The sequence below is a fragment of the Euzebyella saccharophila genome, from assembly GCF_014855495.1.
GTDB lineage: Bacteria > Bacteroidota > Bacteroidia > Flavobacteriales > Flavobacteriaceae > Euzebyella > Euzebyella saccharophila.
Genome location: NZ_JACYFJ010000002.1, coordinates 922,747 through 1,005,308, shown reverse-complemented (window position 1 = coordinate 1,005,308; position 82,562 = coordinate 922,747). Strand labels below are relative to the sequence as shown.

The 82,562-nt window shown below is 43.9% G+C and carries 71 protein-coding genes and 1 tRNA gene (1 of these 72 running past the window's edge); 48 read left to right on the top strand and 24 right to left on the bottom strand.

The annotated features are described in order from the left end of the window. Positions 1 to 231: 231 nt before the first annotated feature. The 5 genes from IL355_RS10765 to IL355_RS10745 all read left to right on the top strand — a co-directional run bounded on the left by IL355_RS10765 (position 232) and on the right by IL355_RS10745 (position 5,140). Positions 232 to 1,011 (top strand): hypothetical protein, encoded by a 780-nt coding sequence (locus IL355_RS10765; protein WP_225621186.1) that lies wholly within the window; start codon positions 232 to 234, stop codon positions 1,009 to 1,011. Positions 1,012 to 1,043: 32 nt separating this feature from the next. Beyond that, on the top strand, positions 1,044 to 1,607 hold the full coding sequence (locus IL355_RS10760) for a DapH/DapD/GlmU-related protein (protein WP_192462097.1): 564 nt from the start codon (positions 1,044 to 1,046) through the stop codon (positions 1,605 to 1,607). Positions 1,608 to 1,711: 104 nt separating this feature from the next. Continuing rightward, positions 1,712 to 2,107 carry a cupin domain-containing protein gene (locus tag IL355_RS10755; protein ID WP_225621185.1) on the top strand — a complete coding sequence of 132 codons (396 nt, stop codon included), beginning with the start codon at positions 1,712 to 1,714 and terminating at the stop codon, positions 2,105 to 2,107. 6 nt (positions 2,108 to 2,113) lie between these two features. Then, positions 2,114 to 3,010, top strand: a complete 897-nt coding sequence (locus IL355_RS10750) for an alpha/beta hydrolase (RefSeq protein ID WP_192462096.1) — start codon at positions 2,114 to 2,116, stop codon at positions 3,008 to 3,010. A gap of 75 nt (positions 3,011 to 3,085) precedes the next feature. Further along, positions 3,086 to 5,140 (top strand): glycoside hydrolase family 3 protein, encoded by a 2,055-nt coding sequence (locus tag IL355_RS10745; RefSeq protein ID WP_192462095.1) that lies wholly within the window; start codon positions 3,086 to 3,088, stop codon positions 5,138 to 5,140. 1,097 nt (positions 5,141 to 6,237) lie between these two features. On the opposite strand, the gene IL355_RS10735 is transcribed toward IL355_RS10745, so the two are convergent. Next, positions 6,238 to 6,310 (bottom strand) — tRNA-Met (locus IL355_RS10735). Positions 6,311 to 6,591: 281 nt separating this feature from the next. Between IL355_RS10735 and IL355_RS10730 the strand changes: the two genes are divergently transcribed. From IL355_RS10730 to IL355_RS10640, 19 genes are all read left to right on the top strand, one after another. Beyond that, positions 6,592 to 7,470, top strand: coding sequence for a HEPN domain-containing protein (locus tag IL355_RS10730; RefSeq protein ID WP_099542517.1), 879 nt, complete (start codon positions 6,592 to 6,594; stop codon positions 7,468 to 7,470). Between the two features lie 5 nt (positions 7,471 to 7,475). After that, complete coding sequence (locus IL355_RS10725) at positions 7,476 to 9,137, top strand: DUF6035 family protein (protein WP_192462093.1); 1,662 nt, start codon at positions 7,476 to 7,478, stop codon at positions 9,135 to 9,137. 429 nt (positions 9,138 to 9,566) lie between these two features. Then, positions 9,567 to 9,962 (top strand): hypothetical protein, encoded by a 396-nt coding sequence (locus tag IL355_RS10720; RefSeq protein WP_225621184.1) that lies wholly within the window; start codon positions 9,567 to 9,569, stop codon positions 9,960 to 9,962. A 118-nt stretch (positions 9,963 to 10,080) separates the two neighbouring features. Next, the gene (locus tag IL355_RS10715) at positions 10,081 to 14,484 is read left to right on the top strand and encodes a CusA/CzcA family heavy metal efflux RND transporter (RefSeq protein WP_192462092.1); all 4,404 of its coding nucleotides are present in this window, start codon (positions 10,081 to 10,083) and stop codon (positions 14,482 to 14,484) included. 21 nt (positions 14,485 to 14,505) lie between these two features. Then, entirely contained in the window at positions 14,506 to 15,759 is a 1,254-nt protein-coding gene (locus IL355_RS10710; RefSeq protein ID WP_192462091.1) for an efflux RND transporter periplasmic adaptor subunit, read from the top strand. A gap of 106 nt (positions 15,760 to 15,865) precedes the next feature. Then, positions 15,866 to 16,204: a P-II family nitrogen regulator gene (locus tag IL355_RS10705; protein ID WP_192462090.1), complete on the top strand. Its 339-nt coding sequence runs from the start codon at positions 15,866 to 15,868 to the stop codon at positions 16,202 to 16,204. 15 nt (positions 16,205 to 16,219) lie between these two features. Further along, a complete protein-coding gene (locus tag IL355_RS10700) occupies positions 16,220 to 16,642 on the top strand; it encodes a Fur family transcriptional regulator (RefSeq protein WP_034260660.1) in 423 nt (140 codons plus the stop codon). A 37-nt stretch (positions 16,643 to 16,679) separates the two neighbouring features. Further along, complete coding sequence (locus IL355_RS10695) at positions 16,680 to 17,030, top strand: SpoIIAA family protein (RefSeq protein ID WP_034260657.1); 351 nt, start codon at positions 16,680 to 16,682, stop codon at positions 17,028 to 17,030. 109 nt (positions 17,031 to 17,139) lie between these two features. Then, positions 17,140 to 17,913, top strand: a complete 774-nt coding sequence (locus tag IL355_RS10690; RefSeq protein ID WP_192462089.1) for an AlbA family DNA-binding domain-containing protein — start codon at positions 17,140 to 17,142, stop codon at positions 17,911 to 17,913. A gap of 81 nt (positions 17,914 to 17,994) precedes the next feature. Continuing rightward, positions 17,995 to 18,357 (top strand): SpoIIAA family protein, encoded by a 363-nt coding sequence (locus tag IL355_RS10685; RefSeq protein ID WP_192462088.1) that lies wholly within the window; start codon positions 17,995 to 17,997, stop codon positions 18,355 to 18,357. Further along, positions 18,354 to 20,288: a heavy metal translocating P-type ATPase gene (locus IL355_RS10680; protein ID WP_192462087.1), complete on the top strand. Its 1,935-nt coding sequence runs from the start codon at positions 18,354 to 18,356 to the stop codon at positions 20,286 to 20,288. The genes IL355_RS10685 and IL355_RS10680 overlap by 4 nt, the downstream gene beginning before the upstream one ends. 80 nt (positions 20,289 to 20,368) lie before the next feature. Beyond that, on the top strand, positions 20,369 to 22,357 hold the full coding sequence (locus IL355_RS10675) for a heavy metal translocating P-type ATPase (protein WP_192462086.1): 1,989 nt from the start codon (positions 20,369 to 20,371) through the stop codon (positions 22,355 to 22,357). A 40-nt stretch (positions 22,358 to 22,397) separates the two neighbouring features. Then, the gene (locus IL355_RS10670) at positions 22,398 to 22,832 is read left to right on the top strand and encodes a Fur family transcriptional regulator (RefSeq protein ID WP_192462085.1); all 435 of its coding nucleotides are present in this window, start codon (positions 22,398 to 22,400) and stop codon (positions 22,830 to 22,832) included. A gap of 88 nt (positions 22,833 to 22,920) precedes the next feature. Next, entirely contained in the window at positions 22,921 to 24,324 is a 1,404-nt protein-coding gene (gene lpdA, locus IL355_RS10665) for a dihydrolipoyl dehydrogenase (RefSeq protein ID WP_192462084.1), read from the top strand. Positions 24,325 to 24,342: 18 nt separating this feature from the next. Then, positions 24,343 to 24,552 carry a hypothetical protein gene (locus tag IL355_RS10660; protein WP_192462083.1) on the top strand — a complete coding sequence of 70 codons (210 nt, stop codon included), beginning with the start codon at positions 24,343 to 24,345 and terminating at the stop codon, positions 24,550 to 24,552. Between the two features lie 43 nt (positions 24,553 to 24,595). Continuing rightward, positions 24,596 to 25,396: a cation transporter gene (locus IL355_RS10655; RefSeq protein WP_192462082.1), complete on the top strand. Its 801-nt coding sequence runs from the start codon at positions 24,596 to 24,598 to the stop codon at positions 25,394 to 25,396. A gap of 228 nt (positions 25,397 to 25,624) precedes the next feature. Then, entirely contained in the window at positions 25,625 to 26,257 is a 633-nt protein-coding gene (locus tag IL355_RS10650; RefSeq protein WP_192462081.1) for a cation diffusion facilitator family transporter, read from the top strand. Between the two features lie 81 nt (positions 26,258 to 26,338). Further along, positions 26,339 to 26,512, top strand: coding sequence for a hypothetical protein (locus IL355_RS10645; RefSeq protein WP_192462080.1), 174 nt, complete (start codon positions 26,339 to 26,341; stop codon positions 26,510 to 26,512). Positions 26,513 to 26,524: 12 nt separating this feature from the next. Beyond that, complete coding sequence (locus tag IL355_RS10640; protein ID WP_192462079.1) at positions 26,525 to 26,701, top strand: hypothetical protein; 177 nt, start codon at positions 26,525 to 26,527, stop codon at positions 26,699 to 26,701. Positions 26,702 to 26,730: 29 nt separating this feature from the next. On the opposite strand, the gene IL355_RS10635 is transcribed toward IL355_RS10640, so the two are convergent. Continuing rightward, on the bottom strand, positions 26,731 to 32,082 hold the full coding sequence (locus IL355_RS10635; RefSeq protein WP_192462078.1) for a PQQ-dependent sugar dehydrogenase: 5,352 nt from the start codon (positions 32,080 to 32,082) through the stop codon (positions 26,731 to 26,733). 551 nt (positions 32,083 to 32,633) lie between these two features. Between IL355_RS10635 and IL355_RS19370 the strand changes: the two genes are divergently transcribed. From IL355_RS19370 to IL355_RS10580, 11 genes are all read left to right on the top strand, one after another. After that, positions 32,634 to 32,807 (top strand): cation transporter, encoded by a 174-nt coding sequence (locus tag IL355_RS19370; protein WP_317175487.1) that lies wholly within the window; start codon positions 32,634 to 32,636, stop codon positions 32,805 to 32,807. 226 nt (positions 32,808 to 33,033) lie between these two features. After that, positions 33,034 to 33,474 (top strand): hypothetical protein, encoded by a 441-nt coding sequence (locus tag IL355_RS10625; protein WP_192462077.1) that lies wholly within the window; start codon positions 33,034 to 33,036, stop codon positions 33,472 to 33,474. An 80-nt stretch (positions 33,475 to 33,554) separates the two neighbouring features. After that, positions 33,555 to 34,739, top strand: coding sequence for a TolC family protein (locus tag IL355_RS10620; protein ID WP_192462076.1), 1,185 nt, complete (start codon positions 33,555 to 33,557; stop codon positions 34,737 to 34,739). Between the two features lie 70 nt (positions 34,740 to 34,809). Continuing rightward, on the top strand, positions 34,810 to 35,049 hold the full coding sequence (locus IL355_RS10615; RefSeq protein ID WP_225621183.1) for a hypothetical protein: 240 nt from the start codon (positions 34,810 to 34,812) through the stop codon (positions 35,047 to 35,049). Positions 35,050 to 35,069: 20 nt separating this feature from the next. After that, a complete protein-coding gene (locus tag IL355_RS10610; protein ID WP_192462074.1) occupies positions 35,070 to 36,572 on the top strand; it encodes an efflux RND transporter periplasmic adaptor subunit in 1,503 nt (500 codons plus the stop codon). Between the two features lie 12 nt (positions 36,573 to 36,584). Continuing rightward, the gene (locus IL355_RS10605) at positions 36,585 to 39,668 is read left to right on the top strand and encodes an efflux RND transporter permease subunit (RefSeq protein ID WP_192462073.1); all 3,084 of its coding nucleotides are present in this window, start codon (positions 36,585 to 36,587) and stop codon (positions 39,666 to 39,668) included. Positions 39,669 to 39,769: 101 nt separating this feature from the next. Then, positions 39,770 to 40,141: an ArsR/SmtB family transcription factor gene (locus IL355_RS10600; RefSeq protein WP_192462072.1), complete on the top strand. Its 372-nt coding sequence runs from the start codon at positions 39,770 to 39,772 to the stop codon at positions 40,139 to 40,141. Between the two features lies 1 nt (position 40,142). Further along, positions 40,143 to 40,754, top strand: coding sequence for a mercuric transport protein MerTP (gene merTP / locus IL355_RS10595; protein WP_099545058.1), 612 nt, complete (start codon positions 40,143 to 40,145; stop codon positions 40,752 to 40,754). 4 nt (positions 40,755 to 40,758) lie between these two features. After that, positions 40,759 to 42,108 (top strand): dihydrolipoyl dehydrogenase family protein, encoded by a 1,350-nt coding sequence (locus IL355_RS10590; protein ID WP_380081230.1) that lies wholly within the window; start codon positions 40,759 to 40,761, stop codon positions 42,106 to 42,108. 9 nt (positions 42,109 to 42,117) lie between these two features. Then, a complete protein-coding gene (locus IL355_RS10585) occupies positions 42,118 to 42,324 on the top strand; it encodes a GDCCVxC domain-containing (seleno)protein (protein WP_099545062.1) in 207 nt (68 codons plus the stop codon). Between the two features lie 66 nt (positions 42,325 to 42,390). Then, positions 42,391 to 42,759, top strand: a complete 369-nt coding sequence (locus IL355_RS10580) for a metal-sensitive transcriptional regulator (RefSeq protein ID WP_099545064.1) — start codon at positions 42,391 to 42,393, stop codon at positions 42,757 to 42,759. Positions 42,760 to 42,837: 78 nt separating this feature from the next. On the opposite strand, the gene IL355_RS10575 is transcribed toward IL355_RS10580, so the two are convergent. The 4 genes from IL355_RS10575 to IL355_RS10560 form a co-directional block, all read right to left on the bottom strand. Further along, the gene (locus IL355_RS10575) at positions 42,838 to 45,285 is read right to left on the bottom strand and encodes a TonB-dependent receptor (protein WP_165776566.1); all 2,448 of its coding nucleotides are present in this window, start codon (positions 45,283 to 45,285) and stop codon (positions 42,838 to 42,840) included. Positions 45,286 to 45,298: 13 nt separating this feature from the next. Further along, positions 45,299 to 46,663 (bottom strand): HTTM domain-containing protein, encoded by a 1,365-nt coding sequence (locus IL355_RS10570; protein WP_099545066.1) that lies wholly within the window; start codon positions 46,661 to 46,663, stop codon positions 45,299 to 45,301. Between the two features lie 3 nt (positions 46,664 to 46,666). After that, complete coding sequence (locus IL355_RS10565; RefSeq protein WP_099545068.1) at positions 46,667 to 47,782, bottom strand: imelysin family protein; 1,116 nt, start codon at positions 47,780 to 47,782, stop codon at positions 46,667 to 46,669. Positions 47,783 to 47,860: 78 nt separating this feature from the next. Next, positions 47,861 to 49,081: a DUF4856 domain-containing protein gene (locus IL355_RS10560; protein ID WP_099545070.1), complete on the bottom strand. Its 1,221-nt coding sequence runs from the start codon at positions 49,079 to 49,081 to the stop codon at positions 47,861 to 47,863. A gap of 139 nt (positions 49,082 to 49,220) precedes the next feature. Between IL355_RS10560 and IL355_RS10555 the strand changes: the two genes are divergently transcribed. Both IL355_RS10555 and IL355_RS10550 read left to right on the top strand, forming a co-directional pair. Continuing rightward, complete coding sequence (locus IL355_RS10555; protein ID WP_099545071.1) at positions 49,221 to 49,664, top strand: DUF3347 domain-containing protein; 444 nt, start codon at positions 49,221 to 49,223, stop codon at positions 49,662 to 49,664. 322 nt (positions 49,665 to 49,986) lie between these two features. Further along, the gene (locus IL355_RS10550; RefSeq protein ID WP_099545073.1) at positions 49,987 to 50,472 is read left to right on the top strand and encodes a hypothetical protein; all 486 of its coding nucleotides are present in this window, start codon (positions 49,987 to 49,989) and stop codon (positions 50,470 to 50,472) included. A gap of 44 nt (positions 50,473 to 50,516) precedes the next feature. Here the strand turns inward: IL355_RS10550 and IL355_RS10545 are convergent, their stop codons facing one another. From IL355_RS10545 to IL355_RS10460, 18 genes are all read right to left on the bottom strand, one after another. Continuing rightward, positions 50,517 to 53,873, bottom strand: coding sequence for a TraQ conjugal transfer family protein (locus IL355_RS10545; protein WP_192462071.1), 3,357 nt, complete (start codon positions 53,871 to 53,873; stop codon positions 50,517 to 50,519). Between the two features lie 11 nt (positions 53,874 to 53,884). Then, positions 53,885 to 54,436 (bottom strand): conjugal transfer protein TraO, encoded by a 552-nt coding sequence (locus IL355_RS10540; RefSeq protein WP_099545077.1) that lies wholly within the window; start codon positions 54,434 to 54,436, stop codon positions 53,885 to 53,887. 90 nt (positions 54,437 to 54,526) lie between these two features. Next, positions 54,527 to 55,516 (bottom strand): DUF4138 domain-containing protein, encoded by a 990-nt coding sequence (locus tag IL355_RS10535; protein WP_099545079.1) that lies wholly within the window; start codon positions 55,514 to 55,516, stop codon positions 54,527 to 54,529. Then, entirely contained in the window at positions 55,513 to 56,517 is a 1,005-nt protein-coding gene (gene traM / locus IL355_RS10530; protein WP_192462070.1) for a conjugative transposon protein TraM, read from the bottom strand. Before traM ends, IL355_RS10535 begins: the two co-directional genes overlap by 4 nt. Positions 56,518 to 56,545: 28 nt before the next feature. Next, on the bottom strand, positions 56,546 to 57,172 hold the full coding sequence (locus tag IL355_RS10525; protein WP_094997547.1) for a hypothetical protein: 627 nt from the start codon (positions 57,170 to 57,172) through the stop codon (positions 56,546 to 56,548). 8 nt (positions 57,173 to 57,180) lie between these two features. After that, complete coding sequence (locus tag IL355_RS10520; RefSeq protein ID WP_165776567.1) at positions 57,181 to 58,086, bottom strand: type IV secretion system protein; 906 nt, start codon at positions 58,084 to 58,086, stop codon at positions 57,181 to 57,183. 8 nt (positions 58,087 to 58,094) lie between these two features. Next, on the bottom strand, positions 58,095 to 58,727 hold the full coding sequence (locus IL355_RS10515; protein WP_099545085.1) for a hypothetical protein: 633 nt from the start codon (positions 58,725 to 58,727) through the stop codon (positions 58,095 to 58,097). Continuing rightward, positions 58,724 to 61,327, bottom strand: a complete 2,604-nt coding sequence (locus IL355_RS10510) for a TraG family conjugative transposon ATPase (protein ID WP_099545087.1) — start codon at positions 61,325 to 61,327, stop codon at positions 58,724 to 58,726. The genes IL355_RS10515 and IL355_RS10510 overlap by 4 nt, the downstream gene beginning before the upstream one ends. Continuing rightward, complete coding sequence (locus tag IL355_RS10505) at positions 61,312 to 61,635, bottom strand: DUF4133 domain-containing protein (protein ID WP_099545089.1); 324 nt, start codon at positions 61,633 to 61,635, stop codon at positions 61,312 to 61,314. Before IL355_RS10505 ends, IL355_RS10510 begins: the two co-directional genes overlap by 16 nt. 2 nt (positions 61,636 to 61,637) lie before the next feature. Continuing rightward, complete coding sequence (locus IL355_RS10500) at positions 61,638 to 61,994, bottom strand: hypothetical protein (protein WP_099545091.1); 357 nt, start codon at positions 61,992 to 61,994, stop codon at positions 61,638 to 61,640. Beyond that, entirely contained in the window at positions 61,927 to 62,154 is a 228-nt protein-coding gene (locus IL355_RS10495; RefSeq protein WP_162987837.1) for a hypothetical protein, read from the bottom strand. The genes IL355_RS10500 and IL355_RS10495 overlap by 68 nt, the downstream gene beginning before the upstream one ends. Before the next feature lie 125 nt (positions 62,155 to 62,279). After that, positions 62,280 to 62,744, bottom strand: a complete 465-nt coding sequence (locus IL355_RS10490; protein ID WP_099545093.1) for a hypothetical protein — start codon at positions 62,742 to 62,744, stop codon at positions 62,280 to 62,282. Between the two features lie 2 nt (positions 62,745 to 62,746). Continuing rightward, positions 62,747 to 63,421, bottom strand: a complete 675-nt coding sequence (locus tag IL355_RS10485; RefSeq protein ID WP_165776568.1) for a ParA family protein — start codon at positions 63,419 to 63,421, stop codon at positions 62,747 to 62,749. A 242-nt stretch (positions 63,422 to 63,663) separates the two neighbouring features. Beyond that, positions 63,664 to 64,062, bottom strand: a complete 399-nt coding sequence (locus tag IL355_RS10480; RefSeq protein WP_099545097.1) for a hypothetical protein — start codon at positions 64,060 to 64,062, stop codon at positions 63,664 to 63,666. Continuing rightward, positions 64,062 to 66,527 carry a type IV secretory system conjugative DNA transfer family protein gene (locus IL355_RS10475; RefSeq protein WP_099545099.1) on the bottom strand — a complete coding sequence of 822 codons (2,466 nt, stop codon included), beginning with the start codon at positions 66,525 to 66,527 and terminating at the stop codon, positions 64,062 to 64,064. Before IL355_RS10475 ends, IL355_RS10480 begins: the two co-directional genes overlap by 1 nt. Before the next feature lie 45 nt (positions 66,528 to 66,572). Then, complete coding sequence (locus IL355_RS10470) at positions 66,573 to 67,865, bottom strand: hypothetical protein (RefSeq protein ID WP_123803375.1); 1,293 nt, start codon at positions 67,863 to 67,865, stop codon at positions 66,573 to 66,575. Between the two features lie 178 nt (positions 67,866 to 68,043). Next, positions 68,044 to 68,856: a hypothetical protein gene (locus IL355_RS10465; protein ID WP_192462069.1), complete on the bottom strand. Its 813-nt coding sequence runs from the start codon at positions 68,854 to 68,856 to the stop codon at positions 68,044 to 68,046. 119 nt (positions 68,857 to 68,975) lie between these two features. Next, positions 68,976 to 70,187 carry a hypothetical protein gene (locus tag IL355_RS10460; RefSeq protein WP_099545103.1) on the bottom strand — a complete coding sequence of 404 codons (1,212 nt, stop codon included), beginning with the start codon at positions 70,185 to 70,187 and terminating at the stop codon, positions 68,976 to 68,978. A gap of 98 nt (positions 70,188 to 70,285) precedes the next feature. Here IL355_RS10460 and IL355_RS10455 point away from each other — a divergent pair, with 98 nt between their 5' ends. The 11 genes from IL355_RS10455 to IL355_RS10405 all read left to right on the top strand — a co-directional run. Further along, entirely contained in the window at positions 70,286 to 71,080 is a 795-nt protein-coding gene (locus tag IL355_RS10455) for a M23 family metallopeptidase (RefSeq protein ID WP_099545105.1), read from the top strand. Positions 71,081 to 71,090: 10 nt separating this feature from the next. Then, the gene (locus tag IL355_RS10450) at positions 71,091 to 72,350 is read left to right on the top strand and encodes a hypothetical protein (protein ID WP_099545106.1); all 1,260 of its coding nucleotides are present in this window, start codon (positions 71,091 to 71,093) and stop codon (positions 72,348 to 72,350) included. 25 nt (positions 72,351 to 72,375) lie between these two features. Continuing rightward, a complete protein-coding gene (locus IL355_RS10445; RefSeq protein WP_192462068.1) occupies positions 72,376 to 72,669 on the top strand; it encodes a hypothetical protein in 294 nt (97 codons plus the stop codon). A 12-nt stretch (positions 72,670 to 72,681) separates the two neighbouring features. Further along, a complete protein-coding gene (locus IL355_RS10440; protein WP_099545109.1) occupies positions 72,682 to 73,047 on the top strand; it encodes a hypothetical protein in 366 nt (121 codons plus the stop codon). Positions 73,048 to 73,053: 6 nt separating this feature from the next. Beyond that, positions 73,054 to 78,069 (top strand): helicase-related protein, encoded by a 5,016-nt coding sequence (locus IL355_RS10435; RefSeq protein WP_099545110.1) that lies wholly within the window; start codon positions 73,054 to 73,056, stop codon positions 78,067 to 78,069. 376 nt (positions 78,070 to 78,445) lie between these two features. Next, complete coding sequence (locus IL355_RS10430; RefSeq protein ID WP_099545112.1) at positions 78,446 to 79,147, top strand: AsnC family protein; 702 nt, start codon at positions 78,446 to 78,448, stop codon at positions 79,145 to 79,147. Between the two features lie 5 nt (positions 79,148 to 79,152). Next, positions 79,153 to 79,983, top strand: a complete 831-nt coding sequence (locus IL355_RS10425) for a serine/threonine protein kinase (protein ID WP_094997566.1) — start codon at positions 79,153 to 79,155, stop codon at positions 79,981 to 79,983. After that, on the top strand, positions 79,984 to 81,183 hold the full coding sequence (locus IL355_RS10420) for a hypothetical protein (protein ID WP_099545113.1): 1,200 nt from the start codon (positions 79,984 to 79,986) through the stop codon (positions 81,181 to 81,183). A 319-nt stretch (positions 81,184 to 81,502) separates the two neighbouring features. After that, positions 81,503 to 81,988, top strand: coding sequence for a hypothetical protein (locus IL355_RS10415; RefSeq protein ID WP_094997568.1), 486 nt, complete (start codon positions 81,503 to 81,505; stop codon positions 81,986 to 81,988). 12 nt (positions 81,989 to 82,000) lie between these two features. Next, the gene (locus IL355_RS10410; RefSeq protein WP_094997569.1) at positions 82,001 to 82,216 is read left to right on the top strand and encodes a PRTRC system protein C; all 216 of its coding nucleotides are present in this window, start codon (positions 82,001 to 82,003) and stop codon (positions 82,214 to 82,216) included. 2 nt (positions 82,217 to 82,218) lie between these two features. Continuing rightward, positions 82,219 to 82,562, top strand: the beginning of a protein-coding gene (locus IL355_RS10405) for a hypothetical protein (protein WP_094997570.1). Its footprint extends 700 nt past the window's final position; only the first 344 of its 1,044 coding nucleotides appear in the window; the start codon lies at positions 82,219 to 82,221; its stop codon lies beyond the right edge, outside the window.

Genomic DNA, 82,562 nt, shown 5'->3' with positions numbered 1-82,562 from the left:
CATCCCCATAAATCCCTCGGTAGGAAAAGCCCGAACAGAATTTTTAAAGAATTTTCATTGGGGCTAGCCCCAATGAAAAAAGAAGATTGTTTAACTTAGAACTGTCCGAAAACGGGTAAGTCTTCAATATTTGACACTATAGATGTAATTAGTGTAACAAATGTAAGTAATGTATTCTTAGTTTTATATGATAAAAGCTTTGACCCAATAATGAAAATAAACAGTCGTATTTTGAAAAACTACTTAGTTCTACTGGTTATTTTTCTATATGAAGTTAATGTAAATGCGCAAGACCGAACAGAAGGGTTTCTAGATGACTTTAGAGGAACTGCAAGCGTTACTCACAACGGTATCTCGTTGGTGCCTTCCTTCTCGTTGGGCAATCCGGCCGTAATCTTCGACCTGAAATTCACCAGTGGCCTTCTGAGCTTCGAACCCGATATGCGTTTTGCACTCGAGGGCAAACCTTGGTCGTTTATTTTTTGGTTTCGGTACAAAGCCGTTCAACAGGAACGTTTTTCGCTCCGGGTAGGGGCGCACCCTGCCCTAAACTTCAGAACCGTGAGCATCTCGAGGGACGGTCAAGCGGAGGAACTTCTGGAATCCAGAAGATACCTCGCCGCCGAAGTCGCCCCAAACTATGTGATTTCGAAGAACATTGGGGTGGGCATTTACTATCTCTACGGCCGAGGTTTCGATGCCGGGGTCAAAAACACCCATTTTTTGACTCTCAATGCCAGTTTTATCAATTTATTCCTTTCGGACAAGGTGTTTATAAATGTTATCCCACAGATATACTACCTAAGGACGGATGGCAAGAAAGGTTCCTATATAGCCGGATCTTTGACCTTGGCAAAAAAGGATTTTCCTATTTCTATTTCCGCAATCTTGAACAAAGCTTTGGAAACCGAAATTGTACCGGATGACGATTTTGTATGGAACATCTCATTGAACTATAGTTTTCCGGGTAGAACCTACGGTACGATTCAACGGAAACGCACCCAAATTTGATATTTTCAAGGTGCGTACAAAACGATAAACATATGGAAAAGATGAATATTTTTAATCGTATGATGGCAGGGGAAGCGGTACCTATGAGCGACCCGGACTATGGGGAAATCAGGGAAGCCGTCAACAAAACCATGGTGCTTCTGGAAAAAATGAACCGGGCGACCCATGTCGACAAGGCAAGGGGCTATCTAGGAGAAATCATTGGCAAACCCGTGCACGGGAGTACAACGATTTTTACCCCCTTTCATACCAATATTGGCCGAAATATTACCTTGGGCAAAAATGTGTTCGTAAACCATGCCTGCAGTTTTCTTGACCTCGGGGGTATCGAAATCGAAGACGATGTCATGATTGGGCCAAGGGTGAACATTACCTCTGAAAACCATCCGGTAACCATACAAGACAGAAAGACCTTGGTACCCAAGAAGGTGGTCATTAAAAAAAATGCTTGGATCGGTGCCGGGGCTACGCTACTTCCTGGAGTCACGATCGGTAAGAATTCGGTTGTCGCGGCGGCGGCACTGGTCAACAAAGACGTTCCGGCCAATACCGTTGTGGCAGGGGTACCGGCCAAAGTCATAAAACAGATTGATTAACAAATAAAGACAAATAAAAATGAAAAAGTTACTGGTAAGTTTAGGTCTCTTAATGGTCTTGTCCATTTCCTACATGGGGCAAGCCTAAAACGAAACTTCTAAAAATGAAACGAAGGAAGCCGCCATATTTCCTAAAGGTGAAAAAGGACCTTCCAAATTCTTCACCGGGAATGTGTATCCGTATAGTTTGGTGGAAAACGATTCGGTCTACACTACTGTGGCAGGCAACGTGTATTTCGAACCGGGGGCGCAGTAATTGGCACTCCCATCCGGCAGGCCAAATTCTGGTCGTAATCGACGGTGTCGGTTACCATCAATTTGAGGGCGAACCTAGGGAAACCATCAAAAAAGGCGACGTCATCAAGTGCCCGCCCAATACCAAGCACTGGCGTGGGGCATCAACGGATACAGGCATGTCGCACATCTATATCTTACCGAATACGGAAAAAGGTATTGTAGAATGGTTGGAGCCCGTAACCGATGAACAATATAGCAACTAATAAATCATGCGAATCAAAAATTTTCTAGTACATCTCATATTATTGAACTTTATCTTTGAGGGAATTGCACAAGAGAACCCTATTATCGATACCTTCCCTGAAGGTACTGCACTGCACGGAAACTTAAACTACAATAATGACACCCTCCAAAAGCAACTTTTGGATATCTATCTGCCCCCAAATCCTCCTGACAAAGTTCCTTTGGTCGTATTCGTTCATGGTGGCGGCTGGTTGAGCAACGACAAATATGCCGATATGGGCTACATGAAAAATACGGTTTCGCAAATCGTTCAAAATGGATATGCTTTGGCCTCAATAGATTATCGTTTCAGTACCCAGGCCGTATTTCCTGCACAAATGCAGGACTGCAATCGTGCTATGTCTTTTTTAGTGGATAATGCCGATAAATATGGTTTTGATACCGAACGAATTGCCGTTATGGGCTTTTCTGCGGGTGGGCATTTGGCCGCCTTGATGGGGTTGTCAAAAAATGACGACGTGGACGAATTTTTTATGCCCGATTCCAATAAGTTTTTTGAATTTAAAGCGGTAGTGGATTTTTACGGTCCCGCTGAATTGATTTTATTTCCCGGAGCGGACAATCCTAAATCTCCAGAAGGTCTATTAATTGGAGCCGCTCCATTGGAACGACCTGACTTGGCGAAAAAAGCAAGTCCAGTTTCCTATGTGGATGCAAATGACCCTCCCTTTTTGATTGTTCATGGCGAAAAGGATGATTTGGTTTCACCAAGACATTCAAAGCTGTTAGGTGCATGGTTGGCCGTGGCTGGTGTGGAAAACGAAGTCATCATGGTCGAAGACGCCCCGCATTTTGGCGCAATGTTCGATGCGGATGAAATTCGGGAGAAGGTAATTGATTTCTTAACAAGGCATTTGCAATAAATTCAAATTCACAAAGTCTATAATTCAAATATTTCGTTTAAAAACTTTTTATTACATTAAACTCCTCATAATAAGATGAATAAGCCGGAAAACACAATACAGTATACCATTTTACTCAGTTTCATTTTTGGACTGATGATTTTTATTTCGTGTGGAGACGACCAAAAGAACTCTCATAAAGCAAACCAAAGCCAGCCTCATTTAGGTTCCCGTACGTCAAAGATTTTGGAAATCGATGGGTTGCGGTTCAAAGATCTTAATCGAGATGGTCAATTAGACCCTTATGAGGATTGGCGGTTGAAAGCACAGGAAAGAAGCTCCAATCTGGTTGGCCTACTGAGTTTGGAACAAAAAGCTGGATTGATGCTCATCAGTACAACTAGAATGAAAAATGAGGCTTCCTTCGGCCGCGGGGGCAACAATGATTCTGTCACCAGTGGTTTCAATGAAACCGATATGTCCAGTGATATCAACTTTTTTACCCGAAAGCCCTTGGGTGCCACCATGGTATCTTCGGCGGGTACCACGAAGGATGTCAATCAGTATTTCAAAAGACATTTTATTTTGAGGGCCAATGTTTCCGTCGATTCAATGGCCAAATGGGCCAATCGACTTCAAGCTTTATGTGAAGAAGGTGAGTTTGGAATCCCAGCTACAATAGCTTCCAACCCTCGAAACCATATTTCTTCAGATGCTTCCGTTGGCTTGAGTCTTGGAAAAACTCCTTTTACCGCATTTCCGGGAGAATTGGGGCTTGCCTCCATGAGAGATCCTAAACTTGTGCGTGCGTTCGCCGATATATCCCGACAAGAGTGGCGGGCAACTGGTATCAACAAAGGTTATATGTATATGGCGGATTTAGCGACCGAACCTCGTTGGCAAAGGGTAGAGGGTACTTTTGGGGAAGATGCGAATTTGGCAGCGGCAGTGATTCGCGAGGTGGTTCTAGGCTTCCAGGGCGACTCATTACATTCTGGTTCAGTTGCTTTGACAACCAAGCACTTTCCAGGGGGAGGTTCGGCCGAAGGGGGGCAAGATCCACATTTCGATTGGGGAAAAAAAGAGGTCTATCCGGGTGGCATGTTCGAAAACAACCTGATACCTTTTAAAGCGGCCATCGATGCCGGTACATCGTCCATTATGCCTTATTATTCCTATCCGGCAGGGACGGACTACGAGGAAGTCGGATTCGCTTTCAACAAAAGAATCTTACAGGGAATCTTAAGGAAAAGATTGGGTTTCCGAGGAATCATCAATTCTGATACCGGGCCTATAGAGATGATGCCATGGGGAGTAGAAGAGCTTAGTATTGTTGACAGATATAAGAAGGCACTTGAAGCAGGTGTCAATCTCTTCTCCGGCACGGCTGATCCCGAATTATTGATCGAGACCTTGAAAACATACCCAGATTTGATGCCATTGGTAGATGATTCGGTGCATAAAATATTGGTGGAAAAATTTCAATTGGGCCTTTTTGAAAATTCATATGTAGATGAAGATGCAAGCCGCCACATTAAAAAACCCGAATTTCAGAAAACCGCAGATTTGGCTTTACGAAAATCGATTGTTCTATTAAGAAACAAAAAGAATATTTTGCCTTTGAAAGCTAAAACCAAAGTTTATTTTGAAACCTATTTAGAACGAGGGAAAAGTTCTCCTTTTACAATTTTCAGTACGGAGGATAGTCAATGGGATATCGAATTCGTTGACAACTCGGATGATGCGGATGTCAATATTTTATGGCTTATACCCAAGGGAAAATCATTGTTTCAGTCCGATGGTAGTCCACTACATGTTAATCTTTCCGATAATGGTATTGATGTTGCACGTGTAAATAAGATGACTGCTCAAAAACCAACGGTTCTTGTGTTGAATTACACCAATCCGTGGGCCATTGATGAAATTTATACGGATGACTCCAAAAATATACAAGGTGTTCTGGCAACATTTGGAACGACTCCCGAAGCTATTTTGGACATTGTAACAGGTAAATTTAATCCATCAGGCAAGATGCCTTTCACAACACCTATATCGGACGAAGAGGCCCAAAATCAAAAATCAGATGTTCCGGGGTATATGGAAGGGCCTTCTTATGGGCTGTTCCATTTCGATGAGGGACTAAGTTTCTAGTTAACTTCTTAATGCGACATGCTTTGTACTGAAATCGGATTGGATGCCATCCATGTTGTTCGAACATAAATAGGAATCGAGCCAGTATTTTTGGCGGAAAGAAATAGACCCGACCAGATTGGGCGAACCGCCGTTTCCGCCTGTATTTGAGACCTTGGGCAATTCACTGTATAAAGCCACGGGTAGAAGACTTAACAAGCAACCCTTTTGTTGACCAAAAGAACTTTTTAGGATAGTAAATTTTCGGGCAAAGATGGTCTCGCAAAAAAAAACAATTTATGCTACTTTGAATAGTATATTATTTGGGGCATATTTAATTTTAGTCTTTCTGCTAATGAGTATAGTTTAATTTTATAAAAGAATGTTTTTCGAGGAAGAATTAAATTACTGTCTTGATACCCCTTTCTTAAACTTATTCTTCGAAAGTGTCAAAATGCTGAGTGACATCGTCTTTCACGTGTCCTGTTTTAAATTTTTTTTTAATAGATTGATTTATAATTAAATATGATGAAGCGTTTCAACTTTGATACTCCAACAAAAAAGAGCCACTGATTTCTCAGTCGCTCTTTTTTGTTTTAAACCTTAACCTATCTAACATTACTTACCGCTCTCAAGGGTAACTGATCAAAAACCAGTAACATAATATGTGCATACTTTTCTCCCAATTTGTTTTTGAGGATGACGAAAACTTTTGTAATCTGGGCCTCCACCGTTTTTATGGAAATATTCAAATAATCGGCAATTTCATTATTGGTCAACCAAAGGCTGGGAGACTAAATTCCTTCCTTCAAGACATTTCGTAAAGGGCTAATCGGTTTGCTTTAAAAAGAAACCCATCTTATGCCTTGCATCTGCCACTTTTTTTCCTCCAGAACTCAAATACTTTTGGCTCTTTTACAAACAAAAAAACCAGCTATTTCTAGTTGGTTCTCTTTGTAGCGGGGACTGGATTCTCGGCATAGCCGTGGGCCTATGGGTGGCTTTACAAAAAAGCTCCAATTGCTTCGCAGTCCATCCTTTCTTTTGTTCTCAATGATGATGTAAACTTCAATTGATTCCAAAAGAAAAGCTCCTTGAATTTTCAAGGAGCTTCTTTGTAGCGGGGACTGGACTCGAACCAGCGACCTTCGGGTTATGAGCCCGACGAGCTACCTACTGCTCTATCCCGCGGTTTCATAACTCTTTGATTAACAGCGAGTTAACAATCGCTTGATTTTATAAAATGCATACGCTGTATGCGGTTTTATATACGGTAAAAGTATTATAAAAAAGTCTTGTTTCAAAGGATTTATGTAGATTTTTCATGAATAAATATATTAAGCTTCCTTAGACAAATTTATCTATGAGAAGTAAATTTAAGAAAGTACATTGACATACTGGCTTATAGATTATTAACTGAAAGAAATATCAATATATTTATAGATATCATTCAGATTACACGTACACCTCTTATGCAAACAATAATCAATACATGGCTAAATATCGCTCTTAATGATTTGGAATCTGCCATCTTGCTACACCGAAACGGAAAGTATAGAAACTCATATTTTCTGTTCCAACAGGCAAGCGAGAAAGCCAATAAAGCTGCGGCTCTTTTCTCTGGCGATTTTACCGAAAAGGAAATCGAGGAGACATTCCACGATCAATTTAAAATCCCAAGAAAGATTATGGTGCAAAAAGAAGAAAAAATGAAGGCCGTAATAGAGCTTCTTGAAAGCTATCCAATGCCGAAAGATCTGGAGCCGCTTTCCAATAAGAGCTTTGCCAAACACCATAAATCAATTTCAGCGGCCATTTGCAGTATAGACAGATTGAAAAATTGCGACTTGGTTAATTTTACATTGGAAGATCTCGATGGCTTTTTAGAAATCCTAACGGGCTTAGAAACCATTGAATATGCATTTCCGGAAAATAGCAATTCAATACTTAGGTCACAAATGCAAGCCATGGCAAGATACTTTGGGGAATTAGGTACGAAGGAAGCTTTGGAAACAAAAAGGGAAATTTTGAATATACTTGCGGATAAAAAAAAGTCGCAAATGTATTTTCAAAATTTAATGCATCACCTGATACCAATTCAATTTGATTCTATATTTATAGACCATACATTTTACTTTTGCGCCTTACTGACCATTCAACATAGTTCGCGGACAAGATATCCCAAAAACGGAGTCAATCCTGAGGATATCTATACTAAAGAACTACCAATTGTACAGAAACAATTGGGTTTTATGGAATGTTTAAAGGAGGCGATACTTCGATTGGAGAAAATGAATGGGAATAAACATGAGTTACAAAACTTGTTTTCGAACCTTACAATTGCCCAATAATAGAGATGTCGTTTCAAAGAAGTATAAAAGTAGCTTTTGACAAAACCTCTGGGGAGATTCTTGAAGCTGATGACGTCTTTGACACCGCTAAAAATTCATTTGAGCTTCGCAGGCAGTATCATAGGGATGAAGTGGAACTCTACTGTTGCGAGTGTGACCAAAAATTGAACGTTTCCGGTAGTAAGTATGACAGATTACATTTCAAGCATCAACCAAATGCGGCGTTCTGTTACTTAAAGGAGACCGACCTGTCGCAGGAGGAAACGGAACAATTGGCACAGCTTTATCGTGGAAAAGAAAGTCCAAGGCATAAAGCACTTAAAAACAAAATAGCCAAGAAACTTTCCAATTTAGATGGTGTTCATTCTATCTGCGTAGATGATACCTTTATTTACGATGGAAATGAAAAACGTAGGCCCGATGTGTATTGTAAATATTTGGAAAAAGAACTCGTTTTCGAAATACAGCTATCCGATTTATCCTTGCGCTACATCTATGACCGACATGATTTTTACAAACGGAAAGGAGTTTTTCTGATTTGGATATTGGATGATTTTGACGTTCATGGCCAGCGACAAATGGAACGCGATATCAAATATCTTACGGATTTTCAAAACTTCTTCAAACTGGATGAAGCTTCAGAACCTTTTAGATTGCTGTGTACGTACAAATATCCATTTCTAACGGAGGATAATAAGTTGCTCAGCAAATGGATAGAAAAATCCGTCAGTCTTGGACAACTCAAGTTCAATGTTGAATCCTATCAGATTTATTATTTTGACTATGGGAAAAAGCTCAAGGTTAGAGAGAAAGAACATGCCAAACGTCTTCAAAGGGAAAGAGAAGAGGAAGTCAAAAATCAAGAGCGTCGAAAGCAGGTAGTGGCTGAAGAAAAAGCAAACTCTATAATCGATGACCTGCGATTCTTATGGAAAAATAAAGGGTATAATTTTTCTTCCATCGAAGAACAAATGGAAAATTTAGACGAATTTGAACTATCGATATTAAATAAATCCGATGCGTTTAAACCTAAAGATGGTCAACCAAGAATTCACCATTGGTTTTCAATAGCAAAAAAGGGTCATATGGGTTTCTTGGAACACATGATTGATAGTTCATATTTGGAAATCGACTTAAACGAAAAATCCAAAGACGACAAAACGCTTCTTGCGACTATGTTTGAAAACATAGCTATTGAGCATAAGATGTGGCTTTTAAGAAGACTTATCCGAAAAGGATATAACTTAAAGAAAGAGGACGAAGCAATATTGGCCCAAATTGAAACAGACCCTATTGAATACGAATCGACATTAATAATTTTTCATTTGGCAAATGAGCTAAATGGTTGTTATTTAATCGATGAGCTTTTCGAACATAAACCCCTTGTATGCATAATTGAAAGTGCAAAAAGGGATAAGATTATTGGCTACCGATATCAAAAAAAACAATGGGTAGCCTTTGCAAACAATGCTATACATAGTTATACAGACTATTGGAGTTATATCGAAAAAGCCTTTAAGAACTATGGTATTTGGGAAAAATTGATGCTTTTGGACAAGAAGAAAACCTTTCAAAAAAAGTTGGCAAAGTTCCATGCTACGAATCCAAAACAGAAGGTTGATTGCCTGCTCTTGCTAAATACCTTATATCCTGATATCCTGAATTGAAACATGATGAATCTGTATGGTAGTTGAATTAGCACCAGAGGATTATTTCATGTGTTTTGATGCATAAATGCGAATTGCCAATTTCCAGCCTTTCCAGTTTTTATTAATTTCAATGACTGTTTGAGACCTTACCCTATTTTTTGAAGCTATTTTGCAACCCAGTCGCACGTAATCCTTGTTATATTTGCAATGTGAAATTTTTGGCAATCATATTGTAAATATATTTCTTGGCACTCAATTTTATGTCTTGTAGCTTACAATATATATGACCTATCGTATGGAAAGCCTTTATTCTTCTATATTTCGCCCTGAAAAGATTTATGGATTTGCAGAATAACTAATTTTTAGTGCTTCATGAAACCTTTTATCCCTGCTTTTAAGTTTTTGCACAACCTGTGCATCGATTAATTTGTATCTTTGTTAAAATTTATGAAAACACTTTTTTCCATATCAATGTCGCTATTATTCTTTTTTCAGGGAATTAGTCTTGATATGGACTTTTGTGGGCCAATTAAAGAAATTTCAAGCATCGTAACCCATTACCAGGACCATAAAGTTTATGGTGACTCTTTCCTCGATTATGTAGTTGAGGATTACTTTGGTAAGGAAGCAAAAGATGAAAGGCACCACAATGACACTGATAAGGAGAATGCACCTGTACATAGCCATCATCAATGTTGTCATCCCTTAGTTTTGTTTGCTGCAAATAAAAATACCGATACAACAAATCGGTTAAAGTTTGAAGATAAAAAGCAATTTAGTTTATATAAGGTAAACTTCACTTCCAGATATCTGGAATCCCTATTCCAACCCCCTAAAGTATAATTCAGTTTTTTTAAGGATAGCTATATCCTATCGTGATGCTTTTCAAAATAAGTATCACATCATAAACGTATTGCATCTATTTGCATTGCGAGGTTTAAACTGAATTAATACTTTTTCTATGATTAACAAAATCATTTCATTTTCCATTAATAACAAGTTTATTATTGGGCTCTTTATAGTGGCGCTTGTGGGTACGGGCATTTGGTCTATGGCCACTATAAACTTGGGTTCTGTACCCGATATTACCAACAACCAAGTACAGGTTATTACTGTTGCCCCAAATTTAGGTACTGAAGATATTGAGCAATTTGTCACCTACCCTGTGGAATTGGCAATGGCCAACCTTCCTGATGTTATCGAGCTGCGTTCGGTATCCCGTTTTGGTCTTTCTGTGGTTACCATTGTCTTTAAGGACGAGGCAGGCACTTATCTTCCTCGGCAATTGGTGCAAGAGAAATTGACCGAAGTTGCTGGAGAAATCCCCGAAGGCTTCGGCACGCCATTTATGGCACCCATTACTACAGGTTTGGGCGAAATCTATCAATACACCCTTAAACTAAAAGAGGGCTACGAAGATAAATACGATGCAATGGAGCTTCGTACCATCCAGGATTGGATTGTAAAACGCCAAATGGCTTTAGTACCTGGTGTGGTGGAAGTCAATGCTTTTGGAGGCTATGTAAAGCAGTACGAAGTTGCCTTAAATCCTGATAAGCTAAAAAGTTTTGGCATTACAATGAATCAGGTTTTTGAAGCCCTTAAAGTAAACAATGCCAATACTGGTGGTGCTTATATTGAAAAAAATCATCAAGCCAACTTTATCCGTGGAGAAGGTTTGGCGCGTAGCATTGCAGACTTGGAAAATACAGTTGTAAGCACTCAAAACGGAAGCCCCGTTTTAGTTAGAGATGTTGCTGAAAAAGTGGGCTATGGCAATCAAGTCCGTTATGGTGCTTTTACCCAAGATGGACACGAAACTGTTGGTGGACAAATTTTGATGCTAAAAGGCGAAAACCCAAGCAATGTAATTGAAAATGTTGAAACGCGTATTGCAGAAATACAAAAATCATTACCCGAAGGCATATATATAGATACGTTTTTAAGCAGGAGCGACCTTATTGATAGAACCACAAGTACGGTAAAAACAAATTTAATAGAAGGAGCACTTATTGTCATATTTGTTTTGGTTTTGCTTTTGGGAAGTTTCCGTGGTGGATTAATAGCAGCTTCGATAATCCCGCTATGCTTATTGTTCGCATTTATTTTGATGAAGCAATTTGGTGTTTGGGCAAATTTAATGTCCTTGGGTGCAATTGATTTTGGAATTATTGTTGACGGTGCGGTTATTATAGTGGAGGGAACGGTTTTCCACATTTATCAACGGATGAAAAAATCCAAAGCCATTATAGGACAAGCCGAGATGGATGAAATAACCTATGATTCTGCCAGTAAAATGATGAATTCTGCTTTTTTCGGTCAGTTAATAGTTCTCATTGTTTTCACACCTATTCTGTTCTTGACAGGTGTTGAAGGGAAAATGTTTCGTCCAATGGCTTTTACTTTTGGTTTTGCTGTTTTAGGGGCAATAACACTTTGTCTTACCTATGTTCCAATGATGTCATCATTATTTTTAAAACCTGCTAAAAATCAAAATAGTTGGTTTGCCAAATTTGAAAATAGGATGGATAGGATAAGCGATAAAATTATGGATGTTCTAAATCGCGCTTATCTGCCCATACTAAATTTTGCACTTCGCTTTCGGGCTGGTGTCGTTATAGGCGCGGTTGCATTGCTATTCATTGCAGGGTTTGTATTTAGCAGTATGGGAGCAGAATTTGTCCCGAAGTTTGATGAAGGCGATATTGCATTTCAGGCCTTGATAAAACCAGGGAGTAGTCTTACAGAATCCATTGAAGCTTCGGAAAAACTTCAAAACTTAATCAATGAATTTCCAGAAGTAAAAACAGTTGTTTCAAGGATTGGTGTGGCAGAAATCCCTACAGACCCAATGCCTATGGACATTGCAGATAGTTACATTATTCTTGAAAAGGATAAGAGTAAATGGACTTCCGCAGATAGCAAAGAAGAACTCATAGAAAAAATTCAAGAAAAAATTTCAGTAGTTCCTGGTGTAAATTTCGTGTTTACGCAACCTGTTGAACTTCGTTTTAACGAATTGCTTACAGGTGTTCGTGAGGACGTGGCTATCAAACTGTACGGAGAAGATTTGGGAGTGTTGGCAGACAAGGTACAGGAAATCGCAGCAGTCATTCGAACAGTTCCCGGAGCGGCAGACCTCAATGTGGAAGCTACAAGTGGATTGCCACAAATGACCGTGGAATACAATCGGTCAAAAATGGCACAATACGGTGTAACCGTTGACAAGCTGAACGATTATGTAAGTGCCGCCTTCGCAGGAGAACAGGCAAGTGTGATTTTTGAAGGCGAAAAACGGTTCGATGTGGTCATTCGTTTGGCAAAGGAATTTAGACAGGACATTAACAGCCTTAAAAATCTTTTCATCGATTTACCAAACGGTGCACAAGTGCCTCTAAAGGAAGTGGCAGATATCAGTTACAAACCCGGACCAATGCAGATTTCACGAGACAATACTTCGCGTCGCATTTCTGTTGGGGTAAATGTTCGTGGGCGTGATGTGAAATCGATGGTCGAGGAAATTCAGCAAAAACTGGAAACGGAAGTAAAACTGCCACCAGGTTATTTTGTAACCTACGGAGGTTCGTTTGAAAACTTGCAACGTGCATCAGACCGATTGACGATTGTAGTACCAATCGTTCTAATAACAATATTTGTTCTGCTTTACTTTGCTTTAAATTCATTTTCACAAGCCCTGATGATATATATGGCTGTGCCTTTAGCTGCCATAGGTGGGGTTTTAGTCTTATTAATTCGCGGTATGCCTTTCAGTATTTCTGCCGGAGTAGGATTTATCGTGCTCTTCGGAGTTGCGGTTTTAAACGGACTAATACTCATAAATAAATTCAATGAATTAAAAGATGATGGAATGACAGATTTAAAAAAACGGATATACGAAGCAACGCACGAACGTTTACGTCCAATTTTATTGACAGCCATTACAACAATTATGGGTTTTATCCCAATGGCGGTTTCCACCTCTGGTGGGGCAGAAGTGCAACGACCATTAGCAACAGTAGTTATTGGTGGTATGCTTACAGCAACATTTTTAACGCTTGTGGTCCTTCCTGTATTGTATTATTGGTTGGAAGCTCGTAAGCAACGAAAGGATAACGGTAACGACCCAAGCTATATTAACAAGAGTACTACTGTTTTGGTTGTGCTATTGAGCTTGGGAGGATTTTTAACCTCAAATTCAGTAAATGCGCAAGATAGCGGAATAGCACAGACTGTTACTTTGGAGGAAGCTATTTCTTTGGCAAAAGAAAATTATCCTTCCCTTAAGGAAAGTCAGTCTTTTATAGACCGTGAGCGGGCGATGAAAGGAACAAGTTTCGACCTTGGTAGTACGCAAATTTTTACGGGCAAGGAAGAATTCGGTAATGACCTGCCCGGTGTGCAAACTACCATTGGGGTGCAGCAGGGAAATATCGATTTGTTATCTGGTTTCTCAAAATCCAAGTTCTATAAGCAACGTGTTCAATTGGGTGAGAAGTTTTATGCCCTGAGCGAGCAACAATTAGTGCGTAATGTGATGCAAGCCTATGACCAGATAAATTATAACAAAGCCCAGTTGCGCTTCGCAGAACAATTGGATAGTGTATATAACAACTTCAAGACAGCTGCAGAACTGCGTTTTGATACAGGTGAAACCGGGAAGCTGGAATTTATCGCGGCTTCTTCTGAATATCAACAGATACAGGTCTTGAGACAGCAGGCCTATGACGATATCGAGATTGCCAAAAGGGCGCTTAAACAGTATTTGGGGATTGACCAAGAAATTGAAACCGTTGGAGGTACTTACGAACCGTTGAATTATATGAGCGTTATAGATTCAACATCCATAGACAATAATCCATTGTTGCAATATTCTATGCAAAATGCCGAGGTGAGCAAAGCCAACGTTGGGGTCGAAAAATCCCAGTTTCTACCAAAGTTCAATTTGACCTATGGAAGACAAATCGTTGACGATGTTTCAGGGTTCAACACCTATCAAGCAGGTATAAGTATTCCGTTGTGGTTCTTTCCTCAAAAAGCAAGGGTCAAGGCTGCTAAAGCAGATGCTTTGGTGGCCGAGAACCAATATTTGGAACAAAAGGCAATAACCGAAAGCAGGGTGTCACAATTGTTAAAATCATTGGAAAAAACCCAAAAAACGCTTAATTATTACCAAGAAGGTGCACTGGTTTTGGCCGAAGAGCAGATTACAACTGCAGAACTTGCTTCCAAAGAAGGCGAGATAGACTATGTAAACTATATCACGATTTTAAACAGTGCCATTCGCATAAAACAGAACCACTTACAATTTATTAACCAGTATAATCAACAAGCCATTGAGTTACAGTATCAATTGGGCAATTTATAAACCTAAAAAAAGGAGAATATAATGAAAAATATAGCAATAATTATAACAGTACTATTAACCTTCTTATTGGTAGGCTGTAACGGCAAACCCGATTCTGAATTGGGTCATAACGAAGCTGAAGGGGTATCAAAAACCGAAGCTGGTGGAGAAGATGCGCACGACGAAGAAGGTCACAATGAAGAAGAAGGAGGTCATAGTGAGGAAGAAGGCGTTGTCGAACTTACAAAGCAACAAGCCGAAACCATAGGTTTGGAAACGAAACCTCTGGAGGAACGAAATTTAGGGAACAACATTAAGGTAACAGGAATGCTGGAACTTTACCCACAGGACAAGGCAAACATCAGTCCATTTGTTGGCGGAAATGTAAGTTCCATAAAAGTAGTACCTGGAGATAACGTAAACAAAGGACAAGTACTGGCATATATAGAGCACCCAGATATCATTGCAATGCAACAGGATTATCAGGAAAAAAATGACGAACTGGTCTTTTTAAAACAGGATTTTGAGCGCAAGCAGACCCTTTATGATAAAGGTGTTTCTTCGGGCAAGGAATTTCAGATGGCACAATCAAAATTTCGTTCCACAACATCCAGTGTTAATGGTTTGCGGTCCCAATTGAGACTGTTGGGAATTAATCCGGACAAAGTGGCGGAAGGGCAAATATATTCCGCTGTTCCCATTACCACACCCATAGGTGGCTATGTAGATGAAGTAATGATTAGCCTTGGCGATTACGTGGCGCAACAATCCAAAATGTTCTCAATAAGTGATAATTCAAAGATTTATGTCAACTTCAAAGTATATGAGAAGGACATAAAGCAAATCCAGAAAGGGCAACAAATATATTTTTCAACAGCTTCTCGTCCAGATGAACTGCTTAGAGCAACCGTTCGGTCTGTGGGTAAAACCTTCAACACCGACCCAAAAGCTTTGGAAGTTCTGGCAGATATTGAAAACAAGGATAAAAACCTGTTGCCAGGAATGTACGTGGAAGGACGAATAGTGCAGGGCGAGAAAAAAGGTTTTGCCGTACCGGAAGCTGCCATTATAAAAGAAGGCGAGCAATCCTTTATTTTTATTTTGGATGAAGATGAAGAAATGGAAGCGGACAAAATGAAATTTAAAATGATACCCGTTACGGTTGGTATATCTGATTTAGGCTTTGTTGAAGTCAATTTACCTGCCGAAGTTTCAAAAGATGCCCAAGTCGTGATAAACGGAGCTTATAACCTATCCTCGGAAATGGTCAAAGGCGAACTGGAACACGGACATTAATTCAATAATAATCAGAGATTTTGATTCCGAGTTTGTTCATCGTCTTAATTAGTTAGTTAAAATTAAAAAACAAGCTCGGTTCAAAATCGATTAAAAATTAAAAAATATGAAGGAAATAAAAGCATTTACAAAACCGAACCGAATCCAAAGAGTAATTGAAGCCCTATCAGATAATGGGTTTAAAAGTATGACCCTTTCTCAAGCAGAAGGCACCGGTGCATTCAAGTCAAAGGGAGCAAGACCGTCGTTGGATTTTCATATTACCGACAGTCCAGTGGTCAAGCTAGAATTGGTTTGTCAAAATGAGGAAGCCCAAGCTGCCATTGAAATAATTTTAACAAATGGTAAAACGCCCGAACCTGGCGACGGAATTATTTATCTATCTGATATTGAGGATGCCTTCCAAATCAAAACAGGTGAATCCCTAAAACGGTACGACCTTTAAAACCCAGTGATAGAAATGGAAAAAATAGTCCAACTTCTGGAAAGCAAAGGCATAAGACCAACAGCTATGCGGCTAATGACTTATAAGCGTTTGGCAGAATTAGAGGTGGCCATTAGCCTTGGCGATCTGGAAAAGGATTTTAAAATATCTGAAAGGAGCACCCTATTTAGAACAATGAAAACCTTTGAAGATAAAGGCATTGTCCACCAAATTGAAGATGGCACAGGAGTATTAAAGTACGCGCTATGCGAAGAGAATTGTGAATGTGAGGTTGGCAACGACCTGCACCTGCATTTTCATTGCAGCAACTGCGATGAAACCGTTTGCCTCACAGAACATAAAATACCACAAATCAATCTACCGGAGGGTTATATCACAGAAGATATCAATCTGGTTGTAAAAGGTGTGTGTGAGAAGTGCAGTAGGCAATCAGACTAGTTAATATCAAGAAATATAAACCATAAAAAATCCTATTATGTTAGCGATTTATAAAAAAGATAATATTCTATACGCATTGGCAGAAAATGGTATGGACGAAGATGATGCCACAATGTTATTAACGGCTGTTAGTGAGCATCTTGAAAAATACAAAAGTGCTGCTTGGTATATAGAAGTCAGTGAAGTCAAAAATACAAGGCATCAAACTGTAGAAAATGAAATGGAATTCAAAATTCCAAAACAAGACCATTTAAAAAAAGTGGCACTTGTAGGTAGTATAGAATGGCAGGAAGAATTTACCAAAAATCTTTTGCCATTCTCTGAGGCACATATTAAATATTTTCATTCGGAAGATAAAGAACTTGCTAAAAGCTGGATTGAAAAATAACGATGGCGAAATAAAATATTGAATTTTTTAAAATGAAAAAGTGTGTAATTAGGAATTCCGAAGAAAAATGTAAGAATCCCAAGATTTAGATAGTCAAGGTTTAAAAAAAATGGTTTACAGGAAAAAAATAGCGTTCATAATAATAATTGGCTTTCTCTTTGGACTGTTCATCATTCAGCCCTTGGGACTATCACTTTACTTATATGATGAAACAGGAGATACTGGTAACTGGTACGCACTTTTTTTAGCAACCATTAAAAACACGATACGTTTTGGTGATATAGACCAAATATTTAAAAATGTTTTGTTCGGGATTATGGGCAGTAGCCTTACCCTTATGGTTTTTCTAAGAAATAAAATTTTCATTTTAACAAAGAAAAGGATTGACGGCAATACAATTATAGAGCTTATTAAAAATGGCGAAAATCAGTTTGTAGAGTTCAAGGCTACCTTGAGGTGGGATTTACGTCAATCCAAAGTGAATAAACAGTTGGAGTTTGTTATTGCCAAGACCATTGCGGGCTTTATGAACACCAACGGTGGTAAATTGCTTATAGGAGTAGACGATAACGGCAACATCCTCGGTCTAAACCAGGATTTTGAAACTTTGAAAAAACCGGGTACAGATGGTTTTGAGCAATACCTGATGCAGTTGATATCTTTAAAATTGGGCACCCATTTATGTACGGCTGTAAATGTATCTTTTTACAGATATGGAGAAAATGACGTGTGCTACATAGAAATAGACCCGGCCAAAACACCAGTCTATCTAAGTCAAGACGGGAGGTCACGGTTTTATATTAGAACGGGCAACGGAACGCGCGAACTCGATTTGCCCGAAGCCATCTTGCACTTAGGAAAAGAGAAGGCGCTTTATAATTAAGAAAAGTAAGTGTAGGCCAATGGATATTTGCACATACAATGCAGTAATATTTTAAATAGATTAATATAAAGATATACAAATATGGTACAGATTATAAACTTGGAACAGGAACACCTAATTGCCGCTAAAATCAGCGGGAAACTTACGGAAAAGGATATGGAAAAGATGCATCCGCTTATCCACAACATCATAGAAAAAGGGCATAAAGTGGATTTCTATTTTGAAATGGAAGATTTTAAAGGCTATACCCTTAAAGGCTTTTGGGAAGACCTAAAGATTGATTCGGCTCATTTGGAAGATTATGGCAAGATGGCCTTTGTGGGCAATAAAAAATGGCAGGAATGGGCCGCGAAGGCAACTGATTTTTTCATAAAGTCTGAAGTTAAATTTTTTGATATTAAAAATAAAGAGCAGGCAATGACCTGGGTCTCAACAAAAGGATGAAAAAGAAAAAACTACAGCTACGGGAGCTAAAAGGGAAACAGTCCACTGTAATTTCAGCGAGCGAAAAAAAGCTCAAAACCTATTTACCGGCAATTTTCAGCTTTGTGATGCTCATAGTTGGTATTGCCATTGACTATTTCGATGCCTTTCCTTTCTTTAAGGGATGGGTTAGGATTGTGTGGTACACGGTGGCCTACATCCCTGTTGGCTTTCCCGTCATCAAGGAGGGATGGGAAAGTATTAAAAATGGCGATTTTTTTACGGAATTTTTCCTGATGTCCATCGCAACCTTGGGAGCATTTGCCATAGGCGAATATCCAGAGGGCGTTGCCGTGATGTTGTTCTATGCCGTGGGCGAACTGTTCCAAAATGCTGCCGTAAACCGTGCCAAAGGAAACATCAGGGCACTTCTGGATGCACGACCGGACGAGGCATTGGTCTATCGTAATGGGGACTTCGTTTCCGTCAATCCCGAAACGGTCAATATTGGCGAGAAGATACAGGTACGGGTGGGCGAAAAAATCCCGTTGGATGGCAAACTGCTATCAAACAAAGCATCGCTCAATACAGCTGCCATTACTGGCGAAAGCAAACCCGACACCATAACACAGAACGAAAAAGTCTTTGCGGGAAGCATCAATCTCGACGGTGTCATCGAAGTAGAAACCACCAAGAAATTCAAGGACAGTTCCATCGCCCGTATTCTGGAGATGGTACAGAATGCCACGGCCCGGAAATCAAAGACCGAATTATTTATTAGGAAGTTTGCACGGATTTATACGCCCATCGTGGTTTTCCTTGCTATCGGACTCACTTTGTTACCATACTTTTTTGTCGATGAATATGTGTTTAGGGATTGGCTATACCGAGCTTTAATTTTCTTGGTGATTTCCTGTCCTTGTGCCTTGGTCATTTCCATTCCACTGGGCTATTTCGGCGGTCTGGGTGCGGCATCGCGCAACGGAATCCTGTTCAAAGGTGCATCCTTTCTCGATGCAATGACCAAAGTGAATACTGTGGTGATGGACAAAACCGGAACCGTTACCAAAGGGGTCTTTAAGATTAAGGAAGTGATTAATACATCCGCTTTTGCGGAAGTGGAATTTATGAAATACCTGATGGCGATGGAAGAACAATCCACCCACCCCATTGCAAAGGCAATTCTGGAATACAAAGCGGACGGTACTGATTTTAAGGCATCCGAAGTTTGTGAAGTTGCCGGTAAGGGATTAAAGGGCACAGTCAACCATAAGCAGGTCTTGGTCGGCAACAAAGCATTGATGACTTCCAATAGTGTTGATGTTCCACCTGAAACCGATGCAATAGTCGAATCTATAGTGATGGTCGCCATCGATGGAAAATTCGCAGGCTATGTGACCATTGCCGATGAACTTAAGGAAGACGCGCATCACACCATTCAACAGATTCGGGAGGCCGGAATAGCTAAAATCATAATGCTCTCTGGAGATAAGGATTCCATAACCCAACAAGTTGCAAAGGAACTGAATATTGATTGGGCCAAAGGCGGCTTGCTACCGGAAGATAAGCTCAACGAGGTCGAAAAGCTCAAAGAACAACCTGAATCTACGGTAGCATTTATGGGCGACGGCATCAACGATGCACCCGTGCTCGCAGCCAGTGATGTGGGTATCGCAATGGGCGGTTTGGGCAGCGATGTGGCCATAGAGACCGCAGATGTCATCATTCAGACCGACCAACCAAGCAGGATGGCCCGAGGTATCCAAATTGGACGCTCAACACGCCGTATCGTATGGCAAAATATTGGTCTTGCTTTTGGGGTAAAAGGGATTTTCCTGGTTTTGGGTACCATCGGTTTGGCTACGATGTGGGAGGCTGTGTTTGCCGATGTAGGGGTTTCGTTCGTTGCCATTCTCAATGCAATACGTTTGCAAAAAATGAATTGGAAATAGTAAAAGTGTTACCCTTTAAACAAAATACAAGCCCAAGAGCGGATTAAACCTGAATCAACAATAACAAAAATAATGATAATATGAAAGACAAGGAAAAACACAGCAAAGATGATGCCCACAACCACGACCACGGTGGCATCTTCGGTAAAAACACGGAGCTCTATTTTGCGATTTTAAGTGGGGTCACACTAATTACAGGTTTCCTGTTGGAAAAATATTCAGGGGTTTCAGCGAACATCCCTTTTGGGCTCTATATTGCAGCCTACTTTTTTGGTGGCTTTTTTACCCTCAAAGAGGCCGTTACCAAAGTTGCCAAGGGCGAGTTTGAAATCGATTTCCTGATGCTGGTTGCAGCTGCAGGAGCCGCCTATTTGGGTGAATGGGCAGAAGGTGCCTTGTTGCTGTTCCTGTTTAGTCTGGGTCACGCACTGGAAAACTACGCAATGGGCAAGGCAAAAAAGTCCATTGCAGCATTAACAGACCTTGCGCCTAAAACCGCACTATTAAAGAAGGATGACGATACCGTTGAAGTCGGTATAGAAGAGTTACAGATAGGTGATACTATCGTGGTACGCCCAAACAGTAAAATATCTGCCGATGGTGTTATTGTAAAGGGCAATAGTAGTATAGACCAGTCACCCATTACCGGGGAAAGCGTTCCGGTGGACAAAACACCAATAGAAAATCCCGATAAGGAATATACAGCAAAAAGCGATATCCCGGACGAGAACCGTGTTTTTTCTGGAACTATCAATGGCAACAACACCCTTGAAATAAAGGTAATCAAAGAGGCAAAAGATTCTACTCTCAACCGCTTGGTCACTATGGTTCAAGAGGCCCAGGACCAAAAATCGCCCACACAATTGTTGACCGACAAGTTTGAGCGGTACTACGTGCCATCGGTAATCTTATTGGTCATACTATTGAATTTTGCTTTCCTGGTCATTGATGAAACGTGGAATGAAAGCCTGTACCGTTCCTTGGCGGTACTTGTGGCAGCCAGTCCTTGTGCCTTGGCTATATCTACGCCATCTGCTGTATTGAGTGGTGTAGCAAGAGCAGCACGAGGCGGGGTTTTGATAAAAGGCGGCCGCCCCTTGGAAGATTTAGGGGTACTTACCGCTCTCGCTTTTGACAAAACGGGAACACTTACCGAAGGAAAACCAAAACTCACCGATGTGAAAACTCTGGGCAACATTGAAGAAAAGGAGTTTTTGGAAATTGCGGTCGCGGTGGAAGAACTCAGCGACCATCCCTTGGCGAAAGCCGTGGTTCGGGACGGAATGGAAATGCTCGGAAAGGACAATAAGATACCCGATGCCGATAATCTGGAAGCTATTCAGGGCAAGGGTATAAAGGCGAGCTATCAGGAAAGCCCTGTCTTTATAGGCAATCTGGAACTCTTTGAGGATATAGATGATGGTGTCCCCGATAAAGTCTCGGAAAAGGTAAGAAACCTCGAAGGTGAAGGCAAAACCACGATGCTAATAAAAAGGGGCGATGAATTTATAGGGATGCTCGGGCTAATGGACACCCCAAGGGAAAAGGCCAGGGAAACCCTTTCGCAACTGAAGGAAATAGGCATCAAGAAGATGATTATGCTTACGGGCGACAACCAGAAAGTGGCCGACGCTGTAGCGGAGGAAATCGGGCTGACAGAAGCCCGTGGTAGCCTGCTGCCCGAGGAAAAAGTGGAAGCCATCAAAAAGCTTGCGGAACAGGAAAATAAACTGGCAATGGTCGGCGATGGTGTCAATGATGCCCCTGCTATGGCAAACAGCACCGTTGGCATTGCAATGGGTGCAGCGGGAAGCGACGTGGCCTTGGAGACAGCAGATATAGCGCTGATGGCCGATAAACTGGAAACCCTACCCTTTGCCATTGGTTTGAGCAGAAAAGCAAAAGCTATTATCAGGCAAAACTTATGGGTAAGTTTGGGGGTTGTAGCCTTTTTAATCCCTGCGACCATAATGAGTTGGGCAAGTATCGGCATAGCCGTGGCGGTTCACGAAGGCTCTACATTGGTAGTGGTGGTCAATGCATTGCGCTTGCTCGCCTATAAAAAATAAATCAAATAAAAGAGATTGGTTTTGAATCAAGTTTAAAAAAATGACCAAAGCGGAAAAAATATTGTCAAATCACGGTATTCGCCCTACTCAAATGAGGTCCAAGATATACAGGTATCTGAGAAGGAAGCAAAGTGCTGTGTCCTTTTCCGATTTAAAAAAGGTCTTTGCTGAGAAGAGCGAAAACAATAAGACAGCAAACAGAACGACCTTTTATCGCAACCTCAAGATTTTTGAGGATAAAGGACTTATTCATCAAGTTAATGATGGAACCGGAATGGCAAAATTTGCGATTTCTGGTGAAAATACAAAAAGTAAATACGGTACGGATTTACATCTGCACTTTCATTGTACCGAATGTAAAAAAACAATCTGTTTGCCAAATAAATTACCGGAAGAAAGTTTGCCAGATGATTATAAAATAAACGATGTCAACTTGGTATTAAAAGGGATATGCGTGAAATGTAATGAAAAATAAAAGGTGGGAGTTCCAGAACTTTGAACACTTGCGCCCAAGAGTCAAGTTCAAGGTTCTTCCACCTTATTTAACCCAAAAAAATACAATTATGGAAAAATATGATATAACAATTATTGGTTCTGGTCCGGGTGGCTATGTGTGTGCCATACGTGCCGCACAATTGGGTTTTAAAGTGGCCATAATCGAAAGGTACAGCACCCTTGGCGGCACTTGCCTTAACGTGGGTTGCATCCCATCAAAAGCCTGGTTGGAAGCCTCGGAACATTACCACAAGCTCAAACACCAATTCGAAGATTTCGGCATTGATGTCAAGGAGGCGAACGTAGATATTGCAAAAATGAACCAAAGGGTTCAGGACGTCGTGGGGGAAATCATCAATGGGGTAGCCTACCTTATGAAAAAGAACAAGGTTACCGTTTATGAAGGCCACGGAACCATCAAGGACAAAAACACCATTGAAATTAAGGGCGAAGGCAAAACGCAAACCATAGAAACCGATAAGATGGTCATTGCTACCGGGTCGAAACCCGCATCCCTGCCCAATATTGAAATAGATAAAAAAAGGATTATTTCCTCTACGGAAGCCCTTGCCCTCAAAGAAATCCCCAAACACTTAATGGTCGTTGGAGGTGGGGTCATTGGGGTCGAGATAGGTTCGGTTTTCGCCAGGTTGGGTTCAAAGGTTTCCATCGTAGAGTATTTTGATGGGCTTATCTATACAATGGACAAATCTTTAGGGCATCAATTGTACAGGTCCCTAAGGAAACAGGATATCGAGTTCTATCTGGAACATAAGGTCACAAAAGCTGTGGCGGCAGAAGATAAAGTCACCCTTTCGGCTCAGAATAGAAAAGACGAAAAGGAAATGCAATTGGAAGGCGATTATTGCCTTATGGCCATAGGCAGAAAACCATATACCGACAATCTGGGCCTGGAAAACCTGGGAGTGGAAACCAACGATAATGGACAGATAAAGGTAGATGACAACCTGGAAACCAATGTAAAAGGGGTCTATGCCATTGGAGATGTAGTCCGTGGGGCGATGCTCGCCCATAAAGCCAGTGAAGAGGGTATTTTTGTGGCCGAACGCATTGCGGGACAAAAACCGCATATCAAATATTCCCTCATACCAAACATTGTCTATACACAGCCAGAAGTGGCCGGCGTGGGCCTTACCGAGGAGGAACTTAAGGAAGCAGGTAGAGCGATAAAAACGGGCTCGTTTCCTTTCAAGGCCAATGCAAGGGCCAAGATAAGTATGGATACCGACGGCTTTATAAAAGTGATTGCGGACAAGGAAACCGATGAGATTTTGGGCGTTCATATGATAGGTCCACGTATAGCCGATAGTTATACGGAAGCTGTCGTGGCGATGGAATTCAGGGCAGCGGCAGAAGATATTGCACGGATGTCCCACGGACACCCCACATTTTCAGAAACCTTTAAGGAAGCCTGCTTGGCCGCTACCGAAGACCGGGCGTTGCATATATAAAATTATAAAAAAACGACGATGAAGAAAATTCAGAAGCTAACCCAAGAAATCAACGAATTGACAGTAAGGATTGAGCAGGAACATCCCGAACTCTATCGCTATTTAGATGAGAATCCCATAACTATTCCCGTAGATGATGAAGCAAAACCGACCATTAAATCGTTCACTGATTATTTGGAGAGCTTAAAATCGATTTTGGAAAAATATATGGAATCCCATAATAAGTAAAGATTTGAAACACCAAACGTAGAATTTAATACAGATTAATCAAATGTCCACCATAAACAAAACCACTTTTAAGGTCAGTCAAATGGATTGCCCTTCCGAAGAGCAGATGATACGGATGAAACTGGAGTCAAATCCTCAAATCAAATATCTGGACTTTGACATTTCAAATAGAAGGTTGGAAGTGTACCATCAGGGGAATGCCCAAGAAATAAACGTGGAATTGGGTGCATTAAAACTGGGGGAAAAACTTTTGGGAACAGAAAAGGCGGAAACACCTATGGCCGAAGACGAGACCAACCAAAAGAAAATTCTTTGGTGGGTCCTGTACATCAACTTCGGGTTTTTTGTCATCGAGATGACTACCGGATGGATTTCGGCCTCAATGGGCCTTATTGCGGATTCGTTGGATATGCTGGCAGACTCCATCGTGTACGGACTGAGTCTCTTCGCCGTAGGTGCCGCTATTTCAAGAAAAAAGAAAGTGGCGAAAATCAGCGGGTACTTTCAAATGGGCTTGGCCCTGCTGGGATTTTCGGAAGTGGTTAGAAGGTTTCTGAGCAGTAGCGAGACCCCTTTGTTCCAATGGATGATCATCGTTTCCATTTTCGCCCTTATCGGCAACCTTGTTTCCCTATGGCTGATAAACAAGGCCAAAAGCGAGGAAGCGCATATGCGGGCCAGTGCGATTTTCACATCGAACGATATTATCGTAAACGGCGGGGTAATACTGGCAGGGGTGCTGGTTTATTTTTTGGACAGTAAATGGCCCGATTTGGTCATTGGCGGTATTGTGTTCGCTTTTGTGATGCGTGGGGCCATTAGAATTTTAAAATTGTCGAGGTAAGTCTTGACTGAACTCAAATCAACAATTGGGTACAGAATATATTCGGTACTGGCCTGGGCCATTTGTCAGTTTCCCGAATTATTGATTTATCCCCTTGCTTATAACGCTCCTCGGAAACGATTGCTAATATGAAAATAAGAACAAGCATCTGAATCCAATACCAGATCTATAGAAGAATCTGTTTTACGGACGGAATGAGAAAAAATAAGCTGAGCATTAATATGAATTATGGAAAAGACTAGAAAAGAGAATCTTAAAGAAGCAAGAACACTTCAAATTTGGAACGTTATATACGACGTCATCGAAGTGGTCGTTTCCCTTATTGCCGGAATCACGGCAAACAGTTCGGCGTTGATAGGTTGGGCTCTGGACAGTACCATCGAGGTAATAAGTGCCGCAACCTTGGGATGGCGCTTACACGGCGAACTCAAGGGAATAGATGAAGAAAAGGTCAAGCGTCGCAAGAAAATTACCTTGAACGTAATCGCGGCATCGTTTACCTTGGTCTGCATCTTCATTTCTTATGACTCGATTACGAAGCTTATCAATAAAGAAACGTCAAGTTGGAGCACTTTGGGTATCGTTATCCTATTGGTTTCATTGGTAGTAAACCCTATCTTGATCTATTACAAAAGAAAATACGGAAACAAACTGGAAAGCCCGGCATTGTTGGCCGATGCGAAAGACACCTTCATCTGTCTCTATCAGACGGTTGCAGTACTTACCGGTTTACTACTGGTCAGATGGTTGGGTTGGTGGTGGGCCGATCCCGTTGCGGCCTTGCTTATCGTACCATATGCCGCCAAAGAAGGTTGGGAGGCCTTTAGCAAAGCCAAAGACATCAACCATGACGTCAAATAAAAAGACTGCAATAGAAATAAGAACTTTAGACCTTTTACTTTCTACCGGTAATTATTTTTAAGTCTTGGAACCTTTTGATGGATGAAAAACGAACTTTTTAAGGAATACTCCGATAGACTGAATATTTTGGATGAAAACATCCGAAAATTGAGTGTTAGTTATGCCCGGGAATTCCATGGATTGGGCCAGTGTTCCAAGGAAGAAGCCCTCGAACGGGGGATAGCAAAAGCCGAGATGGAAAGTCGTAAGCTCTAACCGAAACACATTATGGATTGGACATTCGAAGATTTCAAGACCAAGCTCGATCGACTACAACCGTCAGTTCGGAAGAAAGCTTGTGATATTGCTATAGAATTGGTCAGAAATAACGATTACTCACTTGAGGAGGCCATTACGGAGGGTATTAAACAGGCGGAAGAATGGTTCTATGACCTGGAAGGATAGGATGAAATCCATTCTGCCGCCTGTGCCTGTCAGTTCTTGACCAACACCTTTAGCGTCATCGGTTCGCCTTGGTTCATCTCGATCTCAAGAAAGTAGAGCCCGTCCTTTAGAATGTGCAACGGAACGTGGTAGGTGGTGTCATTTACAATTATTTCTTCGGGTTTATAGCTGTTCAACAGGCGACCTTGCATACTGTGTACATTCACACCGAGTACCATAATGTCATCGGGCCGGTTCATGATCCGGATAGACGCGATACCGTCTTTGGGCGGATTGCTTTCCAATAGTACCCCCATCATTTCCCCTTCTGGTGTTTCCCCGACCACAATGGTAATCGTATCCGTAGCGGTGATACCCCCCGAATCGGTCACGGTAAGCTCCACTTCGTAGGTATCCTCCGCCAAGAAAGAATGGGTCGGATCGGCCTCCGTAGAGGTGTTGCCATCCTTGAAATCCCAGAGATAGCTGGCGATATCGCCGAGGGAATTGCTTCCGGTAAAATTGACCTCCAAAGGAGCCTCGCCCGCAGTCGGGTCGGCCTCGATAATTGCCGTTAGCCCATCTTCTCCGGGATTGCCTTCCCCCATCGTTACCCTAACAGTGTCGAAGCCGGTATCGCCCTCATCGTCGGTCGCGCTCAAACGGAATACATATAGGCCTTCAATGGCGCTGCTGACCGTAAGTTCGGGCGTATCGATTCCGGAAAGGGTAGCCGTGCTTCCTTCAGGTGCACTCTGCTCTGTCCATAGATAGGTGACGATATCGCCCCCATCGGGATCATTCGCCGATCCGGATAGGGTAAAGGCCGTATCCAATGCTACGATTCGGTCTTCCCCAGCGTCCACAACTGGTCCGTTGTCCTCGACCGGGTTCGTTGTATTTTCGTAGATCCGCGGGATTCGGTCATTGAGCCATCCATTGGAGATAACGTCAAGATCGCCATCGTTGTCGATGTCCGTAACCCGGGCACCGTCATGGTGTTCCAGATCAAGTCCGCCATCGTCCAGTACGCGCAGTGCGAACTCCCCGGATCCGCAGAGGTCGTTCTCGAAGGCGATGAGGCGTTTCTGGCCACGCCATTCCCCTACCACGATGTCCTGGTCCCCGTCAAAATCGAGATCGACGGCGAAAACGCTCAGACTTCCGTTGATATCGGTATCGAGTATGTTGCGTTCCCAGGGCTGGGTCGGGTCGGAAGGGGCGGCGAACCAAGAAAATTCGGTTACGTTGCCCGAGCCACCCAAGCTCAATTGGCCCACTACGGCATCAAGGTCGCCGTCACGGTCAAAATCCGCCAACTGGGCACGATCTGGCGTGCTGGCATAGGTGATGCCCGTGTCAAAGGTCTCGAAATTGTTATTACCGTTGTTCCGTAGCCAGTTGATACCCTGAAAAAGGTCTAGGTCACCGTCGCGGTCGATGTCTCCGGCCTGTATGTCCTCCCCGGAGGAATCCGGACTGATGTCCACCAGGCTCCAAGTTTCGGTCGTAATGTTTTCCTTATCGGGTGGCGTCAACATCTGTACGGGCGAACCGGTCTGTTCGGCGCCGTTCCAATTGATGGCCATCTGATAGGGCCCGCCCACATCGAAGACCCCTCCGGCCAAACCGGCCAAGAAAGGCTCCGAATAATCGGTATCCCCTTCAGGGATATTATTGAAGACCGTAAAGTTGCCCGATCCGTCGTTCTGGGCCCAGACCAGTACGGCATTGGTGTAGGTGCCCGTGGTTCCCAAAAGGTCCATATTGCCGTCGCCATCAAAATCGTACACATGGGCCACGTTCCCGAAACCGTCGCCGATGGTGTTCTTGACCCAATTGCCCGAAGCCGAACCGGGATTCTTGTACCACCATCCGCCCGTGACGATATCCTTTAGGCCGTCACCGTCAAGGTCGTCATCGGCAAAGGTATAGACCGAGGTATAGGGATTCGCTTCCAACTGGTGCACCGCCCATGACCCAGGGAAGGGCGTTTCGTTACAGGTAATCTCGCCGGTCACGTTTACGGTGACCTCGTCAAAAATACCGGTTCCGGTGTGATCGGCATTGAAAAGCTCTACCTTGATGGTATGTTCCCCGAGAGAAAGGCCATCGATCGGAATGGGTTCGTATTCATAATAACGATTTACAAGAACATCATCGATATAATAGTGCAGGTGGCTATCGCCCTCCCTGACCACCCAGTTCTCTACCCTAAAAGCCACTTCAAAAGGTTGGTTGACGTTCCATCCGTTGGAAGGGGAGGTGATCGTTATATCGACATCTTCAGCCGGGCCGCCCTCAAAGGTGTCCGGCGAGAGTATTTCTATACCGCTTATTTTGGGGCTTTGGATATTTCCGTTCAAGAGGATACTGGCAAAACCGTCCGTTATCAAAATGTTGTCGAATTCCTTGGTCAGGGCGGTGGCCGGTTCGGTTTCCGCCAAAATGTCGAAATCCGTCAGCACCTCCTGTCCTTCGATGACCACATTGAAGACCCGCGAGCCAGGACCTCCCTCCGCACCACCGGGCACCCCGAAATAGATTTCGGCAAAATGAAGTCGCACATCGTATTCGCCGGATATCCCTACCGGAATCTCATATCCGAAACCTCCCGTGCCAGTCGCAAAGCGCTCGGTCTGGTAGAGGGCATCCCCTGCGGTATTCTCGATGGGCACTTCTTCAGAATATACCGCTCCGCCCGAACTGTACTGATCGGCGATAAAAATATCACCATTAATCGTGATATCTCCCCCACCAGCATTAATACGGGTTTCCTCGAAGACCGAGAAGGCGAAACTATCCGTAAGTATAGGTAGTCCTCCGGTATTCTCGACCTTGCTGACCGTAAGCGTGTAATCGATGGAGGTGGACATGGCCGTTGTGTTAAGAACCACCGTTCTGCCGTCGGACAGCAGGGTGGCCGAGCTTACACTTATCCCGTTATCAATAGCATAGTTGGCCGAAGACCCCGCCGTATTGATATCAACGTATTCATTGAACCGGACGCGAACCTCGTCATTGCCGTTCAGTTTGACGCTACTAACCTCTGGAGGCGAGTTGTCTATAGATACCCCGTTACCAAGGAACTCGACGTAGTTCAAGCGAAAGATATCCTGCGTCGAACCGCCCTTGAACACAAAGAACAGGTCGTTCTTTCCGCCGGGATCGGTAATCGGGCTCTGTATCTCTACCCATTCGTCCTTTCCGCCCGTGTCGGGAACCGTGGTGGTCGCAACCAGGTTACCGGTGGGGCTGCCCGTTCTGAACTCGATGGTGCCCCCGGCGTTTTCGGAAGCGACGAGGTACTTCACGGCGTTCATGTTCAGGAGATTTCGGCCCTGAAAGGAAATATAGCCCTCGTTATCGACCTCTATGGCACTACTGCCACCGTCCAATTGGGCCGTATTGTTGATGGTTTCCGTGCCGTTCTGGGTATCGAAGAACTCGGCTTCCTTACGCTTGGGATGCAGGCGTATCTGATCCCTGGAGGTAAGCCCCCCGGCATCTTGGTAGCTGGCCCCCAGCACGAAAAAAATATCCTGTTCGCCATCTATATTATGGTCCGTATCGTCGATGGTCAGTCCGTTCGTACAGGCATCGGTCGTCGGGCCGTCGTGAAAATGGTTCAGGTGGCCCAAGGAGGGTACCACATCGACTTCCCCACAGGCAATGGCCCCGTCATTGGGGTCGTTCACGGACAGGTTCAGTTCGAAATCATCGTTCCAATCGAAGAGGCCGCCGTCGGGCGGATAGGCAAAATCAAAGTTTGCGGTAGAATTGCCCGCGAAGATGGTTACGGTCTTGGAGCCTACGCCACCTTTTCCGTCATCGACCTTAAGTTGTGCGGTATAGGTGCCGGCTTCGGTGTAGGTGTGGGAAACGTTCGCGGTCGTAGCATCGACCGTACCGTCTACTTCAAAATCCCATGCGTAGTTCAATGGAGTATCACCGTTTGGATCCGTGGTTGCGTCGCCTGTAAAGTTTACAGTAAGGGGGAGCGGGCCATTGGTCACGTCCGTTTCCAAGACGACGTTCGGCGGGGAATTTGTGGTAATACCGGTATAATCTACCCGGATGAGCTTACCAGATCCCACGTTATCGGGGCAACAGCCCGCACCATAGGCCAGGATGTACATCTTACCGTCGGGGCCGACATCGATGTCCATATATCCGTCGGCATTGTTCCCACTACCGGGTAGCACCGATTCGGCGAACCGATCATCGGAAACGATGTTGCCCTCCGCATCCATCTCCACGGCCCAGACCCGACTCGTATTAAAGTCATAATAAAAGAAAAGTCCGTCCAGTTCCTGCGGAAGCCGCTGTTCGTCGGTCAGGCCGGGATCATACTTGTACCGAAAACCGGCCAGGTAACATTTGTGGAACTTTTCTAGCCACGCGGGTTGCGCGGGAGGAAGCTCCGTGGCACCGGTATTCCAGGTAGATATATTGACCGGGGCGTTGGGGTCGTTGTAGTAGGGGTCGTCGGCATAGGTGATGAGATACGGATCATTGTCCTCGCCCGAAAAGTAGGGCCACCCATAGTTACCTGGACCCTTGGTCAAATTGATTTCGTCGAGGCCTTCGGGGCCGAGTTCGGTCGGGGCGTTCGCGTCGGGACCTACTTCCGCCCAAAAGAGCCAGTCGCTGTTCTGGCGGTCGACATGGATACGGTAGGGATTACGGGCTCCCATGACATAGATTTCGGGTCGGCCCTGGTCGGAATTTTGGAACAGGTTGCCCGGTGGAACGGTATAGTTAGCACCTTGACCCGGTCTGATACGCAAAATCTTACCCCGCAAGTCGTTGGTGTTCGAAGAGCTCTTCTCCGCACTGTAGTCGAGTCTTTCTTCGTCCAAGGGCGAAAACAGGTTGGGATAGGTATTGTTGTCACCCGTAGCGATGTACAGGTTGCCCTCGGAATCGAACTCCATGTCGCCTCCCGAGTGGTATAGGGCCGTTCGGGTGGTCTCCCATTGCAACAAAATCTCCTCGGAACTGAAATCTACCGTATCGCCGTTAAGGGTAAAACGAGATACGCGGTTCCCTATAAAGTCCACCGGTGAGTAGTGGAGGTAGATTTTCTGGTTGTTCTCGAAATCGGGGTCGACGGCCACACCGACAAGGCCGTCTTCCAGCTCATGGAAAACGGGAAGCTGCCCCGCGGAAACCGTGACCTGCGTATCGGGTTTATATATCAAAATCTCACCGTAGCGATCGAGCAATACAATACGCCCGTCGGGCAGGAACTTAAAACTCGTGGCATTTTCCAGACCGGTGACCAGCTCGACCTTGACAAAATCATCGGGCAGTTGCGCTTTCATCTGGAAAGGTGCCCCGGTCAGAAACCAGAACGACAGAAACAAAGTATAAAAATAGGAGGGGTATGTTTTTTTCATTTTCCAAAGTGCTTATAACCAGTTCGTCGGTCAAGAATTTCTCGAAGGCAAAGATATGTAAATAACATGTTTATGGGTAAAGACCCTACCGGTTTTCGATATAATCGAACCGATTGTCGATTAAGTACAATATTGTTCTTAAAAGGGCGAAGCCTGAATAATTCATATCGGTTTATAAGAGGATTTCAAACTAACGATACTCGTGAAAACAGGGAAACCTTCGAACAAGGCCACCTATGCAGGAGTATTGATGGCTATAGCTGCATCAAAATGTCGTAAAACCCCGGTTTTGGCATTGGTAGCCTAAACAAGTGGTATTGCGTACACTTTTTCTGGGATGGAACCTTTTCGACCTAATCTAATCGGCATAACATTCCTTTTTTTAGTCTTTGCCTAATAATAGAAAATAATACCGTAAACACAGGAGGACATTGACTGTGCCTGTAAAGATGGCGCGAAAACATCTATCTGGCGATCCAAAAGCTATTTAATCATGGTTACGGCATTTGCAGGACTGATGCTTACATTCCCTTGTTGTGCAAATATATTCTATGCACTGCCCAATTAAGGATATAGTCCATACCTCGAAATCCAATATGGTTCAGCACACAATTGATGTGGAGGGAATGACCTGCACAGGGTGTGAAGTCCATGTAAAGAGCAAGATCAACAAATTGGATGGCATATTATCGGTCAAGGCAAGTTCGAAAGTGCGAATATCCTAGTCGAATACGATAAAACCAAAACCGATTTGGCCGTCATTCGGAAAGTGATAAACAGCACAGGCTAAAAAAATGGGGAATAATTAGAATGGAAGTAACATTCATTTTTCCTATAACCTGCCCCAATTGCTGACAAAAAAAGAAGAGTGGCATCAGCTCGTATTCGGTTTCGGTATGAAACCAAATCTTAAAAATCATAGATAATTAATTTTCATTAGCTTTGCAATCGATGCAAAAAGCAAACAAAATATCGGCGTATTTTTTCTTAGGCATTTTCAGCCTAATGATGCTGCATCAAGCTTTTCCACACGTGCACCATCAGCACGAGAACTCGCATTCCCATTCGGATTTCGCACATACCGGGGAACACCATCATCATGATGATAGTTCCGATGAAGATGAAGAATCCCCTTTTGGTTTCTTCGGGTTCCTTATGGGTATGCACGTGCATTCGACCGTATCCAGCGATATCGTCGTACTTAAAAGGAACACGGTAGAGCAGCAGACCCTAGTGGACAAGGACGTTGTAAAAAGTGCCAGCGAGGTTCGACGACCCTTTTTAATCGATGATGGGCAAAACGGCGAACGGCCTCTATACCATCCCCCCAACACCTATTTCAATCCCTATCTTTCTAACCCCGATCTGCGGGGCCCTCCCAGTTTAGGTTAAACCGAACGGACAGCAACCGCTATACCAAATAGACGGCAGTGTTCCATTTATAATTCAGGTTGAACCTAAAATCACAGACCATGTACAAATTTCTTGCGTCCGCACTATGCGGATGCCTGTGCTCCGTTGGTGGTTTTGCTCAAACCGATACCACGGGCGAACTACTTGACGGCATAGCACAAAACAATGCCGAACTCAAGGCCTATCGTGCCTTTATAGAAAGTCGGCAACTGGAGAACAGGAGCGGCAACAATCTGCCCGACCCGCAGCTTTCCGCGTTCTATCTGCCCCATGGCGACAACAGCGGGGTGGAATATTCAGAGTACCAAATTTCCCAATCCTTTGAATTCCCGACCGTTTATGCGGCAAGGGGGAAATGGAACGATCAGCAGGCTCAGGAACTGGAAACCGAATATGACAGACGACGACAGGATGTGCTCTTGAAGGCCAATAAACTTTTAGTGGACTTTACGACCCTGCAAAAGCAAAAGGAGTTGGAACGCACAAGGCGCGAACAGAGCAAAAGGGGGTACGATCAGATCCGGGAGCTTTTCAAAAAAGAGCAGGTCGGCATCCTTGACCTGAACAAGGCCAAGATTGCTTGGATTCAGGAACAGTTCGTCGTGGAGCAAACAGAGATCGAGATCCGGAACGCCCTTATCCTTTTGGAAAAACTGAACGGCGGCGAACCCATCGATCCGGACGCTATCGGTCTACAGGAAGATATCGAGGTCGAAAGCCTTGAAACGCTCTGGCAGGCCAAAATGGCCCAAGACCCCGAATTGCGGAAGCTTGGCATCAACGAATCCGTTTCCAGACAAAAGATAACATTGGAACGTAACAAGGTACTGCCGGATCTTACCGCCGGATACAACTACCAAGGGGTCAGCGGCAATAATTTTTCGGGGTTTTACGGGGGCGTTTCCATACCCTTATGGAACAGCAGGAACAAGGTAAAGGCCGCCAAAACCGGTTATGAGTATCGAAAGTCGCAAACAGAGGCCGTTACGGCAACACTTTACGCCGGTTTTCGGGAACAGTACAACCGGTATCAGCTTTTACTTAAAAAGTATCGGGAATACCGGAAAACCATGGAATCGCTGGATAGCGAATCCCTTTTGTTCAAGGCATTTCAACTGGGCGAACTCTCGTTTATGGACTATTATGTAGAGCTCCGGTTTTATAGGGATGCCCTTGATACCATGCTCCAGATGGAAAAGGAACTTTACCAGCTCAAGGCGGAACTTTTAAAACATCAACTATAAATCATTAAAATATAAACAAATGAGAATTTCAAAATCAATATTCGCAATAACGCTCGCATTCACATTTCTGATGGCATCGTGCCGGGAAACACCCTCCAAAAAAGAGGAGTCCACAGAAGAGCATGGGCACGAACACGATGCCGACGGAAACCATATGGACGCCGAAACCCCGGAACAGGAAGAATTTCAGGTAGGAAAAGATTCTATGGCAATAAAGACAAAAGAACACGGTCCGGACGGAAGCCATTCGAATGACGACGGTTCCGAGACCCACGAACACGAGGATGGTTCCCAACACCACGACCACTAAATCCCTAAGAACAGAAAAAGATGAAATATATACTCATAGCGTTCGCCTTTTTGGCAATGTCCTGTAACAACAAGGCAGAAGATGCGCACGCCCACAATGAAGATGGTAGTCACGTGGGAGAAGAAATTCCACGCCTATCACATACCCTTTGGACGGATCAGACCGAACTGTTTGTAGAGTATCCTGCTTTGATAGTAGGAAATCCGAGCAAGTTTGCAGCCCATTTTACGGTGTTGGACAAGCACCAACCCGTTCGGAAAGGTTCGGTTACGGTCAGTTTGATTAAGGATGATAGAGGCATTCGCAATACGGCAGAAACACCTTCATCCCCAGGCATATTTTCGTCTGCCATCCAACCTAAAGAAGCTGGTAAGTATCAATTGGTTTTTGAACTGAAAACGCCAGACTATTCAGATAAAATAACGATTGATGATGTTACGGTATATGCCAATGCAGACGAAGCCATAAAAGCTTTGGGTACTGCCGAAGATGATGGGAGCATTTCGTTCTTAAAGGAACAGGCTTGGAAAATCGATTTTCAAACGTCGCCCGTGGTTTCAGGTAAAATTTATGATGTCATCAACACCTCCGGAGTTTGGATGCCCTCGCCCGGTTCTGTAAAGTCCTTGGCAGCAAAGTCCAATGGTGTAGTTGACTTCAAAGTAAGCAATCTTACGGAAGGTACAGCGGTTAAGAAAGGCGAGCTCTTAATGAGTTTGAACAGTCAAGGCTTAGCTTCCAACAATTTGAGTACGGATATTGCTTCCGCGAAAGCGAAATTCCAACAGGCCAAATCTGAATACGACCGAAAGAAAGAGCTCTACGAATCCAAGATTGTCCCTAAATCTGAGTTCGAGAAAGTAGCCAGCAATTTTGAGATTGCCAAAGCCAACTATCAATCATTGGTATCGGGCGTTTCTGGAGGCAGCAAACAAATTCGAGCGCCTTTTGATGGCTTTATCAAATCCATAACGGTTTCCAATGGCGATTACGTAGAACAAGGCGTGGCACTTGTAAATATTGGAACGCATCAATCCAAAGTTTTAAATGCACAATTAGCACCCAACTACGGACTAACAATGGAGAACGTACAGGGCATTTGGTATCAAACTAAAGATGGGCAATGGAAAAGTGTAACCGAAGCAGATGGTAAAATTCTTTCCATTGGTAAAAATGTAGAACGTGAAAACCCGTTGATTTCAGTTTTTGCGCAAGTAAATGCAGAGGTCGATATGCCAGAGGGAAGTTTAACGCCCGTGCAAATTGCAATGGGAAATGCGACCCAAAATACTATGATTCCTGTGAATGCCTTATTGGAAGATTATGGAAGCTATTCTGTTATCGTGCAACGTTCGGGCGAAAGTTTTGAAAGGCGGCCCGTGAAAATAGGAAAACGTAATGGCGAGAATGTAGAAATTATTCAAGGCTTAAAAGTTGGCGAAGTGGTGGTAACCACAGGAGCATATCAAGTTAAAATGGCTTCAATGTCTGGTTCAACACCTGCACACGGTCACGAACATTAAAAGCGAAGAGAAATGTTAAACAAAATATTATCAATTTCACTTCAAAACAGACTGCTCATTCTATTGGGAGCGGTTGCATTGAGCGTTTTGGGCATTTACTATGCACGTACTATGAACGTCGATGTATTCCCAGACCTTACGGCACCAACGGTAACAATTCTTACCGAAGCGCACGGAATGGAATCTGAAGAAGTAGAAAAATTAGTAACCTATCAATTGGAAACAGCCTTAAACGGTTCGCCAAATGTGAGACGAATCCGTTCGTCATCAGCAGCAGGAGTTTCCATTGTTTGGGTAGAATTTGAATGGGGAACCGATATTTATAGAGCACGCCAAATTGTAAGTGAACGTATCCCTATGGTAAGGGAAAATTTGCCCGAAGGAATTGGCGCACCCACGATGGCACCTATTTCGTCCATTATGGGCGAAATAATGTTGTTAGGCGTAACGTCCGATAGTCTTTCGCCAATGGAATTAAGAACCTTATCGGATTGGACAATTCGCCCACGCATAAAAGCGATTGGCGGCATAGCCAATGTAGTGGTCATAGGTGGCGATTACAAACAATACCAAGTATTTGCCAATCCTGAAAAGATGAAGCATTACAATGTGAGCCTTTCCGAATTGGTAGAATACGTTAAGGAAGCAAACCAAAATGCACCGGGCGGTATTGTTAATCAATACGGTAATCAATACATCATAAAAGGTAGTGGTAGAGCTTATGCAATTGAGGATTTACAGGAGGCTGTTCTCAAGGAAGTGAATGGTCAAACCATCAAAATAAAAGATGTGGCAACGGTTCAAATAGGTGCTGCCGATAAAATTGGAGATGGTTCATTGAATGCAAATCCAGCAGTAATTCTGACCATTTCAAAACAACCCGATGTCAACACGTTAGAACTGACAGACCGATTGGATGAAGCCATTGCCGATTTGGAAAAAACCTTGCCAAAAGGTGTCAATATTAAAAGTCAAATCTTTAGACAGTCCGATTTTATTGATGCTTCCATTAGCAATCTAAATATGACCCTTTTAGAAGGTGCTTTTTTTGTAATGATTATCCTCTTCATCTTTTTAATGAATTGGAGAACGACCTTAATTTCCTTATTGGCAATTCCTATTTCATTATTAGTGTCCATCATCATTTTAAAGTGGTTGGGCTACACCATTAATACGATGAGTTTAGGTGGTATGGCCATTGCGATTGGTGCATTGGTGGACGATGCCATTATTGATGTGGAAAACGTCTATAAACGCCTTCGCGAAAATATCAGAAAACCAAAAGCAGAACGGGAATCGACAATTACGGTTGTGCGAGATGCTTCCGTGGAAATACGAAGCTCCATCATTATTGCAACGCTTATCATCATCGTTTCATTTGTCCCCTTATTCTTTTTAAGCGGAATGGAAGGTCGTTTATTACAGCCGCTGGGAATCGCATTTGTGACGTCAGTATTGACCTCGTTGATTGTTGCCGTAACCGTAACCCCAATTTTATGTTCCTATTTATTGAACAATGAAAAATTGTTGAAGAAACAATCCGAAGGAACCCGTGTGGAACGTTGGTTACAGGAGCATTATGGTAACCTTTTGGAACGTGCGACAAAAATACCCAAATCGATTATAGGCGTAACTGTCATTGCATTTGTATTAAGCCTTTTGGTCGTAACGCAATTGGGAAGAAGTTTTCTGCCGGAATTTAATGAAGGTTCTTTGGTAATTAGTGTGGTCGGTCCACCGGGAATGTCTTTGGAAGAAAGCAATAAGACAGGTAAGCTGATAGAGACCCTATTACTGGATATGCCCGAGGTGGAAGTGGTAACACGAAGACAAGGTCGTGCCGAACTGGACGAACACGCACAAGGCGTTAATGCTTCGGAAATTGATGTTCCTTTTGTTCTCGAAGATAAAACCAAGGAAGAATTTTTTGAGGAAGTCCGGAATAAATTGAGCATCGCACCTGGTGTCAATATTACATTGGGACAGCCCATCGCACACCGTATCGACCATATGCTTTCGGGGACACGTGCCAACATTGCCATAAAAATATTCGGTTCAGACTTACAACGTTTGTTTGAAGTTGGTAAAAGCGTGGAACAGAACATCAAGGAAATTGATGGATTGGCAGATGTTGCGGTTGACCAACAAATTGAAGTACCGCAAATACGCATCAAGCCCAAACGTCAAATCCTTTCGGCCTATGGAATGACCGTCGGCAATTTAATGGAACAAGTGGATATTGCTTTTGCAGGCGAAGAGGCTGGCGAGATTTATGAAGGGCAACAGTATTTTGATTTGGTGGTTCGATACGAAAAACCGTTTCGGGATAATATTGAAACCATCGGGAATACTTCAATCAGTTTGCCGAATGAAGGTCAGACCACTTTGGGCGAATTGGCAACCGTTCAATCCGTGAGTAGTCCAAATACGATTAATCGAGAAGATGTACAACGTAAAATCGTTGTCGCTGCCAATGTTCAGGGCAGGGATTTGAGGAGTGCCGTGGAGGAAATACAAGAAGTGGTTTCCAGTAATGTGAATATGCCAGAAGGCTATCGAGTACAATATGGTGGACAGTTTGAGAGTGAGTCCAAGGCCTCGCAGTTACTTTTGATAACTGCCATCATTGCCATAGTGATTATTTTTCTGTTACTCTATTATGAATTCAAGGATGTAAAACTGGCATTCGTAGTGTTGATAAATCTGCCTTTGGCTTTAATTGGTGGTATCTTGATCGTCTATTTTACATCGGGAATCATAAGCATTGCAGCAACCATTGGTTTTATCAGCCTTTTCGGAATTGCTACTCGTAACGGTATTTTATTGGTATCACGATATGAAGATTTAAGAAAGGATGGCAAACAAGGGTTTCAGTTGATTAAAACCGGAGCTTTGGATAGATTGAATCCCATCTTAATGACTGCCTTTACCACAGGTCTGGCATTGATACCATTGGCTTTAAAAGGTGGCGAACCGGGAAGTGAAATACAAAGCCCAATGGCGGTGGTCATTTTGGGTGGTTTGTTATCTGCTACTATTTTGAATTTGATTGTGATTCCTTGTGTTTATCAATTGATGGTTTCAAGAAATAAATAGTCTTTAGTACCCCTTTTAATCGAAAGGGGATTATGACATTGAATATATTTAAGTATTTGCTTAAATAATTATATTAATATATCTTTGTGAAAAACAGTACTATGGCACTTGAATTAAGTTGTACACGCGCCGAGGCCGACCAAAAGCAGCTAATGCGTTGTCGGGAAACCTTGGGAACAAACTCAGAGGCGATTGTCGAAATCAGCAAAGTGTTAGCCCTGGCCGGTAACGAAACACGGTTAAAGATACTATTCTTGTTGAATGAGGAAGGTGAGCTTTGTCCCTGTGATTTTGCCGATATACTTGAAATGAGCGTGCCCGCAATTTCACAGCACATACGTAAAATGAAGGATGTGGGATTGATTTCTTCGAGACGTGAGGGGCAAACCCTGTATTATTCATTGGTCCGGAATCACAACGAAGTATTGGACAATGTATTTATCAAAATTCAGAAAAACAAAAAGGTAGCATAAAATGGAAACAGGAAAAACCTCGAACAAGGTCGCCTATGCAGGAATATTGACGGCCATAGCGGCATCAATATGTTGTATAACCCCGGTTTTGGCTTTGATTGCGGGAACTAGCGGAATCGCATCCACCTTTTCTTGGGTAGAACCTTTTAGACCTTATCTCATTGGTCTAACAGTTTTGGTGCTTGCTTTTGCCTGGTACCAAAAGCTAAAGCCAAAAACACAGCACGAAATTGATTGCGCCTGTGAAGATGAAGGGAAACCTTCCTTTCTGCAATCAAAAAAATTCTTGCTCGTTGTAACGCTCTTTGCGGCGTTAATGCTGGCATTTCCTTATTACTCCGGAATTTTTTATGCCCAACCCTCAAAGGACATCGTATATGTGCAGCAGGAAAGTATTGTTGAGAAAACCTTTACAGTGGAAGGAATGACCTGTACGGGTTGCGAAAACCACGTAGAGAGCGAGGTCAACAAGTTGGATGGTATACTTTCCGTGAAGGCCAGCTATGAAGAGGGCAGTACAATAGTCAAATATGACAGTACCAAAGTTACCGAGGAACTAATCATAAAAGCCATCAACGGCACTGGTTATAAAGTAACGGAAAACAATGGGTGAGGCCGTGACTAAAAAATTCGATGTCTTTGTTATCGGTTCGGGTATGGCCGGTATGACCATAGCCAACAGATGTGCCTCAAAAGGGCTTTCGGTCGGGATTACCGACGAACTGCCCTATGGCGGTACTTGCGCACTGCGCGGTTGCGACCCCAAAAAAGTGATTATCGGCGCAACGGAAGTGCGTGATTTTGCAAAAAGACTGAAAGGAAAGGGCATTGATGAAATTCCCGAAATCAATTGGCAGGATATAATGGCATTCAAGCAGACCTTTGTTGACGAAATGCCGCCGAAGATTGAGAAAGGCTACAAGAAAAATGGCATCGAAACCTTTCATGCTTCTGTAAAATTCGTTGACAATGACACGCTTCAAGTGGGGCAAGAAACGATTCAGGCAGATAAAATTGTAGTGGCAACCGGCTCAAAACCTAAAGTTTTGGATTTCGAAGGCGGGGAACTTGCCCTGACCAGTACCGATTTTCTGAATTTAAAGAAATTGCCCAAATCTTTATTGTTTATCGGAGGCGGTTACATAGCCTTTGAATTTGCCCATATCGCCGCTCGCTCCGGTGCCAATGTTACGATAGTGCACCGAGGCGAAAGGCCCCTGGAAAATTTTGACCCCGATATAGTTTCACATCTTGCTACGGCAACCGAGGATTTGGGAGTAAACTTGGTTCTGGAAACTGAAGTGACCAAAATTGAAAAAATCGATAAAGGCTATTTAATTAGTGGCACTACCAACGGGAACGTGAATCAATTTGAAGTGGAAGCCGTATTCAATTCGGCCGGAAGGCCTCCCGCTATTTTCGATTTGGAGTTGGAAAGAGCAAATGTCGCCTATTCCAATAAAGGGATTTCGGTCAACAAATACCTTCAGAGCACTTCAAATCCCAATGTGTACGCCGCAGGGGATGCAGCGGAAACGGAAGGATTGGCTTTGACACCCGTGGCCGTAATGGAGGGACACGTAGTATCTTCCAATATCCTAAAGGGAAATTCCAAAGAAGTGGATTATCCCCCGATGCCGACGGTGGTATTCACCTTGCCTACAATGGCATCCGTCGGAATGACAGAAACCGAGGCCAAAAACAGTGGTCTTGAATTTAGGGTAAACTATGATAAGGTTGATGATTGGTTCAACGCAAGGCGTCTGAATGTCGAAGAATATGCATACAAGACAATAATTGACAAAAATAACGGTACGGTTCTAGGGGCACATCTTATCGGGCCACACTGTGAGGAGACTGTTAACCTATTCGCGATGGCAATAAAGACCAAAATGACCGTAAACGATTTAAGGACGATGGTGTTTGCCTATCCGACCATGGCCTCTGACCTAACCTATATGCTTTAAAATTCAAATATGGAAACGATATTAAAATCTACCATTACTTGCCCAAAGTGCAGTTTTAAAAAAGAGGAAGAAATGCCTACAACGGCCTGTCAATTCTTCTATGAATGTGATAATTGCAAAGAAATCATAAGACCAAAAGAAGGTGATTGTTGTGTCTATTGCTCATATGGAACCGTAGCCTGCCCACCAATTCAGGAAGGCTCTGGTTGTTGCTAAATAATTTCAGGATAAATTTGCAGACCACCCCCAAGACAGTTATATATTGACAAAAATTTAAGACCAATGATACCGAGAGATTTAAGTAAAGATATTAAAACAAGGCTTCAGGGCATCAGTGGGCAACTTGGAGGTCTCATTAAAATGCTTGATGAGGATGCCGACCCCGACAAAATATTGATTCAATTTAAAGCAGCGCAAAAAGGACTTGATAAAGCGCACTTCCTTTTATTGGATGAAACCTACCGAAAGGCACTGGCCATAAAAATCTCCGAAACCGTGGAAGCCTGTCCTGGTGATTGTGGTAATGAAGATCGGATTGAATTTATACGAAAACGATTCCCTAATTTGGGACTCGATTCGCTTACCTCTAAAATGAAGGAAATTGATGCACTTCACAAGAGGCTTGACATTGACAAAAATCAGGAACGGTAGTTGGTAAATCCGATCTTCAGCGACTATTTTTGTAATATATTTTGATGAAATCCAAATTTAATCCCAAATAAAGATTGCCTAAAATTTAAGTTGCAGGAGCGCATAGAAGGTACGTGGTAAACTTGGTATGATCCCCGGACCCGGATAACCTGTAGCCCGGCGCGTAAAATAGCTTTCGTCCAAAACATTGTTGATCCCTGCCTCCAGTTTAAACCGATTGTAGGTGTAGGAAAAGGAAAGGTCCAAAATGTCATAGGCAGGTATCTCGCCTACAATACCACTCTGGCTTTCAAAATCCCTGGGTGAATTAGTCGCATCGGTAAACTGTTGGCCCAAATAAGTATATTGCAAACTCCCCAAAAAGTCTTTATAACCAAAATTTAATCCTGTTTTTAGGTTAATGCCGGGAATAAACTCGACTTTTTTACCCCTTACATTATTTTCTTGGGAAGCCGTATATTTTGAATCTGTTAGGGCCAGATTGACAAAAGTACCGAGCTTGATATCATTTTTTTCTGTGGATAGGGTTTCCCATATATTCCAGTCCACAAAACTTTCAACGCCATAGGAAACGGCATCGCCTATGTTCCCTCTAAACCGCTCCTGCTGGATATCACTTACTTCCCTTATTATAACTCCCAAACGGTCTTTGTAACTTAAAAAGAATGCACCCACATCATAGGAAATGTATTTCTTTATCCGCCCGCGAGCCCCTATATCAAAAGTATATCCTTGCTCATCTTTGATGTTGGGGTCTACGGTCAGTGACGGATTGGTAATTCTAATATCGTTAAAAGTAACCGAGCGGTAATTCTGACTTATATTCCCGTAAAGTTCTAGCGTTTTATGAGATTTATAACCCAACCCAACACCCAATAAAACAAAAGAACGTTCAAAATCACGGTTATCCGCCATCTCTTCGTTTAAGATGGGGTTACCTGCAATATCAAAGTTGATTCGCTTAAATGCGCCCCTACTTCTGGTCTTTATATATTCAAACCGTAGTCCGGGAGTTACCGAAAATTTTTCGGAGACCTTAAAGATATTTTCGGAAAACAGGGCAAGGTTCAAGTTCGGAAACCTAAAATCGCTTTGCCTTGGGTAGTTGGGATAGGTCTGTTCTTCAAAATTAAAATTGGCGTTGCTGCCGTTGCTGCCTGGACCCTGCCGTTCCGTATTATTGGATTGGTAGTACTTTCCACCAAAAAGCAACGAATTCTCTTTTCCGAAAAAATTATACCGCGTTAACAAACGGGCTTCTGCCCCCCAATTGTTAAAATTACCTACTATCAATTCCCGTGGAGCCTCCAGATCATCTTCCTGTGAAACCCTGTTTTCGCGAAAACCAACCGATTTCCTATAGGCATCCAGGGCAAAGAGGTTGAGGCTTAAATCGGTTTTATTATCAAAAGCGTGTTCCAAGCGGATTGAGTATAGTTTCCAATCAACATTGAACCAATTACGTGTTCGGTTGCTAAAGCTTGGATCTTGTTCAAACTGTTTATCGGTAAGACCACCTGGTTGTTGCGCTAGATAATTTAAATAGCTTGCTTCAAAGGAAATGGCGGTTCTTTCTGTAAGGGAATAATCCAAATGTGCGTATCCATTGAAGGATTCAAACTGCGAATTGGGACGAAAACTTTTTCCTTTTTTATAGTTGAAAAAGGTATAATAACCGACTTTTCCCAAGGCTCCACCTAAGCTATTAAAACTGGTGAACAAGTTATAAGAACCTAAGGATTGCCGGGATATCCACTCTATTTTCCTGTTGGAGTCGGGTTGTTTCAGCTTAAAATTAATAAGGCCTCCAAATTGTGTCCCGTACTGCAAAGAAGCTGCACCTCTTACCACTTCTATCTGTTCTATTGATTCTGGGGGTGGGGTATAGTAACTTTCAGGATACCCTAAAACATCGGCGGAAATATCGTAACCGTTCTGTCTGGTATTGAAGTTTGCACTGCGGTTGGGGTTGAGTCCACGCCCTCCAATGTTCAATTGCAGCCCGGCATCGTTGTTTTCATAGATATTGAGCCCGACCACTTGAGCGTAAATCTGCCTGGCATTCCCGCTGGCAAGATTAGCGGTAAGGTTACTTACCAGTACCACTTCGTTCTTCTTGCCAGCATAAATGGCAGTTCCCTCAACGTCCCTTAATCGTTTTAGGGCAAAAATGCGTTCTTTCCTTTGGGTAACCACTACTTCAGAAAGTTCTACGCCCAAAGATTCAAGTTCTAAGTGCAGCGAGGTATCACCAGAAATGCCGATTACGTGATCCCGTATGGCAAACTCGTACGCAAATACGGTAATAGTATAGGTTCCTTTAGGGATGTTCTGAAATTTGAAATCCCCAAAATCATTAGTGACGGTTGATTTTCTTAGGGAGGTGAGATACACTTCAGCATTTGGGACGGGTTCGTTGGAAGCTGCGGAAACTACTTTTCCCTGAACTACAAATTGTGCAAGCATCGCGGAACTGGTGAAAGCAAAAATTAGTGCCACAATTATATATCCCTTTTTTAAATACATTTTTCTGAATTGTTTAAAAACCTTTGATCTCATCCTTAAATTCCAATATCCAGTCCTTGGCTCCAAAGGACTCTTCCTGCTCCAATAAATTTACTTTTGGGTCAATATAAGGTTGGCTTAATCTGCCGTTGAGTGCTACATAACTTTCTACATAGACCGCTACATTTTTATGGCCCTGTGCTGTAAAATGTTTTCCGAGGAAATGGGCGTACTGAAGGATAAAATCGGGTTGGGTGCTCATCTGTTTTTCCTGAAATGTTGACAGAAAATCGGTATTGTCAACAAGGAAAGCTGCCTCCTTTTTTTTATCCACAATCTTAAATTGTGCATATCCAGCTTTTTCCATGAGCATTACGCGCCAAGAAAAGCGGTATCCCTCCTCGGTCCAAAAAAGCTCGTTTTTATAGAGCAGATAACGCCAAGGAAAAAGTAACTGAAAAGCAATAAACAAACCCACAATAAGCATTGGAGTCCTGGTTTTATTGCGATAGGTTTTATTGCGTATCCTTGCATCTGCTTTTTCCTTTTTAATCCTAAAAATAGTCGAAAGCGTTTTCAGTATTTTATGGTGGACTCCCGCATCGAAAAAAACGAGTGCGCTCACGATCATCACATAAGGGAACATACCTATGGGAAACAAGATGCGGGTCATCAAATGAAAAAATACCACCAGAGCGAAAGCTGACCAACGGGTGGGTTTATAAAATAACAAAAACGGTATTGCCAGGTCATAGGCCGCACCGCCCCAGCTAAAGGCATAGTGAAGCCATTCCCGCTGCATTAAGTTCCCCAACAGTGGCAGATCATATTGGGCCGGCAACCAAATCTTAAGCGGCATTGCCCGAATTAGCCAGTCGCTGTTCAATTTTGCCAAACCGGCGTAGAGATATACAAGTGCGATCAATAATTTTATGGCGTCAACGGTCCATCTGGGAACCTGTCCATAGGCCTTATCCCTATCCCGATGGGCATCCAATGAAAAGTAGGCATTTGCGGGGAGGAAGATCATTAAAAAACTAAGACAACTAATAAAATAGTAGTGGTTGAGGTAAGTGGTCTTATCCATCAACTCGATATAGGTAAAGCTTAAAAAGAAAAGTATGATCGCTATCCTGTATCGATACCCCAAGGCAACGCAGATTGCCGCAATACCGCAAATAAAGAACAATAAATAGGTGTAACCGCCCAAAGGCCGCACCCATTCAAACCCATAATATGAAAAAAAGAATTTGGGTTGAATGTAAAATTTATCGATCCAGCCATAGCTCCAAAAACGGACGATACCAACAAACATCATCAGTCCAAATAAAATACGGAAAGCCGCCAACGGGGCGGCATCTGTAGTTTTATTCCGGTATGCATTTATACGTGAAACCATGGACTAATCGCCATCGGCGTCTACATAATCCACATTTATGCTCAATGCCTGCAGCATATCCACTTTCAAGAGGATAACGTTGCGTTGTAGCTCATCATAGGTACTTAGCATTTTGGTGTTGTCGGTTTCAATCTGTAGGGCTAAATTATCGTTCAATTCGTTTGCCTGGGTATCCGCCGCATTGAACTGTGCATTGATAAGGCTACCTAGGTCCTCCCCGTTTTTAATACTGTTCAAAAAATCAAGATAGGTCTTAAAGCTTTCCCCGGTAGTATTGTTGTTAGAATATTTTCCGTTGAAAAAATCCTGGCTAGCCTTGATCGCCGTAAGTAACAGTTGTTTGGAAAAATCTTCTTTATAGCGGGCCTCTACATTTTCGGGTAGCGGTTGTTCAGAGAAAACACCTGCGGGTATTCCTACTTTGCCTGCGCGCAACGATTTTTCAAAATAGAAGATATAGTCGTTCGCCATTTTGTCAACAGATCCGGTTGCCGAAGAACTTGTATTTGCGACAAAACTGTCCCTAAAGCCTGCATTCCAATCATCGAGTATCATTGTGGTCAATTGCAGGATAGTTTCCGTTAGGGTGCCAAGATAATTTTTATAGCCCTGGGCATTGCCGTTCGTATTATAGAAGCTTACTATTTCAATATCTGTTCCGGCAAGGCCATTGATGAGATAATCTATAGCCGGAAAACCCTGTGCATCTATTGTTGACGGCAAGGCCAGATCGTAGGATTCGGCTGCTATAAAATTTTCTATTTTTTCGGTGTTTGACGGGTAAATATTCAAGCGGTTCCTGTACCGTATCTCTTCGGCCTTGCCTATTTCGAACATAGAGACCTTTTGAAAGGAAATGTAGGCAGTTGTCCACGAGGCGCGCAAACTCTGTAGCGTTGCCTCTGTCGGCCCATTTGTAAAGGCTGTTGCGGCATTGTTCAAGCTTTCTGCCTCTGTTTTAAAGGAAGTATAAGTGGGGACAATGATGTTATCTGCCCAATTTACGAGCATGGCGCCACGGTCAAAACCAGATTTGGGCGGTGCTATGGTCCCGGTCCCATCATCTTTTGAACAGGCGAATAACAGGAATCCAATACAGATAAAGCTCCAAAGTTTCATAACTATTTTTTTTGATTTTGGACCAACCGATTTGTCCTTTGTTGGGAAATCGGTTGATCCGGTTAATTCAACTTTTATTTAATTTGCGCTGGCTGCCTCGGTGACCGTGAAGTCGAATTTAGCGGCAATAGCTTCAGAAATACCGTCCACTGTTGATGGTTGAAGGTCCCAAAAACCATTGGGGCCATCTGCCAAGAGATCAGACGTAAAACCATCGACCTCGCTTTTGCTGAACAAGGAAGTACCCGTGTCCGGATTTCTAGTGAACCGTAAACTGAAAACAAAACCGTAGCCTTCGGAAAGGTTTTGGAATGCGGCCCCAAAATCCCCAATTGCGAGCAAATCTTTCCCTTGTTGGAGATAATATACGGAACGGATGGCGATGACCTCGGATATTTTTTGCTGTATAATGGCAGCTTGGGCGTCCCGCAGGGCATAATCTTTTGCCACTATGGCGGCACGGCCCAATTTAAAGGCGTCAAAAATGTCAGCAGCAATGGTAGAGAAATCCGGATCCCCGTTTACCGTGCCCACATAATCATTTAAAAAACTATCATCACTCCCAATGGTTGTGTTGGGGCTGGCCGGTTCAACAGATGTTCCGTAAAGATATCCATAGGCCTCGTCCCAATTATGTTCCATCGTGGTGAAGGCCTCTCCTTCTTCCGTGATCCCATTATCATTGTCCGCTACTTTGTTGTCAGCATCAAGAACAGCGGGGCTGAGATAATTGTTGAGCATTTGATCCGCCATGAGGGCGCCGATAAGACTTTTTGCGAAGATTTGCTTGTACACTAGGCCATTGGCGTTAACATAACGGGTTTTGGTACCATCGGCAAGTTGACCGGCACTGCCGGCTGCTGCCAAGACATCCTTATTAGGGAATACCTCATTGACTTGGCCTGAAATATAGCTGTCAAACAAAGCTTTGATCGCTGCCGCTTCTGTGGCATTGGCACTAAAATAATCTTGGGAAGCTGCGGTCTTGCTGCGTACATTTTTATCTGATGAATTTAAAACATTATCCGAAAAATCGGAGTTTCCTTGCTGGTGTGCATACATTGCCTGCAAGGATACTTCAGTCGTGTTTTCGAAATCTGTAAAGGCATTCAGGATTTCTTCGGCCATTAAAATACGGGTGGTCTGGCCGCTAAAATCCACTGTGGATTGTCCGTTTCGCTCAAAGGTATAGTTTGCAGGTACCTCAAGGTTTGATGTTTCAGTAATCGGGTCGTCATCAGAAGAACACGATGCAAGAATAAGGCTCCCTATAATAGCGGTAAAAAACAATTTTTTCATCTTTAAATTTATTTAGACTTAATATAAGTAAGTGATTATTTCGGCGACAAAAATAGAAATCAAAACGGAAAGAACAAACTTTATTTAGATTAAATATAAATAACAAATCATTTTTAACACGTGACGGCAGCAGTGTAAAATGGAACTTTCCAAAAACACTCAAAGTATTTTTCAAAAAAGCTTAAAACCGTATTTGAAAATGAAGGACGCTTTTGTTGACAGCGACGCAATAAACACTTCCGCTTTCGCAAAAGAAACACTGGAAGAAATCCAACTTATTCGGGAATCGGAATTGGGGACTATGGAAAAATCGCACGTTGCTAAAATCAAAAAGATGTTGGGGGCCATTTCCGAGAACGATGACATTGAGAACCAACGTAGCCACTTTGTGTTATTGAATCAGAATATGGTTCCCATTGTAATGAATATTGATAATATAGACCCAAAAGTCTTTATCCAAAAATGTCCAATGGCAAATAATAACAAGGGTGCATTTTGGATAAGTGCAGATACCGAAATACGAAATCCTTATTACGGGGATGCTATGCTTACTTGCGGAAGTGTGATTGATACGGTACAGTAAATCCCTCAAAAAGCATCTAAATAACTATAAAATTATTTTTTTTAATGCGACAGGCCATTTTCAGAATGCCTGCCCCTGTGCCTGCGGAAGTTAAAAACCCTTCGCCTCCAAGCCTGACCGAGCGAGCAAGCTGCGCTGGCTCGCACTCGGTCGTCTTTCCGGCTTCGGCTTTTAAACATCCTCAGCACCGCGCATAAAAGCATGGAGGCGCAAAAAAGCGCTCCATGCATTTATCTTGCCTACGCACAATTAATTTTGGAAATTCTTGTTTAAAATGTGTAATCCTTATTGATATATTTGTAGTAATCCTAGGCCAATTCCAATGAAACCAAATATTTTCATCTTTCTTGCATTCCCGATGCTACTATTTTTTTCGTGCAATAGCGATGATGACAGTGTCGCGGAATCGGATAGAGACCAAGCCTTGTTGGGTCAATGGGAATATGAGGCGATTGATTCCAATACGGCCGTGGACATCAACGGTGACGGTACGGTCAATGTAGACCTGTTCAACACCAACGAAATACGCCAATGCTTAAAGGATAATCTCACTTTCTTCAGCTCTCGGGGAGCTGAAGAAAAAGGTGCTTTTTCTATTAATGAGAACGGACTGTCCTGTGGGGAAGTACCCGCATTTCAAAATGTCGAGGACGATAGTTACGAACTAATTGACAACCGGATTATACGATTTGATAATCGTAACGATTGGATTATCGTGGAGTTTAGCCAAAACCGATTGGTAGTCGACCAAGAGGATTTTCTGGATGATCAGGACGTAGTGATTACCTATACTTTCAAGAGAAGCTAGTTTTAGTTATGTTTAGCTTACTGCATTAAAAGTGCTCTTGAGCCTCAAACTCTGACCACTCTCCCCGTCACTTTATCACTCCATTGGCCATTGGTATCCCTGACCCTGACCTCAAAGTCCTGATCAAGATATTTCAAACGGCTTTCTCGGGGTTCCTCTTCCAACATGAAATATCGATACACTCCACTGCCCGTGGCTTCGTTGTAATTGAACAATCGGGTATCCCATCGGTTGGTACTCCGGTTGAATATCCTGATTTCCACCTGGTCCAGCGTAGCACCGCCATAGGCCTCCGAGCACCCGATATCAAAACAGGTATAGATCCTGACTTGATAATCACAACCGTTCAATCCTCCGCAACTGACATTGTGCTTTTCCCCTTTGACCAATGCCACGGGCCTTCCTAAAGTGTCAACAAATGTGCTTCCGCTTTTGGAGTGTCCTGTTGAGTTCTCCACCTCAAAATCAATGGTAAACGTATTTGGGGTCTCTGGATAGAAAGTAAGGTTGGTACTACCATAATTCAATGGAATTGTTTCCCCCTCATCATATCTATTTCCGCCATAAAAGAAATAACCGACACGGTTTCCATTGAAAGAAAATGTCATTTGATAGGTCACCGCCGGATCATGGGTGCCAATGGCATTGGTAATGACCGTGATGTTAAAGGGTTCTTCTTCCAAACGTTCTCCGGGAGCCTGACTAACGGTTAACTCGAAAGGTTCCTCGTACCTTTCATAGTTGATATTGACATTGGCCGTTTTTTCCACATCTGATGAGGAGCGCACCGTAAAAGTGATGTTATGGTTGCCTTCGGTCATTCCGACATACTTTCCCGAAAATGCCCCAACGGGTACATCAAAACTTTCCCCAGCGGAATAGCTTGTGCCCGCATATTCAAAAGAACCGTTGTTACCATTTGCCGAAAAATACATCACGTAGGTGTCCCCACCGATTCCGATTTCGGAAATATTGAAGTTAACATCCACCTGTTCCCCGATATAGGCCTGCTGCAATGTGCCCGATGCGGTAAAGGTGTAATCCTTGGCCGCAACGTTTACCGTTATATCCACGGTTTTCTCCAATCCGGTATCGTTTCGGACCGTGAAAGCCATTCGAACGGTACTTTCATTGGTACCTTCGAGCGTCCAGTTAAAGTTGCCCGTATTAACATCATAACTGTTCCCAGGGCTTACCTCTATACCATTGTTGTCCCTGATGAGCGCATTGCCGTTCATACTGAAACGCATCGTGTAATCCGAAGACCCGACACTTTCCGAAATATTAAAATTGAGGCCAGTGGTTTCCCCTACGGTTATGTCCGATTTTTGGGTGCCCCCGGTAAAGGTAAAATCGACCTGGTCAAAAGTGATGGTAGTGTTGGCCGTTCGGGTAACGTCCGATCCCGATTCGACACTGAGAACGATATTATGCTGTCCGGGTTCCGATCCGGTATAGGAAATATTGTTGACCCCGGCACCCAAAGGAAATTGTTCCCCCGGACCATAGGTTATACCATTAATGGACATCGACCCGTTTTGACTAGAAGAAAAGAAAGCCGTGTAACTGTCGTTCGCTCCGTCGGGAACTTCGTCGATATCCACGATCATACCCACCGGAATGTTGGAAAACTCAGTAGCCTTGGACGGGGTCATATTGACCGTAAAGTCGTTGTTGCCAACGACAACGGTAACCTTATCTTCAAGAATCTGACCGTTGCTGTCACGAAGCAAAAAAGTTATTTCGTAGGTTCCTGCCTGGTGCCCAACGAAATCATACGCAAAGCTTCCCGGACTTACCGAAAAATATTGGCTAGGGATTATGGGCGAATTCCCATTGTACAATTGTGCGTCACCACCTGAAATAAAGTAATTCAGTTCATAGGAAACTCCATCGTAATCCCCTTGTTCGATAAGGCTCAATGAAATCGTACCACGCTGGCCTACCAATACCTCGTTGCTATTGGCCGAGGCATTGAATTCCAGTTCAAGGGGATTGGCATCCAGATCGATCTCCACAGGTCCGACCGCTTGCCCGTAATTGTCCGTAACGAGAAAATTGATGCGATGCGGGCCCAAGGTTTCCGGCGTATAAAACAATGGGAAATTACCCAAGTCGACCGGATAGTCGGTATTGTTCCGGATCGTATTTCCATTGACCCCAGTAACCCTTCCGTTTCCTTCTTCTAGGTCATAGGTCAGGAAATAATCGATATTGGATGTGTTACCGTTCGATTTAATGTTGAAATTAAGCTGTGTCCGTTGGTTTACGAATACCTGGTTGCTTTCCGAATTTCCGCTAAAAGTGAAGGGAATGTTGGCAATCTCGATCTCGACACTGTCCCTTTTCCTCTGGCCATTGCTGTCTCGTATATCAAAATAGATTTTGCGCTGCCCCAATTCATCGTCCTCAAAAGTATAGTTATAATTGCCGGGATCAATGCCGCGAAAAGTCCCGGGGTCCATGACCCCGCCATTCTGGTTCCGTACGGTTCCCGCGCCTTGGCTATCGGAAGAAAAGGAATGGCTAATATCATAGGTAACTTCGCTTTCCCCTTCCTGTGTCTGCAAATCGATATTGATTGCCAGGTTGGTGTCCAGCTCCACCTGTGAGGATGCCGCGGTTGCCCTAAATGTGAAATTGACATTTCCCACCGTCAGCAGCAACTCGTTCATCAGGGATGCCCCATCGGGAGCCTTCGCAATCATGGTCAATTTGTGCTCGCCCAAGGTTTCTGGTAAGTAGCCAAATTCGGTAACGCCCTTGGGCAACTTGAAGGGGGTTCCAGCATCGTAGGTAACATCGTCCAAATGGAGTTTGCCCGAACCATCTTCCAGTTGGTAGGTAATCTCAAATTCTTCGGTCGAATCCCCATCCGGAGCAACCGTGTTCTTGTCCCGTAACAAGGTTACATTGACGGGGTTCCGGCTATTGATAATGAAATCCCCGGTACCCTTGCCCAAGAGAAAGCTGAAACTGGCGTACTTGACATTGTAGGCCAACTCCAACTCCTTTTGCAATCGGTTTGAATCCCAGGCTAATACCTTGACTTTGTGCATACCCGTATCGATGGGCATATAGCGGTAAGAAAGGTCAAAATCCTTGACGGGGATGGTATCGTTTTCGCGGATGGTATCGTTTTCCGTACCTAAATAATAGCCTTTTCCGTCAAGGATATTATATTTCATGAAATAGGAAACGGTAGAGACCATCCGTTCGGGTTCCAAGCTGAAATCCGTTCTTACAGCTTCAAATACAAAGCCGTTTTCCTCGTTCGTGCCATGAAAAGTAAAATCAAAGGAATCCTGCACTATTCCTTCAAAGTCCTTGCTACAGGCAATTATAAATATCATGCATAGCGAACCTATGGCGGCTATGCGTTGTGGGGTATTGAATTTCATAACGTCGCTTTTTAAAACAAAAAATACCGTAGGCCGACGCCGACATACGGATAAAAATTTCCCACGTCCGAATTGACATGGTAGTATTCGTTGGCCTTGACCAATAGCGAAAAATCGTTACTTAGGCCTATTTCCATTTCCGCACCGAGATATAGGCCGTAAATAAATTGGCTTTTGCCATTGATAAGCGCACCGGTGGGCAGTTCATTGCTTCCGTTGTTGATGACCTCGTATCCGAACAGCCCACCGCCACCAAGGAAGAGACTAAAATTTTTTCTTCGAGGCGCCATGAATACACGATAGTACAGCCCCGGCTGGATAGTGAAAATATTATAGGGAATATTTTGGGCACCCTTGTCCTCGGCAATTGCGGCCAAAACACTTATCTGAAAATATTGGAACCGATTGGGATGAAAATTAAACGTTCCCATAATACCATAACCATCCTCGACATAGCCACCGCTCACGCCGACCGAAGAAGCAAGGTTGCCCCGCATTTGGCCTGAAACGGATGAAGCCACAAGACAAAATAGTACCGTAATGAAAAATAACTTTGTTCTCATCTATTTAAAATTTAGCCAACCAGTGATGACAGCCTTTTTATTATATCGGTTGGAGTTGGTCATTATCTTATAAATGCGCATTATGGCCTTTCATAATTTAAATCCTGATGGGTTATTGATGACAAGTTGGTCTATATCCAAGGATAGGTTTCTATTGCCCTTTTCTTCATCTAGGTCCACTACGAGGGACTTTCTCCGGTCAAGGGTAAACTTATCGAAGACCACCATAAAATAGTTCTCGGAATTCCCCTCGACCTTTTTGGGAACTTTATACCTGAACAAGGGCTTGTGTTCCGTCTTGACATTGCTCGAACTATTCTTGTAGTTGGTGGCGATGCTGAACCTTATAAAATTGACATCATAGTCTATATGTTCCTTGTTCTCCAAGCGAAACTGTAGGTATATTTCGTTATTCTCATAATACACGTTCTCCAGCCAGAGAAATACATCATCGTATTTGGAAAAATATCGGATGATCTTGCCCTTGTTGAACTGGTTGTAATAACATCTCCGCCGTATATATTCCATTCGATCCAAGACATACAATTCCTGGGTAAGCGGCAAGGGTTCCCCATCTATCTCCTTTTCGGGTATAACTTTAAATGTTTCCGTAACTGTTTCAGTGGCCGCTATGGTTTCCTTTTCCTTTATGACAGGATATGAAGCAAAGTCGGATTCATCCAATTCAGTAGCACTTTTTTTATGGGATAGCTCTTCGAGGTTATCGACCATGTCGGTGGTTATGGTCCATCGCTTCTTGGCGGGGATGTCCACCAGTTGCAGGATAAAATCATAGGCACGACCGTCACGGGTATAAATGGTATAGTTCGTAAAATCGGAGGTGTCGGGTGCCACATCGTTATAGATAAGCAAAACGATACGCTCTGAGGTTGCGGAAGCACTTTTCGTCGGAAAGGACTCCAAAAAATTCAGCTCCTTCCCATTAATGGAAAAATCATAAGGGGCGGGCAGTACCAGAATGGTCTTATAGTTCCTTGAAACCGCAATGGTGTCCATTTTCGCCATAACCGATAGAGACCCCAATAGCCCAATTATTGTAAGTACAGCTTTTATTTTCATTGTGTTGCCAATAAGAGTTCATAATCATCCATCAATAGGATTTTTTCTTTTTCCCGTAACCTTTTTTTTCGAAGGAAAGTCCCCAACCCTTGGGCGATGCCTTTTAAAACATCCGGTGCGCCGCTGGTAATTTCGTCGGTGGCCCCTCGCAGTGCATCGCCTCCCATTTCGGCCTTGTACTCCCTCCAGAGTTCCCCGGCCCTTTTGTTGTAGATTCCTTCCCTCCCATCGTTGAAGTCCCTGACGGAGATATCGACCGGATGGTGCTCGATATTGTCTATATCCAAATACACCCTATTTCCCTGTATGGAAGCCATAGCGTAGATGAAGGTATTTTTGGGAAATCGTTTATCACTAAGGACCATATCTTCCATGAGCAGTAGCCTTACATTCTCATTGGGCAAGATGAACTGATCGCCATATACGGTTGCCCTAAAGAAGATCGGCTTTTTGGTAACGGGCATCCGTTCCTGTTGGGGCCAGCGGTTGCCGGTCAAGGATTCCCCGACTATTTTCCTTTTTCCCTCCAGCAGCATTTCACGGTAGGCCAAGCGGTTCTCCACGAATTTTTGTTTCTGCTCCTCCGCGGTCATCCTGTTCTTCTTTTCCCTCTCCACGGTTTTCTTTCTATCCGGTGGGTCGGTCTCCATCGTTTCCTGGAGTTTAGTATCCAAGGATAGTCCTTCCAATCGCTTCAAGATTTTTTGGAGCGAATCGTTTTGCGAATCGTTCATCTGGGTCATGTCCGGTAAGGACGAAGATTTCACTACCTTTTTCTTTTCTGTTGAGTCCTTTAATTTCCAAGGCTCGGCGATAGCTTCGGATTCCAAGGTCGGAACCTTGCCGGGAAGATCTGGATTGAAGCCATTCGTGGGATCGGTAGTGTCGCCGAGCCCCATTTGGAAATCCTTGACGTTCTCAATGACAAAAAAACTGGTCAGTACCAGAATAAAAGGTAGGGCCATGGCAAAATTTCTGTGCCTTACGACCCATCGCTTCAAACGCTTTATGTTGCCATTGAATTTCATGTTACCTACGCTCGAGATCGGAATTGTCCACGACCTCAAAGTCGATAATCTTGATTCCGTTCAGGTTGTTCGGGGTAATGCCCGCTTTTTTCAGGTGCCCCTTAGTGACCAAGTTCCTATACGTTGTGGATTTGCCTTTTTCTATGGCCTGTTTGCCGTAAAAAGTAAACGGAAACGGATAGGTTGCATAGTCGATTTGAATCGAATCAAGTTCCACAAAGTAGTGATAGTCACGCATTACCACATCATGGAAGTATTTTTTTTCGACCAAACGGGCATATAAACGGTTGCCTGACCAATCGACCATGAACAAGGCTTTTTCCTCTATGTTTCTTTTGATCAGGTTCAAATCGGGTTCCAACGAGAAAAACAGTTCATGAAAGTTTTGGACGTGACCTTCGCAAAGAATTTCGAGGTTTTCCTTGGCATCCCTGATCGGTACCATGGGGAGGCGTTGCCCCCCATGCAGCACATAGGCGTTATTGTTGGCACGCTCATGGGCCGATACCACGAAATAGATGGCAATCGCGAAGACCGCTATCATCAAGATCAGGCAGCTATAGACGAGCCTGTTGTTGTGCCTTCTACTTTGGGCGATATCATTGAATATCTCGTATTTTCCTTTCATAATCCTAATTATTGCGTAAGTGTCCTAACCGCTTTTGTGGCCCCGCCGCTCTTTGCATCGATGACCGTTTGTATCGCTTTTTTGCCATAGTGCTTGGGCTTGGAGACGATGCCACCGCCCGAAATGTTGAGTCCCTGCACTACAAAGTTGGCTAGTGTAGGGGCCTTGATATAAAAGAAGGAGGTCATCAAGATTAGGAGGGAGGAACTCAAGATCAATCCGAGGTCGTAGGCACTGTTACGCAACAAATGGTCCACGAGCGCATCGACAAGATTGACCATGAACATATCCACTACATACAACATGGGAAGCCATAGGCAGAGGCTCATGAACTTTTGCAACCATGCTTTCCAAAGGCCCGAAATGGCGGGAATGAACGAAAGCCCGATATTGATAGGCCCGAAAATGATAAGAATGAACAGGTAGATGGTGGCCAATGCCTTGATGCCCACGAAAATCAACGTCGAGATGATGTGGGCAAAGGCCGTTATGGAACCGGCCAAACCGGTAAGGGCAAAGGATTGCAGTCCATCGATATCCATGCTGAACATGTTCCATTCCACCACATTGTTGGCGGCCACATCGATCTGGGCCAGGGCCACCTTTTGCCCGATGGTATCCCAGTTCTTTTGGGTACTGACAAACGAGGAGCCGAGGTTGCTATAGAATTCAAAGATGGCGTGTGCAAACTCCGAATAGTTGAAAAGGATGAACATCAACGGAAACCACTTTAGGGCCTTGAACACATCGGCACGATCATTGCCCACAAAATGCATGATGGCGAAAATGCCCAACCCGATCTTTGCCATTTGAAAACCAATGCCCAAGGTGGGCCCCAAATTCGCAAAGGCATCATCGATATATTGGTCGAATATCGTGTTGACCGTTACCCTAAAACCTGTATCCGATTGCATAACGTACATCAATTGGTCTTGATCAAGGAATAAACCGCTTTGCGGTGTTCGTTTTTTTGCAAGAGCGAGGTATTGACCTTTATGATGGTTTCCAGCACGCTGTCCATTTTGTCCAAGATTGACCGTAGTGCCGAAAGCCGGTCGGCCGATTCGATGATTTCGCCCGTGGAGGCGATATGCGATCCTTGGGAGACCAAGGAGGTAACCTGTACCAGGGCATCGGCCAAGGTTTCGGTCGCCCTTTCCTTTTCTACCTTTTCCAGATTGGCGAAAGAGCGCAGATTTTTCTGAGTACCCTTATAGGCTTCCACGATCTTGTCCTTCAGGTTATAGAGTTCGGTCATTTCGGGACTTCCCATGACATAACTGGCAGGGGTCCGTTTTGCCGTAAGGTCCTGGCTCAGGATCTTGGAGGCACTGGAATTGACGGTAACGTTTCGTTCCATCTGTGCCAAAAGCTTGCCCATGGTCGAGTTCAACGTGACCAGTTGCGAATTCAATGTTGCCACATTTTGATTGAGGATTACCAGTTGGGCATTGGCCGCCACATCGGTCACGGGAATCTGAGCGGACCCGAAATAAGGGAGTAGCCCGATTAAAATTCTTAGGTAAACAATTCTTGGTTTCAAGTATATCATCATTTTCTATTTTTAGGGTTAATGTCGCTGCCGTTCAAATTCCCAGAACCGGATTCCACCAGTTCGTTTTGTAGCTGTTTGTAGGCGTTGGCCGTTCTTTGCCAAACACGACCGTGTTTTTCGTGGAGACGGTTGATCTTTGCTTTTTCGTTGGGGTTGGTCTCGAACAGGCATTTGGTCGGCAATGAGGTTTCCAATCCGAACACCTTGACGCGGTCCTTCCAACAAATGGCCATTTCCCTTAGCTTTCGGCCCATGGGCAAATCTTTGTTGATGGATAGGATCAGTTGCTTCTGTTTCTCGTTCAGGCCCAATAACCGTTGGATCTCCCCAAAGGAATTGCCGAACTCGCCGAGGTCAAGCAATACTTTGATGTGGCTGTTGACTACGATGGTATTGCCTATGTATTTGGATTTGACAAAATCGCTTACCTTTTGCGAGATAAAAATGGGCTGGCCCCCATATTTCCGGGCCATTCTGGATTTGGCGTCAAAATAATTGGCCATTATCGGATTGTCGAACAGGTTCCACGCCTCGTCAACGACCAATATTTTGTTTAAGGAAAGTTTTTTTGGATCCTTCAGTTTTTTGTCGAACACATCGATCATCAGGAACGCCAAGATCGGAAAGAGCTGTTCGTTTTCGATTAGGTTTTCGAGTTTGAAGTAGACCAACCTTTCACGGCCCAATTGGGCTATCCTTTTGTCCCTACTGTTCAACAGGTATGCCCTGGGGCCATCGTGGGCATATTTGCCCAAGAGCAGTAAAAACAGATTGGGGTCGAAGACTTCCTTTCGTATGCCCTTGGAATCCATAAGTCGCTCCAAATGCCTTTCCGAATATTCATAAAAAGTATTGAAGGAGTTATCGGGACTATCCTTGATAAACTGGTCCCGATAATATCCCTGTACCAACAATTCAATAATGGTCTGGATCACGGCACTGTCATGACCGTCGTCCATTGCATTGTCCTTTCGTCCCAACAGAAGATAGACCAATGCGATAAGCTGGGTCAGCTTGTGCTCGGTAAGCATCTTTTGGCCATCTTTTTCTACCATATCCCCTGAATCCAGCATAAAGGGGTTGAACGTAAAGGGATTTTTGTCGTCGTTCTCTATGACGACCCCGTCCAGATGGTCCAACAACTTATCATAGGAATTCCCGTTCTCAAGAATGAGGATTTCCGCTCCCTCGCGATATTCGGAGAACAGATAGGCATTGGCATAAAAGGTCTTTCCGCCACCGGAACCGGAGGCGATGAGCATGCCCCGGTTAAAGATCCAGTCCTTTGCCTCGGGATCGCGGTAGAGACTTACCAATAATGGTTTTCCCGTGGCCCTATCGACCATGCGCAGTCCGTGGGGGCCGTGCATCCTGTTTCGATATCCACCTTCAAAATACCAGAGACTGGCCGCCATCTCCGAGGAAAAGGGGCTGAAGAGTTCCATGCTCAACCCAATGCCGTTGCCAAGGATACCCCCGAAAAAGAGGTTTTTTCGGTCCACGGTATTTTCCTTGGCATGGATGCCCAGCTTCCGAAAAGCCGACCGGATGGAATTGCACATCGACCTAAAGGATTTTTTGGAGCTAGAAAGGCCCAATACGTTCAAGTGATAATAGACCAGTTCCTTATGCTCGTTCAGGATATGCTGCTGGAACTCATAGATTTGGTCCCGGTAGGTACTGTTCTTGTCCCCCTTGCGGTTGCGGGCATATTTGTCCAGACGTTTGGCCTTCGACCTAAGTTTGGCCATGGCCTTCTCCTTTTCGGGGGTATAGATATATTGGTTGACAATATGTTCCTGCGGAATCCTGAACCCCAAGGAAAACAGGTTTCCTATAGGAAAGAGGTTGTCACCGGTGCTGTATTTTCCAAAATATTCGTGAAAGGCCATATCCTCCTTGGAGAACTGGTCCAGGTTTTCCAAAGTAAAGTACTGTCCCTGTTTGTCGCCGACCCGCAGCCCGTGTTCGGAAAAGTCGATATCCCTTCCCGTACCTTCCCCGTAGCGCGCTTCCAGATAACAATCGTAATAGCCCGCTCGACCGAAAAGTCCCTCGGAATCAAGGATTTTCGAGCTCATCAGGCCCGAATCGTTGATAAGATCGTTGACGGCACCGACCCTGGCCTCGAAATCCGCCATTGTGTCCCCATCGAGGTATTCTTCGGGAACATAGCTTTGGCCATAGAACCGGCGCTCCTTTTTTAAGAAGGAATTGGCCCCGATAGGCGTGCGGCCGATATAGTTTTTGGGCACTTTATGGATGGCTAGATAGCACCGGTGCTCCAAAAAGGGCCTGTCCTTGAAATAGCGTTCGTCCTCGGTCTCGAAAAAATCCCGTTCCAATCGTTGTCGGTCCATGGAATAGGTTTCCCCGAAGAAGAGGTCCTGTTTGTGCAAAAGACAGTTCTCGCCCAGGATTTCCAAGATACCCGAGACCATCCGGTTCAGGTTCAGATAATCCTTGCTGTCCAAAGTGTAGATTTCGGGAAGTTCCAATTGCAACGGAATGCTCAGGCAACCCCGTTCCTTGGATACCAAGATCGGTGCCTCATAACCGTAAATGGGAAAGGCATCCAGAAGATTCAATCTTTTTTCCATAGCACCAAATTTTTTTTGTTGACATGGCCCTTAATGGTATCCGGTCCCTTTCTGTTCGCTCGGGACTTGATAAAGCCATTTTCCCCATAAGCCTTTGAATAGAAAAGCATGAGTACGATATAGAGGGCCGCGGTACAGAAGGAAAGCAAAAGGCTCAGAAAGGTCGGGATGACCGTGCTGAGGAACAGCCCTACCATCAGGGATAGGAACGAGCCCTTAAAGGCTTGGTCCACATATTTAGCGCGAAGCCCAAAGAAGGAGACGTCCTTTTGCAGGGCCTTTGGAATTTTGACCAGCTTGTTTTCCATGATCAGTTGGCCAAGTTTTCCCCGATCTCAATAAGGCCGTAGAAAATAACGAGCCCGACAATGGCGTTGCCCACTTTACGCGCCATGTCCTGGTTCTGTTCCCTGATGATGAGAAAGGCCAGTGCCGCGATGGCCAGAAGTACGCCTGCGGCAATCTTGATGATGCGGAAAATACTGTTCCCTATCTGTGCCGTACCCTGTTCCGCCTCGTTGACCTGATCGACCAGTTCATCGATCTGGGCAAAGCCGGCCGAATGGAAAGCAACAACAAGAAGTAGGGTCAGGAAGACGTTAATCGGAGTCGTCCACCTCCGGTTCCGGAGGGGACTCGGAATTTTTGATAATCTTGAATTTTTCATGTTCTGGAATTAAGGATTCATTCTGAACATCTTTATCGGACGCATTGAAAATATCCAACAGCTCGGAGCTGGTTTCATTCTCATCGACACGGTTGAGTAACTGGTCCATATCTTTATCCTTTGAAGATGTGTTTTTTACAAATATATGTGATTTTTGCATATATGAATCATTTTCCTGAACATTTTTTTCGTTTTTTGATTTTTTAAGTATGACAAAGACCCATAGGTACCACAACAGGCACAGGATACCGATGACGGCATAGACGATATGTTCCCACTGCCAATTCAAATCTTGTCGATAATTCGTTGAAGTTCCCGAATGTTTTCTTGATGGTAAAGCTCCAAGGCCTTTCGCATGATATCGTTGCGCGAGACCTTTTTTTCCAACTTGTAGCTGCATGCGCTGGCCAGTCGCTCATAGTCCTCAAAACAGGTCTTGCTCAACCTAAAGATAAATTGCTCCTTTTTGTCGATATAATTGTTTTGTTCCAGCAACGTCTCGAGATCCGTTACCTTCTTTTGTTCCCTACGGCTTAACTTTGCCAAGGGAAATGTACGTCCCGTGGCCCCACGCGTGTTACCACCTCTAACGTAGTCATCGTTTCTTTTGTTTTTCCGGATTGGACTTTTTCCAACTTTTCCGACCGTGCCGTGCCGTTGTTCCCTAAGTCCCTCGACCTCTTCCTTGGTATCCGTATTCTCTAGGATGGCCGATTCCAGCAAGTCCTTAACGTTTACTTTTTTGCCCATTTTTAATTTTTTGAAATTCTCATGACCTCTTCCATAAATCGTTTTAGCCCCAGTTCCCCGTTCTCTTTTGTCGGGGGAATGGGAATCAGGGTATTCCGGTATCGCTCCCTGTACACGGTCCGTTCCATGACGACCTGTTCCATCATGGGCATTCCCGCCTTTGCCAAGGTTCTCCTCACCGCATCGAACTTATTGACCTTGACCAGCTCGTAGCGGTTGAAGAACAGGTTGACGGACCGCAGTACCCGATTTTCGTTCCATAGATAGTTCCGTTGCAGTGTTTTGTAGAACACCGCCGTACTGTCGATTTCCAGTTCGTCAAGGAAAAAGGGAATGAAGATATGTTCGACATACAGCAGCCCCCTTACCATTTCCTCGTTAAGGTTTCCGGGGAAATCGACGATGATAAAATCCACGGTACCATAATATTTTTTGATCAACGGTTCCAGGGTCTGGACCGTTGCCCGCTCCACGGGAAATATCGGCATTTCGGTCGAACCTGCCTGTCCAAGATCTCGGTTCCGCTTTTTGTAAACCGAGTACTGGGGATTGTCCATATCGATCAATACTACTTTCTTCCCGTACAGGTGGAAAAGGTTGGTGGCCAAGATGATATTCAGGGTCGTCTTGCCACAACCGCCCTTTTCCCCCGTACATGAAATTATTTTTGTTTCCATAAATATACTTTTTAAAACCATAGTATCATATGGTCATATGACCATATGAACATTTGATGCTATATCCCTATATAGCATTGAATATACAGTGCATTATAGGTTGCTATATAGCAATGATTGTATAATGCCATGGACATTGGTATATAGCCATGAACAAAGCATAGGTAGGTCTTCGCAAACAATAATGGGGATATTGGACCAAGAACCCTTTTAACGGCAAGAAATTACGCCGAATGCAAAATTTACAAGGACGATTTGAATTCCTTCATGGCCTCTGAAACCCGTTCCTCCAGCTCAAGGTATTTCTCACGAAGCCCTTCTTGGTAGACCATATTTTCCCCAAGGTTACGTTTTTGCACGAACTCGTTATCGGGTAACAGAATCCAAATGGGATTATAGCCCAAACTGTAGAAATAGAGGATGATCTTGATGGAATTGACCATTGAGGAACCGCGCTCCACATTGGCCAAAGTTGTACGGTCCATGTTCAGGTAATCGCTCAGATTGGTCATCGAAAACTGACTGAACCGTTTGTCTTCGACATCGTCCAATTCCACCAGTTCAAGACGTATTTCCTTTAAGCGTTCCCCGATATACCCCAAATCCTTGGAGTCCAGATTGATGATCGATTCAATGTCCATTATTCAAAATTTTCTATGGGATACGAGGAAAATTCCTCTTCAAAATTATACTCCGTCTCTTCCTGCAAAGCTGCCAAACTTTGGGACAGGGACCCATCGAGTTCCTTCCCGAAATCGTCCATGAATTTTTCTACGGCCGCCTCGGAGTTGTCGATTGATTTTGCAATTTCACCATTTATTTTCTTTTCGTCAAATATGGCGCTCTCAAGCTCTTTTCCCGTAACGGCCTTATATTCCTCTTTTACCAAGCAGTCCACTTCACCGATGATCTTGTCGAATTCGGCCTGGGCCACACGGTCCATTTCCGTACGTACCAAAAATTCCTCCACAATATAGGCCAATAACCTTTGCCAATCGGCACCCCTTGGACCAGTATTCAGTAGTTCCAGAATATCCTCCCTGAAATCGAACAGGCGAAGCTCCTTGACCACATCCTTAAAAATTCGGCGTTTGGTACCATTGGTAAATGCATTTTTGGCCGTTTCTTCCAGACGCGTACCATAAAATTCGATGTACCCGATTTCCTTGGTAAACAAGCCCGAGACGTTCTTCTGTAAATCCAGTTCCTCTATGAGCTTCATCTGCGCTTGGAACAGTTCCCCGAAATTCTCCGGTTTGAAATCCTTGACAACGGGCAACTTGTGTTTCATGGCCCTTCGCTTGCCTTCGATGTCGGGGAGCAACTGGCCATAACATTTCTTTTCCTTGATCTGATGCTCGAAAGTATCGGCCACCAACCCTGCGAAATGTCCGGTAGACATGGATGCGATCTTGCTCTTGGGCAATAGCTCCATCATCTGTGTGCTCAGATTGGTGCTTACATCGGAACTGCTCGTGTTCTTTGAGACCTTTTCTTGATGAATCTTTCCGAAAAGCTCGCTCAACCGTTTGGCCGTCTCGCCTTTGGCCGCACCACAGATAAGGTTCGCACAGTTGTCATAGATGACATCGGCCAGTTCCCGGCCGTAATCCAGGATAAGCTGTCCGACGCTCTGAAGCCCCAAAATGGTGGCGATCTTGTTTTCCCTCCCGGTATCGATAATGGTCCGCAATAACATGATGAACAAGGTGGGTACCTCGTCGATAAGTAACGCCATATGCCGCTTGCCCGGTTTGTTTACCCGCTTGAGAATAGTGTTCATGTACAGGCCCAAAGGTGCGGAATAAACCTCTTTCCGTTCGGGATTGTTCTGTAGCGATACGATTTTGGGATATCGGGCGTCATTTACTTCCAGACTGAAGTCATTGCCGGACATCACATAGAAGATTTCCTTGGTCGCAATACTCGAAAGGCTTATCTGGACCGTACTGGTCTGGCCAGACAGTTGTTCCATGGCCTCCTTTTCCAATGCGTCCCGAAAGGGCACCAGTATTTGGCGTACCTCTACGTCCTTGGTCATGATTTCCATCAATATATCGATCTTTACGGTGGTCAGAATGGCCAAATGCCCCGGGGTACAAAGATATTTGCCGGTTTCTTCCGATTTTTTCTTGAGGTACCAGATACAGCCCCCTGTATAACTGATGGCACTGCGTGAAAAATAGTCCTGTCGTTTAATCCATTCGGGATTGAGGTTTTTCATAAGGGTCGTGGCCGTATCGATGGCATCCGACTGGTTGACCAGGCCATAGGGATCCATGGGGTTGTTCCGATGGGTCATCCGAAGGTCATCAAAACAGATACGGTAGAGCTTAGGGAAGGGTATTTCGGAATCGTTGCCGTGCTTTTTTATGGCCTCTTGTAGATAACCGTACGCCTTGCGGGTCAGCGTATCGAACTTAAAATCGTAGATGACCATGGCGTATTTCTTGTCGATGAACTGGGCCATGATTTCCTCGATAACGGAAAAGGATTTGCCGCTCCCCGGAGTGCCGATGACCAACAATGCCCTGAAAAGATTGACAAAATTGATCCATCCTTTCAGTTGTTTCCCATTGTGGGAATAGGTGTACGGGATGTTGGCGGAATAGGGCGTGTCTATCCGTGTCCCCGTCTGCTCGAAGGTTTCCTTCGTATCGTTAAAGGGGTCATTTATTGCCAAGTTCATGAAGTCCAAAAACTGGAACAATCGCATCCCGAAGGTCATCAATCCCAAGTAGGCCAATGAAAGAAATATCATGGAGGCCCACATCCCCAGCTCGGAAACACCGTGGCACCACCAAGAAACGAACAGCAAGGCCAAGGAAACGAGAAAGCCCGTAATACTTTTTCTGCGACCGACTTCCTCTTTTTTGACCGGACGGTACATCATGATACCGCCCATCAGAAGTCCCAACAAGAGCAGACGGGCGACCATGCCTTGGGACGGTAGCCCGGACCGTACCAGAAAGGAATGGATGCTATCCAAGAATCCCTGATGCCCGTAATGGAATATGTACAGGGCATATTGCTCCCGGAACAGGATAATGGCGAAGTGGAAGGCGGATAGGTACATGCCCATATAGCCCTTGTTCTTATCTTGCATGCCCTTTTCTTTTTTGGGTTTTCCTCGGTCTGTCCATGACAGTCTTTAAAGTAGATTCACTAGCCGACAACTGGACTTTTTTTTTACCGAGATCAGTTCCTCGTTCCAATCCTTCATGGTGGGGCATTTGTCCATTTTCAGGATGCCCGATGCGAAGCATTTTGAAAGTGCCTCCACTGCCAGCCGCCAATAGGTTCTGGAATGTTGGGGGAGGGAGACTATCCTTTCCAAATCCAGTTCCCAAAGCACCTTGTCGCGATAGCAGATGGCTTTTAGAAGACCTTCGGGCATTCCGTGGGAACCTCTGGAAATCCGTTCATTAATGTAATCGGTATCCCGTTCCATGATAGCAATGGATTTGGAAAGATAGTTTAGTTTCAAACGCATCACGGGGCGTTTCCAATCCGTTTCGATGAATACCCGGTTGGACTTTCGATTGATCCAATGGCTCAAAAGAATAAGGTCGTAGCGCATCCCCTCGATATCATGGTCAAAGGCCAAAAGAAGAGGGAGCGTATGGGAAGGGTCTACCGTACGGTTCCATTGGAGGAACTGTTCGAGTTTCCGCTCGTCGATATGGCCCGACATGGAGATGTAGAATATTTTTGGGCAACCGTGTAGTTCATGGTAGGCCATGGCATCGAAACCGCTCTCGACACAAACTATTTTTTCCGCATTGATATTTGGATTGGAAACGAAAAGGTATTCATAACGCTCGTTGAGGAACAACCGGAACTTTTTCACCTTTCCGTCCTTTCTGTCCCGATAGGGCCTATTATAAAGCGTATAGTTCTTGATGTTACCGTCCAATCCATATTTGGGAAGGGCGATATTGGCGATGCGGCCCTTGTTGTCACTGACGTGGAAGGCATTGAAGATCCTGCCCTTGAAGGCTTCGGATTGGAGGGTGTTTATGGAGAGTCCGCGACCTTCCATTAAATAGTTCGGTCTGGTTAAGGGACCGATACGATAACGATCTTCCAAGCTGATGCGCTTGTTGTTCTTTTGGCTCACCTTAACGGTGGTTGGTTCGGGATAATCCCTTTGGATGATGCCCAGTCCCTGTTTTACGGCTTCGTAAAAATTGGCGGAGCGTTTGTGGAGGTATTTGAAAAATCGCCCCTTGTCCGAAGAGTCGTTGCGATTGAAATAGGTTACGGGATTTCTTTTTGTCTGTAGGACGAGGCGTTCCGCCTCCTTGCCAAATTCCTGTGAACCCGAACTTTTCTTGAGCAATTGGTAGCCCTGTGCGATCAGGTATCCGGGAAAATCGACCTCACGATCGATCTGGGCGATCAACCGTTTGTAGTGCTCCGGATTTTCGGCATAATTTTTCATATAGGCATGGTTTTTTTGGGAGCATTCCATGTGGATATGTCCCAAACTTTACTCTATATTTTAAATTGATTTCATTAATAATACCTCGTGGGTCTCCCCCCGCGTTGTTAACTTTTGTAGAGAGTATCGATGAAAAGAAGGCCGTCCGTAATGGACGGCCCTTTGTTTGGTCAATCGGTCAGACTTTCATGCCTCGGCTGCGCGACTTTTTTTTTTCGCCGGGGTTTACCTCAAGCTTTTTGGCCTTTTCCAAATCGACTTTTTTGGTGATAAAGGTCTGCCTACGGGGGGACCAGGATACCATATATGGTTTGTTCCCGTGGACTTTGCTCTTTATGACCATTTCGAGTTCCTGGCCCCTGTTGAGCACATCGGCCTGTTTCGCCGTCAACTTTTGCCCATAAAAATAGGTGTTCGTGGAAAGTGCCGGTTTGGTACGGATATCCTGTACCTTCGGCTCGTAATAGGCCAGTTTTTGGAACACTTCGCCGTCGTTGGTGCTTCCCTGGAACAGCACAAACTCCTTTTTGTCCACCATGCGCTCGAACTCGTCGGCACTGAAACTATGGTTATAGGCCCATGCATCGTCCAAGGTCACCATTTCATTTCTTCGGAACTGGACATCCATTCGGGAACCCAAGTTCCGGTCATAGACCATCTGTATCATTTTCGCACTTTCCTTGAGCTCGCCATCAGAGATATAGGTGGACTCGTGGAAATACTCCTGTCCCTCGGTCAGATTCGTGCGTACATTCGGGGCGAGCTTCTTATAACTGATGTACTGCCCCTCCAATTGTTCCCTGACATCCCGATAGGCGAATTTCTGATCCTGGGATTCGATAGGTTCAAACCATTTCTTGTTTCTCGTCAGCTTGAACGACTGTCCATCATTGGTCATAACGGACACCTTTCCGTCCTTTTCTCCGGTTACGGTCGCTCGCTGCCACCGTTGGTTTACTTTTACGAAAACCTTCTCTGCTTGTTTTTCCATTTTTCAAGTTTTAAATTAAGGATTAATAAACAATTGTTAACTTTGTAATTCTGGATATGACATTTCCATTTTTCATGTTCGGAATTAAGGATTGAAGGGGGCGGGAGCGCCCCCTTTATTTATACGGCCATCCTAAAAGCCTTTAATTTTTCTGTTCCGCCATAGGCCCCGTTCGCTTCGAACTCCAGCCTCCAATTGGTGTGTACCGGCTTAACGATCTCAACGGTCTTGTCCATATAGTTTCGGTAATAGCTCCAGAGAAAATAGCGAAGTGCGTTGACCTCAAAGGGAATACGGCACGATACCCACTGCTTTTCCTTGGTCAGCACGATGCTCTTCCTGTTAAGGAGCGATTGGTCGGGAACTTTGTTGTATTTGATATATTCCTTCGCCAAGCTTCCGTTGTATTTCAGTACCTCATTGTGCAGCTTCGCCAACGGTTTCTGCCCTTCGGGATCGAAGCGGACGGCCAAATGGTCCTTGCCCACCCTGAACAGAAAGCGCGAATCGTTGATAAAGGAAATGAGCATCAGGTCATGGATATAGCCCTCGATCTTGGAGGATCCGGTAAAACTGAGCACCATTTTTTTCAGCTTCGTACGCTTCAGAATCTGCACCAGTAGTTTTGAGGTGTCGTAATTGATGTTGGATATCGTAAGGTAGACCACATTCTCCAATCGGAACCTTCGATGAAAGGCCATGGCCTCCATGGGGTTGCGGAGTACCACTAAATGCTTGATGGTATCGGGGACCTTACTGAACCAAACGGATTTGGAAATATCGCTTTCCGCTATCAGGGAAAGCTTCCCTTCCTTGTCCATGGCATATCCCGTAAGGGTGTTGGCTAAGTTTCGATAGGGGAAATACAATTGGCCCTCCGGATTTTCGTAGATACAATCTTGGAAAATGTCGGAACCGACGCCTGCTAGGATTTTCGGCCTTAGGGAAAGTTCCTCGGTCAGTGCTTCAAAATGATTGAAACCGATGTCAACAACTTCAAGTGAATTTTTGGAGCCGTCATTTAGAAAAAATTCCGATTTTTTTTCAAGCTCTACATAGAAATCCTCGATTTTAGTCCACAGACCCGTTCTCGCCTCTGCATCCGTTCGGGAAAGCCGTTCCAATATAAAGTCAAAAACGGTCAGTTTTGTCTTGGGTCCGCTCGGTTTGTAATAGCGATATCCGAACTCGGTCCTTATGACGATATACTGCTCCTTCCCGATTTGGTAGCATATAATGGTACTCGTTTTTCGTTGCACCACAAGCCCAAAATAATCCATTAGGGCCGGTAGATCCAGCGTTGCATCAAATTTTCGCCATGTGTTATTCATATTTGTAAAAATTACATATATTTGCAATAATTACTACAAATATAAATAAAATTTGTAATAATCAAAATTTTGTCAAGATTCTTCGCAATAAATTCGTTATGAGCACATGGAAGAACATTAAAAAATCTTCGATCGGTTGGATAAAGGGATACGCCCAAAAAGTGGGCGGCATCACCAATTCCACGGATAGCGGTCATTTTACCCCACAGAACAGCAGTTACTGGATTTTTGTCGGGGTGTTCTTTCTTTGTATCGCCGCCAATCGATTTTTTTACAATAATCCCCAAAATACCAAAGACCTTGGAAAGCTAACAAGGCAAATAAACAAACCCATGACCGAGGAATCAAGGGAAGACCTGATCTATCAACGGCTCAACGAATTATTGCACGACTTGGAAAATTTCGAGCAAATGGACCGGTTAAAACCGTTTTTGCCCTTGCGCCCGGAAATCTTGGACAGTGTGCCCTCGACGGTTCCCCTGTTCCGGGAGCACTATGTTCTCTCAAGTTCCTATGGAAACCGGCACCATCCCATCCATCGGGTCACTAGGAAGCATTTTGGGGTCGATTTGGCGGCGGAAAAGGATACCCCGATCTATTGTACGGCTGCCGGAAGGGTGGCCCATATCGAAAACGATCCCAATGGGCATGGCCTGCATGTTATCATTTCACATGCCTATGGTTTCAGTACCCTATACGGGCATATGGAATCCGTGGCGGTCGAACTCGGGGAAGTACTCGATGCCCATGATTTTATTGGAACCGTTGGGAATACGGGGATTTCCACTGGACCCCATTTGCACTACGAGGTCATCAAGGACGGAAAGAGGGTAAATCCCGCATCTTCCTTCAATATAAAGTATGAGGCGTATTCCAATTTAAAAATCGATTGAACCGATAGCCATGAAATCGTATCTCACTATTCGCAATTCCATTAAACTCTTCCACAGGATCAAAAATTTTGTGTCCCAATTTTTGGACCCCGACTTCAGTGCATTTAAAAAATTTGAATTTAAGGCCGTTCCGACCGATCAATTGAATGACCTCAGAAAGTTGCGATATGTCCGTGATCTCAAATTGGCCGAATCGGGTTTTATCAATACGGCATTGAAAGAGCAGTTGGCCCTTTTAAAAAGTAAAGACCAGCTGTTCCAAAAAGACCGGAATATTACCCCTATAGGTCGCATATCCATCCATGAAAACGAAAATAAGTTGATGAAACTGTTATTGGGGTATCATAGGGTAGAGAATAGGACTTATATATCCTTTACCCATGTGAACAATTGTCCGGTCTGGCGCAACTATTCCATTTCGCTACTAAAGGAAAGGGTTCAACACCTGTATCCTTCCAGATCCGATCATTTGTTTATGAAGCACAGGTATTTCCAAAGGGATGTCGACCATTTGGATATGCAGACCAAAAACAGGCTGCTCCACCTTTTCAACGATACTTTAAGTAATATTTACTCATACAATCGGCATCTACAAAATGGCATCCAAACTCTAGGGCCGCCTGGCGATAAACTACCCAAATTTTCCAAAACGTTGCCTATTCAGGTCGAACAAGGTTTGGAGGGACTTTTCGTTCCAGCAACCCTAGGAAAAAACGTTGTCGTACTGGTGCCCTATCTAAAAGTCGCCAATGAAAAAAATCGCCTATATCTCTCGGTAGGCGAATTCCGCACATTACTTGGACAAAAATCAATAACCTTTTTGGCCGAGACCAAATACGGCGTTTTCCTAGGCATTCATGGGAACAGATTATTCCTAAAGGCTACGGACAGTGTGGGAGGTATCGATGTTTTAAAGCAATGGACATTGCTGGATGATTTTTTGGAATCCAAAAACGTCCCGAAACGGTTAAAGTACGAGGTCGTCAAAAACCTTATTGAGAAGAAGGACTATCTCATAGATGTGGACAAGATTCCCTTGCGGCAGACCAACGATACCCTACTGCTAAAAAAGCATTACGGTTCAGGTAAAACCTATTTTGCGTTGACTAAAAACGGCAAGAAACCAGAACTCAAGGAATATAGGCCCATTGCCAATCTAAAAAGCAAACATCCCGAATACTACCGTGGCTACAGGGAATATATGAACCGTACCAATCCCTTGGAACCATTGGGGACTAAAGAAAAAAGAAGAATTAAATTTTCCATTTGACACCATGCTTTTTGAGATAACGATTTTGGACACAACTGGACGCCCCTTACTACGGGATGCTTTCCTTATGGACAGTATTACCACGTTGTTGGATTTTACATCAGAAATATTACAACCATGGAGCGAAAGTACTGAGCAACAGGCCTATGAACTATTCATCCACTCCGAAAAGGGGCGACACGTTTTCTATCACTTCGATTCACTTGAAGGCGTGATGCTGTTCAAGAACGCCTTGTACGAACACCTTATCGAATTGAACGAAACTCTGCGTCCAAATATTGAAAACGCGAAAGATTTTACACTGTCAAACAAACCTTAAAAAATACAATCTATGACACAGGCAGAACTATTGCTTACCTCGGAAACCCAAAAATTCCGGGCCGAACATCCGGAAACGATCAAGGACTGGGAGCGTCAGCTTTCCAGTGGGGAATGCGGTCCCGACCTTCATTTTTGTTTTTACGCGTTGGAGGCCTATCCGAACCTGACCGCCCGTTTGGATGCTGCGGAATACCGTTTTGATTTTGCCATCAATGCCCATATCCTGCACGCCAAATTGCAGGAACAGTTTCTTGAGGACGGCCACATTGGGCCCCTTGCGCTGGAACATGCCAATGAAGCCCTGTCGGATATCTATCGGGCCCTGAACGAAAAACACCCAAAGGGAAGGGCGGCCATTCTGAAATCGCTTCAATAGTCCGGGATGAAACAGGAACATTTGGCCCAGATCGTTGCCTTGATAAAGGCATCGAATCCCAAGAACTATTATATCAACAATTCCGGACTTGCCAAGTTGGGGGAACTGTTGTTCTATCCTGCATCCGGGAAGGAAAAACAGGGGCAACAATTGCTTCAGACCCTTGAACAGGCCTTTCCGGAGACCTTCATGGAAATACTGGATTCGTTGCGGCGGTACCATCTGACCAGCTACTATACCCCCAAGACCCTTATCGAATATAAAATCGGTCTTCTAAAAAAGAACGGGTTTGAACCCAAGACCATACTGGAGCCCTCGGCGGGCAATGGGGCCTATGTGCAGGAATTGAAAAAGGCCTTCCCCGAAGCCCATATCACAGCTATGGAACCCGATATCCTATCCTTTGAGATCCTCAAGGCCAACAACCAAAAAGACGACCGTGTAACCGTATTGAACACCACTTTTGAGGATTTTTTTCTGGATCAAGGGGAAAAGACCCGTTTCGATCTGGTCATGACCAATATCCCTTTTGGCGACATTCCCATCACCAAGGCCTATCGACACGATTACCTGACGGAAGGTCCGCTCAAGAATGTGGGCAATTATTTTAATTTTTATGCGCCGAAGATGGTACGTCATGGCGGTATCACGGCCTTGGTTACCTCTTCGGCCTTTGCCGAGCGAAGTGCCTACAATGACTTTAGGGAGTCTATATTGTTGGAGAACGACCTACTCCTGGCCAACCGTTTCAACACCGATCTGTTCGTAAAGGAGGGCACCAAGGTCGTATCGGATCTATTGGTTTACCGAAGGACTTCCAACAAAAAAACGCTGTCCGCCGACGAAATGGATTTTGCGGATACCGAAGCCGTTGAACTGGAAGGTCAATCCTTTCTGACCAATCGTTTTTTCAAGAACAATCCGGGGAACGTCCACGGTACGCCCAAGCTCGGCTTTTTCCACAGTAGGCCAAGTATGGTCGTTGAACCCAACGAAATACTCCTGTCCAGTTTTCTGGAAGGACAATCCGATGGTTTCAAGTTCGAGGTCGGTCCGGCACCTTCCGATATAACGAAAAAACCGGAATCCTTGCCAAAGGAGGCCATGGCTGATGAACAAACGCCAGCACCACCAACGCCTCCTATCGTCGATACGGCTTTACCTCCGATTGTCTTGCATGATGACGATGCAAAACAATACTCCCGACTATTTTTCGGCACCTACAATTTTAACAAGAAAGGGGAGGTGCTGTTTTACACTGACCCACAGAGCACAAGAAAGGTACCCCATAAAATCAAGGAACTGGTGTCGGACTACGCCCGTATGCGGAACGAGCTTGTCCTGCTCAACCTCAATATCGAAAAAAGAGAACTTCCGGAGCAAGAAGTTGCCCGACGCTTCCAGGACCTGGACTACCAATTGGACACCTTCCATTTTAAGTGGGGATTCCTAAAGGGGCATCTCATATTTCTGAAGGACGACCATTATTTCGAGCATGTCCGTCAGCAGTTCGAGAAAAAGGTGGAGGGAAAGGATTATGGCAAAAATCCGTCGTTTGCCTTGGAACGATTTCTGAAGGCTCCTGGCGCCAAAACAAAACCCGATGAAACCGTTCCTGCTGAAATCGGCCCAGATACATCCGACGCGAAGGAACCCCGATTCGAGAATCCCGAACAAATGGCACGTTATCAATTTGACCATAACGGACAAATCGATATAGTTGCCATGGCAAAAGCCTTTAAGACCAACGAAAAACAATTGTTGCTGAACGGGTTGGAGACCCTTTCTTTTTTTCTGGAGCCCGATACGGAATCCGAAACGGGATATGCCGTGGTGCCCTATTTTCTATTCTCCAGTGGCTATATCCAAGACAAGATCGAATATGTCCGAAACCATCCTCCGCCATTCGAAATTGAAATGGAAAAGATGGAACGGGCATTGACGGAACTGCTTCCCGCAAAGTTGGACCTGGACGATATCGAGTTCAATTTCGAAAGCCATTTTATTCCTATTTCCGCGAAGGAGTCTTTTTTGGAGGAACTCATAGGCGAGAAGGTACAAATCAATATGGCGCAGTTCAACTCCACCCTGACCCTTATGTTCCCAAGGGACTTTAACCAAGAGGCCCACGAACGATTCAGTGTGGTGCTCCGCCATGAGGTCAAGGCGAACTATAAACGGATATTGCAACATTTTGCGGAAAATAGGTATCCGGTCATTTTTACTTCGTTCAAGGACCGATCTGGAAAGACCATTAGGAAATTGGACAAGGATGCCACCTTGATGGCCCAAAATCTTTACGAGGAGCTGCAGCTCCACTTCAAGTCCTTTATCGAAGGGCGGCAAGAGTTGAAGGCCACCATTGAGAACAACTATTACCAGGCCTTTTTGGCCGATGTCAATATCACGGTGCCCAAGGGATGGCTCACCTTTCCCGATACCTTGGTCTACCCGCCCTACCAGCATCAGATCGACTCCACCCTCTTCGGGCTTACCAAAGGGAGTGCCCTGAACGATCATCAGGTCGGAAAGGGCAAGACCCTATCCATGGCCATGCTGGCCCATAAACTGAAACAGCACGGGAAAAGCAGGAGAACCCTGTTACTGACTTTAAAAAGCGTAGCCCCCCAGATCGAGGCCGAGATCAGGGCCAATTTCCCACAGTTGAACATCCTCCGATTAAGTTCGAAGAACATGGCCAAGGGCAAAAGGGCCAGGACCTTGAAAACGATAAAAAACCATAGGGCCATTGACCTGATTATCGCCGAGCATGGCCATTTAAAGCAGATTCCCAAATCAAGACATTTCGTCCTGAATATCCTCGGGGAAAAAATCGATATGATCGAACAGGACTTACAAACGGCAAGGGAATACGGAAATATCAAGGAATCCAAGAAACTGATTAAGGGCCTTATCAAAAGAAAGGAACATTTGGAGGATAAGTTGCAGGCGACCTTAAAAAAATTGGAGGAACGGTCCGGGGAATCGGAGACAACACTGACCGATCTGGGCATCGAAGCTTTGATGATCGACGAGGCCCATTATTTCAAGAACATCGGTTTCACGACCCGGCATCAGAACGTATCCGGCCTCAACAACCATTCGGACAGTCAAAGGAACCTGGACCTTGAAATCAGCATAAAATCCATCCACCACAGGATGGGTCCCGACAAAAACATCTTTTTTTATAGCGGCACCCCTCTAAAAAACTCGGTTACCGAACTGTATGCCTACCAGCGCTATCTTACCCCTGCGGCACTGAAGCGCAAGAACATCTTCAATTTCGATGCTTGGGCCTCGATTTTCCTGAAGCAGAGCGTAAGCATCGAACCGAACATTTTCGGGGATCCGAGGATGCATGCGCGATTTCGATACTATACCAATCTGCCCGAATTGAGCAAGATGTACAACTCCTTTACCCATATCTGTAGGGACAAACATTTCAAGACCCATGACCTTGAAGTGGACAGGGAATTTATCATTTTGGAGTCGACACCAGCCTATGAAGAACTCAAACAGGCCTCGCTCAGGTTTACAAAGGATCTCAACCAAAATGCCCTGTTCAAGGTTCCCATTTACAACGCAGACCAAATGAAGTCCGCACACATAACGGCACTCAACATCAACCGTTCCCTTTTGATCGACCCTTTGGCAAAGGACAATCTTGCCATCGATTTTTCGGAACTCGACCAATTCAAACTGCAACGTCTGTGCCGGGATGTTGCCGAGCTTTATAAAAAAACATCGGAACACAAAGGGGTGTGCTTGGTGTTCTCCGACCTGAATGTTTGGAAACCGGGACAGTACAACTCGTACGACACGGTCCGCGAAATCCTTCGGGAAGACTATGACATTCCAGCCCATGAAATTGCCTTGGCCCAAGAGGAAAAGGCGAAGAACAAAACGGATTTCATGCAAGAAAAGATACGAAATGGAGAGATTAGGGTGGCACTCGGTAGTACACAGGTATTGGGTACGGGCACGAATATCCAAAAACGGGTCGTAGGCATCTTCCATATGGACATTCCCTATTCCCCAGATGCCTTCGACCAACGTGCCGGACGGGGCCTGCGCAAGGGAAATGAAGTGGCCCAAATCTATGGCAATACGGTGGTGGAGCGATTTTACGGCATCAAGGATTCCACGGACATCTTTTCCTATTCGTTGAATACCCATAAAGAAAGATTTCGGGAACAGATCAGGGAGGCCGATCCGAACAAGCGCATTTATGACGACCTCGTTCCCGATGACAAGAGCCTGTCCTATGAACAGATGCAGGCCGCGTTGATTGGGGATATGGACCAGTTTCAACTCGTCAAGCTTTCGGATGACCTAAAGTTTCTACAATCGCAAAAGCGGTTGCACGAGCTCAACAAGGCCAATTCCTTCAAAGCCATCGAGCGCATCGAAAAGGAAAACAAACATATTGTTTCCCAAGTGGCCGATTTGGAGAGGGCGCAAAATACGATCAGCCAGCTGAACCTGCCCATGGATGAAATCGAACCCGAGGACATGGGCCAGTTGCAAAGAAGTTTGCTAGGTCTCGTTTCGGGTTCCGAACTCGAATCGAGTGTCCATAACATAAGGGAACCCAAAACATTTTTCAAAGGATTGGGCCTGGCGATGGTCGAACGGTCGAATTTGAACCTGAACATACAAAAGCACAAGCAAGTTGCCCGCTTGCAAACCCTGAACGCCAATTTGGTCTTTCAAGCGGAATATGTTCCCTCAAACCACAATTATCTCTATTGCTATCGGCTAGAGTTCAGGAATATCCACATCGCTGGCAGAAAACAGCAACGGTTCGATCCGGAAAAAGTGGCCCTGCAACTCGTCAAGCTATGTCAAAAGGTAAAACGGGAAATCAGCTCCAAGAAATTCGATCTGGACTATAACCTGCGTTCGATGGAAACCCATAAAAAGAAAACGGCTATTGGCTTCCCTCGGGAAAAAACGGCCAAGATGCAGGTATTAAGACAGGATATCAAAGAGCTCAAACGAAAAAGGGCAGTCAAAGTCTAACCACGGCAAAGACTATTTCGTAAATTCCAATTTAGAATGTAAACACACCTAAAGTGAGATATAGCCACACTACCTTATAAATAAGTAGTTGAATGTTGACAGTTAGCCCCTTTAAAATGGATATTTCTTAGGCAATAGCTATGCGGTTGTTTTAAAAAGCAACTTACAGAGATTCCTGAGATTGTGAAGTTCAAATTAAATTGGAGTTGTTTGTCCGGCATATAATAGGGAGAAATTTCATTTAACCCTTTCAGAACCTATTATTAGCACTTTCTTTGAAAACAAAGAGCGATAAACTCTTTATTTTTATTATCCTGTTCAAATACAAAAAAGGAATTATCTTTAGGTTGTTATCTTTGTTCAAAACAAAATTTATATGCTCAATAACTTGCAATTTAACTTTAGGAAAGAAAAAGAAGGCCCTGAAAATGACTTGGTCAATACTTTTCTAAATCAATACACTCACAACTTTGAGAAGAAAAATTACAAGTTTAAAATAATGAAGGAAGTTTATGCTGAGACAGGAATCCCAGATATTCTGATTGTGGTATGGGAAGATGTTAATAAAAGTGATTGGTCGCCAAAGCGAAACAAACTCGATAAAACAGACATTAAAATCCTGCACCATATTTCTTCAAATGGTAAAAGAGGTATCCGTTTTAAAAGAATACTTCAACAACTTGGGTACTCCGAAAAATCCGCTCAGAAATCCCTTAAAAAGCTGGTGCAAGCAGAGCTTATATTCTTTAACGGAATGACTGCCAGAATAAAGGATTTTGAAAATTCCTTTTTTGTACGTGAAATCATTTCCATCGAAGCTAAAATGAGTGATTGGAAGAATGCGTTTAAGCAAGCACAGTTAAATGAAAACTTTTCCTCACATTCTTATGTGTTGCTTCCTGATAAAACCATAACCGAGAATGTAGTGTCTTCGATCAATGGCAACCTTGGAATTTTATCTCAAAGTGAAGACGGCGCAAAATTGAAGGTAAGGGCAAAAAAAGCCAAACTACCTGGGTCTTATTTCTCTTGGATTATCAATGAATATATAGGCCGTCAATTGGCATCAGCTTTGTAAGTTTTATGATAGAAGAATTAAAGGATTTAAATCTAATCAAAAAAGGGGGGCAAAAGGAAGTTTTCCAAGGTACACATGATGAACATGGTCAAATCGTATTCAAGAAAGTTTTTCCAAATTCTGACAGTTTAGAGCGAACAAAAAGGGAAATAAGAGCGGTATCCGTACTAGACGAATCTCCGAATATACCTAGAATCATCGCTCATAATTGCGAAGAAGCTGACCCAGAATTTATTTGGATTGTCGAAGAGTACATTTCAGGGCAAAATCTAAGGGACGCCATAAATGACGGCAGAAAGTTCCTAATAAATGATATTGTTCGGTTTTTGGACACTATGCTCGAAATAGCTGTTCATTCCGAAAACAAACAACTGGTGCATAGGGATATTAAACCAGAGAATATTATCCTCGACGATGATGACAACTTTTGGCTTCTTGATTTTGGAATAGCAAGACACCTTGATCTAGAATCCATAACCAAGTCTGATGACCCCTTTGGCCTATTTACAGTGGGTTACGCATCCTCAGAACAATTTAGAAACTATAAAAAAGATATTGATATACGCGCAGACCTTTTTTCAATAGGGGTGGTTTGTTATGAATTGTTAAGGGGGCAAAATTTTTATATGGTCGATGTCGATAATGATATTTTTAAGGTTCTTAGAAAACTGGAGAATATATCTTTACCGCCTCTGAGAATAGAAGGCGATGGACAATTCCAACTCTCTACCTTTATTAGTCTTTTAGGAGACCATCGAAGAAATAGAAGGCCGAATACGGCTAATGAGGCAAAAATTGTTTTTGACACTTTAAAGGAAACACTTACTTTAAATTAAATGGAACTATACCTTCAATTTGGATATGGAATGATGGCGCATTGCAAGCACCTTATTAAGAACTGGCAATCAGGCACTGTAATTTTGAGTCCAAGGGATCAAGACATAGATCAAATGAACGGTTTTGTTCCGGACATACATAAAGTAGGTGGTCAAGTTGTCTTTGATCCTCAATTTTATGTGCCGCACGCTGACCATGGAAGATTGACATCCCATTCGTTTTGGCCATCGGATTATTCAACAGCTCTTTTTAATTCGGTCGACGTCAGAAGAATGCTCGCAGTATTAAGGGACGAGTATAATAGCCCTTATGAAACGCCATTTTTCATCCTACCGGGAAGCAGAAGCTCTGAAATCAATGATAATTGGTATAACTACCATACTTTAATTATCAATGAAGCACAAAATTTAAATGTTCATGAAAACATTTATTTCACTTTGTGTTTATCTCAAGAAGCTATGAATTCTGAGGAGGCAATTCACGATGTTTTAGAATATATGGATACTTGGAATGTGCAAGGCTGCTATGTGGTACCAGAACCATCTAACAATCGCTATTTGGTTGACAACCCAAATTGGCTTGTCAATCTAATGGATTTAACCGCAGGTTTAAAACTTCAAGGTAAACAGGTTGTTGTTGGCTACGCCAATCATCAAATGCTCAATTTGGCACTTACGAAAACCGATGCAATAGCATCCGGAAATTGGCTCAATGTTAGGAGCTTTAATGCCAATAAGTTCAACAATCCGGAGGATTCTGTTAGTAGGAGGTCAACATGGTACTATTGTCCTCAGAGCCTATCGGAATATCAAATACCGTTTTTAGATATTGCGAGACGTTTGGGTATTTTGAGTGATTTAAGAACGGATACAGAAAACCTTTCTGGTTATGCCGATATTCTCTTTTCTGGTGCGCAACCAACAACTGTCAAATATGGCGACCGAGAGTCTTTCCGGCACTATCTACAATGTTTACGAATGCAAGCCCAAAATACCGTGAAAGAATCTTATATTGAGACTAAGGAATCCATTAAATTAAGACTGGAAGGAGCCGATAGACTTACCAAATATTTTAATGACAATGGAATACGAGGAAAAGACAGGGATTTTTCGGATGTTGTAGACTCCAACCTTTCTGCTTTAAATGTTTTTCACAGATTAAGAGGAATGGTCTTAAGTCACAAATGGGATTCTATTTAAATTTCCTATGGATTTATACATCTCAGTTATCAACTACGAAAAGCGCATGAATTAACGAAAGCCCTACTTCGTATGCAACACAGCCTGCCATAGATACCGTAAACTACTTCCGCAAAAATTTTTACGGTTACCTAAAGTCCATCCAAAAATTTGCAATGATTCCCGCCCGCCTCCAATAAGCGGACACCGGTTCCAACGCCCCTTCGGGGCGTATTTTGTGGTGAGGGGAAGAAGAAGTCGATTGTGGTTTAAATCCTTAATTTTCAATGATTAGAAGATTCTTGAGGGTATCTTGTAACAACAATTAAAAGCAAAATCTATGGAAACATTCTTTAAATCTTTGGGCAAGACGGGCATCGGGCAATTCTCCATATCGGTCTCCTTTCACGGTACGGACTGTGCGGTCTCGCTACTCCCAAAGGCATCGGAGGGGGATAACGCCCTAAAAGCGATACGGCCCTTCACGCTCAAGGGCAGCATCGAGGAAATCGATACCGTCTTTTTGGAACGGTTGGGGAAACCCATGCAGGAAACAAAAGTCCTGTTCGACAATGCCAACGGCTATCTCAGCAACTTGAAAAAGGCAGAGGAAAAGACCAAAATGGCGAACGACCGCAAGGAGAAAAAGAAAAAGGCGCTGTCCGACCTAAAGGAACTGGTGAAGGACAAGAACTTTAACCCAATGGCTGAACACAGGAAGGCCGTGAATCTGGCCAACAAAGTACTGGAACTCGATGAAAACGACGCTTTGGCAAAAAAGACCATCGAGGATATGAAAGCCTATCAACAACCCACCTTTTTTTAACCCACAAGCATTATGGAAGTATTAGGATTGGAACGAAAATTTATGATAAAAAACGTCTCGGGGGAATCCGTCTTGGACGACATCGACCTGAATTGGACACCGGAGCGGATCAAAGATCACTATGCCTCGGTGTATCCCGAACTGACCAACGCCAAGATCGTGGATAACGGCATTGTCGACGGGCGTCATGAAATTATGTTCAAGACCATAGCGGGAACCAAAGGATAGCGATGAATGAAAAAGAAGCACATACCATCAAAAAGGGAACTGTCGCACTTCCACAAGGCCTTGTTCGGCATTCTGGATTCACGGACAAAGCCATCATCGGGAACCCGAAGAGCCAAACACGTCCAACAAGGGGATCGTTTTTTTCTGACCTGACCATTCCGATCTTGCCCCGATTCGAGGTATTCGACGGTGGGGACGAAAATCGATGGGACATGCTAGGCACCCTGACGAAAAATGCATTGGATACGCTTACGGGCAAGGCATCCGCCTTGACGGAAGGGAGGCCTGAAATGCGGTTCTTCGGACAATTGCAACGATTGCACATGGAAATTCCCGATGCACTGGT

Excerpts from the sequence above, each read along its gene's own strand:
- IL355_RS10760 (WP_192462097.1), top strand. The coding sequence starts at position 1,044 with ATGGAAAAGATGAATATTTTTAATCGTATGATGGCAGGGGAAGCGGTA.
- IL355_RS10755 (WP_225621185.1), top strand. The coding sequence starts at position 1,712 with ATGAAACGAAGGAAGCCGCCATATTTCCTAAAGGTGAAAAAGGACCTT.
- IL355_RS10750 (WP_192462096.1), top strand. The coding sequence starts at position 2,114 with ATGCGAATCAAAAATTTTCTAGTACATCTCATATTATTGAACTTTATC.
- IL355_RS10745 (WP_192462095.1), top strand. The coding sequence starts at position 3,086 with ATGAATAAGCCGGAAAACACAATACAGTATACCATTTTACTCAGTTTC.
- IL355_RS10730 (WP_099542517.1), top strand. The coding sequence starts at position 6,592 with ATGCAAACAATAATCAATACATGGCTAAATATCGCTCTTAATGATTTG.
- IL355_RS10725 (WP_192462093.1), top strand. The coding sequence starts at position 7,476 with ATGTCGTTTCAAAGAAGTATAAAAGTAGCTTTTGACAAAACCTCTGGG.
- IL355_RS10720 (WP_225621184.1), top strand. The coding sequence starts at position 9,567 with ATGAAAACACTTTTTTCCATATCAATGTCGCTATTATTCTTTTTTCAG.
- IL355_RS10715 (WP_192462092.1), top strand. The coding sequence starts at position 10,081 with ATGATTAACAAAATCATTTCATTTTCCATTAATAACAAGTTTATTATT.
- IL355_RS10710 (WP_192462091.1), top strand. The coding sequence starts at position 14,506 with ATGAAAAATATAGCAATAATTATAACAGTACTATTAACCTTCTTATTG.
- IL355_RS10705 (WP_192462090.1), top strand. The coding sequence starts at position 15,866 with ATGAAGGAAATAAAAGCATTTACAAAACCGAACCGAATCCAAAGAGTA.
- IL355_RS10700 (WP_034260660.1), top strand. The coding sequence starts at position 16,220 with ATGGAAAAAATAGTCCAACTTCTGGAAAGCAAAGGCATAAGACCAACA.
- IL355_RS10695 (WP_034260657.1), top strand. The coding sequence starts at position 16,680 with ATGTTAGCGATTTATAAAAAAGATAATATTCTATACGCATTGGCAGAA.
- IL355_RS10690 (WP_192462089.1), top strand. The coding sequence starts at position 17,140 with ATGGTTTACAGGAAAAAAATAGCGTTCATAATAATAATTGGCTTTCTC.
- IL355_RS10685 (WP_192462088.1), top strand. The coding sequence starts at position 17,995 with ATGGTACAGATTATAAACTTGGAACAGGAACACCTAATTGCCGCTAAA.
- IL355_RS10680 (WP_192462087.1), top strand. The coding sequence starts at position 18,354 with ATGAAAAAGAAAAAACTACAGCTACGGGAGCTAAAAGGGAAACAGTCC.
- IL355_RS10675 (WP_192462086.1), top strand. The coding sequence starts at position 20,369 with ATGAAAGACAAGGAAAAACACAGCAAAGATGATGCCCACAACCACGAC.
- IL355_RS10670 (WP_192462085.1), top strand. The coding sequence starts at position 22,398 with ATGACCAAAGCGGAAAAAATATTGTCAAATCACGGTATTCGCCCTACT.
- lpdA (WP_192462084.1), top strand. The coding sequence starts at position 22,921 with ATGGAAAAATATGATATAACAATTATTGGTTCTGGTCCGGGTGGCTAT.
- IL355_RS10660 (WP_192462083.1), top strand. The coding sequence starts at position 24,343 with ATGAAGAAAATTCAGAAGCTAACCCAAGAAATCAACGAATTGACAGTA.
- IL355_RS10655 (WP_192462082.1), top strand. The coding sequence starts at position 24,596 with ATGTCCACCATAAACAAAACCACTTTTAAGGTCAGTCAAATGGATTGC.
- IL355_RS10650 (WP_192462081.1), top strand. The coding sequence starts at position 25,625 with ATGGAAAAGACTAGAAAAGAGAATCTTAAAGAAGCAAGAACACTTCAA.
- IL355_RS10645 (WP_192462080.1), top strand. The coding sequence starts at position 26,339 with ATGAAAAACGAACTTTTTAAGGAATACTCCGATAGACTGAATATTTTG.
- IL355_RS10640 (WP_192462079.1), top strand. The coding sequence starts at position 26,525 with ATGGATTGGACATTCGAAGATTTCAAGACCAAGCTCGATCGACTACAA.
- IL355_RS10635 (WP_192462078.1), bottom strand. The coding sequence starts at position 32,082 with ATGAAAAAAACATACCCCTCCTATTTTTATACTTTGTTTCTGTCGTTC.
- IL355_RS19370 (WP_317175487.1), top strand. The coding sequence starts at position 32,634 with ATGCACTGCCCAATTAAGGATATAGTCCATACCTCGAAATCCAATATG.
- IL355_RS10625 (WP_192462077.1), top strand. The coding sequence starts at position 33,034 with ATGCAAAAAGCAAACAAAATATCGGCGTATTTTTTCTTAGGCATTTTC.
- IL355_RS10620 (WP_192462076.1), top strand. The coding sequence starts at position 33,555 with ATGTACAAATTTCTTGCGTCCGCACTATGCGGATGCCTGTGCTCCGTT.
- IL355_RS10615 (WP_225621183.1), top strand. The coding sequence starts at position 34,810 with ATGGCATCGTGCCGGGAAACACCCTCCAAAAAAGAGGAGTCCACAGAA.
- IL355_RS10610 (WP_192462074.1), top strand. The coding sequence starts at position 35,070 with ATGAAATATATACTCATAGCGTTCGCCTTTTTGGCAATGTCCTGTAAC.
- IL355_RS10605 (WP_192462073.1), top strand. The coding sequence starts at position 36,585 with ATGTTAAACAAAATATTATCAATTTCACTTCAAAACAGACTGCTCATT.
- IL355_RS10600 (WP_192462072.1), top strand. The coding sequence starts at position 39,770 with ATGGCACTTGAATTAAGTTGTACACGCGCCGAGGCCGACCAAAAGCAG.
- merTP (WP_099545058.1), top strand. The coding sequence starts at position 40,143 with ATGGAAACAGGAAAAACCTCGAACAAGGTCGCCTATGCAGGAATATTG.
- IL355_RS10585 (WP_099545062.1), top strand. The coding sequence starts at position 42,118 with ATGGAAACGATATTAAAATCTACCATTACTTGCCCAAAGTGCAGTTTT.
- IL355_RS10580 (WP_099545064.1), top strand. The coding sequence starts at position 42,391 with ATGATACCGAGAGATTTAAGTAAAGATATTAAAACAAGGCTTCAGGGC.
- IL355_RS10575 (WP_165776566.1), bottom strand. The coding sequence starts at position 45,285 with ATGTATTTAAAAAAGGGATATATAATTGTGGCACTAATTTTTGCTTTC.
- IL355_RS10570 (WP_099545066.1), bottom strand. The coding sequence starts at position 46,663 with ATGGTTTCACGTATAAATGCATACCGGAATAAAACTACAGATGCCGCC.
- IL355_RS10565 (WP_099545068.1), bottom strand. The coding sequence starts at position 47,782 with ATGAAACTTTGGAGCTTTATCTGTATTGGATTCCTGTTATTCGCCTGT.
- IL355_RS10560 (WP_099545070.1), bottom strand. The coding sequence starts at position 49,081 with ATGAAAAAATTGTTTTTTACCGCTATTATAGGGAGCCTTATTCTTGCA.
- IL355_RS10555 (WP_099545071.1), top strand. The coding sequence starts at position 49,221 with ATGGAACTTTCCAAAAACACTCAAAGTATTTTTCAAAAAAGCTTAAAA.
- IL355_RS10550 (WP_099545073.1), top strand. The coding sequence starts at position 49,987 with ATGAAACCAAATATTTTCATCTTTCTTGCATTCCCGATGCTACTATTT.
- IL355_RS10545 (WP_192462071.1), bottom strand. The coding sequence starts at position 53,873 with ATGAAATTCAATACCCCACAACGCATAGCCGCCATAGGTTCGCTATGC.
- IL355_RS10540 (WP_099545077.1), bottom strand. The coding sequence starts at position 54,436 with ATGAGAACAAAGTTATTTTTCATTACGGTACTATTTTGTCTTGTGGCT.
- IL355_RS10535 (WP_099545079.1), bottom strand. The coding sequence starts at position 55,516 with ATGAAAATAAAAGCTGTACTTACAATAATTGGGCTATTGGGGTCTCTA.
- IL355_RS10525 (WP_094997547.1), bottom strand. The coding sequence starts at position 57,172 with ATGAAAGGAAAATACGAGATATTCAATGATATCGCCCAAAGTAGAAGG.
- IL355_RS10520 (WP_165776567.1), bottom strand. The coding sequence starts at position 58,086 with ATGCAATCGGATACAGGTTTTAGGGTAACGGTCAACACGATATTCGAC.
- IL355_RS10515 (WP_099545085.1), bottom strand. The coding sequence starts at position 58,727 with ATGATGATATACTTGAAACCAAGAATTGTTTACCTAAGAATTTTAATC.
- IL355_RS10510 (WP_099545087.1), bottom strand. The coding sequence starts at position 61,327 with ATGGAAAAAAGATTGAATCTTCTGGATGCCTTTCCCATTTACGGTTAT.
- IL355_RS10505 (WP_099545089.1), bottom strand. The coding sequence starts at position 61,635 with ATGGAAAACAAGCTGGTCAAAATTCCAAAGGCCCTGCAAAAGGACGTC.
- IL355_RS10500 (WP_099545091.1), bottom strand. The coding sequence starts at position 61,994 with ATGAAAAATTCAAGATTATCAAAAATTCCGAGTCCCCTCCGGAACCGG.
- IL355_RS10495 (WP_162987837.1), bottom strand. The coding sequence starts at position 62,154 with ATGCAAAAATCACATATATTTGTAAAAAACACATCTTCAAAGGATAAA.
- IL355_RS10490 (WP_099545093.1), bottom strand. The coding sequence starts at position 62,744 with ATGGGCAAAAAAGTAAACGTTAAGGACTTGCTGGAATCGGCCATCCTA.
- IL355_RS10485 (WP_165776568.1), bottom strand. The coding sequence starts at position 63,421 with ATGGAAACAAAAATAATTTCATGTACGGGGGAAAAGGGCGGTTGTGGC.
- IL355_RS10480 (WP_099545097.1), bottom strand. The coding sequence starts at position 64,062 with ATGGACATTGAATCGATCATCAATCTGGACTCCAAGGATTTGGGGTAT.
- IL355_RS10475 (WP_099545099.1), bottom strand. The coding sequence starts at position 66,527 with ATGCAAGATAAGAACAAGGGCTATATGGGCATGTACCTATCCGCCTTC.
- IL355_RS10470 (WP_123803375.1), bottom strand. The coding sequence starts at position 67,865 with ATGAAAAATTATGCCGAAAATCCGGAGCACTACAAACGGTTGATCGCC.
- IL355_RS10465 (WP_192462069.1), bottom strand. The coding sequence starts at position 68,856 with ATGGAAAAACAAGCAGAGAAGGTTTTCGTAAAAGTAAACCAACGGTGG.
- IL355_RS10460 (WP_099545103.1), bottom strand. The coding sequence starts at position 70,187 with ATGAATAACACATGGCGAAAATTTGATGCAACGCTGGATCTACCGGCC.
- IL355_RS10455 (WP_099545105.1), top strand. The coding sequence starts at position 70,286 with ATGAGCACATGGAAGAACATTAAAAAATCTTCGATCGGTTGGATAAAG.
- IL355_RS10450 (WP_099545106.1), top strand. The coding sequence starts at position 71,091 with ATGAAATCGTATCTCACTATTCGCAATTCCATTAAACTCTTCCACAGG.
- IL355_RS10440 (WP_099545109.1), top strand. The coding sequence starts at position 72,682 with ATGACACAGGCAGAACTATTGCTTACCTCGGAAACCCAAAAATTCCGG.
- IL355_RS10435 (WP_099545110.1), top strand. The coding sequence starts at position 73,054 with ATGAAACAGGAACATTTGGCCCAGATCGTTGCCTTGATAAAGGCATCG.
- IL355_RS10430 (WP_099545112.1), top strand. The coding sequence starts at position 78,446 with ATGCTCAATAACTTGCAATTTAACTTTAGGAAAGAAAAAGAAGGCCCT.
- IL355_RS10425 (WP_094997566.1), top strand. The coding sequence starts at position 79,153 with ATGATAGAAGAATTAAAGGATTTAAATCTAATCAAAAAAGGGGGGCAA.
- IL355_RS10420 (WP_099545113.1), top strand. The coding sequence starts at position 79,984 with ATGGAACTATACCTTCAATTTGGATATGGAATGATGGCGCATTGCAAG.
- IL355_RS10415 (WP_094997568.1), top strand. The coding sequence starts at position 81,503 with ATGGAAACATTCTTTAAATCTTTGGGCAAGACGGGCATCGGGCAATTC.
- IL355_RS10410 (WP_094997569.1), top strand. The coding sequence starts at position 82,001 with ATGGAAGTATTAGGATTGGAACGAAAATTTATGATAAAAAACGTCTCG.